Genomic DNA, 115343 nt, shown 5'->3' with positions numbered 1-115343 from the left:
GGTCGTCGGACCCGGCGCCGGAGCGAGCGCGGTCGCCGCCGCCCTGCACGGGCGCCCCGAGTACGGACTGCGCCCCGTCGGGCTCGCGGACACCGGGCCCGACGGGGAGGGGGCCGCGGGAGTGCCCGTACTGACCACCCACGAGGACATCCGACGGGCCGTCATCCAGAACTCCGTCCGGCACGCCGTCTTCACCCGCCCGCCCGAGGCCGACGAACGCACCGCCTCCCTGGTCCGGCTGTTCCACGACCACGGCTGCCGGCTCTGGCTCGCCGACCCCGCGGGCACCGCCAAGGTCACCGGGATGCGCGTCGCGCAGCCCGCCGACCAGCTGTGGGGATACGCCGTCCAGCCGCTGCTGCCGCGTCCGGCCCGGCCGGTCGAGCGGTGCGCGAAGCGGGCCATCGACTCCTCGCTCGCCGCGATCGCGCTGCTCGCCGCCGCGCCCGTGATGGGCGCGTGCGCGCTCGCCGTGCGGATCTCCGACGGGCCGGGGGTGATCTTCCGGCAGGAGCGGGTCGGCCTGTACGGACGCCCCTTCACCCTGCTGAAGTTCCGTACCCTGCGCGCCGACGCGCACGAGTCCGCCACCCGCTGGACGGTGGCCGGCGACTGCCGGATGAGCCCGATCGGCTCCTTCCTGCGCAAGTCCTCGCTGGACGAGCTGCCGCAGCTGTGGAACGTGGTCCGGGGTGACATGAGCCTGGTCGGTCCGCGCCCCGAACGGCCCTTCTTCGTGGCCAAGTTCAGCAGCGTGCACCCCGGGTACGAGGCCAGGCACCGGATGCCGGTCGGCATCACCGGTCTCGCCCAGATCAACGGCCTGCGCGGGGACACCTCCATCGAGGACCGGGCGCGCTTCGACAACCACTACATCGACACCTGGTCGCTGTGGCAGGACCTGTGGATCCTGGCCCGCACCGCGGCCTCCTTCTTCCGCTTCCGGCTGGGGGGCAGCTAAAGAATGAGCCTTGCCGCACCGACGTCACCGACCTCATGGTCCGGCCCGGACCCCGCCGACCTGCTGCGCCGGCACTGGCCGCTGCTGCCGCTCGCCGCGACCGTACTGGCCCTGCTGATCCCCGTTCCGGCAGGTGACGCCACTGCCTCGGGGAAGGTCGGTCCGGCCGACGCCGCCTCGCTGCTGCTCGTGTTCGTCTGCGGGATCCAGGCCCTGCGGGGCCGGGTCCGGCCGCTGAGTCCGCTGGGGGTGTTCGTCCTCGGCCTGCCCGCCGTCGGGCTCGCCGTCGCGACGGTGACCGCCGGGGACCCGTACGCGGCCCTGCCCGGCTTCGTGCGCTACCTCCAGGTGTTCGTGCTGGTCCCGGCGGCGATCGTGCTGCTGGTGCGGAGCGCCTCGGAATTCCGGCTGGCCGCGGGGTGCTTCGTGGTGCTGGCACTGGTTCAGGGAGCGGTGGGCGTGGTGCAGTTCGCCACCCACACCGGGGCCTCGTACCAGGGCGAGGACATCCGCGCCGTCGGCACCTTCGGACCCGGGGACGTCATGGGCATGGCCACCGTCGTGGCCTACGGCCTGGTCGTCGCCACGGCCGGCGCGCTCGCGCCGGGACTGCCGGCCCGGGTCCGGCGGGCCTCCGGCGCGGCGGCCCTGGTCCTGGTGCTCCCGCTGGTGCTGTCCTTCAGCCGGGGCGCGTGGATCGCGACCTTCGCCGCGGCCGGGCTGGTGATGGCCCTGGCCGGGATCCGGCGGGCCCTGAAGGTGCTCCTCGCGCTGGCCGCCGCCGGGGTGGTGCTCGTGGGCGGGTTCGGCGTCGGCTCCGCGATGGTCGCGGAGCGGCTGACCTCGATCACGCAGGTCTCCGACGCCCCCGACCAGTCGGTGACCGACCGCTACACGATGTGGGCCGCGGCCGGGTCGATGTGGCGCGAGCGGCCGGCGGTGGGGGTGGGGCTGAAGGGCTTCCCGGCCAACCGGGACTCGCACTCCGGGCTGGCGCTGTCCTCCGGCAGCGACACCGCGGGCGCGGGACAGGGGTACATCCGCCAGCCGCTGCTGTCCCCGCACAACATGTACCTGCTGGTGCTGAGCGAGCAGGGGCTGATCGGGCTGATCGCCCTGGCGGGCGGCTGGCTGGCCCTGCTGGTGGCGGGCCTGCGGCGGTGCCTGTCGGGATCCTCCGCGGTACGGGACTGCGGACTGGTCGCGGTCGGACTGCTCGTGTGGCAGCTCACCGACTTCCTCTACGCGGACATCGGGGGCCCGTCGACCGTCCTGACCGGAGTGATCATCGGCCTGGCGGCCTGGTGGGCGCTTCCCTCCGGGGGCGGGACGGGCGGGCTCGCCTCCGCCGATCGTGCCCGTGCCCGCGCCCGCGGGCGTGGGCGGCGGCGAGCCGCCGCGCCTGCCCGGGCCGCGTTCCCCGAGGGTGCGGCCGGCCGGTGACGGATACGACGCCCTGGCGGCGGCCCGCAGCCGCGGCGACCGAGGTCGCCGCGGCTGCGGGCCGTCCGCCGAACCCGCCCGCACCCCCCGCGCCCTCCACCGGTCCGGACGGGAACGCGAGCCGCGTGGCGGCCTCGGGCGGGCCGCTGTCCGCCGGACGCGGCGCCGCGCACGTGGGCATTCCCGTCCCCGCGGGCGACGCCGGAGCGGGCCGCGTGGTGGCCGCCGGCCGCCCCGGCCCGGGACTCGACCGGAGCGCTGCCGCTCCGGGGCAGGGGCCCGCCGGGTCCGGGGCCGTCGGGACCGCCCCGCCGGGCGGGGAGGCGGGCGCCGCGGAGGCGGTCCGCGGGCCCGTACTGGGCGCCGCGCCGGCCGGATCCGTACGGGCCGGGACGGGCCGGGTTCCGGGTGCCGCGGCCGGGCGGAACCTCGGGGTGCGCGGGACGGCGGGGCGCGGGCGCCGGGGCGGAGGCCCCGAGGCGGCGGCTGACGGGGCCCGTTCGGGGATGGGCGGCGCACTCGCCAAGGCGGCCGCCGTCACCGCCGGGCTCACCGCCGCCGGGGCGGTGTTCGGGCTGGTCCGCGACCAGACCATCGCGCACCTCTTCGGAGCCGGGCACGACAGCGACGCCTTCCTCATCGCCTGGACCGTCCCCGAGATGGCCTCGACGCTGCTCATCGAGGACGCCATGGCCCTGCTGATGGTGCCCGCGTTCAGCCACGCCCTGGCCCGCCGGGCCGCCAGCAGGGCCGGGCTCACCCGCCAGGAGGCCCGCGCGCAGGACCCCGTACGGCTCCTCGTCGGGGCCACGCTGCCGCGGCTGCTGGTGCTCCTGGCCGCCGTGGCCTCCGTGCTCATCGTCGCCGCGCCGCTCGTCGTGGGCGTGCTCGCGCCGGGGCTGCCCGACCCCGGGCTCGCCGTCGAGTGCACCCGGTGGACCGCCCTGACCGTGCTGTCCTTCGGGATCGCCGGCTACTTCAGCGCCGCCCTCAGGGCGCACCGCTCCTTCGTGCCGCCAGCCGCCATCTACGTGTCGTACAACGTCGGCATCATCGGGACCATGGTCGCCCTGCACGCCCTGTGGGGGGTGCGCGCCGCCGCCGCCGGAGTCGCCGTCGGCGGAGTGCTGATGGCCCTGGTCCAACTGCCCGCCTTCATCCGCAACGTGGGCTTCGGACCGCCCCGCGCCAAGGGCGCCCCGCGCAGCCAGCGCGACCGGGACCGGCCGACGCTGATCGCCTTCGGGGTCATCGCCCCGGTCATCTTCTTCGCCGTGTTCCGGCAGTCCCAGGTGCTCGTCGAGCGGTTCCTCGCCGCCGGGCTGCCGCCCGGAGCGATCTCGCACCTCAACTACGCCCAAAAAGTCGCGCAGATGCCGATGGTGCTCTCCCTCATGATCTGCACCGTCACCTTCCCCGTCGTCGCCCAGGCCATGGCCGGCGGGGAGCGGGACAAGGCCCGCAGGCGGGTCGAGCGGGACCTCGCGCTCGCCTCGCTCGCCGTCCTCATGGGCACCGCACTCGTCATCGGGTACGCCCCCCAGATCATCCAAGTCCTCTTCGAACGCGGGGCGTTCACTCACACCGACACCGAGGCCACCGCCTCCGTCATGCGGGTCTACGGCCTCGGCCTGCTCGGCCACTGCCTCGTCGGGGCGCTCTCGCGGCCCTTCTTCTCCACCGCCCGGCCCACCTGGTTCCCCGCCCTCGCCATGGGCGCGGGACTCCTCGTCAACATCGTCGCCGGAGCCTTCGCCGTCGGCTGGTGGGGCACCTACGGGATCGCCGCCGCCAACGCCGCCGGCATCTCCACCACCGCCGCACTGCTGCTCACCGGCCTCGGCTCGCGGATCATCGCCATCCAGGTCCGCCGGGTCGCCGTCAGCATCGGCCGGCTCTCGGTCGCGGCCCTGGCCGCATGCGCCACCGGCTGGATCGCCGGGCCGATGATCCCCGACCCGCTGGTCAGCGCCGCCCTCGGCTGCCTGCTGGTCCCGGCCATGTTCGGAGCCACCGGCATGGCCATACGGGCCCTGGAGGTCACCGCCCTGCCGGGCCAGCTCGCCCAGCTCACCGCTCACCTCACCTCCCAGCTCACCCAGAGGTTCCGCAATGTCCGCTGACACCGAAACGGTGCCCGCCGCCGCGGCGGCCCCCGCCCGCCGCACCGGCTCGCCGTGGGTCCTGATGTACCACTCCGTCGCCGAGTTCACCGATCCCGCCGAGGACCCGTACGGCATCACCGTCACCCCGCACGCGCTGGAGGCCCAGCTGCTGTGGCTGCGCTCCCGGGGGCTGCGTGGGGTGTCCGTCGGCGAACTGCTGCGGGCCCGCGCCGCCGGGCAGGGCGCCGGGCTGGTCGGGCTGACCTTCGACGACGGCTACACCGACTTCCTGACCCGCGCGCTGCCGCTGCTGCTCCGCCACGGCTGCACCGCCACCCTCTTCGTCCTGCCCGGGCGGCTCGGCGTGGACAACGTCTGGGACCCGCTGGGCCCCCGCAAGCCCCTCCTCACCGCCGAGGGCATCCGCGAAGTCGCCGCCGCCGGACAGGAGATCGGCTCGCACGGACTGCTCCACCAGGACCTCACCGCGGCCCCCGACGACGTGCTCGCGCAGGAGCTGCGCGGCAGCCGCGAGCTGATCCGGGAGCTGACCGGGACGCTGCCCGCCGGATTCTGCTACCCCTACGGGCACCTCGACGCGCGGGTCGTGGCCGCGACCCGGACCGCCGGGTACGGCTACGCCTGCGCCATCGACCCCGGCCGGCTCGCCGGACCCCACGCGATGCCCCGCACCCACATCAGCCAGGCCGACGGAGGCCCGCGGCTGCGGATCAAGCAGCTGCGCCACCAGGTGCGCGAGCTGCGGCGGGCGGTGCACCTGTGAGCCCCGGGAAGGTGCTGCACGTCATCACGGGACTCGGCGTCGGCGGCGCCGAGCAACAACTCCGGCTGCTGCTCAGGCACATGCCGATGCGCTGCGACGTCGTGACGCTGACCAACCCCGGCCCCGTCGCGGAGGGGCTGCGCGCGGACGGGGTCCGGGTCGTCCACCTCGGGATGCGCGGCAACCGCGACCTGGGAGCGGTGCCGAAGCTGGTCAAGTTCATCCGGCGGGGCCGCTACGACCTGGTCCACACGCACCTGTACCGGGCCTGCGTGTACGGGCGCCTCGCGGCCCGGCTCGCGGGCGTGCGGGTGAGCGTGGCGACCGAACACTCCCTGGGCGCCGCCGAGATGGAGGGCCGGCCGCTGTCGGGCGGAGTGCGCGCCCTGTACCTGGCGAGCGAGCGGCTGGGCGCCGCGACCGTCGCCGTATCGGACACCGTGGCGGCCCGGCTGGAGGCATGGGGGGTGCCGGCCGGCAGGGTGCACGTGGTGCCGAACGGGATCGAAGCCGTGCGGTTCCGCTTCGAGGAGGGCGTACGGCGGGCCACCCGGGCCCGGACCGGACTGCCCGAGCGGGCCTTCGTGGTCGGCGGCGTCGGCCGGCTGGTGCCGGGGAAGCGGTTCGACGTCCTGGTGCGGGCGGTCGCGGCGCTGCCCGGCGCGCACCTGCTGCTCGCCGGGGACGGACCGGAGCGGGCGGCGCTGCGCCGGCTCGCCGCGGAGCTGGGGGCGCAGAGCCGGATCCACCTGCTGGGCGAGCGGGATCCGCTGGGTGACAGCACCGACGGGCGGACCCCCGGGATCCCGGCGCTGCTCGCCGCGATGGACGTGTTCGTGTCCCCTTCGCGGGAGGAGGCGTTCGGACTGGCGGTGATCGAGGCGCTGGCGGCGGGGCTGCCGGTGCTCCACGTCACCTGCCCGGCGATCGACGACCTGCCCGCGGCGCAGGCGCCGGGGGCGCGGCGGATCGGCACCGGCACGGAGGAGCTCGTCGCGGCGCTGCGGGGGCACATGGAGGCCGGCGTACGGCGGCTGCCGCCGCCCGGGGTGGTGCGGCGCTACGACATCGGCCGGAGCGCGGCGCAGCTGCTGCACGTGTACGACCACGCGATGGCCGGCTCGCCGGCCGGGTCCCGGCGGGCGGTGGCGCTGCCCGGTCCTTCCCGGGGCCCTCGGGGGGCTGCCCCGGTGGGTCCGGACCGTGCGGCGCCGTTGCCGGGGGCCAGTCCCCGGACCCCTGCTCCTCAAACGCCGGAGGCGCCGGATCTGACGCCGGCGGGCCGGGACGTGCCCACCGGAGGCCGCGCCGATGGCGGCCCCTCAGGGGACGCCGCCGCCGGCGGTGACATCGGCTGATCCGTACCCGCAGGGGCCCGCACCGGGTCCCGAAGCAAGCACCCGTCCACCAGGAAAGAGGTACGCACATGGCGGACACCGCCGACCAGAAGAAGTCCACCCACCGGCGCCGGGTTCGGCTGCTGCCGCCGCCCGCGTGGTGGCCGCTGCCCGCCGCCGCGCTGCTGGGGCTCGCCGCAGGCGGGGCGTACGGGGTGCTCAAGGCGCCCGAGTACGCCGCCACCAGTTACGTCGTCGCGGTCCCCGACGACACCACCGAGCCGGCCACCGCGCTGGGCTTCGCCCAGGCCTACGCCCGCATCGCCACCAGCAGTTCGACCCTCGCGTACGCCCAGCCCCGCGCGGGCATCGGCGTGCAGAAGCTCCGGACCCAGGTCCGCGCGGAGACCTCCCCCGAGTCCCCGATGATCGCCATCACCGGGACCGCCAAGAGCGCCGGCGAGGCCGCCGACATCGCCAACGCCGTGGCCGACGCCCTGTCGTTGAGCAGCAACCAGGCCGCCAAGAACACCGGCGTGCAGCTGCTCCTCTTCAACCAGGCCGTCGCGCCCAGCGACCCCGCCTCCGCCTCCCCGGCCCTCAGCGGTGCGGTCGGCCTGTGCGCCGGCGGGCTGCTGGGCGGGCTGTGGCTGCTGGCCCGGCCCGCCGCCCGGCGGCGGGAGGAGGGGCCCGTCGCGGAAGCCGAGGTGGAGACCGTCGAGGAATACGCCTCGCTGCCCGCGCAGGGTGAGCCGGCCGCGGCCAAGGAGAAGGAGTCGGTGCGATGACCTCCGGCTCCGCCGGGGCCCTGTCGGTCACGCTGTGCCGCGATCCCCGGCAGTTCGCCGCGCTGGAGGAGTCGTGGAACCGGCTCGCCCGCGCCTGTCCCACCGCCACTCCCTTCCAGAGCCATGCCTGGCTGCACTCCTGGTGGCTGTCCTACGGCAAGGACGGCCGGCTCCGCATCGTCCTGGTGCGGCGCGGGGAGGAACTGGTCGGCGCGGCCGCGCTGATGCTCGTACACCGGCCGCTGCCGCTGCTCGTGCCGCTCGGCGGGGGCATCACCGACTACTTCGACGTGCTCGTGGCCGCGGAGCACGCCGACCAGGTCGTCCCGGCCCTGGCCAACGGCCTGCACCGGGCCGCCCGGGGCGCGGTGGTGGACCTGCGCGAGGTGCGGCCCGGGGCCGCCGCCGAGGCCGTGTACGCGGCCTGGCCCGGGATCGGCAGCAAGCTGACCGACTCCACTTGCATGGAGCTGCCGGCCATGCCCTTCGACGAGCTGGTCAAGCGGATGCCGTCCTCCGGCGCCCAGCGGGTGCGGGCCAAGCTCCGCAAGACCGACGCGGCGGGGATCGAGGAACACGAGGTCACCGAGCAGGAAGTGCCGCGAGCGGTACGGACCTTGCTGCGGCTGCACGAGAAGCAGTGGCGCGGCCGCGGGGTGACCCCCGAACACCTCAAGCCCCGCTTCGCCGAACACCTGACCCGGGCCACCCGGCGGATGGTGCGCGCGGGGGAGGGGCGGCTGGCCGAGTTCCGGCTCGACGGGAAGGTGGTGGCCGCCAACCTCACCCTGCTCTCGGGCACGCTCAGCGGCGGCTACCTCTACGGCGCCGATCCCGATCTGCGGGACCGGAAGGTGGACGTTGCCACGCTGCTGCTGCGCTACGAGACCACCCGCGCGCTCGCCGAAGGCCGCCCGGTGGTGAGCTTCCTGCGCGGCAACGAACCGTACAAGAACCACTGGCGGCCGCGGACGGTGGTCAATCAGCGCTTCCTGCTGGCCACGGCCGCGCTCGCGCCCCTGCTGCGACTGCACGAGTCGCAGGTGACGGGGCGCGAGCGGGCGGTGGACGCACTGCGGGAGGCGCTGCCGGCCGCCAGGGACTGGCGGGCGCGGCTCAACGAACTGCGGGTCCGATGACCCGAACGCCCCGCCTAGAAGGGCCAGAAGCCGGACTCCTTGCCCCAGTCGACCTTGACGCAGACCGACTGCTTGCCGACCAGCTTGGAGAGCCACTCGCCGAAGTTGATCGGCACGCACCACTCCGTGCTGTTGACGGGCGGCACGGTCGGTACGGGCGGGGTCGTCGGCTTGGGCGGCTGGGACGGCTCGGGCTTCGGCACGAGCGGCGAAGGCGCCGGGGACGGCACCTCGGGGTCCGGCTTGGGCACGACCGGGCTGGCGCTCGGGCTCGGGACCTCCGGGACGACCGGGCTGACCTCGGGGGACGGGACCAGCGGACTGGGCTCGACCGGGCTGGGCGCGGCTGGGCTGGGCTCGACCGGGCTGGGAACGGCCGGGCTCGGCTCGGCCGGGATCTCCGGGCTGGGGACCACGGGCGAGGGCGTCGGGACGACCGGGCTCGGGACCTGCGGGCTGGGCGCGACCGGGCTGGGAACGACCGGGCTTGGTTCGGCCGGGCTGGGCTCCGCGGGGCTCGGGCCGGCCGGGCTGGGCTCGGCCGGGCTCGGGACCAGCGGGCTGGGCTCGACGGGGCTCGGGCTCGGGACCTGCGGGCTGGGGAGCACGACCGGAGGGGTGACGACCGGCGTCGGGATCTCCGGCGTGGGGACCTGCGGGGTCGGGATGACCGGCGTGGGCACCACGGGGGTCGGGACGACCGGGGTCGGGATCACCGGGTCGGGCCGCTGCGGGGTCAGCGCCTCGCGGAAGACCTTCGTCGAGGCCGGGTTCTGCTTGCACTGCCAGACGCCGTGCGGGCAGTAGTCGGTGATGGTGTGGTAGAGCGGCTTCTGCTTCTGGATCCACTGCAGCATGCGCCGCATGTACTCCGGGTTGTCCCCGTTGCGGAACAGCCCCCACTCCGGGTACGAGATCTCTTTTCCGTGTGCCCGCGCGAAGTCGACGTGCTGCTGGAGCCCGTACGGCTGGCTGATCTGTTCGTCGAAGTTCCGGCCGGGCCCCTGGTCGTACGAGTCCATCCCGACGATGTCGACCACGTCGTCGCCGGGGTAGCACTTGGTCCAGCCGATCGCGTCCGTGCCGCGGTTCGGGGTGAAATCGAACTTGAACTTCTGACCGGGCACGGAGCGCATCGTGTTGACGACGCGCTTCCAGTACGCCTTCCAGTTCTCCGGGTCGGGCCCGCAGCGGTGGGTGTACGTGGTGCCGTTCATCTCCCAGCCGAGCACGATCACCGTGTCCGGGACACCGAGCGCCACCAGCCGTTCGGCGAGCTTCTTGAAGTGCCGGTCGTACTGGCCGTCCGCGCCCGCCCGGATCAGCTGGGCCACCTGGTAGTCGGGGACCCGGGCCTCGTTGCGCTCCTGCATGGGCACGTTGAGGACGAACATCCGGTCGTCCCGCTGGCGCCGCCACTGCGCCCAGTCGTCCAGGAAGCTGACGCCGCCCTCGATGCCGGCCCACTGGTCGCCGGGCAGATAGGTGTGCCCGACCCGGATCTCCTTGCCGCCCAGCCAGTTCGACAGGAACGGGATGCGGGCCACTCCGGGCGGCCCGTAGTCGAGGTAGGCACCCATGGCGATGTCCGCCGTGCCGGTGTCCCCGCTCTGCTCTTCCGGAGCCGCGAGCGCGGCCCCGGTGGCGAGCAGTCCGGCCGTCACCGTTCCGATGCAGGTGCTCGCCAGTCGGCGGCGTGGTCTGGGCATGGCGTCTCCCGAGCTTTCCTGAATCGGTGTGCTTACCAAAGACGTTAGGCATCACATCTGACGAATGGCCTGTCCGGTGACCTCTTCCTAGGCCATTCGCACGTGCGCATCCTCCCCGCTTGGTCCGACTAGGTGAAAGACACCGTTCCCATGCACGCGCATCCCAGCCAAGTGCCCGCAGTTCTGCTCAGACTCGATCGGAATCCGTTCCACCACGGAACCCTCGGCGCCGTCAGATCCCTTGGGCGCACGGGTGTGGAGGTCCATGCCGTCGTCGAGGCCGGGGGAGGTCCCATGGGGCGTTCGCGCTACCTGAGTGCCGTACACCCCGGACCCTCGGGCGGCGTCGACCCCGAGGCGCCCGAAGCCCTGCTGGAGTGCCTGACCGGGGTCTCCGAGCGGATCGGCCGCCCGGCGGTGCTCATCGCGATGGACGACCTGAGCGCGATCGCGGTGTCCCGGGTCGGACCGATGCTCAGCGACCGTTTCCGGATCCCCCATCAGCCCGACGACCTGCCCGCGCGGGTGGCGGACAAGGCCGAGCTGTCGCGGCTCTGCGCCCGGTGGGACGTACCCCACCCCGAGACCGTGATCCCGGCGAGCGGGGCCGAGGCGGCGGAGGCCGCGTGGCGGCTGGGGCTCCCGGTGATCGCCAAGTGGAGCCGGCCGTGGCTGCTGCCCCAGGGCGCGGGCCTGCGCAGCACCACCCTGCTCCACGCGGCCGCCGAGGCGCGCCGGCTGTACGAGCGCGCGGAGGAGGCGGGGAGCCGGCTGCTGCTCCAGCGGTTCCTGCCGGCCGGGCCGGACACCGACTGGTTCTTCCACGGCGCGTTCGCCCGGGGCGGGCGTCCGCTGATCACCGGGTCGGGGCGCAAGGAACTGTCCTGGCCGGTGCGGACGGGGCTGACGGCGGTCGGGCGGTGGCTGCCGGACCCGGAGGTGGAGGAGGCGGGGCTGCGGCTCGCCGAGCGGCTCGGCTACCAGGGGATCCTGGACCTGGACTTCCGCCGGGACGAGCGGGGCGTCTTCCGCCTGGTGGACTTCAACCCGCGGCCGGGAGCGCAGTTCCGGCTCTTCACCGACACGGGCGGCCTGGACGTGGTCCAGGCGATGTACCTCGATCTGACGGGCCAACGGGTCCCGGAGCCGTCCGGCGGACCGGGCCGGGTCTTCGTGGCGGAGAACTACGCCCTGCTCGCGGCGGTGCGCGGCCGCTCGCTTCCGCGCCGCCCCCCGGCCCCGTCCGCCGGGGCGGGCGCCGAGCCGGGGCGGTCCGTACGGACGGCCGCGGCCACGCCCGTGCGCCGGGGCCGGGGACCGGCCCGGGTGCGGGGGCAGGTGGAGGCGGCGTGGTTCGCGGCCGACGACCCGATGCCGTTCCTGGCGATGCTCGCCGCCTTCCTGGGGCGGGGCGCGGTCAAGGCCGTGCAGGTGCTGCGGGGGGTCCCCGCGCAGGGCCGCCGGACGGCCCGGGCGGTGGTCCGCGCGCCGCGCCAGCGGGGCCGGGAGCTGCCTCCGCCGGCCGCGGCCGGAGCCTCGGGCGGGTCCGCCCCCCGGTCCGCCCCGCCGGAGGCCCCGGCGGAGCCGGACGAGCTGGTGACGCGGTGACGCGGTGACGCGGTGACGCGGTGACGCGGTGACGCGTTTCGGCCCTGCGGGCGTGGGGTGTGGGAGGCGTGGGACGCAGGGGTGCAAGGCGGCCCGGGGCGCAGGGGCGCAGGTGGCAGGGGATGAACCATGAGGCTGGAGGGACTGCGGTGACACGGATGGACGACCTCGTGGTGGTCGGAGCGGGGCCCTACGGGCTGTCGATCGCCGCCCACGCGGCCGGTGCGGGGCTCGGGGTGCGGGTCCTCGGGCGGCCCATGGCCTCCTGGCGGGACCACATGCCCGAGGGCATGTACCTCAAGTCGGAGCCGTGGTCCTCCAACCTCTCGGCTCCCGGCGGGCGTTACACACTGGCCGAGTACTGCGCGGGCCGCGGGATCGCCGCCGAACACGGAACTCCGCTGCCCATCGGGACGTTCAGCGCGTACGGGCTCTGGTTCGCCCGGCATGCGGCACCCCCGGTGGAGGAGGCGACCGTCACCGAAGTCACCCCGCAGGGCGGGGGTTTCCTGATCCGCACCGCCGAGGGGCCGCCGCTGCTGGCCCGGACCGTCGCGCTGGCCGTGGGCGTGATGCCGTTCGTGCGGTACCCCGAGGCGCTACGGGAACTGCCCGCGGCCCACTATTCGCACAGCAGCGGCCACCGCGACCTGACCCGCTTCGCCGGCCGCGAGGTAGCCGTGCTCGGCGCCGGGCAGGCGGCCCTGGAGACCGCGGCCCTGCTCGCCGAGAACGGGGCCCGCCCGTGCCTGGTGGCCCGGCGCTCCCGGCTGAACTGGAACACCGTCCCGCAGCCGCTGCGGCGGCCCCCGCTGCGCTCCCTGCGCGATCCGCACAGCGGCCTCGGCACCGGCTGGCGCAGCTGGGCCTGGTCGGAGCTGCCCTGGGCGGTGCGCCGGCTGCCCGCGCCCACCCGGGAGCGGATCGCGGCGACCGCGCTGGGGCCCGCCGGGGCCTGGTGGCTGCGGGAGCGCTTCGAGCGGCGGGTCCCGGTCCTGCTCGGGCACCGGTTGCAGCGGGCGGTCCCGACCGGCGGGCGGACCCGGCTCGGCCTGTCCACCGCCTCCGGGGAGTCCGTCGTCCTGGACACCTCGCACGTGATCGCGGCGACCGGCTTCACCCCGGACCTGGCCCGGCTGGAACTGCTCGACGCGGGGCTGCGGGCCGCGCTGGCCACCGTGGGACGGAGCGGGACGCCGGAGCTGAGTCCCGGCTTCGAGTCCTCGTGGCCCGGGCTGTTCTTCGCGGGGCTGCTGACCGCTCCCTCATTCGGCCCTTCCATGCGATTCGTGCACGGTGCCGGCTTCACGGCGGGGAGACTGGTGTCAGGAGTCCGCAAGCGTCTGGGGGCCCGGAGCCCGCTGACGGGATCCACCGGCGCGCCCCGGACCGACCGGGCCACGGCCGCCGGGCACAGAGCGTGAGAGCCAGTCACACGACGTGAGAGGGGTCCGCGATGAGCGATGAGCGCGCACAGGGCCGGGGCTGGGTGAGGATCCCGGCCAGCCGTGCGGAGCAGCCCGGCACGACGCGGGCGGCGCCCCCGCAGCCGTACGGGCAGTCCCCGTACGCGCAGGACCCGTACCCGCACGCACACGGCCGGCACGCGCAGGCCCCGTACGCGCAGCCTCCGTACGCGCAGGCCCAGCACGCGCAGGCCCCGTACGACCCCTCGACGATCTACCTCTCCCTCGTCAAGCGCTGGCAGGAGGCCGGACGCACCCTTCCGGGGCATCCTGACGAGGAGTGGGAGCGGCTCATTTCCCAGCCGTGCTGGCCCGGCCGTTAGGTGGTGTGAGTCTCGTGGCAGCGGCGGAGCGACGCGACAAGAGACCGGAGGGCCCCGGAAGCGCGGGGAGTGCCGGAAGCGCCCGGCACCCCCTCATCGGCCCCGGTGAGCGGCTCGCGCTCAACGGCATGGGCAGCTTCGAGTGGGACCTCGGCGCCGGAACCCTGGCCATGGACGAGGCCGGGATGGCGGTCTTCGACCTGGGGCCGGAGGATTTCGACGGCACCCCCGACAGCCTGGGGCTGCGGATCCCGATCGACGACTCCGCGCGGCTCCGGGACACGGTCCAGGGCGCCCTGGACGGCGGGGAAGAGGCGTACGGCCAGTACTTCACGGTGCAGCGGCGCGACGGCCGCGACCAGTGGACGCACACCCAGGGCCGGGTCCTGCGGGACGCGGAGGGGCGCCCGGTGCGCATCGTCGGCATCGTCCGGGACGCGACGGCCGAGCTCGCCCACCTCACGGTGCTGCGCAAGCTGGAGTCGGCGCGCGCCCAGCAGGCGACCATCGTGCAGCGGACCACCGAGGCCCTGTCGCGGGCCGTGACGGTCGACGACGTGACGGCCACGCTGACGGGTGCGGGCGCGCTGGAACGGCTCGGCGTCGACGGAATGGCGCTGGGACTGGTCGAGGGCGGCCACATCAAGATCATCGCGCTGAGCGGGGAGTCCCTGGAGATCCTCAGCGAACGCAAGTTCACCCGCCTGGACGGCACGCTGCCGCTGTCGCAGGCGGTGCTCAGCAGGAAGGCTCGGTTCGTCACCTCCCTGACGGAGCTGGCGGGAGAGTTCCCGCTGCTCGCCGACTACCTGAGCCGCATCCAGTACGACGCGGCCGCCTACCTCCCGCTCATCGCGCAGGCAGAGGCCATCGGCGGACTGGTGCTCTTCTACCGGCGTCGCACCGACTTCAGCCCCGAGGAGCGCAACCTCTGCCTGGGCCTGGCGGGCATCGTCGCCCAGTCGCTCCAGCGGGCGCTCCTCTTCGACCAGGAGCGCGAGTTCGCCACCATGCTGCAGGCCGCCATGCTGCCGCGGCGGATCCCCGAGATCACCGGCGGGGAGATCGCGGTGCGCTACCACTCGGCCTGGAGCGGACGCGAGGTCGGCGGGGACTGGTACGACGTGATCGCGCTGCCCCGCGACCGCGTCGGCATCGTCGTGGGCGACGTACAGGGCCACGACACGCATGCCGCCGCCATCATGGGCCAGCTCCGCATCGCCCTGCGGGCCTACGCGGGTGAGGGGCATCCGCCCTCCACGGTGCTGGCGCGCGCCTCCCGCTTCCTGGCCGAGCTGGACACCGAACGGTTCGCGACCTGCATGTACGCCCAGGTGGACCTGGAGACCGGAGGCGTACGGGCGGTCCGCGCGGGCCACCTCGGACCGCTGATCCGGCACACGGACGGGCGAACGGGCTGGCCCAACGTGCGCGGCGGCCTGCCGCTCGGGCTGGCCACGGTCTTCGAACAGGAGGAGTTCCCCGAGACCCGGCTCGACCTGGTCCCCGGCGAGACCCTCGTCCTGTGCACCGACGGCCTCGTGGAAGAGCCCGGCACCGCCATCACCCAGGGCATGGAAGCCCTCGCCCACGCGGTCCGCAGCGGCCCCCAGGAAGCCGGGGCGCTCGCCGACCACCTCTCGGACCGGCTGTGGGAGCGCTGGGGCTCCGGCGACGACGTGGCCCTGCTGGTGCTGCGCAGGGCCCCGGACCCGGGCACCCACCGGGCACCGCGCATCCACCAGTACGTGCACCAGGCGGACCCGGAGGGGCTCTCCGAGGCCCGCTACGCCCTGCGCCAGGCGCTGCGCGACTGGGGCATGCCGGAACTCGCCGACGACGTGGAGCTGGCGGCGGGGGAGCTGCTCGTCAACGCCCTGCTGCACACCGACGGCGGAGCGGTGCTGACCATGGAGGTGCTGCCGGAGCCGGTCCGGCGGATCCGGCTGTGGGTCAAGGACCGCTCCAGCGTGTGGCCGCGCCGGCGCACCCCGGGGGAGTCGGCGACCACGGGACGCGGGCTGTTGCTGGTGGACGCGCTGGCCACGCACTGGGGAGTGGAGTCCCGGGGCGACGGCAAGGCGGTGTGGTGCGAGTTCTCCGCGGCGGGCAGCGCGGCGCGGAGCGCGCCGTGAAGGGGCGGACCGTGACCGGGTGCTCACGTCGAGTTGTGGGGCGGTGGGGGCGGGGTGATGATGCCGCCATGGAACGGTTTCTGTGGAACCTGCCGTGCGCCGGCTGAGCAAGCGCGCGGTGACGGGCGTCCTGGCGCTGCTGCTGTGCGCGGCCGGGGCGGCGACGGCGGTGGACTGGTCGACCGGCCGTCCGGACACGGACCCGGGGTGTCAGACGGTGGCCTTCATGTCGATGACGGGCGAGGCGCCCGCGTGCCGTTGACGGCCTCCGGCAGGCTTCGGGCGACGCCCGGGTCCCGGTAGCGGCGGCTACCGGAGGGGGCGTACGCGCGCACCGCGGGGGGTGGCTACCGGTGGTCGATCACCCGGACCGGGTGGGCGTCCTGCGCGACCGTGTCGATCGACCGGGGCAGCAGTCCGCCGCCGAAGCGGATCTCCTGCAGTTCGGCCTTGGCCAGTGCCTCGCCGGCGTGCACGGTCGGGGTGAGCCGGAGCGTGCCGTGCGCCGACCAGTCGTGCACCGCGCCGTCGCACTGGGCGTCGCCGCCGCCGATGCTGAGGCGGACGTCCTCCTGCTCGATGGTCGCCTTGATCTGAACCGCTCCCGAGGGTGACGGGGCGGTGCAGTGGTACTCACCGAAAAGGTGGATCGTGCCGTCGGGAGCGATGCGGGCTTCCGAAGATACGTAAATGCCATTGCCGTACGGCGCGGCATTCGCCGGGGCGGTGAATACCGCCGTGGCGCCCAGTGCGGCGAGTGCGGCCAAGGCCATGCGGGGGCCGGTCGTGGCCATCGTTTCCTCCTGTTGGACGAGGGGTTCAGGGGGTGGCGGAATTCCGCCGGAACGCATTGTGCTGGCATATGGAGGTCAATGCGTTCCACGGGATCGTGTCGGTGTGTGCAATTGCCCGCTCGGGCGCGTGAGACTGACCGGAATACGTCCCCGAAGATCCCCGAAGGGATCCCGCATGCGCCAGTCCGTCCTTGCCACGGCCGCCCTCCTCCCGCTCCTGCTGTTCGGTGCCACGGCCTGCTCCGGCGCCCCCGAAGGGGCCGCCCTCGCCCCGGCCGCGGTGCCCGCCGTGCCCGTGGACGACGGTGCGCCGGGTGTCGGGGACGATCCCTCGGCGGAGCGGGACGGGGTGGCGCGGGCCGCCTCGAAGGACGCCCATGTGGGTGACTCCGTACGGGTCAGGGGCAAAGAGGTGGGCCGTCACCTCCAGGTGGTGCTGGCCGCCTACGTCGATCCGGCGGTCAGCGTCGAGAAGAACTTCGCCCCGGCGGCGGGCAAGCGCTGGGTGGCCGCCTCGATGTCCTTCGTCAACGTGGGCGGGGCCTCGTACGGGGCTCTCGGGCGCATGTGGGCGCTCGACGGCGCGGGGCAGCGCCACCCGGTGGTGCCCACCGGGGAGCTCACGACCGGCAAACCGCTCGTCTTCGATTCGCTCGCGGTCGGTGAGCGGGCCGAAGGATGGGTGGTGTTCGAAATTCCGGAAAACACGCGCATCGTGCGGCTCCAGTACCAGGACGCGAACATGCTGGCGAATTCCGGAGGTGGTTTCTGGGCGGTCTAGCCCGCCCGGGTGAAACGGCGTCAAAGGGCCGGGCCGTCGACCACTAAGGTGCGGCGCATGACTTCTACCCAGGCCGAACTCGACCGCTCCAAGCTCGGCACCCTTTCGGTGCTCGCGTGGATCGGCGACCCCGACGAGGCCCACGACATTCCCTATCTCCTCGCCTACATCCTCGGGGACGGCCCCGACGGTCCCGAGGCGAGCGAGGCGGCCGCCCGCGGGCTGCTGGAGGAGATCGGCCTGCCCATCGGCGACGTGGTGATGGACGGCGTCCGCAACCCGGCTTCCTTCCCGGTGCAGATCCTCCTGGAGGGCAACCAGATCGCGCTGACCCTGCCGGGCATGAACGCGAAGTGCGTCGCCCCGCCGGAGTGGGTCAAGGCGGCGGCCGACAGCGGGCAGGCCTACTTCCTCTTCGCCACGCGCGCCTGGCCCGAGGCGGTTCCCGGCCGGCCGGTCGACGCCGAGACGCTGCAGGCGTTCGCCGGTGACACCGAGGTGCTCAACCACAGCGCCCACGCCGTCCTCGCGGTCCGGCGCCTGCAGCGCTAGGGCCTGTCGCGGGCATCCCCTCGCGCACACGCCGCGCGCCGGCCTCGGCACCGGCCCCCCGCTCCGGCCGCCGGGCTCCCAGCCTGCCCGGTGGCCGGCCCGTCGTGTCCGGGCCGTGGTGTCCGGGCCGTGGTGTCCGGGCCGTGGCGTCCGGTCCGTCGCGTCCGGGCCGGTGGCTCCGGCCGACCGGCCTACGGCTGTTCGAAGGCGAAGCGCAGCGAGCGGACCCGGTTGTCGAAGCTCGACCCGGCCAGGTCGGGCAGTCCGACCGCGCGCAGGCCGACCGGGCGGGTCAGCAGCTCGCGGAAGAGCGCCTTCATCTCCACCCGCGCCAGGTGCGCGCCCAGGCAGAAGTGCGGTCCGCCGCCGCCGAACCCCAGGTGGGGGTTGGGGGAGCGGGTGATGTCGAAGGCGTCCGGATCGGGGAAGACGGCCTCGTCGCGGTTGGCGGAGGCGTAGTACAGCACCACCTTGTCGCCGGGAACGAACGCGTGCCCGCCCAGGGTGTGTTCGGCGACGACCGTCCGGCGGAACTGGATGATCGGCGTGGAGTGGCGGATCATCTCGTCCACCGCGCCGTCCGCGTGCGCCTCGAAGTCCTCGAGCAGCAGGTCGCGTTGGTCGGGGTGGTCGGTCAGCAGGGTCAGGCCGTGGGTGATGGCGTTGCGGGTGGTCTCCACCCCGGCCACCATCAACAGGGAGAAGAAGGCGCCGAGTTGGCGGGCTCCAAGGGCTTCGCCGTCCACGTTCGCGCAGACCAGGGCCGAGATCAGATCGTCGGTCGGGTTCTCGCGCCGCTCCCGCCCGATCCCCGCCACCATCCGCTGCATCCGGGCCAGGGCCCGCAGGCCGCGCCCCGGCATCCGCAGCCGGGCGGCCAGGCCCCGCTCGACGCCGATGTTCTCGGAGGCGTGGTTGACGCGATCGGCGATCTCGGCGCGGTAGCGCTCCGGGATGCCCATCATGTTGCAGATGACCTCCAGGGGCAGCTTCGAGGCCACCGCCTCGACGAACTCGTCCGGCCGCCGCTCCAGCACGTCGTCCACGATGCGCGCCGCCACCGCGTGGATGTCCTCCTCCGCGGCCGCCAGCAGCCGGGGGGTGAAGGCCCGCTGCACGATCTTGCGCAGCTGCGCGTGCTCGGCGCCGTCCAGGTTGACCATCGAGTCCCCGAACAGCGCCCGCACCCACCGGGCCGGCTCGGGCGTCGTCACCCCGGGCGCGCTGGCGAACACCTTGGGCAGCCGGCTCGCCTCCTGCACGTCCGCGTGCCGTACGAGGGCCCAGTGCCCGCTCCCCTCGGGGACGAACACGGGGGAGTCCAGGGCCCGCAGGCGGGCGAAGGCGGCCAGCCGGTGGGCGGGGGGTGCCTGCCAGAAGGCCGGGTCGGCCAATTCCCTGCCGGGGGCTGGGGCTGGGGCTGGGGCTGGGGCGGGGTCTTGGCCGGGGCGTTGTGCGGGGAGCGTCATGGGCTGAAAACGGTGCCGGGGGCGCGGGGGTGACGGGTCCGGCGCGGCGCCGTTGCCGGGGGCGCCGCCCCCGGACCCCCGCTCCTCAAGCGCCGGCGGGGCTGGATGGGGTGCGGTTGGCCAGGGTCAGGCCGATGGCCACCGTCGCCGCCGCGGCCAGGCCGGCGTAGAGGACGGCGTACGTGCCCGTCCACGAGCAGGCCAGTACCACGAGGGCGGAGAGCGGCAGGGTCAGCTGCTGGGCGAGGCCCCGCTTGAAGTGGCGGGAGTGCAGGAGCCAGACCATCAGCAGGAAGAGCGCGGCCGGGACGGTGACGGCCGCGTTCGCGGCGAGTTGCGAGACGTGCGCCTTGCCGACCGCGTGCTCGACCGCGACCTCGATGCCCGCGCCGATCGCCGCGCCCGAGGCGAAGATCAACAGGTGTCCGTACCCCCACGGGATCGCCTCCCGGTTGGATTCCAGGTGCTCGTGCATCGGCACCGCGAAGTAGATCCACCAGGCGGCGAAGACGATGAGCAGAGCGCCCGCCGCGATCGGCAGCAGCTCGCCCAGGGCCTCGTGCTCGTCGAGCGCCGACTTCACGGCCACCGTGCTCGCCGCGATCGTCTCGCCGAGCACGATGATCGTGAACAGGCCGTAGCGCTCCACGATGTGGTGGGCGTGCCACGGCGTCTGGTGGCCGCGCTCGGCCACCACCGGAACCAGCAGCTCCGCGGCGACCAGGATCAGGAACAGCCAGCGCTTGGAGCCGTCCGGGGCGAACAGCAGCGCCACCCAGCCGGCCTGGCAGATGACCAGCCCGGCCGCGTACTTCAGGGCCGCGGTGCGGGCCTCGCCGCTCTCGCCGGAGGCGGCGCGCAGCCACTGGGCGGTGAGCGCGACGCGCATGATCAGGTAGCCGATGACGGGCACCGTCCAGTCGTTCTGCGCGAACGCCCGGCTCACGCCCGCCGCGTAGACGAGCACGCCGCAGATCTGGACGAGCGTCGCGATCCGGTACGGCACGTCGTCGCAGTCGTAGGCGGAGGCGAACCACGTGAAGTTCATCCACGCCCACCACACACCGAAGAAGACGAAGAAGTAGCTGATCACGCCGGTGCCGGGATGGCCCTCGGCCAGCGCGTGCACGAGCTGGGCGCCCGCCTGCGCGATGGCGACGACGAAGCACAGGTCGAAGAAGAGCTCCAGCGGGGTCGCGGCGCGGTGGCCCTCGTCCCGGCTGCGGGCGGTCATGGGTACGTAGGCCACAGGCATACCGCCCAGGACAGCAGCCCTGAGGGGCTCAGCAAGCGAGGCGCGCGGCCCTCAGGGCGCGTGTGCCCCGGGCGGACTCGTACCGGCCCAGGACGAGGCGGGCCAGGCGCGGGTGGTCGGCCAGCGGCTCCGAGACCGTCCAGGCGGCCGAGGCGTTCAGGGTGCGCATGAAGCGGCCCGGGGCCAGCAGGTGCGCCGCCACCGCGATCCGGCGGTACCCGGCGCCCTGGAGGGAGGCCAGGGCTTCGGGGACGGTCGGCCCGGCGGAGGTGAGGTAGGCGGGGAGCACGGGGACGGGGGCGGCTCCGTCGTCGTCGTGCTCCAGCAGCGCGGAGAGCTGGGCCGCGCAGGCCTGCGTACCGGCGTTGCCGCCGGGGCGGGAGGAGCCGGCGCCGGCCACCACCACCGCGTCGGCCCGCGTGTACGGGCCGCGGCGCCGCTCGGCCTCGCGCAGCCGGCCGTGCAGGGCGCGGGCGATGTCGCGCTCGCCGCTGAGGCCCTCGGTGAGGGCGCAGCCGGTGCCCTCCAGGACGGCGGGTATGTCGACGCGGCGGTGGAAACCGTCGCCGAGCAGCAGCGGGACCACCACCGCGCGCGGGTGCTCCCGTACGACCTCGGCGAGCGAGGGGCGCTGCACGTCGAGGTGGCCGACCAGCGCGTGCACCCCGCTGATGGCCTCGACGGCGGCGACGAGCCGGCGAATGGTCGCGGCGGCCTCCGGGTCGGCGCTGCCGTGGACGGCGATGACGAGCATGTGGTCTGCCTCCCTGATCCACCCCGTGGGTCCCCCTCCCACGCTAGGCGCGGCGCGGGCCCGGTGCAGCCTGGCCAAGGGCCCGCGGGGCGGGCCGGAGGTCCTGTGCGGAAGGGGTCGTTTCCCCGTCCCCAGGGGTCCTTTTCGGGCGTTCGGGGCCGTGGGTCCGACCTACCGTCGAAGAGTCGGAACGCATGCACGCGTGACGTCTTGGCCCGGCCGCCCTGGCCGCCCCGGGATCGCGCGGCACAGGGACACGGAGTGAGATCCATGGGGCAGACGCTGGTTGTCATCGGCCACGGCATGGTGGGGCACCGCCTGCTGGAGGCGCTCGCGGAGCGTGACGCGCTCGCCGACCCGGCCCGCCCCGAACGCGGCGGCTGGCAGGTCACCGTCCTCGCCGAGGAGGAGCGCCCGGCCTACGACCGCGTGCACCTGTCCGCGGCCTTCACCGGCTCCACCGGCGAGGAGCTGTCCCTGGCCCGGCCCGGTTTCCTGGACGAGTACGGCATCGACCTGCGCCTCGGCGACCCGGCGGAGCTCATCGACACCACGGCCCGTACGGTCACCGCCCGCTCCGGCGACGTGGTCCGTTACGACGCGCTCGTGCTCGCGACCGGCTCCTACCCCTTCGTGCCGCCGATCGACGGCGCCGACGCGGAGGGCTGCTTCACCTACCGCACGCTCGACGACGTCGAGGCACTGACCGCGTACGCCGCGGACCCCGGGGTCCGCACCGGTGTCGTCATCGGCGGCGGGCTCCTCGGCCTGGAGGCGGCGGGCGCGCTGCGCACACTCGGACTGGCCACGCACGTGGTGGAGTTCGCGCCCCGGCTGATGCCGCTGCAGGTGGACGACGGAGGCGCGGCCGCCCTGCGGTCCACCATCGAGTCCATGGGCGTCGCCGTGCACACGGGTGTCGGCGCGGCCGGCGTGCAGATCCACCCCGACGGGCGGGCGCAGGCGCTCCGGCTGACCAGCGGCGAGGAGATCGGCTCCGACGTCGTGGTCTTCTCGGCCGGTGTGCGGCCGCGCGACCGCCTGGCCCGCGAGTGCGGCCTGGCCGTGGGCGACCGCGGCGGGGTCGTCGTGGACGGGCACTGCCGCACCAGCGACCCGTACGTCTACGCGATCGGTGAGTGCGCGCAGACCGTCGACGGCAAGGTGTACGGGCTGGTCGCGCCCGGCTACCAGATGGCGGAGACCGTCGCCGAGGCCCTCGCGGGCGCGGGCGAGCTCACCTTCACCGGGGCGGACACCTCCACCAAGCTCAAGCTGATGGGCGCCGACGTGGCCTCCTTCGGCGACCCCTTCGCCCCCGAGGGCCGTGACGGTGCCGTCTCGGTGGTCTTCTCCGACGCCCGCGAGGGCGTCTACAAGAAGCTGCTGCTGGGCCCCGACGGTGCACTGCTCGGCGGGATCCTGGTCGGCGACGCCGAGGCCTACGGCTCTCTGAAGCCGCACGCCGGCCGGCAGCTGCCGGCCCCGCCGGAGGCCTTCATCCTGCCGTCGGGCGACGGCGCGGTGCTCCCCGGCGCGGACGCGCTGCCCGATGACGCGGTGGTGTGCAGCTGCCACAACATCACCAAGGGGCGCGTGCGCGAGGCGGTCGTCGCGGAGTCCCTCACCGACATCGGCGGCATCAAGAAGTGCACCAAGGCCGGCACGGGCTGCGGCGGCTGCATCGGCACGCTGCAAGCGGTCCTGGACGCCGAACTGGCCGCGGCGGGCATCGAGAAGCCGCGCGGGCTGTGCGAACACTTCACCCTGACCCGGGCGGAGATCTACGAGAAGATCCGCACCGAGCGCATCCGCAGCTTCAGCGAGCTGCTGGAGACCTACGGCGAGGGCGGCGAGGGCTGCGCCGTCTGCAAGCCGGTCGTCGCGAACGTCCTGGGCACCCTCGCCCCCGACCTCGGCATCGGACACATCCTGGCGGGCGAGCAGGCGGCCCTGCAGGACTCCAACGACCTCTTCCTCGCCAACCTCCAGAAGGACGGCACCTACTCGGTCGTCCCGCGCGTCGCCGGCGGCGAGATCACGGCCGAACAGGTCATCGTGCTGGGCGAGGTGGCCAGGGACTACGCCCTCTACACGAAGATCACCGGAGCCCAGCGCATCGGCCTCTTCGGGGTCAAGAAGGAGCAGCTGCCCGACATCTGGCGGCGTCTGGGCGGCGCCGGATTCGAGTCCGGGCAGGCGTACGGGAAGTCCCTGCGCGCGGTGAAGTCCTGTGTGGGAGCCCGCTTCTGCCGCTTCGGGCAGGGCGACTCCATCCAGCTCGCGATCGACCTGGAGCTGCGCTACCGGGGCCTGCGCACCCCGCACAAGTTCAAGGGCGGCGTCTCGGGCTGCCTGCGCGAATGCGCGGAGGCCCGGGGCAAGGACATCGGCGTCATCGCCACCGCCAACGGCTGGAACCTGTACGTCAGCGGCAACGGCGGGGCGACCCCGCGCCACGCCGACCTGCTGGCCTCGGACCTGGACACCGCCGAACTCTTCGCGCTGATCGACCGGTTCCTCATGTACTACATCCGCACCGGCGAGCGCCTGGAGCGGACGTCCGCCTGGCTGGAGCGGCTCGGCGGCAGCGCCGCGGGCCTGGAACACCTGAAGGCCGTCCTGATCGAGGACTCGCTCGGAATCTGCGCGGAGCTGGAGGCGCAGATGGAGCGCCACGTGTCGGCGTACGAGGACGAGTGGTCGGCGGTCCTGGAGGACCCGGTGGCGCTGGAGCGCTTCGGGAGCGTGGACTTCGGGGCGGCCGCCGAGGGCGCCGGGCAGTCCCTGGAGCCGGGCCGCGGGCGGACCGCGGTGCTGCCGGACGGCACCGAGGCGGCGGTCTTCAAGGACCGTGCGGGCGAGGTCTACGCGGTCGGCAACCGGGACCCCTTCTCGGGCGCCGACGTGATCGCCAACGGCATCATGGGCTCGCGCGACGGGGTGCCCGTCGTGGCCTCGCCGATGCACAAGCAGGTCTTCGACCTGCGTACCGGCATCTGCCTGGACGACCCCGAGGTGTCCTTGCCGCTGGTGGATCTGCGGCCCTAAGGCTCTGGGGCCGCCGTACCAACGCACTGTGGGCGAGGGGACCTTGTCCCGTCGCCCACACGACGTTCTCCCCTGATGAGGGGCGCCCCTGTAGGCGGACCCTAAGAAGGTCAGGGCTTTCAGCTTCGTTTTCCTCAACCCCTCCGAACGTGTCAGGCCCCTTCGGACGCGTCAGGCCCCTCCGAACGCGTCAGGCCCCTTCGACCTACAGACCCCTTCGACCTACAGGAAATGCCATGAGTTCCGCCAAGCAGGACGCGCGCGCGGCGACCGCCCGGGTGCAGGCGCCGGATCCGGCGCAGTACCGCCCCGGTCGCACCATCACCGAGTGGACGCCGGAGGATCCGTCCTTCTGGCAGACCACCGGCAAGAAGGTCGCCACCCGCAACCTGTGGATCGCGGTGCCGGCCCTGCTGGTGGCCTTCGTGGTCTGGCAGGTCTGGAGCATCACGGCGACCAACCTCAAGGACGTCGGCTTCGGCTTCTCGCAGTCCCAGCTGTTCTGGCTGACGGCCGTCCCCGGCATCACGGGCGGCACCGCCCGGATCCTCTACACCTTCATCGGCCCGATGATCGGACAGCGCCGCTTCACCGCGCTCTCCACGGTCATCCTGATCGTGCCGCTGCTGTGGCTGGGCTTCGCGGTGCAGGACCCCACCACCTCGTACACCACGCTGGTCGCCATCGCCGCGCTCTGCGGCATCGGCGGAGCCAACTTCTCCTCCTCCCTGGCCAACATCGGCTTCTTCTACCCGAAGCAGGAGAAGGGCAACGCGACCGGCATCAACGGCGGTCTGGGCAACCTCGGCGTCTCCGTGGTGCAGCTGCTCACGCCGATCCTGATCACCACCTCGGTGCTGGCCATCGGCTCGGGCCAGAAGAAGGCGGACGGCTCGGAGATCTACCTCCAGAACGCCGCGTTCGTCTGGGTGCCGGTCCTGATCGTCCTCGCGGCCATCGCCTGGTTCGGCCAGAACGACCTGAAGGTGGCCTCCACCCCCTTCAGCCAGCAGAAGATCATCTTCAAGCGCAAGCACAACTGGCTGATGACCTGGCTCTACGTCGGCACCTTCGGCTCCTTCATCGGTTTCGCCGCGGCCCTCCCGCTCCTGATCAAGACGACCTTCCCGGCGTACTCCGTGGCCACCTACGCCTGGATGGGCCCGGCGCTCGGCGCACTGGCCCGCTGGGCGGGCGGCTGGATCGCCGACAAGTTGGGCGGCGCACGGGTGACGATCCTGTCCTTCGTGGGCATGGGCGCGTCGATCATCGGCGTGATCACCTTCCTGCCGGCCGGCTCCGACCAGGGCTCCTTCTACGGCTTCTTCTTCTGCTTCCTGTCGGCGTTCTTCTTCTCGGGCATCGGCAACGGCTCGACCTTCCGCCAGATCCCGGTCATCTTCCGCGGTCAGCACCTCGCCGGCCTGACCGAGGGCACCCCCGAGTACGCGAAGGGGCTGAAGCAGGCCGAGATCGAGTCGGGCGCGGTGACCGGTTTCACGGCGGCCATCGCCGCCTACGGCTTCTTCTTCATCCCGGCGATGTTCGCCAACTTCGCCGTGACCAGCGCGATGTGGGGCTTCGTCGCCTTCTACGCCAGCTGTGTCGTCGTGGCCTGGTGGTTCTACGCCCGCAAGGGCGCGGAGGCCCCCAGCTAGGCCGTCTCTTCCTCGGCCTCCGATGGTCAGCCCGGGTGGTACTCCCACCCGGGCTTTCCGTTGTTGCGCCCCGGCCCCCGCGCCTCCACCGGGTGATGGGGGGCTGATATACGCTGCGTCAGCTGGCTCATTCATCATGATCCTTAAGCCCGGGGGGGCTCTCAGCATGGTTCTGCACGTTCGTCATGCCCGCATTCGGTTCGGCCTCGCGCTGACGCCCGTACTGTCGCTGGCGCTCGCCGCGCCGAGTGCATTCGCGGCACCCGTCGCGGCCACGCCCGACCCCGATCCCGCTCCGGCGACGGCCCTGGCCGCGACCGCCGCTGCGCCTGCGGCACTGGGCCGGTGGGGCTCGGCCACGGAGCTCTCCGGGATCGCGGGAGGGGTCCTGGACATGAAGTCCGCCAAGGACGGCACCGTCGTGGCCCTCCTGTCCCAGCCCACCGACGAGGGCTACCGGACCGTGGCCTCCGTACGCCCTGCGGGCAGCACCAAGTGGCTGCCCGTCGCGCCGATCTCAGGCGCCGCGCTCACCACCCTCGGCGATGGCTCCGTCGCGACGCAGTGGACCGAGAAGACGGCGGACGGCACGGCCCTGGCGATCCGTTTCGCCCGCGTCCTGCCCGGCGCCACGGCCTTCTCGGCGCCGGAGACCATCGCCACGGTCCCGGCGGCCCACGGCGTCGTCCTCGCGGCCAACGCCTCCGGCCGGCTCGCCGCCGCCTGGATGGACGGCGACCGCAAGCTGACCGTCTCCGAGCGTCCGTCGGAGGGAGCCGCCTGGTCCGCCCCGGCCGTGCTCGACCGGCTGCCGGAACCCATCCACCGTCAGGACAACGACTACGACTACCACCTGACGGACCTCCGGCTCGCCGTCGCGAAGGACGGCGCCGCGATGGTGATCTGGGGCGGCAACTCCAAGTACGAGGGCGACGGCGTGGATCCGGACCCGACCGCCTGGAAGTGGCACTACAAGGTGCTGGAGCGGGCCGCCGGCTCCGCCTCCTGGTCCCAGCCCGCCGACCTGCCGCAGCTCGGTGAGCAGCCGGAGGGCGTCGTGCTCGCCGAGCACCCCAAGGGCGGGTTCCACTGGTTCACGTACTCGAGCTACGCCCACAAGCCGGCGGGCGCCTCGGCCTGGAGCCCGGCTGAGGCCGCGGGCGGCCTGAGCGTGAGTTCCCGCACCCAGATGCTGGCGCTGCCGAACGGCGACCTGATGGTGATCGGCGGGTCCGGCTACCTGCTGCGGTCGGCGACCACCGGGGAATGGCGGTCCCCGCAGCGGCTTCCGGCCCGGTTGGCCGGTTCCCTGAAGGGATCGCTGCGCGCCGTGCAGGCCGCGAACGGCTCGGTCGTGGTCACCTGGGCCGAGGCCCAGTCGAGCGGCTCGGAGGTCGGCGACGTGAAGACCTCCACCTACGCGGGCGGCGCCTGGTCGGCGCCGAAGGTCATCGGCACGGGCGCCTGGCCGGCGACGGCGCTGGCCGCCGACGGCGGTGGCCGACCCGTCGCGCTGTGGAGCACGCAGGCGACCGCGAACGGCAAGACCACGTACCGGACCTTCAGCGCGACGACGGCCACGAGCCGCCCGCTGCCCACGTGGCGGGACTACAACGACGACGGCAGGCCCGAACTCCTCGCCAACAGCACCGACGCCTATACGAGCGCCACCAAGGCCTACTCCGTCGGCGCCACCGGTCTGACGGAGCTGCAGCGAGTGGCCTGGGCCACGCCCCCGAAGGTGCAGCCCACGCAGTTCCTGCCGTTCGGTGACCTGGACGGGGACAGGTGCAACGACATGCTCGTGCGCCTCGTCACCGGTGAGGTCCGGATGTACACGCCGGTCTGCGGCGGACTGCCCTCGGAGGGATCCGCGTACAAGAAGATCTCCTCGGACTGGAAGCTGTACGACAGCCTCGTCTCGACCGGGGACCTGACCGGTGACGGCAAGGCCGATCTGCTCGCCCGGTCTTCCGCGAGCGGGTACCTGTACCTGTACGCGAACAACGGCGCCGGCGGCTTCGCCGCCCGCGTCAAGGTCGGTGGCGGCTGGAACACGTACAAGAAGCTGATCGGTACGGGCGACCTCAACGGCGACGGCAAGGCCGACATCCTGGCCCTCGACGGTTCCGGGGAGCTCTGGCGCTACGACGGCACCGGGAAGGCGGCCGGCGCCTTCAAGCCGCGCGCGCTGGTCTTCAAGGACTGGGGCGGCACCTACGCGGACGTCGCCGGCGCGGGCGACCTGACCGGTGACGGCAAGGCCGACCTCGTCTCGCGGGACACGACGGGCCGCGCCTGGCTCAACGCGGGCACCGGCACCGGCAGCTTCGCCAACCGCAAGCAGCTCGGCACCACCTCGCCCCTGAAGTACTACCGCCCCTTCTGACGGTCTCGCTCCGCCTCCGCGCCCGCCGCCCCGTCCCTGACCGGGCGGCGGGCGCTACCTTCCCAGAATCTTGTGAAAGTTTTCACAAGCGCACGATGGACCTTTGACCTGCCCAAAGTGCCAGGTCAGCCGTGATGGGAGACCCTGGGAGCCGGGGATCGCGGGACCTTCGGGCCCCAGCTCAGGACCAACGCGGCGCCAAATGATCGATCAAAAGGCGTGCAATGGATGCAAGCAATGAGGCGATCGGAAGGTGCGGGCGATGACTGCCACCCCTGCGGAAACCACGAAGAACGGCGAAGCCTGGAACGGCTTCAAGGGCGGTCTGTGGCGCGACGCCGTCGACGTCCGCGACTTCATCCAGCAGAACTACACGCCGTACGAGGGTGACGACACCTTCCTCGCCGGTCCCACCGAGCGCACCACCGCCGTGTGGAAGGCGATCACCGACAAGTTCCCGGAGGAGCGCGAGAAGGGCGTCTACGACGTCGCGTACGACATCCCGTCGACGATCACCGCGCACGCCCCCGGTTACATCGACCGCGACAAGGACCTGATCGTCGGCCTCCAGACGGACGCCCCGCTCAAGCGCGCGATCATGCCCTACGGCGGCTGGCGCATGGTCGCCGGCGCCCTGGAGACCTACGGCTACCCGGTCTCCGACGACCTGGAGAAGGTCTTCACGGAGTACCGCAAGACCCACAACGCCGGTGTCTTCGACGCGTACACCCCCGACATCCGCGCCGCCCGCAAGGCCGGCATCGTGACCGGCCTGCCGGACGCGTACGGCCGCGGCCGCATCATCGGCGACTACCGCCGCGTGTCGCTCTACGGCGTCGACCGCCTCATCGCCGTCAAGAAGGAGGAGAAGGAGGAGATCAACTCCCTCCCCGCGGGCAACCGCTCGCTGGAGGAGACGATCCGCCTGCGCGAGGAGCTCTCCGAGCAGATCCGCGCCCTCGCCGAGCTCAAGGCGATGGCCGCCTCCTACGGGTACGACATCTCCGGCCCGGCCACCACCGGCCGCGAGGCCATCCAGTGGCTGTACTTCGCGTACCTGGCCGCCGTGAAGGAGCAGAACGGCGCGGCCATGTCGCTCGGCCGCACCTCCACCTTCATCGACGTCTACCTCCAGCGCGACATCGAGGCCGGCATCCTCACCGAGGAGCAGGCCCAGGAGCTGGTCGACGACTTCATCATCAAGCTCCGCATCGTCCGCTTCCTGCGCACCCCGGAGTACGACGAGCTCTTCTCCGGCGACCCCACCTGGGTCACCGAGTCCATCGCCGGCATGGGCGAGGACGGCCGTCCGCTGGTCACCAAGACCTCGTTCCGCTACCTCCACACCCTCTACAACCTCGGCCCGGCCCCCGAGCCGAACATGACCGTCTTCTGGTCGCCCCAGCTGCCGCAGGGCTTCAAGGAGTTCTGCGCCAGGGTCTCGATCGACACCTCCTCGGTGCAGTACGAGTCCGACGAGCTGATGCGCCCGCGCTTCGGCGACGACACCGCCATCGCCTGCTGCGTCTCGGCCATGCCGGTCGGCAAGCAGATGCAGTTCTTCGGCGCCCGCGTGAACCTCGCCAAGACCCTGCTCTACGCGATCAACGGCGGCCGCGACGAGAAGTCCGGAGCCCAGGTCGGCCCGTCCACCGGCGCCCTCACCTCCGACGTGCTGGACTACGACCAGGTCATGGCCAAGTTCGACGAGCAGATGGAATGGCTCGCCGACACCTACGTCCACGCCCTGAACGTCATCCACTACATGCACGACAAGTACGCCTACGAGCGCATCGAGATGGCGCTCCACGACCGCGACGTGCGCCGCACCATGGCCTGCGGCATCGCCGGCCTCTCGGTCGCCGCCGACTCGCTGGCCGCCATCAAGTACGCCAAGGTCACCGCCGTGCGCGACGAGACCGGCCTCGCCACCGACTACACCATCGAGGGTGACTACCCGGCGTACGGCAACAACGACGACCGTGTCGACTCGATCGCCGTCTGGCTGGTCGAGGAGTTCATGAAGAAGATCCGCAAGCACCCGACGTACCGCGAGGCCGAGCACACCCAGTCGGTGCTCACCATCACCTCGAACGTCGTCTACGGCAAGAAGACCGGCAACACGCCGGACGGACGCCGCGCGGGCGAGCCGTTCTCCCCGGGCGCCAACCCGATGAACGGCCGCGACACCCACGGCTACGTCACCTCGGCGCTGTCGGTCGCGAAGCTCCCGTACGAGGACGCCGAGGACGGCATCTCGCTGACCAACACCGTCACCCCCGACGGCCTGGGCCGCACCCCCGAGGAGCGGATCAAGAACCTGGCGGGCGTCCTCGACGGCTACATGGCGGTCGACGGCTTCCACATGAACGTGAACGTGCTCAACCGCGACACGCTCATGGACGCCATGGAGCACCCGGAGAACTACCCGCAGCTCACCATCCGCGTCAGCGGATACGCGGTGAACTTCGTCCGCCTCACGCGCGCTCAGCAGCTCGACGTGTTGAACCGCACCTTCCACGGCTCTCTCTGATCCTTCCGGTCCTTCGAGAGACCCACGAGCACGCGCGGCCCGGGGCCGGCCCTCGCCCGGCCCCGGGACCGCGCGTCACCAGATCAGCCCACGGAATCCGGAAGCTGGAGCACCTGCCATGACCGTCCTCTTCGGTACGAGCCTTCCCGTCGGCCACGCCAACGCGATCAGCGTGAGCGCCGGCCGGACGCCCGCCGCCGCCGCCACGCAGCGGCCGAGCGAGGGCACGGTGCACTCCTGGGACCTGTCCACCGGGGTCGACGGCCCCGGGACCCGGTTCGTGACCTTCCTGTCCGGCTGCCCGCTGACCTGTCTGTACTGCCACAACCCCGACACCATGCGGATGCGCAACGGCAGGCGCACCTCGGCCGACGACGTCATCGCCGAGGCCCGCAAGTACACCAAGTTCATCTCCGCGTCCGGCGGCGGCGCCACCATCTCGGGCGGCGAGCCGCTGCTCCAGCCCGTCTTCGCGGGCGAACTGCTGCACCGGATGAAGAACGACCTCGGACTGCACACCGCCCTGGACACCTCCGGCTTCCTCGGGGCCCGCGCCACCGACGCGCTGCTGCGCGATGTGGACCTGGTGCTCCTCGACATCAAGTCCTGGGACCGCGAGACGTACAAGAAGGTGACCGGCCGCCCGCTGGAGCCGACCCTGGACTTCGCCCGCCGCCTCGCCGACCTGGGCAAGGAGGTGCACCTGCGGTTCGTACTGGTGCCGGGACTGACCGACGCCACGGAGAACATCGAGGGCGTCGCCGCCTTCGCCGCCGCCCTCGGCAACGTCTCGCGGGTCGACGTACTGCCCTTCCACAAGCTCGGCGAGAGCAAGTGGGAGGCGCTCGACATGAAGTTCACCCTCCACGACACGCCGTCTCCGACCGCCGCACAGGTCGCCGAAGCGAAGGCGATCTTCGCCGCGCAGGGACTGAACGCGGTCTGAGCTTCGGGTCCCGCTCGCGGCTCCCCTCCCGGCTCCCCTCCTGGCTCCCTCCCGAGTCCTCACTCGAACGGCGCACCCGTAAGGTCCGCATAACGGGCCGAATCGGTACGTACCACCTAGCGTGGTGCTGTGTCCGAGCCCTCAGAAGTCATCGACGCCGCGCCGCCCCCTCCGGCGCCCGAGACCCCACTGCCGGCCGGGCGGTCCGTCACCGCACGGGCCACCCTGGCCGGCACCGTCGTCTCGCTCCTGCTCATCCTCGCGATCGTGCTCGGCAGCCGGCTGCTGCGGGACTTCGACTCGGCCCTGCTGCCCTACGCCGTGGCCACCGTCTTCCTGGCCTTCGGCGTGGCCTACCGGTACACCGTGTGGGTCTCGGCGCCCGGCGCGCGCCGCCTGTTCAAAAAGGGTTTCGGCAGCTTCTTCTCGGCCGACAACTTCCGCAAGGCGCCCACCGCCGTACCGAAGATGATCGCCACCTACCTCGGCTTCCAGAAGTTCCTCGGCGCCCGCTCGCGCCCCCGCTGGATCGCCCACCAGCTGATGTTCTGGGGCTGCCTCCTCGCCGCGGCGATCACCTTCCCGCTGACCTGGGGCTGGTTCACCTTCACCGGCGACAGCGCGACGGGCCCCGGGTACGAGATGCGGATCTGGGGCATCAAGGTCCTCGGATTCGACTCCCTGAACATCCTGGGCTGGCTGATGTTCCACGGCCTGGACATCGCCGCCGTCCTCGTGATCCCCGGAGCCTCGTACTTCCTGTACCGGCGGATGAAGGACCGCGGGGCCATGACCGGCCAGCGCTTCGCCTACGACCTGCTGCCGCTGATCTGCCTGATCGTCATCTCCGTGACCGGTCTGCTGCTGACCTTCTCCTCGATCTTCCTGCACGGCGGCGGATACGAGTTCCTCGCGATCCTGCACATGGTGTCGGTGGTGTTCACCCTCATCTACATCCCGTTCGGGAAGTTCTTCCACATCGTCCAGCGCCCGGCCGCCGTCGGCATGCAGCTCTTCAAGTACACGGCCCGCCAGGACGAGCAGGTCTTCCTCTGCAAGCGCTGCGAGGAGCCCATCGACACCACCCCGTACGTCGAGAACCTGCGCGGCACCATGCAGGACCTCAACCTCGACTTCAACGCCTTCGTCGAATACTGCCCGCGCTGCAAGCGGGTCCTGCGCGGCAACGCCTACCTGACCCACGTCAAGAAGGGCTTCAAGTGACCGCGACCGACCCCGCCAAGGCCGCGTCCCGGCCCGTGAGCATCTCCATCGACCCCTCCATCGCCCCGCCCGGCACCCGCAACTTCCGCGACGCCGGCGGCATCCCCGCCGACCAGTGGCACGCCGACCAGAACGGCGAGACCCTGGTCCCCACCCACTGCTGCTTCTGCGGGGTGCAGTGCGGGATGTACCTGCGCGTGGACAAGGGCGGCAAGGTCTTCGGCGTGGAGCCCCGCAACCACGACATCAACCGGATGCGGCTGTGCCCCAAGGGCATCAACGCCTACCAGCAGGTCAACCACCCCGACCGGCTGACCGCCCCGCTGATGCGGCGCTCCCGGGACGAGGAGTTCAAGGAGTGCTCCTGGGACGAGGCACTGGACTTCACCGTCTCCGAGATCCGGCGCATCCAGGAAGCCCACGGCAACGACGCCTTCGGACTGCTCGGCGGAGCCAGCCTGTTCTCCGAGAAGACCTACCTGGTCGGCAAGTTCGCCCGGGTCGCGCTGAAGACCAAGCACGTCGACTACAACGGCCGCCTGTGCATGGTCAGCGCCGCCGGAGCCAACAAGCTCGCCTTCGGCATCGACCGGGCCGGCAACCCCTTCTCCGACATCCTCCTCACCGACTGCCTGCTCATCGCCGGGTCGAACGTGGGGGAGTGCTTCCCGGTGATGACCCAGTACCTCTGGGGTGCGCGGGACCGGGGCGCCTCGCTGATCGTGATCGACCCGCGCGAGACGGCCATCGCCCGCACCGCCGACATCCACGTCGCCCTCAAGCCCGGCACCGACTCGGCCTTCTTCAACGCCGTACTGAACGTGGTCATCGCCGAAGGCCTCACCGACGAGGCCTACATCGCCGCGCACACCACCGGCTGGGAAGAGGTCAAGAGGACCGTCGCCGAGTACCCGCCGTCCCGCTCCGCGGAGATCTGCGGGGTGCCTGCCTCGCAGATCGTCCAGGTGGCGCGGGTCTTCGCCGGCGCGGGCAAGGCCATGGCCTGGCACGCCCGCGGCATCGAGCACCACTCCCAGGGCGTCGAGAACTGCCTGTCCGTCATCAACCTGTGCGTGGCCACCGGGCACATCGGCAAGCCCGGCGCCGGCTACGGCACCATCACCGGGCAGGGCAACGGCCAGGGCGGCCGCGAGCACGGCCAGAAGTCCGACCTCCTGCCCGGCGGCCGCTCCATCAGCAACCCGGAACACCGCAAGCAGATCTGCCAGATCTGGGGCATCGAGGAGTCCGAACTCCCCGGCGCCGGCACCTCCATGATGGAGATGGTCTGGCAGATGCAGCGGAGGGAGATCCGCGGCCTCATCGGCATCTGCAACAACCCGTTCGTCTCCCTCCCCAACTACGCGGTGGTCAAGGACGGCTACGACACCGCCGAGTTCCACGCCCAGTTCGACTTCTTCCTCTCCGAGACCGCGGCCAACGCCCACGTGGTCTTCCCCGTCACCACCTGGGCCGAGGACGAGGGCGTGATGGCCAACGCCGAGGCCCGCGTGGTCAAGCACAACAAGGCCCAGGAACCTCCCGCCGGGGTGCGCACCGACACCTGGGTCATCTGCGAACTCGCCCGGAGGCTCGGCGCCGGGAAGCACTTCGATTTCCCCGGCTCCCGCGAGGTGTTCGAGGAGCTGCGCGTCGCCTCCGCCGGCACGGTCAACGACTACTACGGCATCACCTACGAACGCCTCGACGAGACGGGCGGGATCGTCTGGCCCTGCCCCTCCACCGAGCACCCGGGCACCCCCCGGCTCTTCGAGGACGGCCGTACCTACCACCCCGACGGCAAGATCCACATGCAGGTCGTGGAATGGCATCCGCCCATGGACGCGTACACCGAGGAGTTCCCCCTCTCCCTCACCACGGGCCGCACCGTCGCGCACTTCCTCTCCGGCAATCAGACCCGCCGTCTGGGAGCCCTCGTCGAGCAGACCCCACGCCCCTGGGTGGAGGTCCACCCCTCGCACGGCTTCCGCAACGGCGAACCGGTCCGGGTGGTCACCCGGCGCGGCAGCGAGGTGTTCCCGGCCCTGGTCACCGAGGCGATCCGCCCCGACACCGTCTTCATCCCGTACCACTGGCCCGTCCCGACGTCCGCGAACGCCCTGACCATCGACGCCCTCGACCCCCGCTCGAAGATCCCCGAGTACAAGGTCTGCGCCGCCCGGATCGAGGCCGCCGAACGGGTCGACGAGGTGCCCGCGCCGCCCACCCCGCCGGGCCGTGAGGCCTATCCGGAAGCCCAGGTCTCCCGCACCGACCCCCTGCCCCCCACGTCCCCGCAGGGCCGTGGCACGGCGGAGAGGAGCTGACCCGCCATGATGGGCCGCACGATCTTCATCGACCCGGGTCGCTGCATCGGCTGCCAGGCCTGCGTCTCGGCCTGCCGCGAGTGCGATTCGCACCGCGGCAAATCGATGATCCACCTGGACTACACCGAACCCGGCATGTCCGTCGCCTCCCTCCCCAGCGTCTGCATGCACTGCGAGGACCCGGTCGCACCCTGCGCCGAGGTCTGTCCCGCCGACGCGATCCTGGTGACCGCCGACGGGGTGGTCCAGCAGGCCGACACCACCCGCTGCATCGGCTGCTCCAACTGCGTCAACGCCTGCCCCTTCGGCATCCCGAAGATCGACCTCCAGGCGAAGCTGCAGATGAAGTGCAACCTCTGCTACGACCGCACCGCATACGGCCTCGCCCCGATGTGCGCGACCGTCTGCCCGACCGGTGCCCTCTTCTACGGAACCCTCGAAGAGCTCCAGGCGGAGCGCCCCGGCGTCCAGGTGGCCGACTCCTTCGTCTTCGGCGACGTCGTCGTCCAGACCGGCGTGGCCATGGTCGTCCCCGCCGACAAGGTCCAGTGGCCCGTCCCGGGCGGCCTGCCCGTCGTCGAGATCAACGGAAGGGACGTCCGATGAGCGTCACCGAACAGCCCCCTCCGCATCCAGGGCGTCAGGGCGACGGCCACGCAGACGGCGGGGCGGCCGCCGATGCCGCGATCGAGCAGCTGCGCGACCGGATCAGTGCCGACTCCCTCACCACCCGCCGCGACTACCTGCGGATCGTCGCCACGGTCTCCGGGGGCCTGGCCATCGGCGGTGTCGGCGTGGCCGCCGGCATCCTGCACCGGCACGGGGACAACGAGGGCTTGCCCGACCCGAAGAAGGTCGCCGACCTGCTGCCTCCCGGCCAGTCCGTGGCCTTCCGGTTCCCGGGCGAGGACGACCGGGCCCTGGCAGTGCGCCTCGGGGACGGCTCCCTCGTGGGCTACTCGGCCGTCTGCACGCACCTGGCCTGCGGAGTGCTGTGGCGGGAGGACCGGGGCCCCGACGGGGAGCTGTACTGCCCCTGCCACGAGGGTGTCTTCGATGCCCGCACCGGTGAGGTGACGGCCGGTCCGCCGCCCCGCCCGCTGCCGAGGATCTACCTGACCGAGCAGGCCGACGGCAGCGTCTGGGCCGTCGCCACCGCCCGGTCGGGAGAGCCGGCCAAGGACGCGCTGTGCCGTCAGTTCGGCGACACCCACCCGCAGGAGTCCGCCCGCCTGGGCTGCCCGGGATCGGCCCGGGCGGGCGCCACCGAGAGGAGGCCCACATGAGCGAGACTCCGCTGCCGCCCCGCCCGGAGTACCACCCGGGCAGCGCCCAGCCCCGGCTCAACCGCCCCGTGCACGAGCGGTACCCGCAGATCCGCTCCACCAGCGGGTACGGGGACCCGCGGATCCGGAGCACGGGCCCGGGCCCGGGAGCCGGCACCGAGCAGGAGCCCGAGCGCTCCTCACGGCTCAACGCGCGCCTCGTCCTGGCCCTCACGGTCGTGATCGGCCAGCTCTGGGCGCTCACCGTGACCGTCAACGAGTGGATGAAGGGAAACACCGGCACGGCCTGGTGGGGAGCGGGATTCCTGATCCTGTCCTTCCTCGTCGTGATCGGACTGTGGCTCCTCGACCCGAAGGACCGATGACCATGTCGATACCCACGCCGACTCCGTCGGCATCCCGAAGCCACCGCGCCGAGAGCTACAAGCCCGGCGCCACCATCGCCGACTGGCGGCCGGAGGACGAGGGCTTCTGGCAGTCCAAGGGCCACCGGGTCGCCCAGCGCAACCTCTGGGTTTCGATCCCGGCCCTGATGCTCGGCTTCGTGGTCTGGCAGGTCTGGTCGGTGACCGTGGTCAGGCTGAACGACGTCGGCTTCGGCTTCTCGAAGTCGCAGCTGTTCTGGCTGACCGCCATCCCCGGTATCACCGGCGGCACCTTCCGTATCCTCTACACCTTCATCGGGCCGATGTTCGGCGAGCGGAAGTTCACCGCCTTCAGCACGATCATCCTGATCGCGCCGATGCTGTGGCTGGGCTTCGCACTCCAGGACACCGGCACTCCCTACTGGGAGCTGGCGCTGATCGCGGCCGTCTGCGGCATCGGCGGTGCGAACTTCGCCTCCTCGATGGCGAACATCGGCTTCTTCTTCCCCAAGCGGGAGAAGGGCAGTGCCAACGGCCTCAACGGCGGCCTCGGCAACCTCGGCGTGAGCGTGGTCCAGCTGGTCGCCCCGCTGGTGGTCACCGCGGCCGTCCTGGGCGCACCGGCGGGCGGGCCCCAGCACGACGCGAAGAAGAACACCGACGTCTGGCTGCAGAACGGCGCCTTCCTCTGGGTGCCGCTGCTGGTCATCATGGCGCTGGCCGCCTGGTTCCTGATGAACGACCTGAAGGTGGCCGCGGCCCCCTTCAGCCAGCAGAAGATCATCTTCAAGCGCAAGCACAACTGGCTGATGACCTGGCTCTACGTCGGTACCTTCGGCTCCTTCATCGGCTTCGCGGCGGCCCTGCCGCTGCTGATCAAGAACAACTTCGAGGGGCAGGGCTACCAGGCCACCACCTACGCCTGGATCGGCCCGTTCATCGGGGCCCTCACACGCTGGGGCGGCGGCTGGCTCTCGGACAAGATCGGCGGAGCCAGGGTCACCATCCTGTCCTTCATCGGCATGGCGGCGGCCCTCGTCGTGGTGATCTTCGCGCTTCCGTCCGGTGGACAGGAGGGCGACTTCTGGCCCTTCTACATCGGCTTCCTGGTGGCCTTCGCCTTCTCCGGCCTGGGCAACGGATCGACCTTCCGGCAGATCCCGGTGATCTTCCGGGACCACCACATGAAGCAGGCCGAGGGCAAGGGACCCGAGGCGCAGGCCGCGGCGCTCAAGCAGTCGGAGATGGAGTCGGGTGCCGTCACCGGCTTCTCCTCGGCCATCGCGGCCTACGGCTTCTTCTTCATCCCCGCGATGTTCGCGGCCATGGCCGTCACCAACGCACTGTGGATCTTCATCGGTTTCTATGCCACGTGCCTGGTGGTGTGCTGGTGGTTCTACGCCCGCAAAGGCGCCGAGGCCCCCAGCTGAGCGGGGCCGGCGGCGGGGGCGGCCGTACCCTGGAGGCATGAGCGACGCCCCCGCCACCGACCCGAACGCCCCGAAGTCCGCCCGGCCGGAGCCCGCGGCCGAGTCCCGGCCGCAGCCGCGGCCCAAGGCCCGGCCGAAGCCGCGGCTGGACTTCGGAGACCCGCTGGACCAGCAGTCCTCGGACGACACCGACCGGGGCTGGGGCGAGCGGTCGCCCGCCGGCGGGAGCGCGGCCGACCTGGCCCGGTTCCTCGACGAGAAGCCCCCGCACCACGTCTGACCGCAGGGCCCGCCTAGAGCCGCGGGCTCGGAGCGCCGGAGTGGACGTTCCCGCCACCCGCGCCGCGCTGGGCGATCAGCTCGTCGCGGATCTCCTTGAGGACCACCAGCTCGGTGATCTCCATGGTCTCCTGGACGCCTTCCTTCGCCCTGCGGCGCTGCTCCACCTTGGCGAGGTACTTCGCCATCGGCAGGACCATCAGGAAATAGACGACCGCGGCGGTGATCAGGAAGCTGAGCGCCGCGTTCAGCACGGAGCCCCAGAGGAGCTCCACGCCCGTGGACTTGCCGTCCGGGCCGACCCCGCAGGGATCCTTGATGCAGCTCTTGTAGGCGTCCAGACTCTGCGTGCCGATGAGGCCGATCACGGGGCTGATCAGGCCCTTCACGACGGAGTTCACGATGTTCGTGAACGCGGCACCGATGACCACGGCTACCGCCAGGTCGACCACGTTGCCGCGCATCAGGAAGGCCTTGAAGCCTGCCAGGATGCTCTCCTTCTTCTTCTCGCTCACCACTGAGCCTTTCTTCGTATCTGCCGAACATGGAGCCAACGGTTCCGAAAGCTACGGCAGTTTGACCCCGGGGTGTCCAATCGACCCTCACCCCACGGTGACTTGACCGCACGTTCGTACGATTCAACACAACGTCACCGCCCGTCGGGACACGGTCCCCGCCCCCACGAGAGCCCGCGCGGTGTCCCGGGGCACGGACAGCACCACCAGGGCCCCGCCGTCCCCAACACCCTCCTCCGGAGCGGGTACTTCGGCGACGCGTGCCCCCGCCGCCACCACCCGGGGCGGCCCGCCGCGCTCCGCGGCGACCACGTCCACCCGGTCCCCGGGCCGCAGCAGCCGCACCGCCGCCGCGTCCGCGATGCGCACCGGCGCCGACACCAGCCGCACCGCCGCCGCAGGAGGCTGCGCCGCGGGTGGCGGGGAGCCCCGCGAGGCCCGCGCCTCGGTGCCGCCCACCGCCAGTACGGCCGCCACGACGGCCAGCGCCGCCGCGGCCCCGCGCCGCCGGCGCCGCACCGCCCTGCGCAGCCGGTCCCCGGCCCGCCCCACACGGAGCGGGGCGAAGAGGGGAACGGCGCGCGCGGGGGGACACGTGGCGGAGGCGGCGTGCCGGGAGACGGGGGAGGGGCGCACCGGGACGTGGGTGTGAGCGTGGTTGTGGGGTGAGGAGAGGGAAGGGACGCGGGAGTTCGCGGTCATGACGGCCACCACCTGACGGAGTGAGCCCGGCCCCGGGGACGGAGTCCGGTGCCCGGACCCAGCGCCCGGACGTCCCTCACGATCCGTCCTCCCGCCGGATCCCGCCCGTCCCTGTGGAGGATCCCCAGCTTGTGGATATCCCCGTCACTCGCGGGAGTTAGCGCCCCACCGCGATCCTCCGCAGCGCCGCCACCGGATCAGCGGCCCGCGTCACCGACCGCCCCACCACGACGTGCGAGGCCCCGGCCGCGAGGGCGGCCCACGGCGTATCGGAGCGGGCGTGCCCGCCCGCCTCCGAGCCCCTCTCCGAGCCCCTCTCCGGGCCCGTCTCCCGACCCGGCAGCGTCACCCCCGGAGTGACGATCAGCCGGTCCGGCCCCAGCAGCTTCCGCAGCGGCCCGGCCTCCCGGGGCGATCCGACGACCCCGTCGCATCCGGCCTCCGCCGCCAGCCGGGCCAGTCGCAGCACCTGCTCGTCGGTGCTCGCGCCGATGCCGATGTCGGCGAGGTCGCTCCCGGTCATGCTCGTGACCACCGTCAGGGCGAGCACCCGAAGCCCCGGGAACTCCCGGGCGGCGTCGACGGCGGCCGCCATGATGCCCGTACCGCCCATGGAGTGCACGGTCACCGCGGACGCGCCCAGCGCGCCCGCGGCGCGCACGGCCCCGGCCACGGAGTTCGGGATCTCGAAGAGCTTGAGGTCGAGGAAGACCTCGTGGCCCTGCCCCACGAGCCCGCGTACGAGGTCGGGCCCGGCGGCGGTCAGCAGCTCCAGCCCGACCTTGTAGAAGCCGCAGGCGCCCCCGAGCCGTGCCACGAGGGCCTCGGCGGTCTCGCGGTCGTCGAAGTCGAGGGCGACGATGATCCGGGGATCGGCGGTGTCGTTCATCCCGCCAGTGTCCGGGGTGGCTACGGCAGCTCGATGCCCAGGTCCCAGCCGTCGTGGGCGTGGGTGCACAGGCAGGCGCGGGATTCCGTCGGGGGCAGGGCGGCCACCGCGTCGAAGAGGACCTCGCGCAGACGGCCGACGTTCTCGCCGAAGACCTTGAGGACCTCCGTGTGGGAGACCCCTTCGCCCGTCTCCGCGCCCGCGTCCAGGTCCGTGACCAGCGCCATCGAGGTGTAGCAGAGCCCCAGCTCGCGCGCGAGGACCGCCTCCGGGTGGCCCGTCATGCCGACCACCGACCAGCCGGCCGCGGCGTGCCAGCGGGACTCGGCGCGCGTCGAGAAGCGCGGGCCCTCGATGACGACCATGGTGCCGCCGTCCACCGGCTCCCACTCCCGCCCGCGCGCCGCCGCCAGCGCCACCGAGCGGCCCACCGGGCAGTACGGGTCGGCGAAGGTGGTGTGCACGACGTTGGGGACCGAGCCGTCCGGGAGCGGCTCCCCGTCGAAGAAGGTCTGGGCGCGGGACTTCGTACGGTCGACCAGCTGGTCGGGGACGAGCAGGGTGCCCGGGCCGTAGTCGGAGCGCAGGCCGCCGACCGCGCAGGGGCCGAGCACCTGGCGGACGCCCACGGAACGCAGCGCCCACAGGTTGGCCCGGTAGTTGATCTTGTGCGGGGGGACGGTGTGGCTGCGGCCGTGCCGGGGCAGGAAGGCCACGGTCCGGCCGGCGAGCTCGCCGAGGTAGAGGGAGTCGCTGGGGGGCCCGTACGGCGTCTCCACCTGGATCTCGGAGACGTCCTCCAGGAAGGAGTAGAAGCCCGATCCGCCGATGACACCGATCTCTGCATTCGCCATGTGCTCCACCCTAACGGGGCATGCCGAAGGCCCCGGCGTCCATGGGGACGGGCGGGGCCTGGGGCGAAGCGTGAAGCGTCGGTCAGGTCAGGCGGCCGAGGTGCTCGACGAAGACGAGGAGGTCGACGAAGAGGAGGAAGACGCCGAGGTGCTCGACGACGACGCGGCCGGGGTGGCGGCCGGAGTCGACGCGGGCTTCGAGGCAGGGGTGCTGCTCGACGAAGCGCCGCGGCTGTCGTTCCGGTAGAAACCGGATCCCTTGAAGACGATGCCGACCGCGGAGAACACCTTCTTCAGGCGTCCGTCGCAGCTCGGGCACACGGTCAGCGCGTCATCGGTGAACTTCTGCACGGCCTCAAGGCCCTCACCGCACTCGGTGCACTGGTACTGGTAGGTCGGCACGAATTTCCTCCTGGCACTCTGGCTCAATGAGTGCTAACGACGCTTCATGGTGACGTATTCCGGCGGATCAGTCCACCGTCACCGGGACTCGGTGACCCATCCCACGCTCGTTCGCCTTCGTGGACGGTGCGGCGGGCGCGGCCTGTGCGGCCGGCTTGGACGAGCTGACGATCCGGCTCGGGGCCTTCGGGGCCAGCTTCGCACGCAGTGCCAGCAGGATGGCCAGGGCGAGCACGGTGGCCACCATCGGCACGAGGAACCCGTACGAGGACCCGTGCGCGTCCGTCAGCCGGCCGGCCAGGGTCACGGCGCCGGCCTGCCCGAAGGCGACGCCACCGGTGAGCCAGGTGAAGGCCTCGGTCCGCGAGGCGGCCGGGACCAGCTGCTCGATCATGGTGTAGCCGGTGATCAGCGCGGGGGCGATGCACAGACCGACGACCAGGCCGAGCGCGCCGAGCAGGATCATCGAGTTCGCGGCCCACAGGACCGAGGCGGCCGCGGTGAGGCCGATGTAGCCGAGGATCAGGCGGCGGCGCGGGCCGATCTTCCAGGCGATCGCGCCGCAGGCGATGCCGGCGATCATGTTGCCCGCGGCGAAGACGCCGTAGAGCAGGCCGTTGGCGCCCGGGTTGCCGATCTCCTCGGAGAAGGCGGCGAGCGAGACCTGCATGCCGCCGAAGACGGCGCCGATGCCGATGAAGGCGACGATCAGGACGCGCAGCCCGTGGAACGACAGGGCCGGAGCGTGCTTCTCACCGTGCGCCGGACGGGCGACGGGCTTGGGCTGCGTGGCGCGCTGGGCGGCGAAGAGCAGGCCGCCGATCAGGGTCAGCGCGGCCTCGGTGATCAGACCGGCCGCCGGGTTGATGCCGGTGCACAGCGCGGTGGCGAGCACCGGACCGACGACGAAGGTGAACTCGTCGGTGACGGACTCGAACGCTGCGGCCGTGGGCAGCAGCGGGGAGCCCTCGAGCTTGGCCGCCCAGCGGGACCGGACCATGGGTCCGACCTGCGGGACGGATGCACCGGCGGGGACGGCCGCCAGTGCGAGCGCCCAGACGGGCGCACCCAGCAGCGCGAACGCCACCAGGGAGCTGACGGCGGTGGCGTGGACGAGGGCCACCGGGACCAGGACGGCGCTCTGGCCGTGGCGGTCGATGAGCTTGCCCATGACCGGGGCGAACACGGCCATGGAGATACCGGTGAAGGCGGCGACGATGCCGGCGCTTCCGTAGGAACCGGTGGTGTGCTGGACGAGCAGCAGGATGCTGATGGTCAGCATGCCGAAGGGGAGTCGCGCGGCGAATCCCGGGAGAACGAAGCCGAGGGCGCCGGGCGTGCGCAGGAGCTGCCCGTAGCCGGGTCGGGTGGACTTGGCGGACTTGTCGGTCGTGACCGCGGATGTCACGGCCTGGCCTTTCCGCTGCCTGGTAGAACTCCCCGTCTGCGGACGATGCGCCGCCTTGTGAGCGATCGCACCCGTACATGTGGGAGCCCCGAGAGCTGTCCTCTTGCGCAAAACCGAGTGATACCTGGGCGCCCACTGCGGGAGGGTGCCACGGCCGCTTTGCGGTCGCGCCAGCTCTGCGTCAGGCAGAGTTGGTTCGATGTGTTGTTCCTTAATCGTACAGGCAGATCGGCCGGTACGCCCTGTGATTCGGGCTACAGGGCGTGTCTTCACCTGCGATTAACTGGAACTTCGCATTCAAGCCCCACCTAAACAGGGGTTAATGCGGACAAAAGTCGTCGAAAATGCAGAATTAGAGCGCTGCTCTAACCCTTCCCGGAGTCTTTCCCGGAGCCCTTCCCCGAGCCTTTCCCGGAGCCCTTGGCCCTCCCGCCCGAGGCGGCGCCGCCGCCGTCCCCGCCGGTCCCCAGCCAGCCCGCCAGCTTGCCGCCGCGGGCCACCGCCCGCAGCCGCGCCTCCGCGGCGTCCCGTACCGGGTCCGTGGCCACCACCAGCAGCTCGTCCCCGCGCCGCAGCACGGTCGACGGCGCCGGTACGAAGCTGCGCGCGTCCCTTACGACCAGCGTGACGGAAGCCCCCGGCGGCAGCCGCAGCTCGCTCACCTCGACGCCGTGCATCCGCGAGGCGGGCGGGATCGCGAAGGACAGCAGGTGTCCGCGCAGCTTCTCCAGCGGCGCCGACTCGATCCCCAGGTCGGAGGCGGCCTCGTCGTTGTTGCCCAGCTTCAGCTTGCGCGCGAGCCAGGGCAGGGTCGGGCCCTGGACCAGGGTGTAGACGACGACCAGGACGAAGACGATGTTGAAGACGCGCTCGCTGCCCTCGATCCCGGACACCATGGGGATGGTGGCCAGGATGATGGGCACGGCTCCGCGCAGGCCCGCCCAGGACATGAGCGCCTGCTCCTGCCAGGGCAGCCGGAAGGGCAGCAGCGAGACGAAGACCTCCAGCGGCCGGGCCACCATCGTCAGCACCAGCCCGATGATCACCGCCGGCCAGAAGTCGTGGACCAGCTCGTGCGGGGTGACCAGCAGGCCCAGCAGCACGAACATGCCGATCTGGGCGATCCAGCCGAGCCCGTCCGCGAATCCCCGGGTGGCGGGCCAGTGGGGGAGCTTCGCGTTCCCGAGCACCATCGCCGCCAGGTACACCGCGAGGAAGCCGGAGCCGTGCGCCATCGCGCCGGCCGCGTACGCGGTGATCGCGATCGCCATCACCGCGATCGGGTAGAGGCCCGAGGCGGGCAGCGCCACGTGCCGCAGCCCGTACGAGCCCAGGAAGCCCACGGCCAGGCCGATCGCGACGCCGATCGCCAGCTCCAGCGCGATCTTGCCTATGAGGACGTACCACTGGTCGACCGGCCCGACGGTCGCGAAGGCCACGACCAGGATGACGACGGGGGCGTCGTTGAAGCCGGACTCGGCCTCCAGCACGCCCGTCACCCGGGAGGGGAGCGGGACCTTGCGCAGGACCGAGAAGACGGCCGCCGCGTCGGTCGAGGAGACGACCGCGCCGATCAGCAGGGCTTGCCGCCATTCGAGTCCGACCAGGTAGTGCGCGCCCGCCGCGGTCACGCTCACGCTGACGGCGACGCCGACCAGCGACAGCACGATCGCGGCCGGCAGGGCCGGCTTGATCTCTTTCCACTTCGTGCCCAGACCACCCTCGGCGAGGATCACCACGAGTGCGGCATAGCCGATCACCTGGGTCAGCTCGGCGTTGTCGAACACGACGTTGCCGATGCCGTCCTGGCCTATCGCGACGCCTATGCCGAGGTAAATGAGCAGGCTGGGGAGTCCGCTGCGCGAAGAGACGCGTACCGCCGCCACGGCGACGAGCAGCACGAGCGAGCAGACCAGCATGAGCTCATTGAGCGTGTGGACAGTCAGCGGGCGGCCCTTTCCTCGATGTGCCGGGCGACGGCGGAACGGCGGACCGGCCGGCGACGGGGCGACGGATCGTTCCGGCGCGGGCACGGACGGCAAGTACTTCGTTACCTTACCTAATCTTTGGCGCGCCCTTTACTCATTAGCCACATTGTGAAACGCCTGCGGGGCCCTGTCCTCATGACCCCTCGTCACGAGCCGCGGGCACGGGGCCGACCACGAGCCCGACCCCTGGCGGATCACCGGGGGCGGTCCTGCGCCTATGGTTGCTCCCAGCACTCCCAGGACCACCCTGCCCCTCTAAGGACAGCGATGCCCGCCAACGAAACCGCCCCTTCCGTCAAGAAGAAGGGACGACGCGCCCGTCTGATCGTGCTCGTCCTGGTGCTGGCGCTCTTCGCTGGCCTCGGGTACGGGGCGTACTGGAGCGTGGACAGCGTGCGGGCCTCGTTCCCGCAGACCACCGGCTCCCTCAAGGTGCCCGGCCTGACCGGGACCGTCGACGTCAAGCGCGACGCCAGCGGAATCCCCCAGCTGTACGCCGACTCCGACGAGGACCTCTTCCGCGCGCAGGGCTTCGTGCACGCGCAGGACCGGTTCTGGGAGATGGACGTACGACGCCACATGACCTCCGGGCGGCTCTCCGAGATGTTCGGCGCCGGTCAGGTCGAGACGGACGCCTTCCTGCGCACGCTCGGCTGGCGCCGGGTCGCGCAGCAGGAGTACGACACCAAGCTGTCGGCCGAGACGAAGAAGTACCTGCAGGCCTACGCCGACGGGGTCAACGCGTACCTGAAGGGGAAGTCCGGCAAGGACCTCTCCGTCGAGCACGCCGCCCTCAAGCTCAGCGAGTCCTACGCCCCCGAGCAGTGGACCCCCGTCGACTCGGTGGCCTGGCTCAAGGCGATGGCCTGGGACCTGCGCGGCAACATGCAGGACGAGATCGACCGCGCGCTGATGACGGGCAAGCTCTCGCAGGCGCAGATCGACCAGCTCTACCCGCCGTACCCCTTCGACCGGAACCGTCCGATCGTCGAGGGCGGCACCGTCAAGGGCGGGAAGTACGCCCCCGCGGCCGGTCCCGGCTCCGGCAGCCCGGTGGGCTCCGGCTCCACCACCACCGGCGGGCAGGGCGGCACCACCGGCTCCCAGGTCTCCACGGCCACGGGGACCACCGGCGAGACCGGGCTGGCGGGCAACGCCACCGCCCAGGGCGCCACCGTGGGCCTGCGGACCTCGCTCGGCGCGCTGGCCGACACCCTCGACACGATCCCCGCGATCCTCGGCCCGGCCGGCAGCGGCATCGGATCGAACTCCTGGGTCGTCGCGGGCAAGTACACGACCACCGGCAAGCCGCTGCTCGCGAACGACCCGCACCTCTCCCCGCAGCTGCCCTCGGTCTGGTACCAGATGGGCCTGCACTGCCGGGCGGCTTCGGCCTCCTGCCGGTACGACGTGGCCGGCTACACCTTCTCCGGCATGCCGGGCGTGATCATCGGCCACAACGCCGACATCGCCTGGGGCATGACCAACCTCGGCGCCGACGTGACCGACCTCTACCTGGAGCAGGTCAAGCCCGAGGGCTACGTCTACGACAACAAGGTGCTCCCCTTCGCCACCCGCGAAGAGGTCATCAAGATCGCCGGCGGCGGCGAGAAGAAGATCACCGTGCGGTCCACGAACAACGGTCCGCTGATCTCCGACCGCAGCGACGAGATCACCACGGTCGGCGCCCGCGCCCCCGTGAGCAGCGCCGCCCCGGACCGCGGCAACGGCTACGGGGTCGCCCTGCGCTGGACCGCGCTGGACCCGGGCAAGTCGATGGACGCCGTCTTCTCGCTCAACCGGGCCAAGAACTTCCAGGAGTTCCGCACCGCGGCCCGCGACTTCGAGGTCCCCTCGCAGAACCTGATCTACGCGGACAACAAGGGCGCCACCGGCAACATCGGCTACCAGGCCCCCGGCCGCATCCCGATCCGCGGCGGCGGCGCGGACGGCAAGATGCCGACCCCGGGCTGGGACTCCAAGTACGCCTGGAAGGGCGCCAAGGACGGCAACGCCGGCTACGTCCCGCAGGACGAGATGCCGTGGGTCTACAACCCCGACCGCGGCTTCATCGTGACCGCCAACCAGGCCGTCACCGAGAGCGGCGCCGGCAAGTACCCGTACCTGCTGACCACCGACTGGGGCTACGGCGCCCGCAGTCAGCGGATCAACGACCTCATCGAGGCGAAGATCAAGGACAGCGGGAAGATCTCCACCGACGACATGCGCACCATGCAGATGGACAACAGCAGCGAGATCGCCGCGCTGCTGACCCCGATGCTGGCCAAGATCGACGTCTCGGACCCGGACGTCCGCTCCGCGCAGAAGCTGCTGGAGGGCTGGAACTACACCCAGGAGCCCGACTCGGCGGCCGCCGCGTACTTCAACGCGGTCTGGCGCAACATCCTCAAGCTGGCCTTCGGCGACAAGATGCCCAAGGAGCTGCGCGTCGAGGGCAGCTGCATGAACGTCCCCGAGTCGACGACCGGACCTGCCGACGACCTCGTCAAGATGGTCCGCGAGTGCGGTGAGCGCGCCTCCGACTCGGCGCAGCCGGACGGCGGGGACCGCTGGTTCGAGGTGGTCCGCCGCCTGGTCAAGGACGAGAAGTCGCCGTGGTGGCAGGCGCCCGCAGTCGGCCGCACCGTGGCCGCCACCACCAGCCGCGACCAGCTCTTCGCGCGGGCCATGAAGGACGCCCGCTGGGAGCTGACCGCCAAGCTCGGCAAGGACCAGTCGACCTGGAGCTGGGGCCGGCTGCACCAGCTGATGCTGAAGAACCAGACGATCGGCACCGAGGGCCCCGGCTACCTCCAGTGGCTCCTCAACCGGGGCCCCTGGAACCTGGGCGGCGGCGAGGCCACCGTCAACGCGACCGGCTGGAACGCCTCCAGCGGGTACGGGGTCACCTGGGTGCCCTCGATGCGGATGGTCGTGAACCTCGCCGACTTCGACAAGTCCCGGTGGATCAACCTGACGGGCGCCTCGGGGCACGCGTACCACGACCACTACACGGACCAGACGACGCTGTGGGCCAAGGGCGAACTGCTGGACTGGCCCTTCGGCAAGGACGCCGTGGGCAAGGCCACGGTCGACACCCTGACCCTCCGGCCCGAGGGTTCATGAGCTCGGGTTCCAGGGCGTCGAGAGCCGTCTAGGCACTGAAGCGGATCACCCCCGACGGGGTGGCCACCGCCCGTACGGGGTGGTCGTGCGGTTCCTCCGGGACCCGCGCGACCACCTCGTCGTCGTAGAGGAGCACGACCAGCGCGGGATGTGCCCCGGCGCGCTCCAGCCGTTCCAGCACCCGGTCGTACGAGCCTCCGCCCCGGCCGAGCCGCATCCCCCGCCGGTCCACGGCCAGTCCGGGCAGCAGTACGGCGTCGGCGGCGGTCACCGCGTCGGGGCCGAGGCGGGGACCGGCCGGCTCCAGGAGCCGCATCTTCCCCGGGTGCGCGGCCTCGGCCAGGCTCTCAGGGCCTTCGTACGCCGCCCAGTCGAGGTCGTTGTCGGGCAGCAGGACGGGCAGCAGCACCCGGGCGCCGGCCGCCCGCAGGGCGTCGAGCAGCTCGCGCGTGCCGGGTTCGGAGCCGATGGAGACGTAGGCGGCCACGGTGCGGGCGGAGCCGAGTTCGGGCAGTTCCAGGGCGGAACGGGAGAGGGCGCGGGCCGCGTCGCGCAGGGCGTCGGCGGACAGGGCGCGGCGGGCCGCGAGGAGTTCGCGGCGCAGATCCGCCTTGGCCGCCGGAGGCCGGTTCTCTGTCACGGTTGGCTCGTATCCCTTTCTATGGGCGTAAACCCGATCATGTTCATCTGAATCTCACATGGGCCTCATCACGAACCACTATCGTTCCGCCCATGACTCAGTTGCACCCCGTGATCAAAAAGGCTGTCATCCCGGCCGCGGGCCTCGGCACTCGGTTCCTTCCCGCTACCAAGGCGACACCCAAGGAAATGCTTCCGGTGGTGGACAAGCCGGCCATCCAGTACGTCGTCGAGGAGGCCGTGTCGGCCGGCCTCGACGACATTCTCATGATCACGGGTCGTAACAAGCGTGCTCTCGAAGACCACTTCGACCGCAACTACGAGCTGGAGTCGGCGCTCATCGCCAAGGGCGACGACGACAAGCTCAAGAAGGTCCAGGAATCCAGCGACCTGGCCACCATGCACTACGTCCGCCAGGGCGACCCCCGGGGCCTCGGCCACGCCGTGCTGTGCGCCGAACCGCACGTCGGCGACGAACCCTTCGCCGTCCTCCTCGGCGACGACCTCATCGACCCGCGCGACCCGCTGCTGCGCCGGATGACGGAGATCCAGCAGCGGTCCGGCGGCACCGTCGTCGCCCTGATGGAGGTCGACCCCTCCCAGGTGCACCTCTACGGCTGCGCCGCGGTCGAGCCCACCGGCGAGTCGGACGTGGTCCGCATCACCGGTCTCGTGGAGAAGCCCGACGCCGCGGACGCACCCAGCAATTACGCGGTCATCGGACGGTACGTCCTCGATCCGGCGATCTTCGGCATACTGCGTGAGACCGAGCCGGGCCGCGGCGGTGAGATCCAGCTGACCGACGCCCTGCAGAAGCTGGCCGCCGACGAGACCGTCGGAGGCCCGGTGCACGGCGTGGTCTTCCGGGGCCGCCGCTACGACACCGGGGACCGCGGGGACTACCTGCGGGCCATCGTCCGACTCGCGTGCGAGCGTGAGGACCTGGGCCCGGAGTTCCGCACCTGGCTTCACCATTACGTCACGGAGGAGATGTAGGACCTTGAGCAAGCCCGAAGCACCGCGGGACACAGCCGCCCCCCAGCGCCTCTGGTCGGTGGACGAGCACCTGGCGGACGTCCTCGGCACGGTCCGGCCGCTGGAGCCCATCGAGCTCCAGCTGCTGGACGCCCAGGGCTGTGTCCTCGTCGAGGACGTCACGGTTCCCGTGGCCCTGCCGCCCTTCGACAACAGCTCGATGGACGGGTACGCCGTCCGGACCGCCGATGTCCAGGGCGCCAGTGAGGAATTCCCCGCGGTGCTGACGGTCATCGGGGACGTCGCGGCCGGCGACGGCGAGCTGCCGACCGTGGGCCCCGGCCAGGCCGCCCGCATCATGACCGGCGCCCCGCTGCCCCCCGGCGCGGAAGCCGTCGTACCGGTCGAGTGGACCGACGGCGGCACGGGCGGCGGCGCCGCCACGGGAATGACCCCCGCCAGCGAGTCGCCCGAGGGCGCCGCCGGCGAGGTACGGGTCCACCGCTCCGCCGACGCGCGGGCGCACGTCCGCTCCCGCGGCAGCGACGTACAGGCCGGGGACCTCGCGCTCGCCGCGGGCACCGTCCTCGGGCCCCCGCAGATCGCCCTGCTGGCCGCCATCGGGCGGGGCACCGTACGGGTGCGTCCGCGCCCGCGCGTGGTCGTCCTGTCCACCGGCAGCGAACTGGTCCAGCCCGGCGAGGCCCTGACGCCCGGCACGATCTACGACTCCAACAGCTTCGCCCTGGCCGCCGCCGCGCGGGACGCCGGGGCCATCGCCTACCGGGTCGGAGCCGTCGCCGACGACGCCGAGACCCTGCGCTCCACCATCGAGGACCAGCTCATCCGGGCCGACCTGCTGGTCACCACGGGCGGGGTCAGCGTCGGCGCGTACGACGTGGTCAAGGAGGCCCTCACGGCCGTCGCCACCGGGGACGATGACGTGGACGGGACCGGGATCGACTTCCGCAAGCTGGCCATGCAGCCCGGCAAGCCGCAGGGCTTCGGCACCATCGGCCCCGACCACACCCCGCTGCTGGCCCTGCCAGGCAACCCGGTCTCCTCCTACGTCTCCTTCGAGCTGTTCGTGCGCCCCGCGATCCGCGCCCTCATGGGCCTGCCCGCCTCCGAGGTCAGCCGGCCGAGCGTGCGCGCGGTGCTCAAGGCGGACAAGGCGCTCGGCTCCCCGGCGGGCCGCCGGCAGTTCCTGCGCGGCAAGTACGACGCGGAGTCCGGCACGGTCAGCCCGGTCGGCGGATCGGGCTCGCACCTGATCGCCGCGCTGGCGCACGCCGACTCCCTGATGGTCGTACCGGAGGACGTGACGTCGGTGGAGCCGGGGGCCGAGCTGGAAGTGGTCCTGCTCGGCTGAGGTCCCGCGGATGCGGGTAGCGTGTTGCACCACACAGGCCCTTGCGGGGCCCGGACGGGAGCGGCACGCAGATATGAGTACGCAGAGCAGCGCCGGCGGCGCCGCCGGCACCAGGCTGACGCACATCGACGAGGCCGGCGCGGCCCGGATGGTCGACGTCTCGGCGAAGGACGTCACCACCCGGACGGCGCGGGCCAGCGGCCGCGTGCTCGTCTCCCCCCGGGTCATCGAACTGCTGCGGGGCGAGGGCGTACCCAAGGGCGACGCCCTCGCCACCGCGCGGATCGCCGGGATCATGGGGGCGAAGAAGACCCCCGACCTGATCCCGCTGTGCCACCCGCTGGCCGTCTCCGGGGTGAAGGTGGACCTGAAGGTCACCGACGACGCCGTCGAGATCCTCGCCACCGTCAAGACCACCGACCGCACGGGCGTCGAGATGGAGGCGCTGACCGCCGTCGCGGTCGCCGGGCTCACCGTCATCGACATGGTCAAGGCCGTCGACAAGGGCGCGGTCATCACCGACGTGCGGGTCGAGGAGAAGACGGGCGGCAAGTCCGGCGACTGGGCGCGCTCGTGAACGCCCCGCGCGGCGGCGAGGTCCACAGCCACGCCCATGCCCCGGAGGCGCAGCCGGTGACGCCCGCGGCCCCCTCGCTGCGCGCACTGGTCGTCACGGCCTCGAACCGGGCCTCGCAGGGCGTGTACGCGGACAAGGGCGGCCCGGTGCTCGCCGAGGGCCTGAGCGCGCTCGGCTTCGCGGTGGACGGCCCGCGCGTGGTCCCCGACGGGGACCCCGTGGAGGCTGCCCTGCGCGAGGGCGTCGCCGCCGGGTACGACGTCATCCTGACCACGGGCGGCACCGGCATCTCGCCGACCGACCGGACCCCCGACGCCACCGCCCGGGTCCTGGACTACGAGATCCCGGGCATCCCGCAGGCCATCCGGGCCGAGTCCCTGGCGAAGGTGCCCACCGCGGCCCTCTCCCGGGGGCTGGCGGGCGTGGCCGGACACACCCTCATCGTGAACCTGCCCGGTTCCACGGGCGGGGTCCGCGACGGGATCGCGGTCCTGTCCCGCGTCCTGCTGCACGCCGTCGACCAGATCCGCGGCGGCGACCACCCCCGTCCCGGGGGCAGACCGCCGGGGAGCCCGAGCTGAACGGCCCCACCTGGCCGGTGGCGCTGGCGGACGGCGATGTCACCCTCCGGCCGATAAAGCTGCGTGACCAGACCGCCTGGCGCGAGGTCAACCGCCGCAACCGCGACTGGCTCCGGCCGTGGGAGGCCACGATCCCGCCGCCCGCGCCCTGGGGACCGGTGATCCAGCGGCCCACGTACCGCCAGATGGTGCGCCACCTCCGGGCGGAGGCGAACGCGGGGCGCATGCTGCCGTTCGTCATCGAGTACCAGGGCCGCCTGGTGGGCCAGCTGACGGTCGCCGGCATCACCTGGGGCTCGATGTGCGCGGGCCACGTCGGTTACTGGGTGGACCGGGACGTGGCCGGGCGCGGCGTGATGCCGACGGCGGTCGCGCTGGCGGTGGACCACTGCTTCGCGAAGGTCGGGCTGCACCGGATCGAGGTGTGCATCCGGCCGGAGAACGGTCCGAGCCGGCGGGTGGTGGAGAAGCTCGGCTTCCGCGAGGAGGGACTGCGCCCGCGGTACCTGCACATCGACGGGGCCTGGCGCGATCACCTCGTGTACGCGCTGACGGCGGAGGAAGTGCGCGAGGGGCTGCTGCGCCGCTGGCACCGCGCCCGTCATCCGCAGGGTCCCGCACAGTCGGCCGAACAATAGAAATCCGATATCTGTTCGAATTTCTTCGCTCAATGACCGATTCGCCCATAACCTGATCCGAAGAATCACAAAAAAAGTCCGTGATATCAGCGAGATCGTGCGACACGCCGTCCCAATTGGCGGATCCGCCCGGCCGCGCCCCTCTACGGTGTGGGGTGTGAGCAGCAGCGGCCTCATCTACGCAGTCATTGTCGGGGCCTGGGCCGCCTACTTGGTGCCCATGTGGCTCCGGAGGCAGGACGAGCTGAACGAAGCCCGTCCGACGGAACGCTTCTCCACCGCCATCCGGCTGCTTTCCGGCCGGGCGGGAATGGAGCGCCGTTACGCCAAGGGGCTGCGTGAGCGCGGTGACGAGGAGGCGCAGCCCCAGCCCCCCGCGGACCCGGACGCCGCGACGGAAACGGTGAAACCCGTGGACGCCGCCGACGCCCGGGCTGTCGTCGTGCCCCCGCCGACCCGGGCCGAGCCGAGATCGGCCGCCTCCCAGCGGGCCGACCGCGTGGAACGGGCCCGCCGCGAGCAGCGCCTGGTCGTCCTGGCCCGCCGCAGGCGCACCACCGCGCTGCTCTTCCTGATCTTCACCCTCGGCGCGGTCGCCGCCGCCGTCGGCGGGCTCCAGTACCTGTGGGCCCCGGCCGTCCCCGCCCTGCTGCTGAGCACGTACATCGTGCACCTGCGGGTCCAGGAGCGGCGCCGCTACGAGTTCACGATGGACCGGCGGCGCGCCGAGGCGGCCGCACGCCACCTGCGCGAGAGCCGCCCCCGGCGGCGCCACTCCGACGATGCCGCGGTGGCCGGCTCCGACCCGGACCCCGCGCCACCCGTCTCCCCGCAGGAGGCCGGCCGGCGCGCCCTGGTCGAGCAGACGGACCACGCGGAGTGGGTGGACCAGCAGCGCGAACGCGAGCGCGGCCCCGCCCGGGGTGACAGCTGGGAGCCCGTCCCGGTGCCGCTGCCCACGTACGTGACGGCCCCGGTCGCCCCGCGCGCCACCGGCCCGGCGACCCCGGACCCCTGGAGCGCGGCCCGCTCCAGCACGGCCGAGCCGACCGAACCCCGCCTGCGCGCCCAGCCGTCGGCCCCGTCGCCGCGGACCCGCCCGCGCGACGCGGCCCGTACGCCCCTCTTCGACCAGTACGAGGGCGACGAGCGACCGCGCGCCGCGAACGAGTGATCGATGACCTGCGCGGACGCTCCCCGATTCCGGTTTTGGAGCACCCGCGAGGGGATGCTAATGTTTCACACGTCGCAAGGGCCTGTGGCGCAGTCTGGTAGCGCACCTCGTTCGCATCGAGGGGGTCTGGGGTTCAAATCCCCACAGGTCCACAAACGACAGTTCACGGGTTGCTCCCGAGAACGTCACGAGATCCCGTCCGGTCGGAAGACCGGGCGGGATCTTTTGCGTTGGGGGCCGGAGCGGAGCCGAGTGGATCGAGTCGGGCGCGGGCTCGTTGCGGCCGCGCCCGACTCGGGCCGGGTCACGCCGGGTTCAGCGGCTTCGTCATGCAGCGGCTGTTGTCGTGGAAGCGGTAGTGACCGAACTTGGCTTCCGTCATGGTGTAGCCCTCGGAGAGGTAGAGGGCGATGGCCTCCGGCTGCTGGTCGCCGGTCTCCAGGGCCATGCGCAGCCGGCCGGCCGCGCGGGCGTCCGCTTCGAGGGCGGCGAGGATGCGGCGGGCCAGGCCCAGGCCGCGAGCCTCGGGGACCACGTACATGCGCTTCAGCTCGGCGTCGCCGTCGGCGTAGCCCTCGTCGTTCGCCTCGTGGCTGCGCCAGCCGCCGCTGGCGATCGGGGTGCCCGACGCGTCGTAGGCGAGGAGGTAGAGGCCCCGGGGCGGATCGAACATCGCCGGGTCGAGGAAGGTGACGTCGCCCTCGCCGTCATAGCGCTTCTCGTATTCGATCTGTACTTGGTCGTTGAGCTTGACCGCGTCCGGGTGGTCGTACGACACGGCGCGGAGCTGGATCTCCTGAGACATCCGAACAGGGTACGGAACGCTCCGGCTATCGTGCAGGGATGTTCTCTGTGACCTCCGTGAATGTGAATGGAATCCGCGCTGCCGCCAAGAAGGGGTTCTCCCCGTGGCTCGCCGGGTCCGATGCCGACGTCGTCTGCCTGCAGGAAGTACGGGCCGAGGAGGGGCAGATTCCGGACGAGGTGCGGGCGCCCGAGGGGTGGCACACCGTGTTCGCGCCGGCCGCCGCCAAGGGGCGGGCCGGGGTCGCGGTCTACTCGCGGCGGGAGCCGGAGCGGGTGCAGGTCGGATTCGGGAGCGAAGAGTTCGACGGCAGCGGGCGGTACCTGGAGATCGACCTGCCCGGTGTGACCGTCGCCAGCCTCTACCTGCCCTCCGGGGAGGCCGGGACCGAGAAGCAGGACGAGAAGTACCGGTTCATGGGGGAGTTCCTCGGCTATCTGAAGGAGCTCAAGGCGCGGGCCGCGGCGGACGGCCGTGAGGTCGTCGTCTGCGGTGACTGGAACATCTGCCACCAGGAAGCCGACCTGAAGAACTGGAAGACCAACCGGAAGAACGCCGGCTTCCTGCCCGAGGAGCGCGAATGGCTCGGGCAGGTCTACGGCACCGCCGGGTACGTGGACGTGGTGCGGAGCCTGCACCCGGACACCGAGGGGCCGTACTCCTGGTGGTCCTACCGCGGGCGGGCCTTCGACAACGACGCGGGCTGGCGCATCGATCTGCAGGTGGCGACGCCGGGGCTGGCGGCCAGGGCCGTCAAGGCGTTCGTGGAGCGGGCCGAGACGCACCCGGAGCGGTGGTCGGACCACGCGCCGGTGACCGTGGTCTACGAGCTCGGCGTCTGAGGCGGCGAAGGCCGGGAGGGGCCCGGCGTCGGCGGGCGCAGGCGCTCCATGGCCATCGTGAGTTCCGCCTCGACCACGCTCTTGGCCAGGGGGCGCAGGCGCGGGACCGCTTCCTGCGAGATGTGCGTGGAGATGAGGTCCGCGAACAGGGCCGCCATCGCGTCCGCGTGCTCGCGGACCCGGCGGCCCGCCTCCAGGACGGCCGAGAGCGGTACCCCCTCGCGGACCAGGGCCGAGGAGACGTCCAGGAGCCGGCGGCTGACGTGGACGATCTCCTCGCCGTCGGTGGCGAGGTAGCCGAGGTCGAGCGAGGCCGCCAGGTTCTCCGGGGTGACCTCGCCCTCGAAGTAGTCGGCGAGGGCCTCGGGCGTCAGGCGGACCGGGGTCTCCTCGGACCAGCCGATGCCGAGCAGCTCACCCAGCTGGCCGACGTCGCGGCCGTTTTCGAAGGCGACGGTCAGCTCGGCTATCCCGCCGAGGGTGTGGCCGCGCTCCAGCAGGGCGGCGATGGTGCGCAGCCGGGCCAGGTGGTGGTCGTCGTACCAGGCGATGCGGCCCTCGCGGCGGGGCGGCGGCAGGAGCTTGCGCTCGCGGTAGAAGCGCAGGGTGCGTACGGGTATGCCGGCGGCCTCGGCCAGCTCTTCCGTGCGGTATTCGCGCACTGTGGTCCTTGCTTCGGTGGCTTCGGCGGCCTGGATGGGGCGCGCTGCGTCCTGTGTCGCATTGTGCGGCACGTGCGCAGCCTAGGGCGTACTCCCGGTAACTTTCCCGGCGCGACCCCTACCCATGAGTACGGGGCTGCTCTACTCTCCCGATTGTGCCAGTGATTGCTGGCAGCATCCGAATGGGCGTTGGCATCGGCATCCGAAGGTGGCTGGCATGGGCGGTGGCATGGACGGGCGCGAGCAGGAACGCGAACACGTACGCGTGGCGGTGATCGGGTCCGGGTTCGGCGGGCTGGGCGCCGCGGTGCGGCTGCGGCGCGAGGGGATCACGGACTTCGTCGTGCTGGAGCGCGCGGACTCCGTCGGCGGCACGTGGCGGGACAACAATTACCCCGGGTGCGCCTGCGACGTGCCCTCGCATCTGTATTCGTTCTCCTTCGCCCCCAATCCCGACTGGCCCCGCACCTTCTCCGGGCAGCCCGCGATCAGGGAGTACCTGGAGCACGTGGCCGACACCTTCGGGCTGCGCCGCCACATCCGGCTGAACCACGAGGTCCGGATGGCACGGTGGGACGCGGACGGGATGCGCTGGGAGATCGAGACCTCGGGCGGGGACCTCACCGCCGACGTGGTCGTCTCCGCCACCGGGCCGCTGTCGGACCCGAAGATGCCCGAGATACCCGGACTGGCCGGCTTCCCCGGCAAGGTGTTCCACTCGGCCCGCTGGGACCACGACTACGACCTGCGCGGCAAGCGCGTCGCCATGATCGGTACGGGCGCCTCCGCCATCCAGATCGTGCCCGCCATCGCGCCCGAGGTGGAGCGGCTCACGCTCTTCCAGCGCACCCCGCCGTGGGTCATGCCGCGCACCGACCGGGCGATCACCTCGGTGGAGCGCTGGCTGCACCGCCAGCTCCCCTTCACCCGGGCGGCCCGCCGCGGGCTGCTGTGGGGGATACGCGAACTCCAGGTCAGCGCCTTCACCAAGCGGCCCAACCAGCTCGGGCTGGTCGAGTCCCTCGCCAAGGCGAACATGGCGCGCTCGATCAAGGACCCGGAGCTGCGGGCCAAGCTGACGCCCTCGTACCGCATCGGCTGCAAGCGGATCCTGCTGTCGAGCGAGTACTACCCGGCGCTCGCCCGGCCCAACGTGGACCTGGTGGCCTCCGGGCTGAAGGAGATCCGGGGCTCGGTGCTGGTCGCGGCCGACGGGACCGAGACCGAGGCCGACGCGATCGTCTTCGGCACCGGCTTCCACGTCACCGACATGCCGATCGCCGACCGGGTGGTGGGCGTGGACGGAAAGACCCTCGCGGAGGTCTGGAAGGACGGGATGCAGTCGCTGCGCGGGGCCACCGCGGCGGGCTTCCCGAACTGGATGACGATCATCGGGCCGAACACCGGGCTCGGGAACAGCTCGATGATCCTGATGATCGAGTCGCAGCTGAACTACATGGCGGACTACATGCGCCAGCTCGCCCTCCTCGGTGGACGCGGTCCGGGCGGCAAGGTCGCCCTCGCCGCGCGGCCGTCCGCGGTCAACGCCTGGAACCGGCAGGTCCAGACCCGCATGGAGCGGACCGTGTGGAACACCGGCGGCTGCACCAGCTGGTACCTGGACGCGCAGGGCCGCAACACCACGGTCTGGCCCGGCACCACCGGGGAGTTCCGCCGGGAGACCCTGGGCGTGGACCTGGGCGAGTACGAGGTCGTACGGGTCCGCGAGCGCGAACGGGTCCCGGTGGCCGGTGCGGCCGAAGCGGTGCAGGAGGAGGCCGCGTGAGCCGCCTGACGCACGTGACCGCGGGCCCCTACGCCCCGCCGGCCGCCCGCCGGGAGCTGGTCGCCACCTCCGCCGACGGTGCGCGCCTGCACGTCGAGGTGCACGGCGAGGACGGAGCCCCGGCCGTCGTGCTCGCGCACGGCTGGACCTGTTCCACCGCCTTCTGGGCCGCGCAGATACGGGCCCTGTCCACCGGACACCGGGTCATCGCCTACGACCAGCGGGGCCACGGCCGCAGCCCCGCCGGCTCCCTCTCCGGCTACGGCACCGCCGCCCTGGCCGACGACTTGGTCGCCGTCCTGGAGGCCACCCTCGCACCCGGCGAGAAGGCCGTCATCGCGGGCCACTCCATGGGCGGGATGACGGTCATGGCCGCCGCCGCCCGGCCGGAGTTCGCCGAGCACGCCGCGGCCGTGCTGCTGTGCAGCACCGGCAGCGGCCGGCTGGTCGAGGAGTCGCAGGTCCTGCCGTGGCGCGCCGGCCGCGCGAGGACCCGTATCACCGGGGCGGTCCTGGGATCCCGGGCCCCGCTCGGACCCGTCACCCCCGTCGCCCGCAAGGTACTGAAGTACGCCACGATGGGCCCCGGCTCCGCGCCCGGGAAGGTCGAGGCCTGCGCGCGCATCGTCCACGCCTGCCCCACCCGGGTGCGGCACGCCTGGTCCGGTGTGCTGGCCGCACTGGACCTGGACGCGCAGCTGGCGTCGCTCACCGCGCCGACCGCCGTCCTCGGCGGCAAGAGCGACCGGCTGACACCGATCGTGCACGCCCGGGGGCTGGCCGCCGCGCTGCCGAACTGCGTGGGGCTCACCGAACTGACCGGGGTGGGGCACATGAGCCCGATCGAGGCCCCGGAGGCCGTCACCGCCGCCGTGCGCGAGCTGGCCGGGGTGTACCTCGCCGCGGGCGCCGCCGCCGACACCGCCCCTGCCGCCGCCGACACCGCCCCTGCCGCCCCCGTCGCCGCCGCGGTCCCTGCCGCCGCCGCCCCTGCCGCCCCGAAGTCCCCGAACCTCAAGCCCGCCAAGGAGAAGACGCCGTGAGTGCTCGCAGGAGTCTGGAAGGCCAGGTCGCCGTCGTCACGGGGGCCGCGCGCGGGGTCGGCGAACTGCTCGCCCGCAAACTGTCCGCACGCGGCGCGAAGGTGGCCCTCGTGGGTCTGGAGCCCGAAGCCCTCAAGGAGGTCTCCGAGCGGCTCCACACCGACAGCGACCACTGGTACGCCGACGTCACCGACCACGAGGCCATGGCCCGGGTCGCGCAGGAGGTCAAGCAGCGCTTCGGCAAGGTGGACATAGTCGTCGCCAACGCCGGCGTCGCCTCCGGCGGGCCCTTCGTCGACTCCGACCCGGACGCCTGGCGCCGGGTCATCGAAGTCAACCTCATCGGCGGCGCCGTCACCGCCCGCGCCTTCCTGCCGGTGCTGATGGAGAGCCGCGGCTACTTCCTGCAGATCGCCTCCCTCGCGGCGATCACCCCGGCGCCGATGATGACCGCCTACTGCGCCTCCAAGTCCGGGGTCGAGGCCTTCGCGCACTGCCTGAGCGCCGAGGTCGGCTACAAGGGGGTCAAGGTGGGCGTCGGCTACCTGTCCTGGACCGACACCGACATGGTGCGCGGCGCCGACCAGGACGAGGTCATGCGCGAACTGCGCCAGCGGCTGCCGTGGCCGTCGAACCGGACGTACCCGCTGGGGCCGGCCGTCGACCGGATCGTGGCGGGCATCGAGCGGCGCTCGGCGCACGTGTACGCGCAGTGGTGGCTGCGCGGCATGCAGGGGATCCGCGGGTACCTGCCCGCGGTCATCTCGACCGTCGGACAGCGTGAGATGAAGCGCTTCGAACCGCGACTGGCCGGTGTGTCCAAGGGACTTGTGGGGGCAGGCGGGGCCGCGGACGAGCAGGAGCGCAGCCCGAGCCGCTGATCGGAATGCGAGGAATGTCCGCCTGGGCGAGACTGGTCGGGTTCCCCTTACCGAACACCGTTACAGGAGTGAGGACACATGGGCATCAGGGACCAGTTCCAGGACAAGGCCAAGGAACTCGCGGAGCGGGCGAAGGCCTCCGGCAAGCAGGACGAGGTGTCCGAGCGCGCCTCGCAGGCCGCCGACCAGGCCAAGGATAGGGCCCGTGACACGTTCGACGAGAATTTCGACAAGTAGCGGCAGGCAGTAATACGCAGTACCACGCAGGACCTCGTTCGCGCCGAGGGGTGCGACCCGCCGTTCCGGGTCGCACCCCTTTCGCATGCCCTACGGTCGTCCGCCCCGAGGAGTCATCCCCGCGGCGGCAGCTTCGGGCGGCGCCGGTCCGGTACGTCCGTGTAGCCGGGCGGTACCGCGGCCGGGTCCTGTTCCAGCAGCTCCAGTGCCAGGTGCACGGCGTCGTCGAGCTGCGCGTGCCGTCCCTCCGCCCAGTCGAGCGGGGTGCGCAGGATCGGCAGGTCGGGCTCCACGCCCTGGTTCTCCACGGACCAGCCGTACTCGGGGAACCAGGCGGCGTTCATCGGCACCGTGATCACCGTGCCGTCGCCCAGGGTGTGCCGGCCGGTCATGCCGACCACCCCGCCCCAGGTGCGCTGGCCGACGACCGGGCCGAGCCCCAGCAGCTTGAAGGCGGCCGTGATCATGTCCCCGTCGGAGGAGGTCGCCTCGTCGGCGAGGGCCACGATCGGGCCCCGGGGCGCGTTGGAGGCGTAGGAGACGGGCTGCGCGTTGCGGGTCAGGTCCCAGCCGAGGATCGAGCGGGTCAGCTTCTCCACCACCAGCTCGCTGATGTGCCCGCCGGCGTTGCCGCGTACGTCCACGAGCAGGGCCGGCTTGGACATCTCGGCGCGCAGGTCGCGGTTGAACTGCGCCCAGCCCGAGCCGCCCATGTCGGGGATGTGCAGGTAGCCGCACCGGCCGCCGCTGATCTCCCGGACCACCGCACGGCGTTTGGCCACCCAGTCCTGGTAGCGCAGCGGCCGTTCGTCGATCAGCGGGACGACCGCGACCCGGCGCGAGCGGCCCTGACCCTCGGCGGGCTCGAAGGTGAGCTCCACGGTGGTGCCGCCGGCCGCCGACAGCAGCGGGTACGGCCCGGTGACCGGGTCCACCGGCCGGCCGTCCACATGGGTGAGGACCGCGCCCTCGCGGATGCCGGTGCCCGCGAGCGGGGAGCGGGCCTTGGAGTCGGAGGACTCGCCGGGCAGGATCCGGCCGACGACCCAGGCCCCGTCGCGGGGGAAGAGGTTGGCGCCGAGCAGGCCGATGGCCCGCTGGTAGTGCGGGGGGCCCTCGTTGCGGCGGGCCGGGGACACGTACGCGTGCGAGGTGCCGAGCTCGCCGAGGACCTCGCGCATCAGGTCGGCGAACTCGTCGGGGGAGGCGACCCGTTCGACGAGGGAGCGGTACTGGCGCAGCACCCCGTCCCAGTCGATGCCGCACATCCCGGGCTCCCAGAAGTAGGCACGGATGAGCCGCCCGGCCTCCTCGAAGGCCTGGCGCCACTCGGCCGCCGGGTCCACCTCGTGCAGGATGCGCCGCAGGTCCAGGTAGACGGTCGAGTCGGTGTCGCCGGACTCGGTCGCCGGGACGGCGCGCAGGTCGCCGTCGTCGTTGACCACGAGCCGGGTGCCGTCGCCACTGACGGCGAACCAGTCCAGCCCGGAGGCCAGCTCCGTCTTGCGGGCCTTCGTGAGGTCGAAGTACTCCAGCGTGGGCTTGCCGCTGGTGTCGGCCGGATTGGCGAAGGTCTCGCCGAGCGCGCCCGAGATCGGCCAGCGCAGCCAGACCAGCCCGCCACCGCTCACCGGGTACAGGGCCGAGTACTTGGAGGCCGACACCGGGAAGGGCGTCACCCGGCTCTCCAGGCCCTCCATCTCCACGGTGACCGCGCCGTCGCCGGACTCCGAGTCCCCCTCGACCGGGTCGAGTCCGCCCGCCGCCGGGCGCCCGTCGGGGGAGAAGGCGAAGGGGGAGGGCGTGGCCGAGGACAGCGGCACCAGGTACGGGCGGCAGCCCAGCGGGAAGGACAGGTCGCCGGTGTGGACGTCGTAGACGGGGTCGAAACCGCGCCAGGACAGGAAGGCGAGGTAGCGCCCGTCCCGGGTGAAGACCGGATTCTCGTCCTCGAAGCGGCCGTTGGTGACGTCCACGACCGTGTGCGCGCCTGGTCCGGAGATCCGGGCCATCTTGATCTGGCGCAGCGAGCGGCCGATGCCCGGGTGCGACCAGGTCAGCCAGCAGCCGTCGGGGGAGAAGGCGAGGTCGGTGACGGGACCGTTGTCCGAGCGGATCAGCTCGCTGGCCTCGCCGTTGGACTCCTCGGTGGCGTCGATCAGCAGCAGCCGGCCGTCGTTGGAGGCGATCGCGAGCCGCTCGCCGTCCGGATCGGAGAGCAGCTCCAGTACGCGGCCCAGCGCGCCGGAGGCGAGCCGGCGCGGCTCGCGGTCGCCCGAGGCGCGGGGGAGGTAGGCGATCTCGATCGCGTCCTCGCCCTCCGCGTCCGTCACGTACGCCACCTGCCCGCCGCTGCCGAGCATCTCGGGCAGGCGGACCCGTACGCCCGGGGTGTCGGCGATGGTGCGGGCGGGTCCGTCGCGGTGCGTGAGCCAGTACAGGCTGCCGCGCACGACGACGGCGCTGGCCCGTCCGGTGGCGTCGACGGAGAGGGAGTCGACGTGGCTGGCGGCCGGGACCTGGTAAGTGCGGCGGCCCGCGCGGGGGCCGCCCAGGCGGACCTCCAGCTTGCGCGGGGTGGCGTCCGGGGCGAGCGACTCGATGATCCACAGATCGCCGGCGCACTGGTAGACGATCCGGGTGCCGTCGCTGGAGGCGTGCCGGGCGTAGAACTCCGCGTGGTCGGTGTGCCGGCGCAGGTCCGTGCCGTCGGGCAGGCAGGAGTAGACGTTGCCGATGCCCTCGTGGTCGGAGAGGAAGGCGATCCGGCCGTCCACGAACATCGGCGAGTCCAGGTGGCCGTCGATGTCCTCCAGCAGCCGCTGTCCGTGCAGCCACAGCCGGCCGGTGGCGCCGCCGCGGTAGCGCTTCCAGGCCGCGGGCTCGTGCGGGGGCTTGCCGGTCAGCAGCAGGGTGCGCCGCTCGCCCGGCTCGTCGCCGTCGGGGGCCTCGTCGTGGACGGCGATGTCGGAGACGGGCCCCCAGGGGAGCGGGCCGCCGGGGCTGCCGTCGGTGGGCAGGCTGTAGGCCCAGGCGAAGTGGGAGAAGGGCTGGCCGTGCGAGGAGACGGCCAGGATGTCGCTGCGGCCGTCCTTGTCGGGCGGGGTCCAGCCGCAGACCCGGGTGTCGGTGGCGCCCCAGTAGCTGAGACGGCGCGCCGGGCCGCCCTCGACGGGGGCGAGGTGGATCTCGGGGTCGAGGCTGCGCCAGGTGGTGAACGCGATGTGCTTGCCGTCGGGGGAGAACCGGGGGTGGCCCACCCGGGTCCGGTCGACGGTGATCCGCCAGGCCCGGCCCGCGGGCTCTCCGGGGGGTACCAGGGGCGCCACCCAGAGGTCGTCCTCGGTGGCGAAGCACAGCAGATCGTCGTGGAGATGGGGGAACCGGAGGTACGCCGCGTCGTGACTCACCCCCCAATGCTTTCCGCGCGGAGGGGGGCTGGCAACTCGTACAGGTGATCCAGGGCGCCTCCATGGGGCCTCGATGGGACCACGATGGGATGTCCGTGGGACCTCCCGCGGGGTGGCGGCAGGCGGCCGGGGCGTGACCGACACCACTCCCCGAGCGAAACGGAACGGTTTCGTTTCGCTTGATGCCGGGGTATGGTCTATCCGTACGAAACGGTTTCGTTCGGTTGGGCAGGGTCGGGAGGAGACGCCGGGATGGTCGAAGAGGCGATGTCGCGTCGAAGCCGGATCACCCCCGAGCGGGAAGCCGAACTCCACGGGGCGGTCCTCGACCTCCTGCGCGAGGTCGGCTACGAGGCGCTGACCATGGACGCGGTCGCCGCCCGTACGAAGTCCAGCAAGGCCACCCTCTACCGCCAGTGGGGGAGCAAGCCCGAGCTGGTCGCGAAGGCCCTGCGCTGCACCCAGCCGGTCTCCCTCCGGGAGATCGACACGGGCAGCATCCGCGGGGACTTCGGGGTCATGATCGAGAACTCCGACGACGCCCAGATGGCGAAGGACACCGCGCTGATGCGGGGCCTGACCCACGCGGTGCACGAGAGCCCCGAGCTCCACAAGGCGCTGCGGGACCTGCTGGTCGATCCGGAGATCAACGGTCTGCAAGAGATGCTGCAAAGGGCGGTGGACCGGGGCGAGATCGCCCCGGACTGTCCGGCCCTGGCCTTCGTGCCGCACATGCTCATCGGGGCATTCATCGCCCTTCCGCTCATCGAGGACCGGTCCGTCGACCGGACCTTCCTCGGTGACTTCATCGACGCCGTGGTCTTCCCCGCCCTCGGCGTCTGATCCTGCCCGGCTGCTCACCCGGCAGCCGCCCGCACGCGCTGTCCCCGCGCTCGATACTGCCTCTCCTGACACGCCGCTCTCGTCGTCGGAACGGCATTCCATGCCCTGATCCATCCCACGACCCGAACGGGAGAACCACCGACGTGGCCACCTTCCTTTACCGCCTCGGCAGGGGCGCCTTCCGGCGCCGCCGATTCGTCGCCCTCGTCTGGGTGGCGCTGCTGTTCGTCGCCGGCTTCGGCGCGGCAACGGCGTCCACACCCACCTCAGGCTCGTTCTCCATACCCGGCACGGAGGCCCAGAAGGCCTTCGACCTGCTGGACCAGCGCTTCCCGGGGATGGCCGCCGACGGCGCCACCGCCCGCATCGTGATCAAGGCCCCGGCCGGCGAGAAGGTCGACTCGGAGGCCGTCAAGCCCCAGGTCGAGAAGATCGTCAGTGAGCTGAAGGACGGTCCGGGCAAGGACCAGATCTCCTCGGTCACCAGCCCGTACGAGGCCAAGGCCGTCAGCCAGGACGGCTCCACCGCCTACGTGAGCGTCAAGTACAAGGTCAGCGGCATGGAGCTGACGGACGCCACCCGCGAGGCCCTGACGGAGTCCGCCACGGCCGCCAAGGCCGACGGACTGAACGTCCAGATCGGCGGTGACGCCCTGCAGGCCGCCCCCGAGACGGGCTCCGGCGAGATCATCGGCATCGCGATCGCCGCGATCGTCCTCGTCATCACCTTCGGCTCGCTCATCGCCGCGGGACTGCCGCTGCTCACCGCGCTGATCGGCGTGGGCATCGGCATCTCCTCCATCACCGCGCTCGCCAACGTGCTGGACCTCGGCTCCACCACCTCCACCCTCGCGATGATGATCGGCCTCGCGGTCGGCATCGACTACGCCCTCTTCATCGTCTCCCGCTACCGCGCGGAGCTCGCCGAGGGCCGTGAGCGCGACGAGGCCGCCGGCCGGGCCGTGGGAACCGCCGGTTCCGCCGTGGTGTTCGCCGGTCTGACCGTGGTCATCGCCCTCGTGGGCCTGGCCGTCGTCAACATCCCGATGCTCAGCAAGATGGGCTTCGCCGCCGCCGGCACCGTGGTGCTCGCGGTCCTCGTCGCCCTGACGCTGGTCCCGGCCATGCTCGGATTCGCCGGCAAGAAGGTGCTGCCCGCCGGTACGAAGTCCCGCTTCCTCGGCAAGGCCAAGCCGGTCGCCGAAGGCGCCGAGCCCAAGCCCAACGGCGGCACCCGCTGGGCCCGCTTCATCCTGCGCCGCCCCGTCATGGTGCTGCTCGCGGGCGTGATCGGCCTCGGCATCATCGCGATCCCGGCGAGCAAGCTGGAGATGGGCCTGCCGGACGACGGCGCCCAGCCGGTGTCCACCACCCAGCGCCAGGCGTACGACATGCTCTCCGAGGGCTTCGGCCCCGGCTTCAACGGCCCGCTGATGGTCGTCGTGGACGGGGACAAGGCGCTCGCCGACCAGACCGTCGAGCGGATCAAGGGTCTGGACGGCGTGGCCGCGGTCATGCCGGCCACCCAGAACGAGGCCAAGGACGCCGCCGTCATCTCGGTCATCCCCAAGGACCGCCCGTCCTCCGTGCAGACCGAGGACCTGGTCCACGAGATCCGCGACGGCAGTGACAGCGGCAAGGTGTTCGTCACCGGTGCGACCGCGATGAACATCGACTTCTCGCAGAAGATGAACGACGCGCTGCTGCCCTACCTGGCACTCGTCGTCGGCCTCGCCTTCCTGCTGCTGATGCTCGTCTTCCGCTCGATCCTGGTCCCGCTCAAGGCGGCCCTCGGCTTCCTGCTCTCGGTGGTCGCCGCCCTCGGCGCCGTCGTCGCGGTCTTCCAGTGGGGCTGGCTCGGCTCGCTCTTCGGGGTGGAGCAGACCGGCCCGATCATGTCGATGATGCCGATCTTCATGGTCGGCGTGGTCTTCGGTCTGGCCATGGACTACGAGGTCTTCCTGGTCACCCGCATGCGTGAGGCGTACGTCCACGGGGAGCGGCCGGGCCAGGCCGTCGTCACCGGGTTCCAGTACAGCGCCCGGGTGGTCGTCGCCGCGGCCGTCATCATGATCGCGGTGTTCTCCGGCTTCATGGGCGCCAGCGACCAGATGGTGAAGATGATCGGCTTCGGCCTGGCCATCGCCGTCTTCTTCGACGCCTTCGTCGTCCGCATGACCATCGTCCCGGCCGTCCTCGCACTGCTCGGCCACAAGGCCTGGTGGCTGCCGAAGTGGCTCGACCGGATCCTGCCGAACGTGGACGTGGAGGGCGAGAGCCTGCGCAAGCACCTCGGGGAGTCCTCGGACGGTTCCGGTCCCGACAAGGACCGCGAGCTGGCCAACGTCTGACCCGTCGGCCCGCGGTACGCACGCGGAACGGCCCCGCACCGGGAGGTGCGGGGCCGTTCCGCGTGACGGGCCGTCCGGATCGGGCGGGCCCCGCTGGGCCTAACGGGTGGCCACGGGCGCGGGCGCGTACGTACGGCGCAGGAAGCGGCGCAGGGCGGCGATGTCGAACTGGACCACCGCGACGCCCTCCGGGGAGTGGAACTCGACGACGGCCTGGACGCGCCCGCAGGGCCAGACGCGTACGTCGCCGGTCCCGGTCGGGGCCTGAAGGCCGGCCTCCAGGAGGGCGCGGGGGAAGACCCACTCGTTGTCGGTGCCCTCGGGGGAGAGGCCGGCGGGGAAGACGATCCGTACGGCCAGCGGCTCGTCGGGAACGAAGCGCAGGGCCACCGGGATGGCCCGGTAGAGCGGGTCGTCGGTGATCACTCGGGCGCGTACGCGTTCCTCGATGAAGGGGGCCTCGGCGAAGGCGGCCTCGGCGAGGGGGGCCGTGGCGGTCGCGGGCCGGGTCGCGGTGGCACCTGCGGATGGATTCTCGGCGGCGGCTGACATCGACAAGACTCCTCGAATCGGAACATTTGCGTCCGTATTGACCCCAGCCTCGCACATTCCCACGAAACCGCGCGGAGCTATTTGTGTCGCCTCCGCTCTTGCCAACGATTCGCAATTGGGCACTATTCTTGAACGGCTAAAGACTTTGTCAGTTCAACGGACCGCTCGCCGGACCGCAGGAAGCGGAGCAGAACCATGCATGTGCCCGACGGCTTCATCGATGCCCCCGTCTCCATTGCCGCAGGTGTCGCCGCCGCCGGAGCCGTGGCGGTCAGCCTCCGAGGCGCCCGCCGGGAACTCGACGAGCGCACCGCGCCGCTCGCCGGACTCGTCGCCGCCTTCATCTTCGCCGTACAGATGCTCAACTTCCCCGTTGCCGCCGGAACAAGCGGGCACCTGCTGGGAGGCGCGCTCGCGGCCATCCTCGTCGGCCCGTACACGGGTGTGCTGTGCGTGTCCGTGGTCCTGCTCATGCAGGGCCTCCTGTTCGCCGACGGCGGCCTGACCGCCCTCGGCGTCAACATCGTCACCATGGGCGTCGTCACCGTGGTCGTCGCCTACGCCGTCTTCCGCGGGCTGGTCAAGCTGCTGCCCGGCGGCCGCCGCTCGATCACCGTCGCCGCCTTCGCCGGAGCCCTGCTCTCCGTGCCCGCCGCGGCCGCCTTCTTCACCCTCCTCTTCGCCCTCGGCGGCACCACCGACGTCCCGCTGGGCAAGGTCTTCGGGGCCATGGTCGGAGTCCACGTCCTCATCGGCATCGGCGAGGCCGTCATCACCGCCGCCACCGTCGGCGCCGTGATCGCCGTCCGCCCCGACCTCGTCCACGGCGCCCGCGGCCTGTCCGCCCCGCTGAAGCTGCGCGTCGGCGGCGAACTGGTCGACGCCCCCGCGGCCCCGGCCGCCGTGCCCGCCCCGGCCCGCTCCACGAAGCCCGTCTGGATCACCGGGCTGGTCGCCGCGCTGGCCCTGGCCGGCTTCGTCTCCTTCTACGCCTCCTCCAGCCCCGACGGACTGGAGAAGGTCGCCGCCGACAACGGCATCGACCAGAAGGTCACCGAGCACGCGGCCGCCGACTCCCCGCTCGCCGACTACGGCGTCAAGGACGTCTCCGACGCCCGCCTCTCCGGCGGCCTCGCCGGGATCATCGGCGTCGGTGCGACCGTCGCGGTCGGCACCGGCGTGTTCTGGACCGTCCGCCGTCGCCGCAGCACCGACCCGACGGCCGCCTCCACGGCCGTACCGGCCGCCTGACATGGGCGCGGGCCACGCCCACAAGCTCTACCGGGCCGGGAACTCCCCGGTCCACGACCTGCCGCCGCACTGCAAGCTCGCCGCCACCTTCGGCTTCGTGATCGTCGTCGTGTCCACACCGCGCGAAGCGGTGTGGGCCTTCGGCCTGTACGCCCTCCTCATCGCGGCGGCCGCGGCCGTGGCCCGGATCCCGGCAGGATTCCTGCTGCGCCGGCTGCTGATCGAGGTGCCCTTCGTCGCCTTCGCCGTCCTGATGCCCTTCGTGGCGCAGGGCGAGCGGGTGGAGGTGCTCGGCATGTCGCTCAGCGTCTCCGGCCTCTGGGGTGCCTGGAACGTGCTGGCCAAGGGCACCCTCGGCGTGGCCGCGTCCGTACTCCTCGCGTCCACCACCGAGCTGCGGGCCCTGCTGCTGGGCCTCCAGCGGCTCAAGCTGCCGCCGCTGCTCGTCCAGATCGCCTCCTTCATGATCCGGTACGGGGACGTCATCAGCGACGAGCTGCGCCGGATGTCCATCGCCCGGCGCTCACGCGGCTTCGAGGCGCGCGGGATCCGCCACTGGGGGGTCCTCGCGAAGACCGCCGGAGCCCTGTTCATCCGCTCCTACGAGCGCGGCGAGCGGGTCTACCTCGCGATGGTCAGCCGGGGCTACGCAGGCTCCATGCCGGTGATCGACGAGGTGACGGCCACCCGCACCCAATGGGCGTACGCGGCCGCGCTCCCGGTGACGGCGCTCGCCGTCTGTCTGATGGGATGGACCCTGTGAACGACCCCCTGAACGCACCCCAGGCGCCCGCCCCGCCCTCGCTCGAAGTCGCCGGCCTCGCCTACGCCTACCCCGACGGCCACCAGGCCCTCTTCGGGGTCGACCTCACGGTCGGGCACGGGGAGCGGGTGGCGCTGCTCGGTCCCAACGGCGCCGGCAAGACCACCCTGGTGCTGCACCTCAACGGCATCCTGACCGGCGGGGTCGGCTCCGTGCGCGTGGCCGGGCTGCCCGTGGAGAAGCGCAACCTCGCCGAGGTCCGCCGCCGGGTCGGCATCGTCTTCCAGGATCCCGACGACCAGCTGTTCATGCCGACCGTCCGGGAGGACGTGGCCTTCGGCCCGGCCGCCGCCGGGATGCGCGGCGCCGAGCTCGAGGAGCGGGTGCGGGGCGCCCTGGAGCAGGTCGGGATGGCCGCCTTCGCGGACCGGCCCCCGCACCACCTCTCCTTCGGGCAGCGCCGCCGGGTCGCGGTGGCGACCGTACTGGCCATGCGGCCCGAGATCCTCGTACTGGACGAGCCGTCCTCCAACCTGGACCCGGCCTCGCGCCGCGAACTCGCGGACATCCTGCGCTCGCTGGACGTCACGGTGCTGATGGTCACGCACGACCTGCCCTACGCGCTGGAGCTCTGCCCGCGCTCGGTGATCCTCAGCGAGGGGGCCGTCGTGGCGGACGGCAGGACCCAGGACGTGCTGTGCGACGAGGAACTGATGCGGGCGCACCGGCTGGAACTGCCCTTCGGATTCGACCCGCGCTCGGTCGTCGTCGGCTGACCGCCGCGGTGGCATAACCGCCGGTCGGAGGTTGTTGGACTGCCCGTGGACATCAAGGGTGTGGTGGCGGAGGGCTTCGAGCCCGTCAGGGACGCGTTCGTACGCAACTTCGAGGTGCTCGGGGACCGGGGCGCGGCGGTGGCCGTGTACCGCGACGGCCGCAAGGTCGTGGACCTCTGGGCCGGCACCAAGGACGCCGACCTGGGAGCCGACGGGGGCGGCGGCGCGGAGTTGTGGGCCGAGGACACCGTGCAGATCGTCCGCTCCGCGACGAAGGGCGTGGCCGCGGCCGTACCGCTGCTGCTCCAGCAGCGCGGACTGCTGGACCTGGACGCGCCGGTCAGCTCGTACTGGCCGGAGTTCAAGGCGGGCGGCAAGGAGCGGACCCGGGTCCGCGACCTGCTCGCGCACCGCGCGGGAGTCCCGGCCCTGGACCGCGGGCTGACGGTGGCCGAGGCCGCGGACGGGGTCTCCGGAGCGCGCGCGGTCGCCGCCCAGCAGGCCTTCTGGGAGCCCGGCACCGAGCACGGCTACCACGCGCAGACCTTCAGCTGGCTGTTGTCCGAGCTGGTGCTGCGGGCGACCGGCCGTTCGCTGGGGGGCATCCTGGCCGAGGAGATCGCGGAGCCGCTGGGCCTGGACTTCTGGATCGGCCTGCCGGAGTCCGAGGAGCACCGGGTGGGCCGGGTGGCGCCGGTCGATCCGCCGCAGAGCGCGGGCACGCTCAGGACCCGGCCGAAGCGGAACGTTTCCGCGGCCTACGCCGATCCGGACTCCCTCACCCGCCGAGCCTTCGCGGCCATCTTTCCGCTGCCGGACGAGAACGACCCCGCCTACCGGGCGGCCGAGCTGCCGGCGTCCGCGGGCATCGGCACGGCCCGCGCCCTGGCCCGCTTCTACGCGGCCACCATCGGCGTGGTGGAGGACGGCGCGCGGATCTTCACCCCGGCCACCACCGCGCTGGCCGGCAAGGAGTTCTCCTCGGGCCCCGACCGCGTGCTGGTGGTCAACACGCGCTTCGGCCCCGGCTACATGCTGCACGGCCCCGCTTCCCCGCTGCTGTCCCCGGCCTCCTTCGGGCACCCGGGCCGCGGCGGCTCGCTGGCCTTCGCGGACCCGGAAGCCGGCATCGGCTTCGGCTACGTCACCAACGCCCACGCCAAGTCGGTCACCGCCGACCCGCGCGCCCAGGCCCTGGTCCGGGCCCTGCGCTCCGTGCTGTAGCGGGGCGCCGACAAGTACGTCGCGCCGGCGGTGCGGGGAGCGCTAGCGTGCCGTCATGACGACCACCGCGCACCCCCTCTTCGCCGGAGCCCTCGCCGCACTGGGCCTGGAGCCGGACGTACGGAGCTTCCCCGACGGGACCCGGACCGCCGCCGACGCGGCCGCCGCGATCGGCTGCGAGCTCAGCCAGATCGTGAAGTCGCTGATCTTCGCGGCCGACGGGATTCCCGTACTGGTCCTCATGGACGGGGCCTCCCGGGTGGACGTGGAGGCGGTGCGCCGCGAACTCGGGGCGGGCGCCGTGACCCGGGCGGACGCGGCCCTGGTCCGGGAGACCACGGGCTACGCCATCGGCGGGGTCCCGCCCTTCGGACACCGCACGCGCACCCGGGTCCTCGCGGACCGCTCCCTGCTGGCCCACGAGGTGGTCTGGGCGGCCGCGGGGACCCCGCACACGGTGTTCCCGATGGATCCGCGCGAGCTGATCCGGCACGCGGGAGCCGCGCTGGCCGACGTACGGGAGGGCTGAGCGAGGCCGGGCCCCCGCCCCGCCCCCGGTCAGCCCGCGTTCAGGACGGCCGCCACGATCGGGCCCGCCGCGTCGCCGCCGTGGCCGCCGCCCTCGACCATCGCCGCGGCCGCCACGTCCCCGCTGAAGCCGGTGAACCAGCTGTCCGGGTTCTGTGCCCCGTCCACCTCCGCGGAGCCGGTCTTCGCGCCCTTGTCGGAGCCGTGGACCGAGGACATCGCATTCCGGGCCGTGCCCGCGGTGGCGGTCAGCCTCATCATCCGCACCAGCTGCGCCGCCACCGAGGGCTTCATCCTCCGGGTGGCCTTCGCGATCTCGCGGCCGTCCAGCGAGGCCTTGACGACGACCGGCTGGCGGAAGACCCCGGTGCGGGCGGTCGCCGTGATCGAGGCCATGGTCAGCGGGTTCATCTGGATCTGCCCCTGGCCGATGTACGCGGCGGCCGCCGCCGGACCGGTCGCGTCCGGAACCTTCCCGTCGACGGTGGGCACGCCGACCTTCCACTCGATGCCCTCGCCGATGCCGAAGACCTCACGGGCCTCCTTCGGGAGCGCGTCGTCGTCGTGGACCGGCTTGATCTGCTTGATGAAGGCGGTGTTGCAGGACTGGGCGAAGCTCGTCGCGAAGGTCTCGCCGTCGAGCTTGAAGCCCTTCAGGTTCGTGAAGGTCTTGCCCTCCCACTGCACCTGCGCCGGGCACTCGGCGACCTTGTCCGCCGCCACCAGACCCCGGTCGAGCAGCATCGCGCCGGTCACGATCTTCATCGTGGAGCCGGGCGCGCGGGCACCGCTGAGGGACGCGGGGAAGCCGTCCCCGCGGTGGTCGGCGACGGCCAGGATGTTCCCGGTGCTCGGCTGGACGGCGACCACCGAGGCCTGCGGGAACTTCAGGACCGCCTTCTCGGCCGCCGCCTGGACGTCCGCGTCCAGGACGGTCCCGATCTCCCCGGGCTCGCCCTCGACCAGCGTCAGCAGGGTCCGCCGGGGTGCCTCCTGGGCGACCGGCTCGATCCACAGCTCGGCGCCGCTCTTGCCGCCCTGCCGCTCCCCGTACGTCTTGCGCAGGCTGTCGAGGACCGGGCGCAGCGACGGGTACTTCTCGGCCGTCAGCTCCCTGCCCTTGCGGTCGACGGCCTTGACCGGAGGGTTGGCCGGGGCGCCGCCGCGCAGCTTCTCGCCCTTCTGGAGCTGCGGGTGGAGCACCGAGGGCTGCCAGTCGACGAGCGGCAGCCCGGTGGTGTTGCCGCGGACCACGGTCAGCTTGGACTCGTAGGCGAGGGGCTTGGTGACCCCCTCGTAGGTGACCTCCGCGGCGACGGAGTACGCCACCGTGGTCCCGGTCTGCGTGCCGGGGGTGATCGCGACCTTGGACACGTAGGCCTTGGCCGTGAAGTCGCCGAGGGCGCCCTGCGCCTCCGCCGGATTGTTCGTCAGGTCGGCTCCCGCCCGGGCGTCCCCGGCCGTCCACGCGGCGAAGAACGCCTTGGCGGTCGCCGCGGCGTCCGCGTCGCTGACCGGCCCGCTGCCCTTGGCGGCCGCCGCCGGGCCGCTCGCGCTCGCTCTCGTGCTCGCGGAGCCGCTCCCGCCGGCGTCCCCCACCAGCGCGTACACCCCGTACCCCGCCCCGCCCACCATCGCGAGGAAGACCCCGCCGACGATGGCACCCTTCGCAGCCCCGTTCATCCCGCTCCCCGTTCCCCGTCCGTCCCGACCCCCGGCCCTTGAACGCTGAACACGTTCAATGCGGCCGTGGAGCAGACCTTACGTCGAACAGACAAACGGTTCAGGGGTTTTGGTTGCCCCGGGACATCAGGGATCACCCGCCCCGCTAGACCCAGGTGTCCAGCCACATCCGGTTCTGCCAGGAATCCATCGGGATGGTCTGTCCCGTATAGATCGGCCAGAAATAGATGAAGTTCCACACGATCAGGAGCACCAGCACGCCCGCCGCCACCGCGCCCAGGGCGCGGCGCCTTTCCGAGGAGCCGGCCGGGCCCAGCAGGGCGCCGATCATCATGGCCACCGCCAGGCACAGGTACGGGACGAAGACCACCGCGTAGAAGAAGAAGATGGTCCGCTCCTGGTAGTTGAACCAGGGCAGCAGGCCCGCGCCCAGCGCGCACGCGATCGCGCCCGCCCGCCAGTCGCGGCGGAAGAACCACCGCCACAGCACGTACAGCAGCGCGAAGCAGCCCGTCCACCACAGCAGCGGCGTACCGAGCGCCAGCACCTCGCGCGCGCACTTGGCGGTCTCCGTCGCCGGGCAGCCGTCCGTGCCGGGTGCGGGGGACTCGTAGAAGTAGGAGACGGGACGGCCCAGGACCAGCCAGCTCCACGGGTTCGACTCGTAGGTGTGGCCCGAGGTCAGGCCCACGTGGAACTTGTAGACCTCCGTCTCGTAGTGCCACAGGCTCCGCAGCCACTCCGGCAGGAAGGACAGCGAGCTGTGCTGGTCGTTCTTGGCGGCCCAGTCGCGGAAGTAGCCGCCCTTGCCGTTGTCGGGGGAGAGGATCCAGCCGAGCCACGAGGCCACGTAGACGGAGATCGCCACCGGGACGAGGGAGAGGAAGCCGGTCCAGCTGTCGCGGCGCAGCATCGCCGCGTACGGGGTGCCCGCGCCCGCCGTGCGGCGGGCGGCCGCGTCCCACAGGACGGTCATCACGCCGAAGAAGGCCAGCACGATCAGGCCGTTCCACTTCGTGCCGAAGGCCAGGCCCAGGCTGACCCCGGCCAGCAGCCGGTACGGGCGCCAGCCCAGCTTCAGCGTCTCCGCGATCCGGGCGTCCGGGCGGGTCCGCCCCTCCTCGTCCACCGGGAGCGCCGCCGCGAGCCGGGCCCGCACCTTGTCCCGGTCGATCACCAGCGATCCGAAGGCGCCCAGCACGAAGAACATCAGCACGAGGTCGAGCAGGGCGGTCCGGCTCATCACCAGGTGCAGGCCGTCCACCGCCAGCAGCAGACCGGCCAGGCAGCCCAGGAACGTCGACCGGAACAGCCGCCGCCCGATCCGGCACAGCATCAGTACGGAGAGGGTGCCGAGCAGTGCGGTCATGAACCGCCAGCCGAACGGGTCGAAGCCGAACATCCACTCGCCCAGGCCGATCACCCATTTGCCGACCGGCGGGTGCACGACGTAGCCCGGGTCCAGCGGGAGGGAGACCCCGTCGGGATTGGCGAGGATCGACTTGTCGATGTCCTTGGGCCAGCTCGCCTCGTAGCCCTGCTTGACCGTGGCCCAGGCGTCCTTGGCGTAGTACGTCTCGTCGAATATCACCGCCTTCGGAGTGCCCAGGTGGGCGAACCGCAGCACCCCGGCGACCAGCGCCACCAGCAGCGGTCCGGCCCACGCCAGCACCCGCTCCCAGCGCTCCGCGGAGGCCGGCCCGATCCCCAGCTGCGCCCACAGCTGGGCGGAGGGCCGTGCGTACGGCGGCACCAGGCGGGTGCGCACCTCCGACTGCCGCTTCGCCCCGGCGGGCGGAACGTAGCCGAAGCCGCGCAGGCGGCGCAGCCAGGCGGACGGCTGGTCGGCGGGGTCCGGGCCGGGCCCGGCCTCGGTGGCGGGCGGGGCCCCCGCAGGGCTGGGCGGCGGCGTCGCGGTACTGGTCACCGGCACATCGTAGGGAACGACCCTGTGCCGGACCCAGGGGGACGGGAGTGTGGGGCGCGGCGGTTGGGGCGGCTGAGAGGATGGGGTGGTGACCACTGACCAGCCCCGCTCCGCCGAAGCCCCCGCCCCGGCCCCCTCCGACGTGCACGGAGTGGGCGTCCTCGTCCTCGCCGGGACGCCCATCGGCGACCTCGCCGACGCCCCGCCGCGGCTCGCGTCGGAGCTGGAGCGGGCCGACGTGATCGCCGCCGAGGACACCCGGCGGCTGCGCAGGCTGACCCAGGGGCTCGGCGTGTACACCACCGGGCGCGTCCTGTCGTACTTCGAGGGCAACGAGTCCGCGCGCACCCCCGAACTGGTAGAGGCCCTGGAGGCGGGCAAGCGCGTCCTGCTGGTGACGGACGCCGGCATGCCCTCGGTCTCCGACCCCGGCTACCGGCTCGTCGCCGCCGCCGTGGAGAAGGACATCAAGGTCACGGCCGTCCCCGGGCCCTCCGCCGTCCTCACCGCGCTCGCCCTCTCCGGGCTGCCGGTCGACCGGTTCTGCTTCGAGGGCTTCCTTCCGCGCAAGGCCGGCGAGCGCCTCGGCAAGCTCCGCGAGCTCGCCGCCGAACGCCGCACCCTCGTCTACTTCGAGGCGCCGCACCGGCTCGACGACACCCTGGCGGCGATGGCCGAGGTCTTCGGCGCCGACCGGCGCGCCGCCGTCTGCCGCGAGCTGACCAAGACCTACGAGGAGGTCAAGCGCGGCGGGCTCGGCGAGCTGGCCGCCTGGGCCGCCGAAGGCGTGCGCGGGGAGATCACCGTGGTCGTCGAGGGAGCCCCGGCCGCGGCCCCCGGCGATGTGGACGCCGAGGAGCTGGTGAACCGGGTACGGGTGCGCGAGGAGGCGGGGGAGCGGCGCAAGGAGGCCATCGCGGCGGTCGCGGCCGAGGCCGGGCTACCCAAGCGAGAGGTGTTCGACGCCGTGGTCGCGGCAAAGAACGCGGCACAAAAGTCGCCGTGAGACGGTAAAGAGCTAACCTGAAAAGCAAAGCTCAGACCGCGCACCGGGCGCTTTGGGCATGACTCGCCCAAGGACCGTCCAACACTGGACAGGGCCTGATGCGCTCCCGCCCGAAGAGGCGTCCACTGGCTATGGCACCAGTGGAACAAGAGGAGCTGGCATGAGTGAGATCGCCGAACCCCAACCCGTCTCCGTACCCTCCGCTTCTACCGTCACCGCTCCGGCAGCCGCCGCCGCCGCGGCTCCCGCTCCCGCGGCCGTGCCCACCGTGCACGAGGCGTACTCCTTCGCCTGCATGAAGTGCGGGTACGGGTGGGAGCAGGGATACGAGATCGAGCACCACACCGACGGCCGGGGCATGCCGTTCATCGTCTACACGGCGGACGGCGAGCGGGTCCCCTCCCCCCTGTCCAACCCGACCTGCATGAACTGCGGCGGCCACGTGGTGCGGATCATGCGGGAGGGCCAGGTCAAGTCGGTCATCGGCATGCTCGACCAGCTCTACCACCACCGCGCGGCCCCGGGGATCGCCGGCCCGGTGCCCGCGGGGTACACCGCGAGAGCCCCCAAGCCCCGAAAGGCCTCCCTGCACGACGCCCCCGGACCGGTCCCGGTGGAACGGCCCGGCCTGATGGCCCGGCTGCTGGGGCTCTTCCGCCGGTCATAAGATCGGCCGCATGAGCCGTAGTACGCCGAACGACGCGCCGCCCCCGCTGCCCGAACCGCTCCGGGTGGCGGTCGCCGACTCCCACACCCACCTGGACATGCAGTCCGGCACCGTCGAGGAGGGCCTCGCCAAGGCCGCCTCCGTCGGGGTCACCACCGTCGTCCAGGTGGGCTGCGACGTGAAGGGCTCCCGCTGGGCCGCCGAGACCGCCGCCGCCCACGAGAACGTCCACGCGGCCGTGGCCCTGCACCCCAACGAAGCCCCCCGGATCGTGCACGGGGACCCCGACGGCTGGTCGCGGCAGGGCGCCCGGACGGGCGGCGGCGAGGCGGCCCTCGACGACGCGCTCGCCGAGATCGAGGCCCTGGCCGCCCTCGCGCACGTGAAGGCGGTCGGCGAGACCGGCCTCGACTACTTCCGGACCGGCCCGGAGGGCATGGCCGCTCAGGAGCGTTCCTTCCGCGCACACATCGAGATCGCCAAGCGGCAGGGCAAGGCCCTGGTCATCCACGACCGCGAGGCGCACGCGGACGTGCTGCGCGTCCTGCGCGAGGAGGGCGCCCCCGAGCGGACCGTCTTCCACTGCTACTCCGGAGACGCGGAGATGGCCCGGGAGTGCGCCGCCGCCGGCTACTACATGTCCTTCGCCGGGACCGTCACCTTCAAGAACGCGGCGCCCCTGCGCGAAGCCCTCGCGGTGGCCCCGCTGGAGCTGGTCCTCGTGGAGACGGACGCCCCGTACCTCACCCCGGCCCCGTACCGGGGACGGCCCAACGCGCCGTACCTCATCCCGCTGACCGTACGGGCGATGGCCGCCGTCCGCGGCCTCGACGAGGACGCCATGGCGACGGCACTGGCGGCCAACACGGCCCGCGCCTTCGCCTACTGAGCGCCTCCGGGCCACCACCTCACCCGTTCGCCACGTTCCGTAGCCGTCCGGCTTTGTAGCGTGACGGCCGCTCCGCTAGGGTGCCGTGCCCGAAGCAGCCGGACGGACCAGTGGAGCGAGCGCGATGAGCGATGTGGCCTGGCCGGCCGGTGGACGCGACCCCTGGGCCGCGGCCCCGGACCCGGCCGCGGAACCGGGCCCGGACCCGTTCCTCGCCCCGCGCGCGGGCCGGGACCTGATGGATCCGGACCTGATGGATCCCTACGCGGACCCGTACGCGGACCCGTACCCGGGCCCTGGGGCGGCGGCCCCGGACCCGGCCGCCGGACCGGGGCCCTACCGGGTCCCGGATCCGTACGCGGGGCGTGGAGCGAGCCCGGACGTGGATCCGTACGCGGATCCGGGGGCGGGCCCGGACGCGGATCCCTTCCCGGGCCCGGCGGCCGATTCGGGCCCGGACCTGCTCCCGCACCCGGACGCGGACCGGGACCCGGACCCGGGAGCGCACTCCGAGCCCGCGGTGCCGGCGCCACGCGGCGGCGGGCGGCGACGGACGGCCGCCGAGCCCGGGGCGGGCCGCCGGGCACGCGGCCGGACCCCCGCCCCGGCCGGTCCCGCCCCGGGCCCCGCAGTCGAGCCGGAGCCGCCGGCCACCGGCCGCCGGCGCCGCACCGCGCCGGCGGCGCCCCCGGACACCGCCGGCGCCCCGGCCGGAACGGCCCCCGCGGGGACCGGACGGCGCCGGGGCGGACTCGGCACGGTGCCCGCGCCGGCGGTCCCGGGCCCCGGCTCCGCCCCCGCGTCCGGTCCCAGGCGGCGCCGGAGCGCCGCCCCCGCTCCCCGGGACACCTGGCGGCGCATCGTGCCGCAGGCCCTGGTCGTCGCGTTCCTGGCGGGCGGCACCACCGCCTTCGTCGCCGCCGACAAGGCCGTGCGCCTCACCGTCGACGGAGTCCCGCGGACCCTGCACACCTTCGCCGACGACGTGGACGAGCTGCTCGCCGCCGAAGGACTCGGCATCGGCCCCCACGACCTCGTCGCCCCGGCCGGGGCGCAGGTCCTCGACGACGGGGACGAGATCGTCCTGCGCTACGGCCGCCCGCTGAGCCTGACCCTGGACGGACAGCGGCGCGAGGTGTGGACCACCGCCCGTACCGTCGACGGCGCACTTCGCCAGTTCGGCATCCGCGCCGAAGGCGCCTACCTCTCCGCACCCCGCACCGCCCCCGTCCCCCGGACCGGCCTGACCCTCGCCGTCCGCACCGAACGCAGCATCACCTTCATGGCCGACGGCCGCGAGCGGGCGATCCGCACCAATGCCGCCACCGTCCAGGAGGCCCTCGACGAAGCCGGGATCACCCTCCACGGCCAGGACACCACCTCCGTGCCCGCCGGCTCCTTCCCGCGCGACGGCCAGACCGTCACCGTGCTCCGCATCACCGGCACCCGCGAGATCCGCGAGGAACGCATCCCGTACGCGACCGAGCGGGTCAAGGATCCCGACCTCTTCGCCGGCACCGAAGTCGTCGAGCGCTCGGGACGGCCCGGAGCGCGCAGGGCCACGTACAGCCTGCGCACCGTCAACGGGGTCCGGCAAAAGCCCCGCAAGATCGCCGAGGAGACCGTCCGCGAGCCCGTCAGCCAGCTCGTCAAGGTCGGCACCAAGCCGCTGCCGACCTCCGTCCAGGGCGCGGACGGCCTCGACTGGGGCGCGCTGGCCCGCTGCGAGTCGGGCGGCCGGCCCGGCGCCACGGACCCCTCGGGCACGTACGGGGGGCTCTACCAGTTCGACGTACAGACCTGGCAGGCGCTCGGCGGCAGCGGCCGCCCGCAGGACGCTCCGGGCCCGGAACAGACGTACCGGGCGAAGAAGCTCTACGTACAGCGGGGGGCGAGTCCCTGGCCACACTGCGGCCGTACCCTTTATCGGTGAGCACCGCAGAGCAGCAGCCCGAACCCGCCGTACCGGCGACCGGTACGCCGGAGACCTCCCCGTCCGAGACCGCCCCGCCCGAGATGTCGGCCCTCCTCGGGGCGGCCGACATCCGGGAGCTGGCCGCCGTACTCGGCGTACGGCCGACGAAGCAGAAGGGCCAGAACTTCGTCATCGACGCCAACACGGTGCGCCGCATCGTGCGCACCGCCGAGGTCCGGCCGGACGACGTGGTCGTCGAGGTCGGGCCCGGACTGGGCTCGCTGACGCTCGCACTGCTGGAGGCCGCCGACCGGGTCGTCGCCGTGGAGATCGACGACATCCTGGCCGCCGCGCTGCCCGCCACCATCGAGGCGCGGATGCCCGAGCGCAAGGACCGCTTCGCGCTGGTCCACTCCGACGCGATGCTGGTCAGGGAACTGCCCGGCCCGCCGCCGACCGCGCTCGTCGCGAACCTCCCGTACAACGTGGCCGTGCCGGTCCTGCTCACCATGCTCAGCCGCTTCCCGAGCATCGAGCGCACCCTGGTCATGGTGCAGGCGGAGGTCGCCGACCGGCTCGCCGCCAAGCCCGGCAACAAGGTCTACGGAGTCCCCTCGGTCAAGGCCAACTGGTACGCGGACGTCAAGCGGGCAGGCTCCATCGGCCGCAATGTCTTCTGGCCCGCGCCGAACGTGGACTCCGGGCTGGTCTCGCTGGTGCGCCGGGCCGAGCCCGTGAAGACCACCGCCACCCAGGCCGAGGTCTTCGCCGTCGTGGACGCCGCCTTCGCGCAGCGCCGCAAGACGCTCCGCGCGGCGCTGTCCGGCTGGGCCGGGTCCGCGGCGGGCGCGGAGGCGGCGCTGGTCGCCGCCGGAGTCTCCCCGCAGGCCCGCGGCGAGTCCCTCACCGTCGAGGAGTTCGCGGCGATCGCCGAGCACAAGCCCGCCGCGGAGAGGCCCGCGCTGTGAGCGGGACGATCACCGTACGGGTCCCCGCGAAGGTCAACGTCCAGCTGGCGGTGGGCGCGGCCCGGCCGGACGGCTTCCACGACCTCGCGAACGTCTTCCTGGCCGTCTCCCTCTACGACGAGGTCACCGCGACCGCCGCCGCCGAACTGACCGTGACCTGCGCCGGGCCGGACGCCGGCAAGGTGCCGCTCGACCGGACCAACCTGGTGGCCAGGGCCGCGCAGATCCTGGCGGAGCGGGCCGGGCTGAGCCCCGACGTGCACCTCCACATCGAGAAGCGGATCCCGGTGGCGGGCGGCATGGCCGGCGGCAGCGCCGACGGGGCGGCCGCCCTGCTGGCCTGCGACGCCCTCTGGGGTCTGGAGACCCCGGTCGGGGACCTCCTCGACATCTGCGCGGAGCTGGGCAGCGACGTGCCGTTCAGCCTGGTCGGCGGGGCGGCACTGGGCACCGGGCGCGGAGAGATCCTGACCCCGGTCGCGGCCGGGACCTTCCACTGGGTGTTCGCGGTGGCCGACGGCGGGCTCTCCACCCCGGCGGTGTTCCGCGAGTTCGACCGCCTCACCGCCGGTACGGACGTCCCCGCCCCGCAGGCCTCCCCGGCCCTCCTCGCGGCCCTGGCCTCCGGTGACCCGGACGAGCTGGCCGCCACCCTGGCCAACGGGCTCCAGCCCGCGGCCCTCTCGCTGCGGCCGGCGCTGGCCGACACCCTGGCGGCGGGTACGGAGGCCGGGGCGCTGGCCGCGCTGGTGTCCGGCTCGGGCCCGACGACGGCCTTCCTCGTCCGCGACGCGGAGTCCGCGATGAAGGTGGCGGCCGCCCTGGAAGCCTCCGGCACCTGCCGCAGCACCCACACGGCCACCAGCCCGGCCCCGGGCGCGACCCTGCTCTGACCGGCTCGACAGCCCTCCGGGCGGGGCCCGTACCGTGTGCCGTCCCCGCCCGGCCGCGGGTGTGCCGCTGCGCGGCGCGGAGCCCCGGGGTACCTAGGGGGGACTGAGTATCCGCGCCCTGTTGCGGCCCCCGCCCGCGCGGGACCGTAGCCCCATGGGAGCCAGCGCACAAGACATCGCCGATGCCACCCCCGCCACCCGGGACCGCTACGTCGACCTGCTCCGGGTCGCCTCGCTCGGGACGGTCATCGCCGGGCACTGGCTGATGGCCGCCGTCAGCGGCGACGGCATAGGGAACCTCCTCGCCGTCGTGCCGCCGCTCCAGGTGCTCACCTGGGCGCTGCAGGTCATGCCGGTGTTCTTCTTCGTCGGGGGCTTCTCGCACGCCCTGTCCTACCGCTCCCTCGCGCGCCGCGCCGACGGCCCGGTGTACGCCGCCTTCCTGCGGGCCCGCCTGCGGCGGCTGCTGCGGCCCACCCTCGTGTTCGTCGCCGTCTGGACCGCCGTCGCCCTGACCGCGCAGCTCCTCGGCGGGGGCGGGGGACGCCTGTCCGGGGCCGCGTTCCGGCTGGTCACGCAGCCGCTGTGGTTCATCGGGATCTACCTCGCGATGGTCGCCCTCACCCCGCCCCTGCTGACCCTGCACGAGCGCTACGGCTGGGCCGCCTTCGGGGCCCTGGCCGCGGCCGCCGCCGCCGTCGATCTGCTGCGCTTCGCGGGCGGTGTCCCGTACGCCGAGTTCCTGAACTTCGCCTTCGTCTGGCTCGCCGTCCATCAGCTCGGCTTCCTGCGCGCCGACCGGCGGATCCGCCGTCCCGGCGCCCTCGCCGCCGCCGGGCTCGCCGGGGCCGTCCTGCTGGTGGCGTACGGGCCGTACCCGCTGTCCATGGTCGGGATGCCGGGGGAGAAGGTCTCCAACATGGCCCCGCCCACCCTGGCGCTGCTCGCGCACGGGATCTGGCTCGTGGGCGCCGTGGAGCTGCTCAGGGCCCCCGCCGCCTGGCTGGCCCGGCCCCGGGTCTGGCGCGGGGTGGTCGCCGCCAACGGGGTCGCCATGACGGCCTTCCTCTGGCACCTCACCGCGATGCTCGCCGTATACGCCGCCCAGCTCGGCCTCGGCCTCGCCCTGCCCGAGCCCGCCGGGGCGGCCTGGTGGGCCCAGGTACCGGTCCGGTTCCTCGCCGCCGCCGCGCTGACCTGCGTACTCGTCGCGGTCTTCCGCCGCTGCGAGGCACCTGCCGCGGGCGGCCCGGGCACCCCGAGCGGCGCCGGCCCCGGCTCGGGCCCCCGCGCCGCCCTCGGCACCGTGCTCTGCCTCCTGGGCGTCCTCGGGCTCTCCACGACCGGCCTCGGCGGGCTCCTGGAAGGCCACAGCGCCACCCTGATCGCGCTCCCGGTCACCGCGCCCGCCGCGATCGGCATGGCCTTGGGCGGGTGGCTGCTGGTGGAACGGTCCGGCACTTCGCGGAGGGTTAGGCTGAGGGGCTGATCCACACCCCTTCCCTGGAGCGCTCCTGATGGCCGTCAACCTGGTCAATGTCGAGGCAGTCAGCAAGGTGTACGGCACCCGTACCCTGCTCGACGGCATCTCCCTCGGCGTATCCGAGGGGGACCGGATCGGTGTCGTAGGCCGCAACGGCGACGGCAAGACCACCCTCATCCGCATGCTCGCCAAGCTGGAGGAACCCGACACCGGCCGGGTCACCCAGAACAGCGGCCTGCGCATGGGCGTGCTCACCCAGCACGACTCCCTCGACCCCTCGGCCACCGTCCGGCACGAGATCATCGGGGACATGGCCGACCACGAGTGGGCCGGCAACGCGAAGATCCGCGACGTCCTGACCGGCCTCTTCGGCGGGCTCGACCTGCCCGGCTTCGGGCAGGGCCTGGACACGGTCATCGGCCCGCTCTCCGGTGGCGAACGCCGCCGCATCGCGCTCGCGCAGCTGCTCATCGCCGACCAGGACCTCCTCGTACTCGACGAGCCCACCAACCACCTCGACGTCGAGGGCATCTCCTGGCTGGCCAAGCACCTCCAGGAGCGCCGCTCCGCGCTCGTCTGCGTCACCCACGACCGGTGGTTCCTCGACCAGGTCTGCACCCGCATGTGGGACGTGCAGCGCGGTGACGTCCACGAGTACGAGGGCGGCTACAGCGACTACGTCTTCGCCCGCGCCGAGCGCGACCGCATCGCCGCGACCGAGGAGTCCAAGCGGCAGAACCTGATGCGCAAGGAGCTCGCCTGGCTGCGCCGCGGCGCCCCCGCCCGGACCTCCAAGCCGCGCTACCGCATCGAGGCCGCCAACGAGCTGATCGCCGACGTGCCGCCGCCGCGCGACAAGTCCGAGCTGATGAAGTTCGCCAACGCCCGTCTCGGCAAGACCGTGTTCGACCTGGAGAACGTCACCGTCCAGGCCGGCCCCAAGACCCTCCTCCAGCACCTCACCTGGCACCTGGGCCCCGGCGACCGCGTCGGTCTCGTCGGCGTCAACGGCGCCGGCAAGACCTCCCTGCTGCGCGCCCTCGCCGAGGCCGCCCGCACCCAGGGCGAGGTCCAGCCGGCCGCCGGGTCCGTGACCGTCGGCAAGACCGTCAAGCTGGCCTACCTCTCGCAGGAGGTCGGCGAACTCGACCCGTCCCTGCGGGTCCTGGAGGCCGTGCAGCGCGTCCGCGACCGGGTCGACCTCGGACAGGGCCGCGAGATGACGGCCGGGCAGCTGTGCGAGCAGTTCGGCTTCACCAAGGAGAAGCAGTGGACGCCCGTCGGCGACCTCTCCGGTGGTGAGCGGCGCCGGCTGCAGATCCTGCGCCTGCTGATGGACGAGCCCAACGTCCTCTTCCTCGACGAGCCCACCAACGACCTCGACATCGAGACCCTGACCCAGCTGGAGGACCTCCTCGACGGCTGGCCCGGGTCGATGATCGTGATCTCGCACGACCGGTTCTTCATCGAGCGCACCACCGACACGGTCATGGCCCTGCTCGGCGACGCGAGCCTGCGGATGCTGCCGCGCGGCCTCGACGAGTACCTCGAGCGCCGCCGGAAGATGATCGACGCGGCCGCTCCGGCGCCCGCCCCGGCCGCCGCGGGGAAGTCCTCGGCCTCCGGGGACGCGCGCGCCGCGAAGAAGGAGCTGCAGAAGATCGAGCGGCAGCTCAACAAGATGACGGACCGCGAGAGCAGTCTGCACGCCCAGATCGCCGAGAACTCCACCGACTTCGACAAGGTCGCCAAGCTCGACGCCGAACTGCGGGAACTCATCGCGGACCGGGACGACTTGGAGATGCGCTGGCTGGAGCTCGCCGAGGACGCGTAGGGCGCGGGGCCCGCGCGCCCCAACTGGCCGATAACGACGGCATCACGGGCCGGTCCTCCCTTGGGAACAGGGGTCGGACCGGCCCGGCGCGGTTCTCGTCGGCAGTGATAGAAAGGGCTTCCTCCCACACCCGAAGCCGAAGGTATGCGCTGATGACCGAGCCGCCCCAGCCGCCGAACCAGCCGCCGAACCCTTCCGGTTACGGGCACCTGCCAGGGCCCCCGCAGCCCGGTTACGGTTTCCCGCCGCAGGGCGAGAACCCGTACGCGCAGCAGCCCCCGCAGCAGCAGCCCCCGCAGCAGGGGCCGTACGGTCAGCAGCCGCAGGGCCCGTACGGCGCGCAGCCGCCCGGGGGCTACGGCTTCCCTCCGCCGCCCCCGCACATGCCCCCCGGCGCCCCGGGTGCCCCCGGCATGCCGCCCGGGCCGCCCGGCGGCCCGAAGAAGAAGCTCGCCGTGCTGATCGCGGCCTCCGTCGCCGGCGTGCTCATCCTGGGCACCGGCGGCTACTTCGCGTTCTTCGCCGGCAAGGACGAGGGCACCGACCGGGTCATCGGGCAGGACACCACCCCGCCCGCGGACGACAAGGCCTCGCCCTCCGCCTCCGCCTCCGTGGACAAGGGGGACGGCAGCGGCAACGGCGGTGAGGAGGAAGAAGACCTCAACGCCGGCCGCAAGCAGGGCGAGGGCAAGGTCCTCTGGTTCAAGAGCAGCAAGATCGACGGCCCCGGCGGGGGCGTCGACTCCAAGGGGCAGTGGATCGTCGGCGACACCGTCGTCAAGTCCGTCTGGAAGTCGGTCACCGCCTACGGGGTCAAGGACGGCAAGGAGAAGTGGACCCTGACCCTCCCCGCCGTCATCTGCGGGGTCACCGACATGACCGCGGACGGCAAGACCGTCGTCATGTACAAGAACGGCGAGTCCACCAGCGCCGACTGCAACCAGATGCGGATGATCGACCTCAAGGCCGGCAAGGAGGGATGGTCGAAGGAGGTCCCCAAGGAGAATCTCTTCGACATCTTCACCAACCCGGACCTCGCCCTCACCGGCGATTCCCTCGTCGTCAACCGGATGGGCACGAGCAGCGCGTTCAAGGTCAGCACCGGGGACAAGCTCTTCAGCAACAACGTGGAAGAGGGCTGCCGGCCCAGCGACTTCGTCGCCATGAACGGCAAGATGCTCGCCGTCGCGACCTGCCAGGACGTCGACAAGACCGTCCAGGTCATGGACGCCGACCCGGCCACCGGCAAGGGCACCTGGATCTACAAGCTCCCCAAGGACTTCCAGGTCAAGAACGTCTACTCGCTGGACCCGATCGTCCTCGACCTCGGCAACGGCGACAAGGAGCGCTCCATCGTGGTCCTCGGACCCGACGGCAAGCAGCGCGCCACCGTCTCCGGCGAGGGCAGCTTCCCGGTCGGCTGCGGCGGCCTCTTCAACCGCTCGATCCAGAGCTGTGGTTCCTCCTACGTGGACGCGAACACCCTCTACCTGCCCACCAAGGCCGACATCGGCAAGCCGAACGAGATCGTCGCCTTCGACCTCGGCACCGGCAAGGTGAAGTGGCGCACCCCGGCCGGCGAGGGCCGCACCGTCACCCCGCTCGAGGCGGCGGGCGGCCAGGTCGTCGTCTACCGCGAGGCGGAGAGAGAGAAGGGCGGCGAGGTCCTCACCATCCCGGCCGGCGGGGGCACGCCCACCGCGGTCCTGCGCAACCCGTCCGGCGCCGCCGCCCCGGTGGAGAGTTCCTTCCTCTCCCCGAACGTGGACTACGTGGACGGCCGGCTGTTCGTCTCCGCCTCCCACCTGCAGGCCGACAACAAGAGCGAGAAGTTCCTGATGGTCTTCGGCAAGTGAGCGACCGCCCCGAGAACGAGCAGTCCGCCGAACCGCCCACCGAGAGGCAGTAGCACCGATGAGTACCCCGCCGCCCCCCAGCCAGCCGCCGTCCGGCGGGTTCGGCGCGCCGCAGGACCCGCCGCCGGGCGGCTTCTCCGCGCCCCCGCCCCCGCCGGCGCCCCCGGCCATGCCGGCCGGCCCCCCGCCGCCCCCGGCCCAGCCGCCGACCGTCCCGGCGCCGGCCGCGTCCCCCGGCGGGCAGGCCTCGTACGGGTATCCGCAGGAGCAGTCCTACGGCTATCCGCAGCAGCCCGGCACCACGCCCATGTACGCGGCCCAGAGCCCGGCCGTCCCGGCCGGCGGCGGCAACGACGTCCGCACGCAGCTGATGATCGTCGGCGCGGCCCTCCTGGCCATCGTCCTCATCGTCGGCGGCGGCTTCTGGTACGTCTCCGGCGAGGAAGGGGGCTCCGGCGACCAGCCCGTGGCCGGCGGCAGCGCGAGCCCCGGCGGCGACAAGGCCCCGGGCGGCGGCGGCACCGAGAAGGTACCGGCCAAGACCAAGTCGAAGACCCTGGTCAACGTCCCGATGCCGGAGTCGAAGGAGATCGTCCAGATCCCCGGCTCCTGGCTCACCGACACCACCTACGCCAAGTCCGACATGGCCAAGGTCGTCGGCTACAACCTGACTGACGGCAGCAAGAAGTGGGAGGTCCCGCTCGGCGCCAACGTCTGCGCCGCCAGCCGCTGGGTCTCGGACAACAAGACGGCGGTCCTCTTCGACGAGGCCATGCCGACGGCCGAGAAGAAGTACCCGCAGTGCAGGCAGGTCGGCGTCATCGACCTGAACACCGGCAAGCTCCTGTGGAAGGCCACCGCCAAGTCCCAGACCGGCGGCGACAAGCCCGTCGTGCTCGCCGAGGTGACCGTCAGCGGCCAGACCGTCGCCGCGGGCGGCCTGAGCGGCGGCGCCGCCTGGAACCTCGCCGACGGCAAGGTCCTGTGGTCCGCGAAGACCGACGCGGACCGGTGCGAGGACCTCGGCTACGGGGGCGGCCCGGCCCTCGCGGTGATCCGCCGGTGCGGCCAGCACCCGGACTACGCGCTGTACGCCCAGACCCTCGACCCGGTCAGCGGTGCGCCGAAGTCCTCGTACAAGCTCCCCGCCGGGGGTCTCGACTTCGCCCAGATCGTCTCCACCAAGCCGCTGATCGTCGCGGCGGACGTCAACGACACGTCCAAGAACGCCATCGGCGTCAGCGACCTCTTCGTCGTCGACGATGCGGGCCAGCTCAAGACGCGCATCCCGCTCACCTCGGGCAACTACAACCCCGAGTGCGGGGCCACCGAGGTCGAGGACTGCACCAACATGGTCGTCGGCAACGGCAAGCTCTACCTGCCGACCGAGGAGCACAAGGGATCGGCCGAAAACGGCCGCACCAACGAGATCGTCTCCTTCGACCTGGAGACCGGCAAACTGACCACCGACCGCGCCGACGCCGGCGAGCGCTACACCGTCTACCCGCTGCGGATGGACGGCTCCAACCTCATCGCCTACAAGGTCCCGCCCTACGACGGCGGCGGCCAGGTCGTCTCCATCGACGGCAAGACGATGAAGGAGACGGTGCTCATGCAGAACCCGGCGACCAAGGAGTCGCAGCGCGCCGAGACCCAGTTCCTGCCGGACTCCGGAGAATTCCGCTACGGCAACGGGAAGTTCTTCATCGCCCGCACCGCCGTGATGAGCAGGTCCTCGGGTTCCGACCCGTACTACTCCTTCGTCTCCTTCACGACGGGCTGACCGGCGGCGGCAGCCGCCCGGACCCCCGGAGCTCCGGCCCCCGGACCTCCAGACCCCGCAGAACCCCCAGAACACCCGGAAGCCCCCGGAAGGTCCGTCCTTCCGGGGGCTTCTGGGCGGTATCCGCACCGCGCCGTCGAACAAGCGTGTAGCTTGCCGGGTCAGAAGGGCGGGGGTGGGTGTCCCAATGGGCGTACGGGTCATGGTGGTCGACGAGCACCGGCTGCTGGCCGAGGCGCTCGCCTCGGCCCTGAAACTGCGCGGCCACCGGGTGCTGGCGGCCGCCGCCCCGGCCGCGGGCGCCGCCGAACTGGTCATCAGCCGGGCCCCGGAGGTCTGCCTGCTGGGCACCGCCACGCCCGCCGAGCCCGGGGTCTTCGAGCCGATCGTCCGGATCAAGCGGGAGCGTCCGCAGATCGCCGTGGTGGTCCTGGGACCGGTGCCGAGCCCGCGCGGGATCGCCGCCGCCTTCGCGGCCGGCGCCTCGGGGTACGTACGCCACGACGAGCGCATCGAGGGCGTGGAGCGGGCCCTGGCCAAGGCCCGGGCGGGGGAAGTGGCCATCTCGCCGCAGCTGTTGCAGGGGGCCTTCGCCGAGCTGCTCAACCCCGCCGCCCAGCCCGACGACGAGGGCAGCCGGCTGCTGCGGCTGCTCACCCCGCGCGAGGTGGAGGTGCTGGTCCGGGTCGCCGAGGGCGAGGACACCCGGCTCATCGCCGCCGGCATGGCCATCGCGCCGAGCACCGCGCGCACACACGTCCAGCGGGTGCTGATGAAGCTGGGCGTGGGCTCGCGGCTGGAGGCGGCCGCGCTGGCCGCGCGTACGGGTCTGCTGGACCGGGCCGGACCGCTGCCGTCCGGGGGCGCCCGGCCCTGATCCGGGCCCGGGATTTCCCCGGCGGCGCGGATTCGGGTATGCCGGTGACCAGCACGCGTACGGTGCGTGCGTTCCCCGGCGAGAGGCAGCAGGCACGTGAGCGAGACCGCGTCTTCCAAGGATTCCAAATACCTGGTCACCGGCGGAGCCGGATACGTGGGCGGGGTGGTCGCGGCCCACCTCCTGGAGGCGGGCCACGAGGTCACCGTCCTCGACGACCTCTCCACCGGCTTCCGTTCCGGGGTGCCGTCGGGCGCCGCGTTCATCGAGGGCCGGATCCAGGACGCCGCCGAGTACCTGGACCCCTCCTACGACGGGGTCCTGCACTTCGCGGCCTCCTCGCAGGTCGGCGAATCCGTGGTGAACCCCGGCAAGTACTGGGAGAACAACGTCGGCGGCACCCTGGCCCTGCTGGCCGCGATGCGCGGGGCGGGAGTGCGCCGACTGGTGTTCTCCTCCACCGCGGCCACCTACGGGGAGCCCGGCGACGGTCCGCTGACCGAGTCCTCGGTGACCGCCCCCACCAACCCGTACGGGGCCTCGAAGCTCGCCGTCGACCACATGATCGCGGGAGAGTGCGTGGCGCACGGCCTCGCGGCGGTCTCGCTGCGCTACTTCAACGTGGCCGGCGCGTACGGGCAGTTCGGAGAACTGCACGACCCCGAGACCCACCTGATCCCGCTGGTGCTGCAAGTGGCCCTCGGCGAGCGGGAGTCGATCTCCGTGTTCGGTGAGGACTACCCGACCCCGGACGGCACCTGCGTCCGGGACTACATCCACGTCGCCGACCTCGCGGAGGCCCACCTGGCGGCGCTGCGGGTCGCCGCCGGGGGCGAGCACCTGGTGTGCAACCTCGGCAACGGCAGCGGGTTTTCCGTCCGCGAGGTCATCGAGACGGTCCGCAAGGTCACCGGGAAGGAGATTCCCGAGATCGTGGCCCCCCGCCGGGCCGGCGACCCGGCCTTCCTCGTCGCCTCCGCCCGCACGGCCCACGAGCGCCTCGGCTGGACCCCGACCCGCTCGGACCTCACGGGCATCGTGACGGACGCCTGGAACTTCACCCGCGCCCGGCGCGGCTGAGCCCTCCGGTACCCCCGCCCCACCCCTGCCGCGCCCGCGCCCCCGCCCCCACCAGGGCGGGGGCGCGCGTGCGTTCCGGGCGCGCCCTCGCCGGGCGCTGCACGCGGGCGCCCGGCGTGCGCACGCCGAGTGAAATACCCTCCGTGCAACTGCCCATGGCACACGACCGGACGGAACGGGCCTTCCGCGGACAGGAAGTAGGCGATTTCAAGCCACCCCGGAGCCCCTTCGGAAGCGCCTCGCCGGAAAATCGCTCGAAAAACTTCTGCAATTCGGCCAACCACGAGCCGACCCCGGCCCTACGCTGATGCGTGACACCGGTGGGGGCCGGTGTTGATTCAGGGGTCGAGACAAGTCGGGTACGACGTCCGGTCCGGGGTAGTGCAGAGATGTCACGGCGGCGGCCGCGGCGCCTGCGGATCACCCGGTCCGGGCGTCGTACCCGCAGTCGTCCGTTCCCCGACCCTTGGGGGTTTTGTGGTCCGTATCCGGGTACTCGTGGTCGACGATCACCGTATCTTCGCCGAATCTCTCGCCGCCGCGCTCGCGGCCGAACCGGACGTGGACGTCTCCGCGGCCGGCAGTGGCCCCGCCGCGCTGCGCTGCCTCGAACGCGCGGTGGCCGAGGGCCGCCGCTTCGACGTCCTGCTCGTCGACTCCGACCTGGCCGCCGTCCCCGCGGGCGTCCCCGCCCAGCGGGAGTCCGCCTCCGTCCCGCCCGCCGCCGACGGGATCGCGCTGGTGGCAGGCGTACGCGTGTCCCATCCCGAGGTCCGTACGGTCGTACTCGCCGAGCGCGACGACGCACGCCGGGCCGCCCTCGCGCTCCAGGCGGGAGCGTCGGGCTGGGTGGCCAAGGACTGCTCGCTGTCCCGGCTCCTGGCCGTCATCCGCGGAGTCCTGCGCGAGGAGACGCACCTTCCGCCCGCGCTGCTCACCGGAGTGCTCCGCGAGCTGACCGCGGCGCGCAAGCACCGTACCGACAGCGAACGGCTGGTGGAGTCCCTCACGCCCAGGGAGCACGAGGTGCTGCGCTGCATGGTGGCGGGACTGGGCCGCAAGGACGTGGCCGCGCGGCTGTTCCTCTCCCCGCACACCGTCCGCACCCACATGCAGAACGTGCTGGGCAAGCTGGGGGTGCACTCCACGCTCGCGGCGGTCGCCCTGGCCCGGCGGGCCGGCGTACGCCCCGCCGACCTGCCGGGACTGCCGGGGCAGGGACTAGCCGGGGATGTTGTCGAACGGAGCGGTCAACTGGCGTAGCAGGCCGGCGAGATCGGCGCGCTGCGTCCGCGAGAGCTGGGCCAGGATCGCCCGTTCCTGGGCCAGCAGCCCGGCGAGCGCCTGGTCGGCGCGGTCGCGACCTTCGGGGCTGAGGCGCACCAGGACCCCGCGGCGGTCGTTGGGGTCCGGCAGCCGTTCGACGAGGCCCTTCTTGGCGAGCCGGTCGATGCGGTTGGTCATGGTCCCGGAGGTCACCAGGGTCTGCGTCAACAGCTGGCCGGGGGAGAGCTGGTAGGGCGCGCCCGCTCGCCGCAGCGAGGTCAGGACGTCGAACTCCCAGGGCTCCAGACCGTGCTCGGAGAAGGCCAGCCGGCGGGCGCGATCGAGATGCCGCGCGAGCCTGCTGACGCGGCTGAGCACCTCGAGTGGTTCCACGTCGAGGTCAGGGCGTTCCCGCCGCCATGCCGCGACCAGTCGGTCGACCTCGTCCTCCATGCGGATCAGTGTAAAGGGTCTGTCGACGTGAAGTCTCTTTAAATCGAGCATCTCGATCTCAAGTATCTTGACATCGAGATATATTTTCCGCCACCATGGGGCATGGAGGGGGCCGGAGCAGCTTCCGATTCCGACCGCACTGCCAGCAGGGAGGCCCGAACATGCATTCCGATACCGCGCCGGCCAGGATTCCGGCGTCGACCACGGACGTGGCGCCCACCGCGCCGACCACCCCCACCGCCCCCACATGGGACCCGCAGCAGTACCTCCGGCACGCCGGCCACCGGGCCAGGCCCTTCCTCGACCTTCTGGCCCGCATACCCGAGCTCCCCTCCCGGGCCGCCCGGATCGCGGACCTCGGCTGCGGACCCGGCAACGTCACCGCGCTCCTCGCGGACCGCTGGCCCGAGGCCCACATCACCGGCTACGACCTCTCCCCCGAGATGCTCCACCGCGCCGATGCCGAATACGCCGGCCCCACCGGCGGCGGAGGCAGGCTCGACTTCCGCCACGGCAACCTCGCCGACTGGCTCCCGGAGGAGCCCTACGACCTGATCGTCTCCAACGCCGCCTTCCAGTGGGTCCCCGGCCACGCCGGCTCCTTCGCCCCCTGGGTCAACGGACTGCGCCCCGGCGGGACCTTCGCCTTCCAGATCCCCGGCAACTTCACCGCCCCCAGCCACCGGATCCTCGCCGAGCTGTGCGACACCCCGCGCTGGCGGGCCCGGCTCGCCGGACACGGAGCCCGCTACATCCACATCCTCGAACCCTCCGGATACCTGGAGCGGTTCACCGAGCTCGGCTGCGCCGCCGACGTGTGGGAGACCACCTACCACCAGCTCCTCGAGGGCTCCGACCCGGTACTGGACTGGGTGAAGGGCACCGCGCTGCGGCCCGTGCTCACCGCGCTGGCCGACGACGAGGAGGCCGCCGAGGCCTTCCTCGCCGAGTACCGCACCCTGCTTCGCGCGGCCTACCCCACGGGCCCCCGGGGCACCGTCTTCCCGTTCCGCCGGATCTTCGCCGTCGCCCGCAGGGAGGCCTGAGCATGCTCGCCGGAGTCGACCACGTCCAGCTCGCCGCCCCGCCCGGCTCGGAGGACCGGCTTCGGGCCTATTACACCGAGGTGCTCGGCATGACCGAGATCCCCAAGCCGCCGGTGCTCGCGGCGCGCGGCGGCTGCTGGTTCGCCGCCGGGCCGGTCCAGCTCCACCTGGGCATCGAGGAGGACTTCCACCCCGCCCGCAAGGCCCACCCGGGACTCAGGGTCGACGGCATCGAGGCCTACGCCGGCAGACTGGAGGAGCGGGGTGCCACGGTCGTCTGGGACGACAACCTGCCGGGGCACCGCCGCTTCTACTCCGAGGATCCGGTGGGCAACCGGCTGGAGTTCCTGGAACGGCACACCCCGGAACGCGTCGGCCGCTGAACGGCCACGGCGCACACGAAGGCGCCCCGCCACCGGAGATCCGGTGGCGGGGCGCCTTCGTGTGCGCGGGACCGACTAGTGCAGTTCCGCGTAGGTGTTCCAGCCTCCACCGATGGAGGTGCTGCCCTGGAAGGTGTTCAGGCCCTTGAAGCCCGTCGCCTTGTACACGAACGCCGTGCCGGCGGAGTCGACGCCGACGAGGTCGGTGCGGCCGTCACCGGTGATGTCGCCGACCGCGGCCAGCTTCTTCAGGCCGTTCCAGCCGGTGCCGATCTTGACGCGGTCGCCGAAGCTCTTGGTGCCGGTGCCCGGGTAGGCCCACAGCGTGCCGTCCGTACCGCGCGCGAGCAGGTCGGCGCGGCCGTCGCCGGTCACGTCGCCGGCGCCCAGGAGCTTGTTGTAGATGCCCCAGCCGGCGCCGAGGCGGATCCGGTCGCGGAACTGGTAGCCGTTGCCGTAGCTCGGGTAGAGCCACAGCACGTTGGACTTGTCGCGGGCCAGCAGGTCGCCGTAGCCGTCGCCGTTGATGTCGCCCGGGCCGACGAGGGAGTTGTAGATGTCCCAGCCGGCGCCCAGGTAGTGGTCGCCGATGTAGAGCTTGCCGCCGCCCCACATGAGGAACTGGGCGTCGTTCGTGGCGTTGAAGGAGGAGGCCATGGCCATGCCGACCTGGCTGATCGGCGCTTCGCCGTTGCTCAGGATCTTCTGGCGGTCGTCGAAGCCGCCGTTCATCCTGCCGCCGTACCAGTAGACGGCGCCGGCGCCGGTGCGGCCGACCAGCTCGGCGCGGCCGTGCGCGGGCACGCCGCCCTGGCCGGCGAACAGGTTGGTGTAGTGCCAGTTGGAGCCCAGCACCTTACGGTCGGCGAAGCCTCCGGAGGACTTGGGAGCGTAGGTCCACGTCTTGCCGCTCGCGTCGCGGCCCACGAGCCAGTTGCCGCCCGTGTTGTTGGTCAGCACGAAGAGCTGGTTGTACATGTTCCAGCCGGTGCCGCTCTTGATCCGGTCGCCGAAGCCGCCGCCGGCCTTGCCCGGGTAGACGTAGAGCGTGCCGCCCGGCGTGGCCGCCACCAGGTCGGCGCGGCCGTCGCCGTTGAAGTCGCCGCCGCCGCCGACGATCTGGGAGTAGCCGTCCCAGCCGCCGCCGAGGGAGATGCGGGCGCCGTACGGGCTGCCGGAGCCGGCCGTGCCGTTGCCCGGGTACAGGTACAGGGAGCCCGCGTAGGTGCGGGCCAGCAGGTCGGCGTTGCCGTCGCCGGTCACGTCGCCGACACCGGTGACCTTGTTGTAGATGTTCCAGCCGCCGCCGGACCAGCCGGTGCGGTAGGTACCGGCGGTGTTCGCCGACAGGAGGGACAGCTTGCCGGCGACGGAGAGCGTCAGCAGCTCGGGCTGCCCGTCGCGGTTGAGGTCACCGGCCGTGACGACGTCCTTGAAGTCCTCGCCGTAGCCCGCGCCGTCGATGTAGTACTCGGCGTCGCTCTGACCGTTGAAGGTCTTCAGGTACGACGTGTCGTTGAGCCCGCGGTACAGGATGTCGGACCAGCCGTCACCGTCCACGTCGAGCAGCGGCGTCAGCGAGGCGGCCGCCGTGCGGGCGGCGCCCTTGGTCGCCGGGGCCTGCGGGCGGACGCCCGTGGCGCGGTCGTCGGTCTTGGGCCGCTCGACCTTCGGCGTGGGGACCGGCTTCTCGGCGGCCGAGGCCGACGTACCGGAAAGGATCATGCCCGCCGCGAGGGCGAGGGCGGTGCAGGCCGCGATGCGGCCGGAGCGCGAGGAGCGCATGAAAGACAAGAGGTCTCCCTGGTAGTCAGGCGAAACCGGGCTGAACGATCTCGTCCACGGCGCGCGGCAGTGCTGCGCTGCACGTGAGACGGCATTCCCCCCCGGGAGTTACCGAAGACTACCTGTGTGGCGCGTGTTGTCTAGACATTAAACGAGCTATTTTGATCACGTTCAGAACGCAGCGGTGCCCGGGGCCTCGGGCCCCGGGCACCAGGTGCGATGGCCCGCTCACGCACGGCGAACGGGCGGGTGCGCTCACTTCTTGCGGTGGCCCACCAGCCGCGGCTTCGCCTCCAGGTTCTCCAGTCCGTGCCAGGACAGGTTCACCAGGTGCGCGGCCACCTCGGCCTTCTTCGGCTGCCGCGTCTCCAGCCACCACTGCCCGGTCAGCGCGACCATCCCGACCAGGGCCTGGGCGTACAGCGGGGCCAGCTTCGGGTCGAAGCCGCGGGCCTTGAACTCCAGACCGAGGATGTCCTCGACCTGCGTGGCGATGTCGCTGATCAGCGAGGCGAAGGTGCCCGTCGACTGGGCCACGGGGGAGTCACGGACCAGGATCCGGAAACCGTCCGTGTAGTTCTCGATGTAGTCCAGCAGTGCGAACGCCGCCTGCTCCAGCAGTTCCCGCGGGTGCCCGGCCGTCAGCGCGCCCGTCACCCCGTCCAGCAGCTGGCGCATCTCGCGGTCCACGACGACCGCATAGAGGCCCTCCTTGCCGCCGAAGTGCTCGTAGACCACCGGCTTGGAGACTCCGGCCTTCGCCGCGATCTCCTCCACCGACGTGCCCTCGAACCCCTTCTCGGCGAACAGGGTGCGGCCGATGTCCAGCAGTTGCTGACGCCGTTCGGCGCCCGTCATCCGGACCCGGCGGCTGCGCCTGGGCTTCTCGCTGCTGGAACTGCTGCCGTCGTTTCCCACGTCCCCCATCATGCCGCGTTCGACACTTCTTCCTTGCGCCGGGCGTCGATGCGGGCCTCGGACGGCCAGCGGACGTCGGACGCCCAGCCCAGCTGTTCGAACCAGCGGATCAGCCGTGCGCTGGAGTCGACCTGGCCGCGCAGCACACCGTGCCGGGCGGACGTCGGGTCGGCGTGGTGCAGGTTGTGCCAGGACTCGCCGCAGGACAGCACCGCCAGCCACCACACGTTGCCGGAGCGGTCGCGCGACTTGAACGGGCGCTTGCCCACCGCGTGGCAGATCGAGTTGATCGACCACGTCACGTGGTGCAGCAGCGCGACGCGGACCAGGGAGCCCCAGAAGAACGCGGTGAAGGCGCCCCACCACGACATCGTCACCAGACCGCCCACCAGCGGCGGCAGCGCCAGCGAGAACATCGTCCAGAAGATGAAGTCGCGCGAGATGCGGCGGATCGCAGGGTCCTTGATCAGGTCCGGGGCGTACTTCTGCTGGTCGGTCTGCTCCTCGTCGAAAAGCCACCCGATGTGCGCCCACCACAGGCCCTTCATCAGGGCCGGCACCGTCTCGCCGAAGCGCCACGGCGAATGCGGGTCGCCCTCGTGGTCGGAGTACTTGTGGTGCTTGCGGTGGTCGGCCACCCAGCGGACCAGGGGTCCCTCGACCGCCATCGAGCCCATGACCGCCAGGGCGATCCGCAGCGGCCGCTTCGCCTTGAAGGAACCGTGAGTGAAGTAGCGGTGGAAGCCGATGGTGATCCCGTGGCAGGCCAGGAAGTACATGAAGACCATCAGGCCCACGTCCAGCCAGCTCACCCCCCAGCCCCACGCGAGCGGAAGCGCCACCAGCAGTGCGAGGAAGGGGACGGTGATGAACAGCAGCAGCGCGATCTGCTCCACGGACCGCTTGCTCTCACCGCCGAGGGTCGCGGACGGCACTGACGTGCCGGAAGACGCCGAGGCGTCCTCGATCACGTCGGGACTGATGGTCATAGGTGTGTCCCCTGAGGGTGAGGGAGTCGGCAGGCGCGCCGCCCGGCCACACATCCCTACGGGTGCGTAACCTACGGCAACGTAAGTATGGCAAAGGTCCCCCGCGGGGCAAGAGGAGCGCGCCCGCGGCCGGGTCCATCGGCCCTGGCCGCAGGGCCGTCGTCCCGCCTGGTGACACACGGGCCTGGTCACCGGTACGGGCCACCTATCCTGGTGTCGTCGGACAGCGCGGTCCGCACGGGCAGCCCGAGCTGCGCATCAGGAGCGGTGGCACCGCCGGACCCAGGTCCGGACGGCCACCACCGCGCGCATACCGGGGCCCACCTCCCAGTAGCGCTCGAAACACTGCAAGGAGCCGCACCTGTGAGCAGTGCCGACCAGGCCCACTCGACCACCGCCCCGGCGACCTCCCCCGCCGGCGCCGCCAACGCCGAGCTGCGCGCGGACATCCGCCGCCTCGGCGACCTCCTCGGCGAGACCCTCGTACGCCAGGAGGGCCAAGACCTCCTCGACCTGGTCGAACGCGTCCGAGCCCTCACGCGCACCGACGGCATCGCGGCCGCCGAGCTGCTCGGCGACACCGACCTGGAGACCGCCGCCAAGCTGGTGCGCGCCTTCTCCACCTACTTCCACCTCGCCAACGTCACCGAGCAGGTGCACCGCGGCAAGGAACTGCGCGCCCACCGCGCCGCCGAGGGGGGCCTGCTGGCCCGCACGGCCGACATGCTCAAGGACGCGGACCCCGAGCACCTGCGCGAGACGGTCAAGAACCTCAACGTCCGCCCCGTCTTCACCGCGCACCCCACCGAGGCGGCCCGCCGCAGCGTCCTCAACAAGCTGCGCCGCATCGCGGCCCTCCTGGAGGAGCCCGTCGCGGGCGCCGGCGAGCGCCGCCGCCACGACCTGCGCCTCGCGGAGAACATCGACCTCGTCTGGCAGACCGACGAACTGCGCGTGGTCCGTCCGGAGCCCGCCGACGAGGCGCGCAACGCCATCTACTACCTCGACGAGCTGCACGCCGGCGCCGTCGGCGACGTCCTGGAAGACCTCGCCGCCGAGCTCCAGCGCGTCGGCATCGAGATCCCGGCCGGCACCCGCCCGCTCACCTTCGGCACCTGGATCGGCGGCGACCGGGACGGCAACCCCAACGTCACCCCCGAGGTGACCCGGGACGTGCTGATCCTCCAGCACGAGCACGGCATCACCGACGCCCTGGAACTCATCGACTTCCTGCGCGGACTGCTGTCGAACTCCATCCGCTACACCGGCGCCACCGAGGAGCTCCTCACCTCCCTCCAGGCCGACCTGGAGCGCCTCCCGGAGATCAGCCCGCGCTACAAGCGGCTGAACGCCGAGGAGCCGTACCGCCTCAAGGCCACCTGCGTCCGGCAGAAGCTCCTCAACACCCGCGAGCGCCTCGCCAAGGGCACCCCGCACGAGGATGGCCGCGACTACCTCGGCACCGCCGAGCTGCTCACCGACCTCACCCTCATCCAGACCTCCCTGCGCGAGCACCGCGGCGCGCTCTTCGCCGACGGCCGCATGGACCGCACCATCCGCACGCTGGCCGCCTTCGGCCTCCAGCTCGCCACGATGGACGTGCGCGAGCACGCGGACGCCCACCACCACGCGCTGGGCCAGCTCTTCGACCGGCTCGGCGAGGAGTCCTGGCGCTACGCGGACATGCCCCGCGACTACCGCGGCCGGCTCCTGGCCAAGGAGCTGCGCTCGCGCCGCCCGCTGGCGCCCACCCCGGCCCCGCTCGACGCGGCCGGCCAGAAGACGCTCGGCGTGTTCGGCGCCATCAAGGACGCCTTCGAGAAGTTCGGCCCCGAGGTCATCGAGTCCTACATCATCTCGATGTGCCAGGGCGCCGACGACGTCTTCGCCGCCGCCGTCCTCGCCCGCGAGGCCGGCCTCATCGACCTGCACGGCGGCTGGGCCAAGATCGGCATCGTCCCGCTCCTGGAGACCACGGACGAGCTCAAGGCCGCCGACGTCATCCTCGACGAGATGCTCGCCGACCCCTCCTACCGGCGCCTGGTCTCGCTGCGCGGCGACGTCCAGGAGGTCATGCTCGGGTACTCCGACTCCTCCAAGTTCGGCGGCATCACCACCTCCCAGTGGGAGATCCACCGCGCCCAGCGCCGGCTGCGCGACGTGGCCCACCGCTACGGCGTGCGCCTGCGCCTCTTCCACGGCCGCGGCGGCACCGTCGGCCGCGGCGGCGGCCCCTCGCACGACGCGATCCTCGCGCAGCCCTGGGGCACCCTGGAGGGCGAGATCAAGGTCACCGAGCAGGGCGAGGTCATCTCCGACAAGTACCTCGTCCCCTCGCTGGCCCGCGAGAACCTGGAGCTGACGGTCGCGGCCACCCTCCAGGCCTCCGCCCTGCACACCGCCCCGCGCCAGTCCGACGAGGACCTGGCCCGCTGGGACGCGGCCATGGACACCGTCTCGGACGCCGCGCACGACGCGTACCGCGAGCTCGTCGAGGACCCGGACCTGCCGGCGTACTTCTTCGCCGCCACCCCCGTGGACCAGCTCGCCGACCTGCACCTGGGTTCGCGCCCCTCGCGCCGCCCCGACTCCGGCGCCGGCCTCGACGGCCTGCGCGCCATCCCGTGGGTGTTCGGCTGGACCCAGTCCCGCCAGATCGTCCCCGGCTGGTACGGGGTCGGCTCGGGCCTGAAGGCCCTGCGCGAGGCCGGCCAGGGCGACGCGCTGGCCGAGATGGGCGAGCGCTGGCACTTCTTCCGCAACTTCCTGTCCAACGTCGAGATGACGCTGGCCAAGACGGACCTGCGGATCGCCCGCCACTACGTCGACACCCTGGTGCCCGACGAGCTCAAGCACGTCTTCGCCCGCATCGAGGCCGAGCACGAGCTCACCGTCCGCGAGGTCCTGCGGATCACCGGGGGCGAGAAGCTCCTCGACTCCAACCCGGTCCTCCAGCAGACCTTCTCGGTCCGCGACGCGTACCTGGACCCGATCTCCTACCTCCAGGTCTCGCTGCTGGCCCGCCAGCGCGCGGCCGCCGAGCGCGGCGAGGAAGCGGACCCGATCCTGTCCCGGGCGCTGCTCCTCACCGTCAACGGCGTCGCCGCCGGTCTGCGCAACACCGGCTGAGGCTTCGCACGGCACGCAAGAGGGCCCGCACACCGGATGGTGTGCGGGCCCTCTTGCGCGTCCGGCTGTCGGCCGCTCGGGCTGTCGGCCCCTTTAACTGTTGGCCCCTTCAACTGTTGTACGTGGACTGCGCGCGTTCCAGGCCCTCCTGGATCAGGCACTCCACGGCGTCCGCCGAACGGTCGACGAACCAGTCCAGCTCCTTGCGCTCCGTGGAGGAGAAGTCCTTCAGCACGAAGTCGGCGACCTGCATCCGGCCGGGGGGCCGGCCGATGCCGCAGCGCACCCGGTGGTAGTCCGGGCCCATCGACTTGGTCATGGACTTCAGGCCGTTGTGGCCGTTGTCCCCGCCGCCCAGCTTCAGCCGCAGCGTCGGGTAGTCGATGTCCAGCTCGTCGTGGACCGCGATGATCCGGTCCAGCGGCACCTTGTAGAAGTCCCGCAGCGCCGTCACCGGGCCGCCGGACAGGTTCATGAACGACATGGGCTTGGCCAGCACCACGCGCCGGTTCAGCGGTCCCGGCGGGCCCATCCGGCCCTCGACCACCTGGGCGCGGGCCTTGTGCGCCTTGAACTTGCCGCGCATCCGCTCCGCCAGCAGGTCGGCCACCATGAAACCGATGTTGTGGCGGTTGCCCGCGTACTCCGCACCCGGGTTCCCGAGACCCACGATCAGCCAGGGCGCCGCGTCGTCCGACATCAAAAGCTCCTTATACGAAGACGACCGCCGTCCCGCTCCAGTGGAGCCGGACGGCGGTCGTTCAGCAAGTGCTGAGGGGGAGGCGCGAGGCTCAGGCCTCGGTGCCCTCGGCGGCCGGCTCCTCGGTGCCCGCACCGATGACCTGCAGGACGGCGATGTCGCCGTCGACGGCCAGCGTGGTGCCGGCCGGCAGGACCAGGTCGGAGGCGGTGATGGTGGCACCGGCCTCCAGGCCCGCGATCGAGACGGTGACCTCGGTCGGGATGTGGGTGGCCTCGGCCTCGACGGAGATGGTGTTCTGGAGGGTCTCCAGCATGTTGCCGCCCGGGGCCAGCTCGCCCTCGGTGACGATCGCGACGTCGACGGTGACCTTCTCGCCCTTCTTGACGATCAGGAAGTCGACGTGGGAGATCGAACGCTTCAGCGGGTGCTTCTGAACGGCCTTCGGGATGACCAGCTCGGTGCCGGCGCCCTCGATGTCCAGGGAGAGCAGGACGTTCGGGGTACGCAGCGCCAGCTGGAGGGCGTGGGCGTCCACGTTGACGTGCTTGGGGTCGGTGCCGTGGCCGTAGATGACCGCGGGGGTCAGGGCGTCACGGCGGGCCTGGCGGGCAGAGCCCTTGCCGAAGTTTTCGCGGACCTTCGCGGCAAGCTTGATCTCGGACATGCTCACTCCTCGTGGGGTGACGGAAATGGACGACAGTCACCCGGCCGGAACACGGCCTGCTACGAAGAGCGCGTCGATAACGGAGCATCCCCACCTGTGGAAAACAGGTGCGGCCTCCCTCGCCGAGCAACTCAAGGAGTGTACCCGGCGGGGAGGCCGTACCCAAAAATGATCTGACCCCTGAGGAGTCGGCACAGTGCGGACGTGCTTACTGCTGCTCTTCGAACAGGCTGGTGACCGAGCCGTCCTCGAAGACCTCGCGCACGGCGCGGGCGATCATCGGGGCGATGGAGAGCACGGTGATCTTGTCGAGCTCCAGGTCGGACGGGTCCGGCAGGGTGTTCGTGAACACGAACTCGCTGACCTTGGAGTTCTTCAGGCGGTCGGCGGCCGGGCCCGACAGGATGCCGTGCGTGGCCGTCACGATGACGTCCTCCGCGCCGTGCGCGAAGAGCGCGTCGGCGGCGGCGCAGATGGTGCCACCCGTGTCGATCATGTCGTCGACCAGGACGCAGACGCGGCCCTTGACCTCACCGACGACCTCGTGGACGGTCACCTGGTTGGCGACGTCCTTGTCACGGCGCTTGTGGACGATCGCCAGCGGCGCGTCCAGACGGTCGCACCAGCGGTCGGCGACGCGTACGCGGCCGGCGTCCGGGGAGACGATCGTCAGCTTGGAGCGGTCGACCTTGGCGCCGACGTAGTCCGCGAGGACCGACAGGGCCGAAAGGTGGTCGACCGGGCCGTCGAAGAAGCCCTGGATCTGGTCGGTGTGCAGATCGACCGTGAGGATGCGGTCCGCACCCGCGGTCTTCAGCAGGTCCGCGACCAGGCGGGCCGAGATCGGCTCGCGGCCCTTGTGCTTCTTGTCCTGGCGGGCGTACCCGTAGGACGGGACGATCACGGTGATGGAGCGTGCCGACGCGCGCTTGAGCGCGTCGATCATGATCAGCTGCTCCATGATCCACTTGTTGATCGGAGCCGTGTGGCTCTGGATCAGGAAGCAGTCCGCGCCACGCGCCGACTCCTGGAATCGGACGTAGATCTCGCCGTTCGCGAAGTCGAAAGCCTTGGTCGGCACGAGGCCTACACCGAGCTGGTGCGCGACCTCCTCGGCCAGCTCGGGGTGGGCGCGGCCGGAGAAGAGCATCAGCTTCTTCTCGCCGGTCGTCTTGATCCCGGTCACAGCACTGTCTCCTCAGACGTGGGAAAGCTGCTCGCCCCCATGTGCGTCCGTCCCGCACACGGTGAGCCAGCCGAATTGCGTTCACGTATCACGGTACGCCGTCTCGGGCGTAGCCGTTTCCGGTCAGTTCACCTCAGCGTTCGTCGGAGTCCTCGTGGACCGCCGACTGGGCCGCCGTTGCGGCCGCGCTTCCCGGACGCTTGCGGGCCACCCAGCCCTCGATATTCCGCTGCTGGCCGCGGGCGACGGCCAGGGCGCCGGGCGGCACGTCCTTCGTGATCACGGAGCCGGCGGCCGTGTAGGCGCCGTCCCCGATGGTGACGGGAGCCACAAACATGTTGTCCGAACCCGTCTTGCAGTGTGAGCCGACGGTCGTGTGGTGCTTGTGTTCGCCGTCGTAGTTGACGAACACGCTGGCGGCGCCGATGTTCGTGTACTCGCCGATCGTCGCGTCGCCGACGTAGGACAGGTGCGGGACCTTGGTGCCCTCGCCGATCGTGGCGTTCTTCATCTCCACGTACGTGCCGGCCTTGGCCTTCGCGCCCAGGTTCGTGCCCGGACGCAGGTACGCGAAGGGGCCGACGCTCGCCGAGGCGCCGACGACGGCGGTGTCCGCCACCGTGTTGTCCACGCGGGCGCCCGCACCCACGTGGGTGTCCTTCAGGCGGGTGTTGGGGCCGACCTCGGCCTGCTCGGCGATGTGCGTGGTGCCGAGCAGCTGGGTGCCGGGGTGCACGATCGCGTCCTGGCCGAAAGTCACCGTCACGTCGACGAGGGTGCTCGCCGGGTCGACGATCGTCACGCCGGCGAGCATGGCGCGCTCCAGCAGGCGGGCGTTCAGCAGTGCGCGGGCCTCGGCGAGCTGGACCCGGTTGTTGATCCCGAGGATCTGCCGGTGGTCCGCGCCCACGGCCGCGCCGACGCGGTGGCCGGCCTCGCGCAGGATGCCGAGCACATCGGTGAGGTACTCCTCGCCCTGGCTGTTGTCGGTGCGGACCTTGCCGAGGGCGTCGACGAGGAGGGCGCCGTCGAAGGCGAAGACCCCGGAGTTGATCTCGCGGATGGCGCGCTGGGCGTCGGTGGCGTCCTTGTGCTCGACGATGGCGGTGACCGCCCCGTCGGCGCCGCGGATGATCCGGCCGTACCCGGTGGAGTCGGGGACCTCGGCGGTCAGCACGGTGACGGCGTTGCCGTCGGCCTCGTGCGTGGCCGTCAGCGCGGCCAGGGTCTCGCCGGTCAGCAGCGGGGTGTCGCCGCAGACGACGACCACGGTGCCGGCGGGCCGGTCGGTGCCGAGCTCTTCGAGGGCCATCCGGACGGCGTGCCCGGTGCCGTTCTGCTCGTACTGGACTGCCGTGCGGACGTCGGCGTCGATCGCGGCGAGGTGCGCGGTGACCTGCTCGCGGGCGTGCCCGACGACGACGACGAGGTGGGTGGGGTCCAGCTCGCGGGAGGCGGCGACGACGTGACCGACGAGCGAGCGCCCGCTGATCTCGTGCAGAACCTTGGGTGTGGCCGACTTCATGCGGGTGCCTTCACCCGCTGCGAGTACGACGACGGCTGCCGGGCGGTTGGCGCTCACGGGTGTGCCCTTCGGCTTCGGGTGGTGGACCCGTGAAGGATACCGGTGGGTTTAAGGCCCTAAACGAGGGTGGGTCCCGACTGTGCAAGTCAGGACCCGGACCGTGAGCTCCCCTGTCAGGACTCGAACCCGAACATAAGGCACCAAAAGCCTCAGTGCTGCCAATTACACCACAGGGGATTAACCGACCAAACCGGACATTGCGCCCCGATGGTTGAGTCGACGGGACCTACTATGCCGCACCGGGCGCCCTGAATGCGACGGTACAAATCCGAGCCCTTCAACGGGATTTCCGGTCGCCTCCGTACCGGGGCCGCTGCGTAGGCTGGACCGCATGACCAGTACGGGGGAAGAGCAGGGAGAGGCGGGGGCCGGGCGGGACGGGCCCCTGTGGTGGGAGCGGCGCAGGTCGGCCGTGCTGGACGCGGGGCTCGGCGCGGTGTCCGCCGCCGAGTGCGCGGTGGAGGGCGTCTGGTTCGCCCACGAGGCCGGGATCCCGGTCTTCGCCGGGGTGCTGTTCGGGGTCCTGGTCGGGTCGGTGCTCGTCCTGCGGCGGCGCTGGCCGATCGTCGTGGTGCTGGTCGGCATCGCGGTGGCGCCGGCGGCCATGGGGTTCCTGCTCGGGTTGGTCGGGCTGTACACGCTGGCCGCCTCCGAGGTGCCCCGGCGGATCACCGCGACCCTGGCGTCGATGTCGCTGGCCGCGACCTACGTGGCGATGTACATGCGGACCCGGAACGACCCCGAGATCACCTTCACCTTCGCCGTCACCCTGTCCGTGTTCGTGGCGGTGGCGCTGACCGTGCCGCCGGTGCTGCTCGGCCTGTACACGGCGGCCCGCAGGCGGCTGATGGAGAGCTTGCAGGAGCGGGCGGACTCGCTGGAGCGGGAGCTGTCGCTGCTCGCGGACCGGGCGGAAGAACGCGCCGAGTGGGCCCGTACGGAGGAGCGGACCCGGATCGCACGGGAGATGCACGACGTCGTGGCGCACCGGGTGTCGCTCATGGTCGTGCACGCGGCGGCGGTCCAGGCGATCGCCGCCAAGGATCCGGTGAAGGCCGCGAGGAACGCCGCGCTGGTCGGGGACATGGGACGCCAGGCGCTGACGGAGCTGCGCGAGATGCTCGGCGTGCTGCGGGCGCAGGCGCCGAAGCCGGCGGTCGTGGCCGCGCCGGTGGCCCTGGTGGGGAGCTTCGAGGACGGACCGACGCTGGGCGAGCTGGAGGCGCTGGTGGGACAGTCGCGGGCGGCCGGGATGGTCGTGGAGCTGGACGTGCGCGGCGAGTACTCCGCGTACGTGGCGGAGGTGGAGCAGACCGCCTACCGGGTGGTGCAGGAGGCGCTGACCAACTGCCACAAGCACGCCGCGGGCGCACGGGTCGTCGTACGGCTGGCACACCGGGAGGGAGAGGTGGCCATGCAGGTGGAGAACGGCCCCTGCGACGGCAAGGCGACCGAACCGGGACTGCCCAGCGGCGGGAACGGCCTGGTCGGGATGCGCGAGCGGGTGCTCGGACTGGGCGGGGTGTTCGTGTCCGGCCCGACGGACGAGGGCGGCTTCAAGGTCTCGGCGGTCCTGCCGGGCGAGCGGAAAGGGGGAGAGCCGGGATGACCGGGACGACGGTGGGCTGGGATCCGGTGGGCTGGGATCCGGTGGCGGAGCTGACGGACGAGGACCGGAAGCTGTTCCAGGGGCGGTGGGAGAAGCGGCTCTGGCTGAACGTTCCGGGACCCTTCTACACGGGCGAGACGGACACGTGCTGGACCGGGCGGCTCAACGCGCCCGGCAACGTGATGTACGCGGCGAGCACCGAGGACGCCCTCGAGTACGTCTTCCGGCAGCCGCGGAGCCCGGCCGAGGTCCGCGAGGTGGTGAACGCGGCGGACGAGGAACCCTTCCAGGAGTACGCGTACGACGGGGACCGCTGGTGGACCCCGGAGACGGTGCGCCGGTGGTGGGCCGGGCGGGCCCGGGTCGAGGAACACCTGGAGATCACGCTGGCCGAGTACGCGGACAGCGTCCATCCCGCCGACCGGGACGCCGCCGCGGGGGCGCGGGAGTTCCGGGCGTACCTGGAGGGCGGGCTCGCCGCCGACCTGCGGGCGTACCTCTTCCGGCTGGAGGAGGGCCGCTACCCGGGGGAAGGGGAGCGGCTTCCCGGGCTGGAGGGCTAGGGCGTCTCCCGCGGATCCTGCCGGTCGGGCCGGGCCCGCGGCGTCCGGTGCTCAGCCCGCCGTCAGACGGGTCGGCTGGAGGCCGGTCAGGAGGAGGGTGAGGGCCTCGTCGAGGCTCGAGCCGAGGTACCAGTCGCCGGTGTGGTCCACGCAGTAGACGCGGCCCTCGCGGTCGAGGGCGAAGTGGGAGCCTCCCCCGGCCGGGTCCGTGCCGGCCTCGACGCCGAGCGGGCAGAGCTGGGTGGAGAGGGCGCGGCCGAGGTCCGCGAAGGTACGGGCGAGGTGCAGGCCCGTGAGCGGGTCCAGGCGTATCGCGGTGGGCGCGATCTGGCGGCCGGGGCCGGGGGCGGTGACGGTGAGGTTGCCGAACTCCGCCCAGGCCTCGACGGCTGCCGGGAACACGGTGTGCCGGTGCCCGGCGGGCGTGGTGTGGTCGCGCAGGGCGTCGGCCCAGTACTCGGCTTGCTTGATGTCCCAGCGGCCCGGCTCCCAGCCGGCGGTGCGCAGGGCGGAGTCCACGGCGACGGGGAAGCGGGTCGCGGAGGAGCGGGCGTACGAAGCGGAGGTGGTCGTCATGGCGGCTACTCGGGGTGAGTGAGGTCGACGGGGCGTACGCCGAAGTGGGCGAGGAGGGCCTCGCAGGAGCGGCAGGGCGGTGCGTAGCTGCCGTGGAGCGGGTCGCCGTCCTCGCGGATGCGGCGAGCGGTGATCTTGGAGTGCTTCAGCGAGCGGCGCGCCTCGCTGGGCGTCAGGGGCTTGCGCGAGGCGCGCTTGCTGCGGGCGCCCTCGACGGCGGCGAGGTGGCGGGAGAGCAGGATCGCCTCCGGACATCGGCCGGTGAAACGTTCGCGCTGGCCGCTCGTGAGGGTGTCGAGGAAATCCTGTACGAGGGCGTGCAGTACGGGCGGCAGGTCGGCCTTGCCGGCGGTCCCGGTGAGGGTTTCGCCGCGTACGGACAGGGCGGCGGCCACGGTGGGCAGGATCCCGTCGCGGCGGAAGCGGAGCGTGGGCACGGCGGGGCGGCCGTCCCCTCCGCCCCAGCGCAGCCGGGGGTCGCCGGGGCCCTGGTCGGCCGCGGCGCGGGCCTGCGCGGGGGCGGCCGCCGGGCCGCCGGTTCCCGTGGGGCCGGGCGGGTCCGCCGGTCCGGGGGAGTCCGCGGGGCCCGCGGATCCCCGGGCTCCCGCGCCCCCTGAGTGGGCGTCGGCCGCGTCTGTACGTGTTGCCGTGTTCTGCATGGTGCGCTTTCCCTCCCGTGGCCGCGGTGCTGACCGCTGTCGCGCACGCCCCCGTGCTGTGGGGACAGCCTGTCAAATGTCCTGTGGCATGCGGAAGCGGGGTCGAATATTCGTATCAATTCGGATCTTCCCGGCCGTCCCGCGGGGTCCCCGCACACGTGCGGGTGACGTCCTTGCCGGAGCACATAGGCTGTGGTGAACCAGCCAGATCCAGCAGGGGGCTACCGCCATGACGACAGGTCGGCTCGGGCATCAGGCCGCGCCACCCAACGCCGCTTATTCGGGGCAGGTCGTGCATTTCCCGGACCCCGTCCGGGCCGCGCGCCATCCCCACGGAGTCCGCATCGACGCGAACGGGCACCCTGACTTCGCGCCGTACGCCCGTGCCGCCGTCGAGATCGCCGAGCCCCCGGAGGGCTTCGGCGTGGACGAGCTGCGCCTGACGGACTGCGTGTCCGCGAACGCGGCCATGCGGGCGACCGGCCACGAACTGTGGGACACGGTCGGCCCGGTGTCGACCCCGCACGGCTGGACCTGGCACCACGTGTCCGGCACGCGCCGCATGGAGCTGGTCCCGGTCGAGGTGAAGTCGCTGCTGAGGCACCACGCCGGTCTGGCGACGGCGGCGGTGGACCACGACAAGCGCGGGACGCGGCCCTTGCAGGAGGTGCGCCCGGTGCACCTGGGGCTGCCCAAGACGGTGGTCTCGGTGTCCGAGCAGCAGGTCCAGGGCGTCGAGGAGGACCTCGGCTACCGGCTCCCGGAGGCGTACCGCTCCTTCCTGAAGGCGGCGGGCGGCTGCGCGCCGGTGGGCGCCGGTCTCGACGTGGAGCTGGGACTGCTCGTGGACCAGCCGTTCTTCACGGTGCGCGAGGAGGCGGCGGTCAACGACCTCCTCTACGTCAACAAGTGCCTGCGGGACCACCTGACGAAGGACTACCTGTGCGTGGCCTTCGTGCAGGGCGGGCTGCTCGCGGTGAAGGTGCGCGGGGAGTCCTCGGCGGGCGGAGTCGGATCGGTCTGGTTCTCCCCGTTCGACGATGCGCGCGACCAGGACGGCTGGTCCGTCCAGGAACGCGTGGAGCGGTTGCTGCTGCCGTGCGGTGCGGATTTCGACGCCTTCCTGGAACGGCTGGCGGGCAATCCGCCGGAGCTGGAAACGGTGGCCGGTCTGATGGTGGACGGCGGATTCGCGCGCTCGGTTCCCGTGTCGGGCGCAGGTTCGGGAGCAGGGCCGGGTGCCGGGTCGGCAGAACGTTCGGTTCCGGGTGCCGGTCCGGCAGCGGCACCGGTGGAAGGGTGACGGCGCGATGGTGACGTTTGCGCAGGCGCAGGAGCGCGCCGAGGAATGGATCAACGGGGACGTGCCCGCGTACCAGCACCGAGAGGTGCGCGTACGGGAGTTCGGACTCGGTTTCGTCGTGTGGGCGGAGGACCGCGCGGCGGGCCCCGTGTCGGGGGCCGGCCGGCAGCGGCTCGTCATCGCGCGGGACAGCGGGGAGGTGACGCTCTGGCCCGGCCTGCCGGTGGGTGAGGTGATCCGCCGCTACGAGGAGGAGTACGGGGCGTCCGCCGCGCAGGCCGAGGCTTCGGTCCCGGTGCCGCGCATCGACTCGGAACAGACCTCGTTCATGCTGAGTCCGCCCGAGTGGCTCCAGGAGGCGGCGGACCGTGCGGGGATCCCCGCGGCTCCGGTGGCCCCGGCGGTGCCCGCCGCTCCGGAAGCCCCGGCGGACCCTTCTGTGCCGGTCGGGCAGGCGGCTCCGGCCGCTCCTTCCGCTGCGGGCCCTTCGGAGCCGCAGCCGGTGCCGTTGCGGCGCGGGGGAGAGGTCCCCCACGAGCCGACCGCCAACGACGGGATGCCGGCCGCGGTCCCGACCGGGGCCACGCCCTGGGCCGGTACCGATGTGAACCCCGGTGCGGACTCCGTGTCCGTACCGCTGCCGGCGACGGTGTTCGCGCCGCCGCTGTCCGGAACGGACCTGGACGACGCCCCGGCATCGTCGGGGCCGGGCCCGGAGGCGCGCACGACCCTGATGCCCAGGGGCAGTGAGCTGCCCAAGACGGCCGTCGTGCCCGCGCTGGACCCGGAGTCCTCGCGGTCGGGGCAGGCAGAGGGGCAGGGCTCCGGCTCCGCCGCCGGTTCCGGCGGGGTGTCCGGCGGGGTGTCCCGTGGGGACATCGCCGACGCGCCGACGAGCAAGGCCCGGGTCAACCGGCCCGGGGCCCCCGCGCCCGTGACTCCGCCGGGTCCGCCCGGTGCGCCCGGTGCGCCCGGCGGCGGTGCCGGGTCGCCTTCGCACGCCGCCACCATGCTCGCGGGCCCCGGCGGTCCGCAGCAGCCCGCGCCGCCCGGCCCGCCCGGCGCTCCGGGTGCTCCCGGTGGCGGGCTGGACCATGCCGCGACGATGCTGGCGGGTCCGGCCGTGACCGGGCAGCCCGCGCCTCCCGGTCCGCCGGGGGCTCCCGGGTCGTCGGGGTCGTCCGGCGGGCGCGGAGACGCCTACGCCGCCACCATGCTGGCCGGTCCCGGCGTACCCCGGCCGCCCGGTCCGCCGGGTGCGCCCGGCGCTCCGGGTGCTCCCGGTGGCGGGCTGGACCATGCCGCGACGATGCTGGCCGGTCCGGCCGTGACCGGGCAGCCCGCGCCGCCCGGCCCGCCCGGTCCCGCGCCGCAGTCACCCGTACACGCGCCGCAGGCACCCGCTTCCGGGGCGCCCACGGTCGGCCCCGGCTACCAGGCCGTACTGCGCTACCGGGCTCCCGACGGCTCCGAGCAGCAGCTCATCCGCCGTTCCGCGCCCGGCACCCCGCACCCGGAGTGGCAGATCCTCTACGAGCTGCGGGCCATGAACGTGCCTCCGCAGCAGGTGCTGGAACTGCACACCGAGCTGGCCTCGTGCGAACTGCCCGGCGGCTACTGCGCGCGCATGATCCGGGAGACCTGGCCCCAGGTCCGGATCACGAGCGTGGCTCCGTACGGCACGGACCACGCGGGCCGGCAGCAGGGCATGCGGCACCTGCTGACCCACCAGGGCGAACTGCACCAGGTGGCGGACGGCCCGGCGCGCCCCGCGCCGGTGCGCGCACCGCTGCCGCAGGTGCCGTTGCAGCCGGCGATCCCGCTGGACGCGATCGCGCAGGAGCTGGCGGGGGCGTTCGGGCCGCAGGGCGTGTTCCGCTTCGAGCAGCGCGCGGTGTCCCGGCAGGGCGTGCCGGAGATCGTGGCGCAGACGCTGATGTGGTCGGGTCTGCCCGTCGATTTCGGGCCGTTCTTCTGGGCCCAGGCCGTACCGGGTGCCCCGCTGCCGACGCTGGCCGAGCTGGCGGCGCAGCGGCAGGTGCAGCCGGCCTCGGACGCGGGCTCGTACCTGGTGGTGGGCAGCGACTTCGGCAAGGCCCTGTGCGTGCAGTACGGGACCGCGCACATCGTGGCGGTGCCGGTGGAGAGCGGTCCGGGCGGGGCTCCGGTGCCCCCGCAGTTCGTCAACTCCTCGCTCCCGCAGTTCGTACGGTCGCTGGCGATGCTGGGTCACATGTGGCGGCTGCGCCAGCATCTGACGCCGGAGCAGGCGGGCCGCTGGACCGTCGATTTCCAGGCGAACCTGGCGGGGCTGGACAGTGCGGCGCTCGCGTCGCCGGAGAACTGGTGGTCGGTGCTGCTGGAGCAGATGTGGGACGGGCTCCTCTGACCGGTTTCTGCTGATCTCGAGCGGATCCTCAGGGGATCCTCCGAGGATCCCCAGCTCATCCGGATGGCCGGGTCGTGACCCTCGAACAGGGTCTCGGCCCGGCCATTCGGGCTTCTGGGAGCAAATGACGCATCCTTGGCAAGAACCCCCGCGAGAGAGGCGCTTCCAGGATGAGTGCACCCTTTACGACCGTGCGTGGCCGTGGCTACCGGGCGGAAGAGGTGGACCGGTACCTCGCCCGGCTGTCGGGCAGCCGGGACGAGGCCTGGGAGCGGGTGGCCCGTCTGACCGTGCTGGCCAGGGACATGGAGGCGGAGGCGGAGCGGCTGCGCGTGGCGGTCTCGGGACTGGCCCCGCAGACGTACGAGGAGCTCGGCGAGCGCGCCCGCCGGATCCTGCTCCTGGCCGAGGAGGAGTCCGAGACGCTACGGGGTGACGCGCGGGCGGACGCGCTGGCGGCGGCGGGCGCCGCCGAGGCGCACGCCGAGCGGGTCACGGAGCTGGCGCGCGGCGATGCCCAGGCGGTGCGGGAGCAGACCGAGGTCCGGGCCCGGCAGGGGCTGCTGCGGGCGGGGCGCGAGGCGGACGACGCACGGACCGAGGCGCGGGACGACGCGGCGGCGTGGCGGGCGGAGGCGCAGGCGGTGCTGGCGGACGCGGCCCGCCGGGCGGACGCGCTGCTCGCGGAGCGCGAACAGGAACAGGCGGAGCGCTGGGACGCGGCGGAGCGGGAACTGGCGGCGCGGGAGGCGGAACTGGAGTCTCGGCACGCCGAGCTCGAACGGTACGCGGAGTCCCGGCTGTCGGAGGCCAAGCGGGCCTTCGCGCAGGCCCAGGAGACGGCCCGGCACGGCCAGGAGGACGCGGAGGCGAAGGCGGCGGAGCTCATCGCGGAGGCCCGGGTGCGGGAGGAGCGGGTCGGGCGGGAGACGGAGCGGATCCTGCGGGAGCACGGGGAGTCCCAGGACGAGATGCGGGCCCACATGAACCACGTCCGCTCCAGCCTGGCGGCCCTGACGGGCCGGGCGCCTGCCGAGGGGTGAGGCCGGGGTCGGGGGCCGGCTGCGGGTGGGGGCGGTGCCGGGGGCGGGGTGGGGTGTCGGCCTGGACTGCATGATTTAGGCGCCCTGGGCGTGGCTTCGACAGGGTGTGGGGTGTACCTGCGCCACACATCACGCTTTACGTCCCGGCCAACACCCCACCCCGCCCCCGTCCCCGCCCCGGCCCGATTCGCAAGCCTTCACCCCCGGCCGGAAGCCTCCGCCCCCGGCCGGGTGGGCCTTCCGGCCCCGGTCGGGTATTTCAGCCGTCCTGCGTTTGAGGACCGGGTCAGGGCCGGGGCCTGGGAACGGGGGAAGGGCGGGTGGGGGACTCCGCCCCGCGCAGCGGATCCGGCGGGGCGAAGGGGGCCGGATCGCTGCGGAGGCCGTGGGTGGTGACCACCACGTCGAAGGCGGGCGGCGCCGTCGCGGGGAGGGGCGCGGTCAGGGTCCCGTCAGGGACGACCGCGGTCGGCAGGGGCGTGCCGTTCACCTCGACCCGCGGGTTGTCCCCGAAGCCGCCGCCCGCGACGGTCAGCAGACCGTCCGTCACGGTGACCCCGGTGATCACCGGGATGCCCCGCACCGCCATCTTGTTCAACAGGTACGCCCCGGCCGGGGCCCCGGTCAGCGCCCACATCTCCGCCGGCAGCCGCGGCAGCCCGCCGCCCACGTCCGTCAGGAAGAACGCCACCACGTACAGCATCGTGACCGCGCTCAGGGCCACGTACTGCAGGTCGACCAGGTCGGTCCGCCCGCCGTCGTTCGAGATCAGGTCGTGCACCGGACGGCGCTCCGTGCCCTTCGGCGCCGGTTTGGCCATGGAGCCCCGCTCCACCCGCATGCCGACCACCGCCTTCGCCGCGATCAGGGCGGCGTACGGGCCCCCGAGCAGGGGGAGGTAGACAGTCGTCAGCGAGGACAGGGGGCCCTCGGGTCCCTGGAACCAGTCGACGCCGCCGCCCGCGGTGAGCCCGTAGCCGAGGGTCGCCAGGAGCAGCCACACCAGGATCACGGTCCAGGCCAGGGCGAGCGTGATCGAGGTGGAGAGGCGTCCGTCGCGGCCGGTGACGAATCCGGGGCGGCGCACGAGGCGCAGGACGATCGGGCCCGCCAGGGCGGCGAGTAAGGCGAGTGCGAAGAGCGCGGACGTCATGTGTGGTCCCCCCGGAAGTGCGGCGTCTCCGAAGAGGGTTACCGTCTCATCCCGAGCATGACAAGTCGCCCCGCCCTCATCCCTCCCGCTGCTCCGGCAGCAGCGGGAACCGCCGCGGCGCCACGAGCAACAGCACCAGTGCCGCCGCCACCGCCGCCAGGGTCGCGCCGAGGAAGATGTGGTCCCCGGCGGCGGCGACGGCCCGGCGCAGGTAGTCGTCGGCCTCCTGGGACAGGAGGCCGGGTTGGGCCAGGGCCTTGGAGACGTCGTCCAGGGTCGCGGGGAGCCCGGGCACCGGCGCCTGCGCCAGCCGGCCGGCGATGGTCGCGTTGGCCACGGCCCCCAGCAGCGCCGCTCCGACGCTCTGCCCGACGTTGCGGCAGAACAGCACGGAG

At 72.4% G+C, this 115343-nt stretch carries 97 protein-coding genes and 2 tRNA genes (2 of these 99 cut by a window edge); 67 read left to right on the top strand and 32 right to left on the bottom strand.

The features are described from left to right. From ACFYM0_RS08485 to ACFYM0_RS08455, 7 genes are all read left to right on the top strand, one after another. Window positions 1-961 carry the 3' portion of an exopolysaccharide biosynthesis polyprenyl glycosylphosphotransferase gene (locus ACFYM0_RS08485; protein WP_388498107.1) on the top strand. 629 nt of this gene lie to the left of the window's left edge, so the window shows 961 of its 1590 coding nt (coding positions 630-1590); its start codon lies off the left edge, out of view; it ends in the stop codon at window positions 959-961. A gap of 3 nt (window positions 962-964) precedes the next feature. Continuing rightward, entirely contained in the window at window positions 965-2404 is a 1440-nt protein-coding gene (locus tag ACFYM0_RS08480) for an O-antigen ligase family protein (protein WP_388498104.1), read from the top strand. Continuing rightward, complete coding sequence (locus tag ACFYM0_RS08475) at window positions 2401-4527, top strand: lipid II flippase MurJ (protein ID WP_388498101.1); 2127 nt, start codon at window positions 2401-2403, stop codon at window positions 4525-4527. The genes ACFYM0_RS08480 and ACFYM0_RS08475 overlap by 4 nt, the downstream gene beginning before the upstream one ends. Further along, window positions 4517-5293 carry a polysaccharide deacetylase family protein gene (locus ACFYM0_RS08470; protein WP_388498099.1) on the top strand — a complete coding sequence of 259 codons (777 nt, stop codon included), beginning with the start codon at window positions 4517-4519 and terminating at the stop codon, window positions 5291-5293. The genes ACFYM0_RS08475 and ACFYM0_RS08470 overlap by 11 nt, the downstream gene beginning before the upstream one ends. Then, window positions 5290-6651: a glycosyltransferase gene (locus ACFYM0_RS08465; RefSeq protein WP_388498097.1), complete on the top strand. Its 1362-nt coding sequence runs from the start codon at window positions 5290-5292 to the stop codon at window positions 6649-6651. The genes ACFYM0_RS08470 and ACFYM0_RS08465 overlap by 4 nt, the downstream gene beginning before the upstream one ends. A 68-nt stretch (window positions 6652-6719) precedes the next feature. Then, window positions 6720-7418 carry a lipopolysaccharide biosynthesis protein gene (locus tag ACFYM0_RS08460; protein ID WP_388498095.1) on the top strand — a complete coding sequence of 233 codons (699 nt, stop codon included), beginning with the start codon at window positions 6720-6722 and terminating at the stop codon, window positions 7416-7418. Beyond that, the gene (locus ACFYM0_RS08455) at window positions 7415-8557 is read left to right on the top strand and encodes a GNAT family N-acetyltransferase (RefSeq protein WP_388498093.1); all 1143 of its coding nucleotides are present in this window, start codon (window positions 7415-7417) and stop codon (window positions 8555-8557) included. Before ACFYM0_RS08460 ends, ACFYM0_RS08455 begins: the two co-directional genes overlap by 4 nt. A 14-nt stretch (window positions 8558-8571) precedes the next feature. On the opposite strand, the gene ACFYM0_RS08450 is transcribed toward ACFYM0_RS08455, so the two are convergent. Next, complete coding sequence (locus ACFYM0_RS08450; RefSeq protein WP_388498091.1) at window positions 8572-10266, bottom strand: glycosyl hydrolase; 1695 nt, start codon at window positions 10264-10266, stop codon at window positions 8572-8574. A 294-nt stretch (window positions 10267-10560) separates the two neighbouring features. On the opposite strand from ACFYM0_RS08450, the gene ACFYM0_RS08445 reads away from it, so the two are divergent. The 5 genes from ACFYM0_RS08445 to ACFYM0_RS08425 all read left to right on the top strand — a co-directional run bounded on the left by ACFYM0_RS08445 (window position 10561) and on the right by ACFYM0_RS08425 (window position 16060). Then, the gene (locus ACFYM0_RS08445) at window positions 10561-11874 is read left to right on the top strand and encodes an ATP-grasp domain-containing protein (protein ID WP_388498088.1); all 1314 of its coding nucleotides are present in this window, start codon (window positions 10561-10563) and stop codon (window positions 11872-11874) included. A 158-nt stretch (window positions 11875-12032) separates the two neighbouring features. Then, window positions 12033-13298, top strand: coding sequence for an NAD(P)-binding domain-containing protein (locus ACFYM0_RS08440; protein WP_388498513.1), 1266 nt, complete (start codon window positions 12033-12035; stop codon window positions 13296-13298). Between the two features lie 32 nt (window positions 13299-13330). Next, window positions 13331-13663: a hypothetical protein gene (locus ACFYM0_RS08435; RefSeq protein WP_388498085.1), complete on the top strand. Its 333-nt coding sequence runs from the start codon at window positions 13331-13333 to the stop codon at window positions 13661-13663. 14 nt (window positions 13664-13677) lie between these two features. Then, window positions 13678-15798, top strand: a complete 2121-nt coding sequence (locus tag ACFYM0_RS08430) for a SpoIIE family protein phosphatase (RefSeq protein WP_388498511.1) — start codon at window positions 13678-13680, stop codon at window positions 15796-15798. 82 nt (window positions 15799-15880) lie between these two features. Then, a complete protein-coding gene (locus tag ACFYM0_RS08425; RefSeq protein WP_243335422.1) occupies window positions 15881-16060 on the top strand; it encodes a hypothetical protein in 180 nt (59 codons plus the stop codon). A gap of 85 nt (window positions 16061-16145) precedes the next feature. Here the strand turns inward: ACFYM0_RS08425 and ACFYM0_RS08420 are convergent, their stop codons facing one another. Beyond that, entirely contained in the window at window positions 16146-16592 is a 447-nt protein-coding gene (locus tag ACFYM0_RS08420) for a DUF6299 family protein (protein WP_388498082.1), read from the bottom strand. A 175-nt stretch (window positions 16593-16767) separates the two neighbouring features. Between ACFYM0_RS08420 and ACFYM0_RS08415 the strand changes: the two genes are divergently transcribed. Next, the gene (locus ACFYM0_RS08415; RefSeq protein ID WP_388498080.1) at window positions 16768-17373 is read left to right on the top strand and encodes a DUF4352 domain-containing protein; all 606 of its coding nucleotides are present in this window, start codon (window positions 16768-16770) and stop codon (window positions 17371-17373) included. Between the two features lie 57 nt (window positions 17374-17430). Next, window positions 17431-17925, top strand: coding sequence for a DUF5949 family protein (locus ACFYM0_RS08410; protein WP_385377937.1), 495 nt, complete (start codon window positions 17431-17433; stop codon window positions 17923-17925). A 191-nt stretch (window positions 17926-18116) separates the two neighbouring features. Here the strand turns inward: ACFYM0_RS08410 and ACFYM0_RS08405 are convergent, their stop codons facing one another. The 3 genes from ACFYM0_RS08405 to ACFYM0_RS08395 all read right to left on the bottom strand — a co-directional run bounded on the left by ACFYM0_RS08405 (window position 18117) and on the right by ACFYM0_RS08395 (window position 21403). Next, window positions 18117-19394, bottom strand: a complete 1278-nt coding sequence (locus ACFYM0_RS08405) for a cytochrome P450 (RefSeq protein ID WP_388498076.1) — start codon at window positions 19392-19394, stop codon at window positions 18117-18119. A gap of 85 nt (window positions 19395-19479) precedes the next feature. Beyond that, on the bottom strand, window positions 19480-20649 hold the full coding sequence (locus tag ACFYM0_RS08400) for a low temperature requirement protein A (RefSeq protein WP_388498074.1): 1170 nt from the start codon (window positions 20647-20649) through the stop codon (window positions 19480-19482). 28 nt (window positions 20650-20677) lie between these two features. Continuing rightward, window positions 20678-21403, bottom strand: coding sequence for a sirohydrochlorin chelatase (locus ACFYM0_RS08395; RefSeq protein WP_388498071.1), 726 nt, complete (start codon window positions 21401-21403; stop codon window positions 20678-20680). Window positions 21404-21673: 270 nt separating this feature from the next. On the opposite strand from ACFYM0_RS08395, the gene nirB reads away from it, so the two are divergent. The 12 genes from nirB to ACFYM0_RS08335 all read left to right on the top strand — a co-directional run bounded on the left by nirB (window position 21674) and on the right by ACFYM0_RS08335 (window position 38892). Beyond that, the gene (gene nirB, locus ACFYM0_RS08390; protein WP_388498068.1) at window positions 21674-24454 is read left to right on the top strand and encodes a nitrite reductase large subunit NirB; all 2781 of its coding nucleotides are present in this window, start codon (window positions 21674-21676) and stop codon (window positions 24452-24454) included. Window positions 24455-24690: 236 nt separating this feature from the next. Further along, a complete protein-coding gene (locus ACFYM0_RS08385) occupies window positions 24691-26112 on the top strand; it encodes a NarK family nitrate/nitrite MFS transporter (protein ID WP_388498066.1) in 1422 nt (473 codons plus the stop codon). Window positions 26113-26278: 166 nt separating this feature from the next. Then, window positions 26279-28501, top strand: coding sequence for an FG-GAP repeat domain-containing protein (locus tag ACFYM0_RS08380; protein ID WP_388498065.1), 2223 nt, complete (start codon window positions 26279-26281; stop codon window positions 28499-28501). A 262-nt stretch (window positions 28502-28763) separates the two neighbouring features. After that, window positions 28764-31034, top strand: coding sequence for a formate C-acetyltransferase (gene pflB, locus ACFYM0_RS08375; RefSeq protein ID WP_388498062.1), 2271 nt, complete (start codon window positions 28764-28766; stop codon window positions 31032-31034). A gap of 118 nt (window positions 31035-31152) precedes the next feature. Then, window positions 31153-31980, top strand: a complete 828-nt coding sequence (pflA, locus tag ACFYM0_RS08370) for a pyruvate formate-lyase-activating protein (protein ID WP_388498060.1) — start codon at window positions 31153-31155, stop codon at window positions 31978-31980. A gap of 129 nt (window positions 31981-32109) precedes the next feature. Continuing rightward, window positions 32110-33204, top strand: coding sequence for an MFS transporter (locus ACFYM0_RS08365; RefSeq protein ID WP_388498057.1), 1095 nt, complete (start codon window positions 32110-32112; stop codon window positions 33202-33204). Next, complete coding sequence (locus ACFYM0_RS08360; RefSeq protein WP_388498054.1) at window positions 33201-35531, top strand: molybdopterin oxidoreductase family protein; 2331 nt, start codon at window positions 33201-33203, stop codon at window positions 35529-35531. Before ACFYM0_RS08365 ends, ACFYM0_RS08360 begins: the two co-directional genes overlap by 4 nt. Before the next feature lie 6 nt (window positions 35532-35537). After that, window positions 35538-36137 carry a 4Fe-4S dicluster domain-containing protein gene (locus ACFYM0_RS08355; protein ID WP_243335392.1) on the top strand — a complete coding sequence of 200 codons (600 nt, stop codon included), beginning with the start codon at window positions 35538-35540 and terminating at the stop codon, window positions 36135-36137. After that, complete coding sequence (locus ACFYM0_RS08350; RefSeq protein WP_388498051.1) at window positions 36134-36817, top strand: ubiquinol-cytochrome c reductase iron-sulfur subunit; 684 nt, start codon at window positions 36134-36136, stop codon at window positions 36815-36817. Before ACFYM0_RS08355 ends, ACFYM0_RS08350 begins: the two co-directional genes overlap by 4 nt. After that, window positions 36814-37182, top strand: a complete 369-nt coding sequence (locus ACFYM0_RS08345; protein ID WP_388498049.1) for a hypothetical protein — start codon at window positions 36814-36816, stop codon at window positions 37180-37182. The genes ACFYM0_RS08350 and ACFYM0_RS08345 overlap by 4 nt, the downstream gene beginning before the upstream one ends. 2 nt (window positions 37183-37184) lie before the next feature. Then, window positions 37185-38612 (top strand): NarK family nitrate/nitrite MFS transporter, encoded by a 1428-nt coding sequence (locus ACFYM0_RS08340; protein WP_388498046.1) that lies wholly within the window; start codon window positions 37185-37187, stop codon window positions 38610-38612. Between the two features lie 37 nt (window positions 38613-38649). Beyond that, window positions 38650-38892: a hypothetical protein gene (locus ACFYM0_RS08335; protein WP_388498043.1), complete on the top strand. Its 243-nt coding sequence runs from the start codon at window positions 38650-38652 to the stop codon at window positions 38890-38892. A gap of 13 nt (window positions 38893-38905) precedes the next feature. On the opposite strand, the gene mscL is transcribed toward ACFYM0_RS08335, so the two are convergent. From mscL to ACFYM0_RS08300, 7 genes are all read right to left on the bottom strand, one after another. After that, the gene (gene mscL, locus ACFYM0_RS08330; RefSeq protein ID WP_388498041.1) at window positions 38906-39409 is read right to left on the bottom strand and encodes a large conductance mechanosensitive channel protein MscL; all 504 of its coding nucleotides are present in this window, start codon (window positions 39407-39409) and stop codon (window positions 38906-38908) included. Window positions 39410-39529: 120 nt separating this feature from the next. Further along, window positions 39530-40108: a hypothetical protein gene (locus ACFYM0_RS08325; RefSeq protein WP_388498039.1), complete on the bottom strand. Its 579-nt coding sequence runs from the start codon at window positions 40106-40108 to the stop codon at window positions 39530-39532. 157 nt (window positions 40109-40265) lie between these two features. Continuing rightward, window positions 40266-40997: an orotidine-5'-phosphate decarboxylase gene (pyrF, locus tag ACFYM0_RS08320; RefSeq protein WP_388498036.1), complete on the bottom strand. Its 732-nt coding sequence runs from the start codon at window positions 40995-40997 to the stop codon at window positions 40266-40268. Window positions 40998-41017: 20 nt separating this feature from the next. After that, window positions 41018-41851, bottom strand: a complete 834-nt coding sequence (locus tag ACFYM0_RS08315; RefSeq protein WP_327253142.1) for an S-methyl-5'-thioadenosine phosphorylase — start codon at window positions 41849-41851, stop codon at window positions 41018-41020. Between the two features lie 87 nt (window positions 41852-41938). Continuing rightward, window positions 41939-42253 carry an FmdB family zinc ribbon protein gene (locus ACFYM0_RS08310; protein ID WP_388498032.1) on the bottom strand — a complete coding sequence of 105 codons (315 nt, stop codon included), beginning with the start codon at window positions 42251-42253 and terminating at the stop codon, window positions 41939-41941. 67 nt (window positions 42254-42320) lie between these two features. Next, complete coding sequence (locus ACFYM0_RS08305; protein ID WP_388498029.1) at window positions 42321-43661, bottom strand: MFS transporter; 1341 nt, start codon at window positions 43659-43661, stop codon at window positions 42321-42323. 365 nt (window positions 43662-44026) lie between these two features. Continuing rightward, on the bottom strand, window positions 44027-45580 hold the full coding sequence (locus ACFYM0_RS08300) for a potassium/proton antiporter (protein WP_388498027.1): 1554 nt from the start codon (window positions 45578-45580) through the stop codon (window positions 44027-44029). A gap of 336 nt (window positions 45581-45916) precedes the next feature. Between ACFYM0_RS08300 and ACFYM0_RS08295 the strand changes: the two genes are divergently transcribed. Continuing rightward, window positions 45917-48775 (top strand): penicillin acylase family protein, encoded by a 2859-nt coding sequence (locus ACFYM0_RS08295; protein ID WP_388498025.1) that lies wholly within the window; start codon window positions 45917-45919, stop codon window positions 48773-48775. A gap of 28 nt (window positions 48776-48803) precedes the next feature. On the opposite strand, the gene ACFYM0_RS08290 is transcribed toward ACFYM0_RS08295, so the two are convergent. Next, window positions 48804-49415: a 5-formyltetrahydrofolate cyclo-ligase gene (locus ACFYM0_RS08290; RefSeq protein ID WP_388498022.1), complete on the bottom strand. Its 612-nt coding sequence runs from the start codon at window positions 49413-49415 to the stop codon at window positions 48804-48806. Between the two features lie 92 nt (window positions 49416-49507). Here ACFYM0_RS08290 and galU point away from each other — a divergent pair, with 92 nt between their 5' ends. The 7 genes from galU (at window position 49508) to ACFYM0_RS08255 (ending at window position 54883) form a co-directional block, all read left to right on the top strand. Continuing rightward, window positions 49508-50410, top strand: a complete 903-nt coding sequence (gene galU, locus ACFYM0_RS08285; protein WP_388498020.1) for a UTP--glucose-1-phosphate uridylyltransferase GalU — start codon at window positions 49508-49510, stop codon at window positions 50408-50410. A 4-nt stretch (window positions 50411-50414) separates the two neighbouring features. Then, window positions 50415-51761: a gephyrin-like molybdotransferase Glp gene (gene glp / locus ACFYM0_RS08280; RefSeq protein ID WP_388498017.1), complete on the top strand. Its 1347-nt coding sequence runs from the start codon at window positions 50415-50417 to the stop codon at window positions 51759-51761. A gap of 73 nt (window positions 51762-51834) precedes the next feature. Beyond that, window positions 51835-52338: a cyclic pyranopterin monophosphate synthase MoaC gene (gene moaC / locus ACFYM0_RS08275; RefSeq protein ID WP_243335354.1), complete on the top strand. Its 504-nt coding sequence runs from the start codon at window positions 51835-51837 to the stop codon at window positions 52336-52338. A 56-nt stretch (window positions 52339-52394) separates the two neighbouring features. Continuing rightward, window positions 52395-52919, top strand: coding sequence for a molybdenum cofactor biosynthesis protein B (locus ACFYM0_RS08270; protein ID WP_388498509.1), 525 nt, complete (start codon window positions 52395-52397; stop codon window positions 52917-52919). A 17-nt stretch (window positions 52920-52936) separates the two neighbouring features. Then, window positions 52937-53557 (top strand): GNAT family N-acetyltransferase, encoded by a 621-nt coding sequence (locus ACFYM0_RS08265; protein WP_388498015.1) that lies wholly within the window; start codon window positions 52937-52939, stop codon window positions 53555-53557. A 157-nt stretch (window positions 53558-53714) separates the two neighbouring features. After that, on the top strand, window positions 53715-54731 hold the full coding sequence (locus tag ACFYM0_RS08260; protein ID WP_388498012.1) for a hypothetical protein: 1017 nt from the start codon (window positions 53715-53717) through the stop codon (window positions 54729-54731). A gap of 78 nt (window positions 54732-54809) precedes the next feature. Then, a tRNA-Ala gene (locus ACFYM0_RS08255) sits at window positions 54810-54883 on the top strand. A gap of 152 nt (window positions 54884-55035) precedes the next feature. On the opposite strand, the gene ACFYM0_RS08250 is transcribed toward ACFYM0_RS08255, so the two are convergent. Then, window positions 55036-55536 (bottom strand): GNAT family N-acetyltransferase, encoded by a 501-nt coding sequence (locus ACFYM0_RS08250; protein ID WP_388498010.1) that lies wholly within the window; start codon window positions 55534-55536, stop codon window positions 55036-55038. Between the two features lie 38 nt (window positions 55537-55574). On the opposite strand from ACFYM0_RS08250, the gene ACFYM0_RS08245 reads away from it, so the two are divergent. Beyond that, a complete protein-coding gene (locus tag ACFYM0_RS08245) occupies window positions 55575-56378 on the top strand; it encodes an exodeoxyribonuclease III (RefSeq protein WP_388498008.1) in 804 nt (267 codons plus the stop codon). Here ACFYM0_RS08245 and ACFYM0_RS08240 read toward each other — a convergent pair. After that, window positions 56360-57076 (bottom strand): MerR family transcriptional regulator, encoded by a 717-nt coding sequence (locus ACFYM0_RS08240; RefSeq protein ID WP_388498506.1) that lies wholly within the window; start codon window positions 57074-57076, stop codon window positions 56360-56362. The two genes, ACFYM0_RS08245 and ACFYM0_RS08240, sit on opposite strands and share 19 nt — an antisense overlap. A 181-nt stretch (window positions 57077-57257) precedes the next feature. Between ACFYM0_RS08240 and ACFYM0_RS08235 the strand changes: the two genes are divergently transcribed. From ACFYM0_RS08235 to ACFYM0_RS08220, 4 genes are all read left to right on the top strand, one after another. Then, complete coding sequence (locus tag ACFYM0_RS08235) at window positions 57258-58826, top strand: flavin-containing monooxygenase (protein ID WP_388498005.1); 1569 nt, start codon at window positions 57258-57260, stop codon at window positions 58824-58826. Beyond that, window positions 58823-59869 (top strand): alpha/beta fold hydrolase, encoded by a 1047-nt coding sequence (locus ACFYM0_RS08230; RefSeq protein WP_388498001.1) that lies wholly within the window; start codon window positions 58823-58825, stop codon window positions 59867-59869. Before ACFYM0_RS08235 ends, ACFYM0_RS08230 begins: the two co-directional genes overlap by 4 nt. Then, window positions 59866-60750, top strand: coding sequence for an SDR family oxidoreductase (locus ACFYM0_RS08225; protein WP_388497998.1), 885 nt, complete (start codon window positions 59866-59868; stop codon window positions 60748-60750). Before ACFYM0_RS08230 ends, ACFYM0_RS08225 begins: the two co-directional genes overlap by 4 nt. Window positions 60751-60828: 78 nt before the next feature. After that, window positions 60829-60987 carry a hypothetical protein gene (locus ACFYM0_RS08220; protein WP_388497995.1) on the top strand — a complete coding sequence of 53 codons (159 nt, stop codon included), beginning with the start codon at window positions 60829-60831 and terminating at the stop codon, window positions 60985-60987. Between the two features lie 113 nt (window positions 60988-61100). On the opposite strand, the gene ACFYM0_RS08215 is transcribed toward ACFYM0_RS08220, so the two are convergent. Further along, the gene (locus ACFYM0_RS08215; RefSeq protein WP_388497992.1) at window positions 61101-64397 is read right to left on the bottom strand and encodes a S41 family peptidase; all 3297 of its coding nucleotides are present in this window, start codon (window positions 64395-64397) and stop codon (window positions 61101-61103) included. Between the two features lie 267 nt (window positions 64398-64664). On the opposite strand from ACFYM0_RS08215, the gene ACFYM0_RS08210 reads away from it, so the two are divergent. Then, window positions 64665-65240: a TetR/AcrR family transcriptional regulator gene (locus ACFYM0_RS08210; RefSeq protein WP_388497989.1), complete on the top strand. Its 576-nt coding sequence runs from the start codon at window positions 64665-64667 to the stop codon at window positions 65238-65240. A 143-nt stretch (window positions 65241-65383) separates the two neighbouring features. Then, window positions 65384-67591: an MMPL family transporter gene (locus ACFYM0_RS08205; RefSeq protein ID WP_388497986.1), complete on the top strand. Its 2208-nt coding sequence runs from the start codon at window positions 65384-65386 to the stop codon at window positions 67589-67591. Window positions 67592-67690: 99 nt separating this feature from the next. On the opposite strand, the gene ACFYM0_RS08200 is transcribed toward ACFYM0_RS08205, so the two are convergent. Then, window positions 67691-68143: an SsgA family sporulation/cell division regulator gene (locus tag ACFYM0_RS08200; RefSeq protein WP_388497983.1), complete on the bottom strand. Its 453-nt coding sequence runs from the start codon at window positions 68141-68143 to the stop codon at window positions 67691-67693. A gap of 195 nt (window positions 68144-68338) precedes the next feature. On the opposite strand from ACFYM0_RS08200, the gene ACFYM0_RS08195 reads away from it, so the two are divergent. The 5 genes from ACFYM0_RS08195 to ACFYM0_RS08175 are packed head-to-tail and all read left to right on the top strand — an operon-like array spanning window position 68339 to window position 72686. Next, window positions 68339-69394, top strand: a complete 1056-nt coding sequence (locus ACFYM0_RS08195; protein WP_388497980.1) for an energy-coupling factor ABC transporter permease — start codon at window positions 68339-68341, stop codon at window positions 69392-69394. A gap of 1 nt (window position 69395) precedes the next feature. Next, window positions 69396-70157, top strand: coding sequence for a cobalt ECF transporter T component CbiQ (gene cbiQ, locus ACFYM0_RS08190; protein ID WP_388497977.1), 762 nt, complete (start codon window positions 69396-69398; stop codon window positions 70155-70157). Beyond that, entirely contained in the window at window positions 70145-70933 is a 789-nt protein-coding gene (locus ACFYM0_RS08185) for an energy-coupling factor ABC transporter ATP-binding protein (protein WP_388497975.1), read from the top strand. The genes cbiQ and ACFYM0_RS08185 overlap by 13 nt, the downstream gene beginning before the upstream one ends. Window positions 70934-70972: 39 nt before the next feature. Then, window positions 70973-72157, top strand: a complete 1185-nt coding sequence (locus ACFYM0_RS08180; RefSeq protein WP_388498504.1) for a serine hydrolase domain-containing protein — start codon at window positions 70973-70975, stop codon at window positions 72155-72157. Window positions 72158-72212: 55 nt separating this feature from the next. Then, the gene (locus tag ACFYM0_RS08175) at window positions 72213-72686 is read left to right on the top strand and encodes a YbaK/EbsC family protein (protein WP_388497972.1); all 474 of its coding nucleotides are present in this window, start codon (window positions 72213-72215) and stop codon (window positions 72684-72686) included. A gap of 29 nt (window positions 72687-72715) precedes the next feature. Here ACFYM0_RS08175 and ACFYM0_RS08170 read toward each other — a convergent pair whose 3' ends face one another. Next, entirely contained in the window at window positions 72716-74368 is a 1653-nt protein-coding gene (locus tag ACFYM0_RS08170) for a penicillin-binding transpeptidase domain-containing protein (protein WP_388497970.1), read from the bottom strand. Between the two features lie 145 nt (window positions 74369-74513). Then, a complete protein-coding gene (locus ACFYM0_RS08165; RefSeq protein WP_388497968.1) occupies window positions 74514-76295 on the bottom strand; it encodes a dolichyl-phosphate-mannose--protein mannosyltransferase in 1782 nt (593 codons plus the stop codon). A gap of 142 nt (window positions 76296-76437) precedes the next feature. On the opposite strand from ACFYM0_RS08165, the gene rsmI reads away from it, so the two are divergent. The 13 genes from rsmI to ACFYM0_RS08100 all read left to right on the top strand — a co-directional run bounded on the left by rsmI (window position 76438) and on the right by ACFYM0_RS08100 (window position 92809). Continuing rightward, window positions 76438-77301, top strand: a complete 864-nt coding sequence (gene rsmI / locus ACFYM0_RS08160) for a 16S rRNA (cytidine(1402)-2'-O)-methyltransferase (protein WP_388498502.1) — start codon at window positions 76438-76440, stop codon at window positions 77299-77301. Between the two features lie 295 nt (window positions 77302-77596). Next, complete coding sequence (locus tag ACFYM0_RS08155) at window positions 77597-77968, top strand: hypothetical protein (RefSeq protein WP_388498500.1); 372 nt, start codon at window positions 77597-77599, stop codon at window positions 77966-77968. A gap of 10 nt (window positions 77969-77978) precedes the next feature. Continuing rightward, complete coding sequence (locus ACFYM0_RS08150) at window positions 77979-78857, top strand: TatD family hydrolase (protein ID WP_327253116.1); 879 nt, start codon at window positions 77979-77981, stop codon at window positions 78855-78857. Between the two features lie 760 nt (window positions 78858-79617). Continuing rightward, a complete protein-coding gene (locus tag ACFYM0_RS08145; protein ID WP_388498498.1) occupies window positions 79618-80790 on the top strand; it encodes a ubiquitin-like domain-containing protein in 1173 nt (390 codons plus the stop codon). An 83-nt stretch (window positions 80791-80873) separates the two neighbouring features. Further along, a complete protein-coding gene (gene rsmA / locus ACFYM0_RS08140) occupies window positions 80874-81740 on the top strand; it encodes a 16S rRNA (adenine(1518)-N(6)/adenine(1519)-N(6))-dimethyltransferase RsmA (RefSeq protein ID WP_388498495.1) in 867 nt (288 codons plus the stop codon). Continuing rightward, entirely contained in the window at window positions 81737-82633 is an 897-nt protein-coding gene (locus ACFYM0_RS08135) for a 4-(cytidine 5'-diphospho)-2-C-methyl-D-erythritol kinase (RefSeq protein WP_388497965.1), read from the top strand. Before rsmA ends, ACFYM0_RS08135 begins: the two co-directional genes overlap by 4 nt. 154 nt (window positions 82634-82787) lie before the next feature. Continuing rightward, window positions 82788-84122 (top strand): acyltransferase, encoded by a 1335-nt coding sequence (locus tag ACFYM0_RS08130; RefSeq protein WP_388497963.1) that lies wholly within the window; start codon window positions 82788-82790, stop codon window positions 84120-84122. Window positions 84123-84150: 28 nt separating this feature from the next. After that, window positions 84151-85950: an ABC-F family ATP-binding cassette domain-containing protein gene (locus ACFYM0_RS08125; protein ID WP_388497960.1), complete on the top strand. Its 1800-nt coding sequence runs from the start codon at window positions 84151-84153 to the stop codon at window positions 85948-85950. Between the two features lie 152 nt (window positions 85951-86102). Beyond that, window positions 86103-87806, top strand: coding sequence for a PQQ-binding-like beta-propeller repeat protein (locus ACFYM0_RS08120; protein ID WP_388497959.1), 1704 nt, complete (start codon window positions 86103-86105; stop codon window positions 87804-87806). A gap of 58 nt (window positions 87807-87864) precedes the next feature. Beyond that, window positions 87865-89589, top strand: coding sequence for a PQQ-binding-like beta-propeller repeat protein (locus tag ACFYM0_RS08115; protein ID WP_388497957.1), 1725 nt, complete (start codon window positions 87865-87867; stop codon window positions 89587-89589). A gap of 187 nt (window positions 89590-89776) precedes the next feature. Next, a complete protein-coding gene (locus tag ACFYM0_RS08110) occupies window positions 89777-90466 on the top strand; it encodes a response regulator transcription factor (protein ID WP_388498493.1) in 690 nt (229 codons plus the stop codon). A gap of 96 nt (window positions 90467-90562) precedes the next feature. Continuing rightward, window positions 90563-91546: a UDP-glucose 4-epimerase GalE gene (gene galE, locus ACFYM0_RS08105; protein ID WP_388497955.1), complete on the top strand. Its 984-nt coding sequence runs from the start codon at window positions 90563-90565 to the stop codon at window positions 91544-91546. Between the two features lie 477 nt (window positions 91547-92023). Beyond that, window positions 92024-92809: a LuxR C-terminal-related transcriptional regulator gene (locus ACFYM0_RS08100; RefSeq protein WP_388497953.1), complete on the top strand. Its 786-nt coding sequence runs from the start codon at window positions 92024-92026 to the stop codon at window positions 92807-92809. Here the strand turns inward: ACFYM0_RS08100 and ACFYM0_RS08095 are convergent. After that, window positions 92768-93265 (bottom strand): MarR family winged helix-turn-helix transcriptional regulator, encoded by a 498-nt coding sequence (locus ACFYM0_RS08095; protein WP_254385882.1) that lies wholly within the window; start codon window positions 93263-93265, stop codon window positions 92768-92770. The two genes, ACFYM0_RS08100 and ACFYM0_RS08095, sit on opposite strands and share 42 nt — an antisense overlap. Window positions 93266-93426: 161 nt before the next feature. On the opposite strand from ACFYM0_RS08095, the gene ACFYM0_RS08090 reads away from it, so the two are divergent. Further along, the gene (locus tag ACFYM0_RS08090; protein ID WP_388497950.1) at window positions 93427-94311 is read left to right on the top strand and encodes a trans-aconitate 2-methyltransferase; all 885 of its coding nucleotides are present in this window, start codon (window positions 93427-93429) and stop codon (window positions 94309-94311) included. Window positions 94312-94313: 2 nt separating this feature from the next. Beyond that, entirely contained in the window at window positions 94314-94694 is a 381-nt protein-coding gene (locus ACFYM0_RS08085; RefSeq protein WP_388497948.1) for a VOC family protein, read from the top strand. Between the two features lie 75 nt (window positions 94695-94769). On the opposite strand, the gene ACFYM0_RS08080 is transcribed toward ACFYM0_RS08085, so the two are convergent. The 3 genes from ACFYM0_RS08080 to ACFYM0_RS08070 form a co-directional block, all read right to left on the bottom strand. Beyond that, window positions 94770-96479 carry an FG-GAP repeat domain-containing protein gene (locus ACFYM0_RS08080; RefSeq protein ID WP_388498492.1) on the bottom strand — a complete coding sequence of 570 codons (1710 nt, stop codon included), beginning with the start codon at window positions 96477-96479 and terminating at the stop codon, window positions 94770-94772. A gap of 255 nt (window positions 96480-96734) precedes the next feature. After that, window positions 96735-97409 (bottom strand): TetR family transcriptional regulator, encoded by a 675-nt coding sequence (locus ACFYM0_RS08075; protein ID WP_383947427.1) that lies wholly within the window; start codon window positions 97407-97409, stop codon window positions 96735-96737. After that, window positions 97406-98386: an acyl-CoA desaturase gene (locus tag ACFYM0_RS08070; RefSeq protein ID WP_388497945.1), complete on the bottom strand. Its 981-nt coding sequence runs from the start codon at window positions 98384-98386 to the stop codon at window positions 97406-97408. The genes ACFYM0_RS08075 and ACFYM0_RS08070 overlap by 4 nt, the downstream gene beginning before the upstream one ends. 363 nt (window positions 98387-98749) lie before the next feature. On the opposite strand from ACFYM0_RS08070, the gene ppc reads away from it, so the two are divergent. Then, on the top strand, window positions 98750-101515 hold the full coding sequence (gene ppc / locus ACFYM0_RS08065) for a phosphoenolpyruvate carboxylase (RefSeq protein WP_388497942.1): 2766 nt from the start codon (window positions 98750-98752) through the stop codon (window positions 101513-101515). Window positions 101516-101624: 109 nt separating this feature from the next. Here ppc and pth read toward each other — a convergent pair whose 3' ends face one another. The 5 genes from pth to ACFYM0_RS08040 all read right to left on the bottom strand — a co-directional run bounded on the left by pth (window position 101625) and on the right by ACFYM0_RS08040 (window position 105830). Beyond that, window positions 101625-102215 carry an aminoacyl-tRNA hydrolase gene (pth, locus tag ACFYM0_RS08060; protein ID WP_327253105.1) on the bottom strand — a complete coding sequence of 197 codons (591 nt, stop codon included), beginning with the start codon at window positions 102213-102215 and terminating at the stop codon, window positions 101625-101627. A gap of 91 nt (window positions 102216-102306) precedes the next feature. Next, on the bottom strand, window positions 102307-102882 hold the full coding sequence (locus ACFYM0_RS08055) for a 50S ribosomal protein L25/general stress protein Ctc (protein ID WP_385380100.1): 576 nt from the start codon (window positions 102880-102882) through the stop codon (window positions 102307-102309). Window positions 102883-103090: 208 nt separating this feature from the next. Next, window positions 103091-104068, bottom strand: coding sequence for a ribose-phosphate diphosphokinase (locus tag ACFYM0_RS08050; protein ID WP_112451977.1), 978 nt, complete (start codon window positions 104066-104068; stop codon window positions 103091-103093). A 133-nt stretch (window positions 104069-104201) separates the two neighbouring features. Continuing rightward, on the bottom strand, window positions 104202-105650 hold the full coding sequence (gene glmU, locus ACFYM0_RS08045) for a bifunctional UDP-N-acetylglucosamine diphosphorylase/glucosamine-1-phosphate N-acetyltransferase GlmU (RefSeq protein WP_388497937.1): 1449 nt from the start codon (window positions 105648-105650) through the stop codon (window positions 104202-104204). A gap of 108 nt (window positions 105651-105758) precedes the next feature. Beyond that, window positions 105759-105830 (bottom strand) — tRNA-Gln (locus tag ACFYM0_RS08040). Between the two features lie 154 nt (window positions 105831-105984). On the opposite strand from ACFYM0_RS08040, the gene ACFYM0_RS08035 reads away from it, so the two are divergent. Both ACFYM0_RS08035 and ACFYM0_RS08030 read left to right on the top strand, forming a co-directional pair. Next, complete coding sequence (locus ACFYM0_RS08035; RefSeq protein ID WP_388497934.1) at window positions 105985-107262, top strand: sensor histidine kinase; 1278 nt, start codon at window positions 105985-105987, stop codon at window positions 107260-107262. Further along, window positions 107259-107825: a hypothetical protein gene (locus ACFYM0_RS08030; protein ID WP_388497932.1), complete on the top strand. Its 567-nt coding sequence runs from the start codon at window positions 107259-107261 to the stop codon at window positions 107823-107825. The genes ACFYM0_RS08035 and ACFYM0_RS08030 overlap by 4 nt, the downstream gene beginning before the upstream one ends. 51 nt (window positions 107826-107876) lie before the next feature. On the opposite strand, the gene ACFYM0_RS08025 is transcribed toward ACFYM0_RS08030, so the two are convergent. Beyond that, window positions 107877-108401, bottom strand: a complete 525-nt coding sequence (locus tag ACFYM0_RS08025) for an SUKH-3 domain-containing protein (RefSeq protein WP_388497929.1) — start codon at window positions 108399-108401, stop codon at window positions 107877-107879. Window positions 108402-108406: 5 nt separating this feature from the next. Next, a complete protein-coding gene (locus ACFYM0_RS08020) occupies window positions 108407-108871 on the bottom strand; it encodes a YwqJ-related putative deaminase (RefSeq protein WP_388498490.1) in 465 nt (154 codons plus the stop codon). Between the two features lie 418 nt (window positions 108872-109289). Between ACFYM0_RS08020 and ACFYM0_RS08015 the strand changes: the two genes are divergently transcribed. The 3 genes from ACFYM0_RS08015 (at window position 109290) to ACFYM0_RS08005 (ending at window position 113795) form a co-directional block, all read left to right on the top strand. Continuing rightward, complete coding sequence (locus ACFYM0_RS08015; RefSeq protein ID WP_388497926.1) at window positions 109290-110363, top strand: SMI1/KNR4 family protein; 1074 nt, start codon at window positions 109290-109292, stop codon at window positions 110361-110363. A gap of 7 nt (window positions 110364-110370) precedes the next feature. Beyond that, window positions 110371-112752 carry an SUKH-4 family immunity protein gene (locus ACFYM0_RS08010; RefSeq protein WP_388497923.1) on the top strand — a complete coding sequence of 794 codons (2382 nt, stop codon included), beginning with the start codon at window positions 110371-110373 and terminating at the stop codon, window positions 112750-112752. A gap of 170 nt (window positions 112753-112922) precedes the next feature. Beyond that, window positions 112923-113795, top strand: coding sequence for a DivIVA domain-containing protein (locus tag ACFYM0_RS08005; protein WP_388497920.1), 873 nt, complete (start codon window positions 112923-112925; stop codon window positions 113793-113795). A 286-nt stretch (window positions 113796-114081) separates the two neighbouring features. Here ACFYM0_RS08005 and ACFYM0_RS08000 read toward each other — a convergent pair whose 3' ends face one another. Both ACFYM0_RS08000 and ACFYM0_RS07995 read right to left on the bottom strand, forming a co-directional pair. Further along, a complete protein-coding gene (locus ACFYM0_RS08000; protein WP_388497919.1) occupies window positions 114082-114948 on the bottom strand; it encodes a hypothetical protein in 867 nt (288 codons plus the stop codon). Window positions 114949-115024: 76 nt separating this feature from the next. After that, window positions 115025-115343 carry the 3' end of an MFS transporter gene (locus ACFYM0_RS07995; RefSeq protein ID WP_388497918.1) on the bottom strand. Its footprint extends 1271 nt past the window's final position, so 319 of the gene's 1590 nt are visible here — the last part of the coding sequence; its start codon lies off the right edge, out of view — the gene reads right to left on this strand; it ends in the stop codon at window positions 115025-115027.

The sequence above is a fragment of the Streptomyces sp. NPDC006487 genome (genome assembly GCF_042870555.1).
Lineage (GTDB): Bacteria > Actinomycetota > Actinomycetes > Streptomycetales > Streptomycetaceae > Streptomyces.
The sequence above is the reverse complement of the archived record's forward strand: the minus strand, read 5'-3'. Positions and strand labels throughout refer to the sequence as shown.

Excerpts from the sequence above, each read along its gene's own strand:
- ACFYM0_RS08480 (WP_388498104.1), top strand. The coding sequence starts at position 965 with ATGAGCCTTGCCGCACCGACGTCACCGACCTCATGGTCCGGCCCGGAC.
- ACFYM0_RS08470 (WP_388498099.1), top strand. The coding sequence starts at position 4,517 with ATGTCCGCTGACACCGAAACGGTGCCCGCCGCCGCGGCGGCCCCCGCC.
- ACFYM0_RS08460 (WP_388498095.1), top strand. The coding sequence starts at position 6,720 with ATGGCGGACACCGCCGACCAGAAGAAGTCCACCCACCGGCGCCGGGTT.
- ACFYM0_RS08455 (WP_388498093.1), top strand. The coding sequence starts at position 7,415 with ATGACCTCCGGCTCCGCCGGGGCCCTGTCGGTCACGCTGTGCCGCGAT.
- ACFYM0_RS08450 (WP_388498091.1), bottom strand. The coding sequence starts at position 10,266 with ATGCCCAGACCACGCCGCCGACTGGCGAGCACCTGCATCGGAACGGTG.
- ACFYM0_RS08445 (WP_388498088.1), top strand. The coding sequence starts at position 10,561 with ATGGGGCGTTCGCGCTACCTGAGTGCCGTACACCCCGGACCCTCGGGC.
- ACFYM0_RS08440 (WP_388498513.1), top strand. The coding sequence starts at position 12,033 with ATGGACGACCTCGTGGTGGTCGGAGCGGGGCCCTACGGGCTGTCGATC.
- ACFYM0_RS08435 (WP_388498085.1), top strand. The coding sequence starts at position 13,331 with ATGAGCGATGAGCGCGCACAGGGCCGGGGCTGGGTGAGGATCCCGGCC.
- ACFYM0_RS08420 (WP_388498082.1), bottom strand. The coding sequence starts at position 16,592 with ATGGCCACGACCGGCCCCCGCATGGCCTTGGCCGCACTCGCCGCACTG.
- ACFYM0_RS08415 (WP_388498080.1), top strand. The coding sequence starts at position 16,768 with ATGCGCCAGTCCGTCCTTGCCACGGCCGCCCTCCTCCCGCTCCTGCTG.
- ACFYM0_RS08410 (WP_385377937.1), top strand. The coding sequence starts at position 17,431 with ATGACTTCTACCCAGGCCGAACTCGACCGCTCCAAGCTCGGCACCCTT.
- ACFYM0_RS08405 (WP_388498076.1), bottom strand. The coding sequence starts at position 19,394 with ATGACGCTCCCCGCACAACGCCCCGGCCAAGACCCCGCCCCAGCCCCA.
- ACFYM0_RS08400 (WP_388498074.1), bottom strand. The coding sequence starts at position 20,649 with ATGCCTGTGGCCTACGTACCCATGACCGCCCGCAGCCGGGACGAGGGC.
- ACFYM0_RS08395 (WP_388498071.1), bottom strand. The coding sequence starts at position 21,403 with ATGCTCGTCATCGCCGTCCACGGCAGCGCCGACCCGGAGGCCGCCGCG.
- nirB (WP_388498068.1), top strand. The coding sequence starts at position 21,674 with ATGGGGCAGACGCTGGTTGTCATCGGCCACGGCATGGTGGGGCACCGC.
- ACFYM0_RS08385 (WP_388498066.1), top strand. The coding sequence starts at position 24,691 with ATGAGTTCCGCCAAGCAGGACGCGCGCGCGGCGACCGCCCGGGTGCAG.
- ACFYM0_RS08380 (WP_388498065.1), top strand. The coding sequence starts at position 26,279 with ATGGTTCTGCACGTTCGTCATGCCCGCATTCGGTTCGGCCTCGCGCTG.
- pflB (WP_388498062.1), top strand. The coding sequence starts at position 28,764 with ATGACTGCCACCCCTGCGGAAACCACGAAGAACGGCGAAGCCTGGAAC.
- pflA (WP_388498060.1), top strand. The coding sequence starts at position 31,153 with ATGACCGTCCTCTTCGGTACGAGCCTTCCCGTCGGCCACGCCAACGCG.
- ACFYM0_RS08355 (WP_243335392.1), top strand. The coding sequence starts at position 35,538 with ATGATGGGCCGCACGATCTTCATCGACCCGGGTCGCTGCATCGGCTGC.
- ACFYM0_RS08350 (WP_388498051.1), top strand. The coding sequence starts at position 36,134 with ATGAGCGTCACCGAACAGCCCCCTCCGCATCCAGGGCGTCAGGGCGAC.
- ACFYM0_RS08345 (WP_388498049.1), top strand. The coding sequence starts at position 36,814 with ATGAGCGAGACTCCGCTGCCGCCCCGCCCGGAGTACCACCCGGGCAGC.
- ACFYM0_RS08340 (WP_388498046.1), top strand. The coding sequence starts at position 37,185 with ATGTCGATACCCACGCCGACTCCGTCGGCATCCCGAAGCCACCGCGCC.
- ACFYM0_RS08335 (WP_388498043.1), top strand. The coding sequence starts at position 38,650 with ATGAGCGACGCCCCCGCCACCGACCCGAACGCCCCGAAGTCCGCCCGG.
- ACFYM0_RS08325 (WP_388498039.1), bottom strand. The coding sequence starts at position 40,108 with ATGACCGCGAACTCCCGCGTCCCTTCCCTCTCCTCACCCCACAACCAC.
- pyrF (WP_388498036.1), bottom strand. The coding sequence starts at position 40,997 with ATGAACGACACCGCCGATCCCCGGATCATCGTCGCCCTCGACTTCGAC.
- ACFYM0_RS08315 (WP_327253142.1), bottom strand. The coding sequence starts at position 41,851 with ATGGCGAATGCAGAGATCGGTGTCATCGGCGGATCGGGCTTCTACTCC.
- ACFYM0_RS08300 (WP_388498027.1), bottom strand. The coding sequence starts at position 45,580 with ATGCTGGTCTGCTCGCTCGTGCTGCTCGTCGCCGTGGCGGCGGTACGC.
- ACFYM0_RS08295 (WP_388498025.1), top strand. The coding sequence starts at position 45,917 with ATGCCCGCCAACGAAACCGCCCCTTCCGTCAAGAAGAAGGGACGACGC.
- galU (WP_388498020.1), top strand. The coding sequence starts at position 49,508 with ATGACTCAGTTGCACCCCGTGATCAAAAAGGCTGTCATCCCGGCCGCG.
- moaC (WP_243335354.1), top strand. The coding sequence starts at position 51,835 with ATGAGTACGCAGAGCAGCGCCGGCGGCGCCGCCGGCACCAGGCTGACG.
- ACFYM0_RS08250 (WP_388498010.1), bottom strand. The coding sequence starts at position 55,536 with ATGTCTCAGGAGATCCAGCTCCGCGCCGTGTCGTACGACCACCCGGAC.
- ACFYM0_RS08245 (WP_388498008.1), top strand. The coding sequence starts at position 55,575 with ATGTTCTCTGTGACCTCCGTGAATGTGAATGGAATCCGCGCTGCCGCC.
- ACFYM0_RS08235 (WP_388498005.1), top strand. The coding sequence starts at position 57,258 with ATGGGCGGTGGCATGGACGGGCGCGAGCAGGAACGCGAACACGTACGC.
- ACFYM0_RS08220 (WP_388497995.1), top strand. The coding sequence starts at position 60,829 with ATGGGCATCAGGGACCAGTTCCAGGACAAGGCCAAGGAACTCGCGGAG.
- ACFYM0_RS08210 (WP_388497989.1), top strand. The coding sequence starts at position 64,665 with ATGTCGCGTCGAAGCCGGATCACCCCCGAGCGGGAAGCCGAACTCCAC.
- ACFYM0_RS08200 (WP_388497983.1), bottom strand. The coding sequence starts at position 68,143 with ATGTCAGCCGCCGCCGAGAATCCATCCGCAGGTGCCACCGCGACCCGG.
- ACFYM0_RS08195 (WP_388497980.1), top strand. The coding sequence starts at position 68,339 with ATGCATGTGCCCGACGGCTTCATCGATGCCCCCGTCTCCATTGCCGCA.
- cbiQ (WP_388497977.1), top strand. The coding sequence starts at position 69,396 with ATGGGCGCGGGCCACGCCCACAAGCTCTACCGGGCCGGGAACTCCCCG.
- ACFYM0_RS08185 (WP_388497975.1), top strand. The coding sequence starts at position 70,145 with ATGGACCCTGTGAACGACCCCCTGAACGCACCCCAGGCGCCCGCCCCG.
- ACFYM0_RS08175 (WP_388497972.1), top strand. The coding sequence starts at position 72,213 with ATGACGACCACCGCGCACCCCCTCTTCGCCGGAGCCCTCGCCGCACTG.
- ACFYM0_RS08170 (WP_388497970.1), bottom strand. The coding sequence starts at position 74,368 with ATGAACGGGGCTGCGAAGGGTGCCATCGTCGGCGGGGTCTTCCTCGCG.
- ACFYM0_RS08155 (WP_388498500.1), top strand. The coding sequence starts at position 77,597 with ATGAAGTGCGGGTACGGGTGGGAGCAGGGATACGAGATCGAGCACCAC.
- ACFYM0_RS08150 (WP_327253116.1), top strand. The coding sequence starts at position 77,979 with ATGAGCCGTAGTACGCCGAACGACGCGCCGCCCCCGCTGCCCGAACCG.
- rsmA (WP_388498495.1), top strand. The coding sequence starts at position 80,874 with ATGTCGGCCCTCCTCGGGGCGGCCGACATCCGGGAGCTGGCCGCCGTA.
- ACFYM0_RS08130 (WP_388497963.1), top strand. The coding sequence starts at position 82,788 with ATGGGAGCCAGCGCACAAGACATCGCCGATGCCACCCCCGCCACCCGG.
- ACFYM0_RS08125 (WP_388497960.1), top strand. The coding sequence starts at position 84,151 with ATGGCCGTCAACCTGGTCAATGTCGAGGCAGTCAGCAAGGTGTACGGC.
- ACFYM0_RS08120 (WP_388497959.1), top strand. The coding sequence starts at position 86,103 with ATGACCGAGCCGCCCCAGCCGCCGAACCAGCCGCCGAACCCTTCCGGT.
- ACFYM0_RS08115 (WP_388497957.1), top strand. The coding sequence starts at position 87,865 with ATGAGTACCCCGCCGCCCCCCAGCCAGCCGCCGTCCGGCGGGTTCGGC.
- ACFYM0_RS08110 (WP_388498493.1), top strand. The coding sequence starts at position 89,777 with ATGGGCGTACGGGTCATGGTGGTCGACGAGCACCGGCTGCTGGCCGAG.
- ACFYM0_RS08095 (WP_254385882.1), bottom strand. The coding sequence starts at position 93,265 with ATGGAGGACGAGGTCGACCGACTGGTCGCGGCATGGCGGCGGGAACGC.
- ACFYM0_RS08090 (WP_388497950.1), top strand. The coding sequence starts at position 93,427 with ATGCATTCCGATACCGCGCCGGCCAGGATTCCGGCGTCGACCACGGAC.
- ACFYM0_RS08085 (WP_388497948.1), top strand. The coding sequence starts at position 94,314 with ATGCTCGCCGGAGTCGACCACGTCCAGCTCGCCGCCCCGCCCGGCTCG.
- ACFYM0_RS08080 (WP_388498492.1), bottom strand. The coding sequence starts at position 96,479 with ATGCGCTCCTCGCGCTCCGGCCGCATCGCGGCCTGCACCGCCCTCGCC.
- ACFYM0_RS08075 (WP_383947427.1), bottom strand. The coding sequence starts at position 97,409 with ATGATGGGGGACGTGGGAAACGACGGCAGCAGTTCCAGCAGCGAGAAG.
- ACFYM0_RS08070 (WP_388497945.1), bottom strand. The coding sequence starts at position 98,386 with ATGACCATCAGTCCCGACGTGATCGAGGACGCCTCGGCGTCTTCCGGC.
- pth (WP_327253105.1), bottom strand. The coding sequence starts at position 102,215 with ATGTCGGACGACGCGGCGCCCTGGCTGATCGTGGGTCTCGGGAACCCG.
- ACFYM0_RS08055 (WP_385380100.1), bottom strand. The coding sequence starts at position 102,882 with ATGTCCGAGATCAAGCTTGCCGCGAAGGTCCGCGAAAACTTCGGCAAG.
- ACFYM0_RS08035 (WP_388497934.1), top strand. The coding sequence starts at position 105,985 with ATGACCAGTACGGGGGAAGAGCAGGGAGAGGCGGGGGCCGGGCGGGAC.
- ACFYM0_RS08030 (WP_388497932.1), top strand. The coding sequence starts at position 107,259 with ATGACCGGGACGACGGTGGGCTGGGATCCGGTGGGCTGGGATCCGGTG.
- ACFYM0_RS08025 (WP_388497929.1), bottom strand. The coding sequence starts at position 108,401 with ATGACGACCACCTCCGCTTCGTACGCCCGCTCCTCCGCGACCCGCTTC.
- ACFYM0_RS08015 (WP_388497926.1), top strand. The coding sequence starts at position 109,290 with ATGACGACAGGTCGGCTCGGGCATCAGGCCGCGCCACCCAACGCCGCT.
- ACFYM0_RS08010 (WP_388497923.1), top strand. The coding sequence starts at position 110,371 with ATGGTGACGTTTGCGCAGGCGCAGGAGCGCGCCGAGGAATGGATCAAC.
- ACFYM0_RS08005 (WP_388497920.1), top strand. The coding sequence starts at position 112,923 with ATGAGTGCACCCTTTACGACCGTGCGTGGCCGTGGCTACCGGGCGGAA.
- ACFYM0_RS08000 (WP_388497919.1), bottom strand. The coding sequence starts at position 114,948 with ATGACGTCCGCGCTCTTCGCACTCGCCTTACTCGCCGCCCTGGCGGGC.